The organism is Streptomyces sp. NPDC088252, from assembly GCF_044740965.1.
In the GTDB taxonomy this organism is placed as follows: Bacteria; Actinomycetota; Actinomycetes; order Streptomycetales; family Streptomycetaceae; genus Streptomyces.
The window spans coordinates 1-92,479 of the sequence record NZ_JBIURS010000029.1 but is presented as its reverse complement, the minus strand read 5'-3'; the positions used below and the strand labels follow the sequence as shown (position 1 = coordinate 92,479).

At 70.0% G+C, this 92,479-nt stretch carries 86 protein-coding genes and 2 pseudogenes; 34 read left to right on the top strand and 54 right to left on the bottom strand.

What is annotated here, in order from left to right; genetic code table 11:
• Positions 1-126: 126 nt before the first annotated feature.
• Positions 127-318: a hypothetical protein gene (locus tag ACIOHC_RS37830; RefSeq protein ID WP_376467023.1), complete on the bottom strand. Its 192-nt coding sequence runs from the start codon at positions 316-318 to the stop codon at positions 127-129.
• Positions 319-329: 11 nt separating this feature from the next.
• On the bottom strand, positions 330-1,181 hold the full coding sequence (locus tag ACIOHC_RS37825; protein WP_401846091.1) for a helix-turn-helix domain-containing protein: 852 nt from the start codon (positions 1,179-1,181) through the stop codon (positions 330-332).
• A gap of 315 nt (positions 1,182-1,496) precedes the next feature.
• Between ACIOHC_RS37825 and ACIOHC_RS37820 the strand changes: the two genes are divergently transcribed.
• On the top strand, positions 1,497-2,021 hold the full coding sequence (locus ACIOHC_RS37820) for an ATP-binding protein (RefSeq protein ID WP_401846088.1): 525 nt from the start codon (positions 1,497-1,499) through the stop codon (positions 2,019-2,021).
• A gap of 75 nt (positions 2,022-2,096) precedes the next feature.
• Here ACIOHC_RS37820 and ACIOHC_RS37815 read toward each other — a convergent pair whose 3' ends face one another.
• From ACIOHC_RS37815 to ACIOHC_RS37780, 8 genes are all read right to left on the bottom strand, one after another.
• Complete coding sequence (locus ACIOHC_RS37815; protein ID WP_401846085.1) at positions 2,097-2,567, bottom strand: hypothetical protein; 471 nt, start codon at positions 2,565-2,567, stop codon at positions 2,097-2,099.
• Positions 2,568-2,612: 45 nt separating this feature from the next.
• The gene (locus ACIOHC_RS37810) at positions 2,613-3,560 is read right to left on the bottom strand and encodes an amidase domain-containing protein (RefSeq protein ID WP_401846084.1); all 948 of its coding nucleotides are present in this window, start codon (positions 3,558-3,560) and stop codon (positions 2,613-2,615) included.
• A 792-nt stretch (positions 3,561-4,352) separates the two neighbouring features.
• Positions 4,353-7,007 carry an MFS transporter gene (locus ACIOHC_RS37805; protein ID WP_401846081.1) on the bottom strand — a complete coding sequence of 885 codons (2,655 nt, stop codon included), beginning with the start codon at positions 7,005-7,007 and terminating at the stop codon, positions 4,353-4,355.
• A gap of 212 nt (positions 7,008-7,219) precedes the next feature.
• Positions 7,220-8,011: an ABC transporter permease gene (locus ACIOHC_RS37800; RefSeq protein ID WP_351080288.1), complete on the bottom strand. Its 792-nt coding sequence runs from the start codon at positions 8,009-8,011 to the stop codon at positions 7,220-7,222.
• Entirely contained in the window at positions 8,008-9,024 is a 1,017-nt protein-coding gene (locus tag ACIOHC_RS37795) for an ATP-binding cassette domain-containing protein (protein ID WP_365689377.1), read from the bottom strand. The genes ACIOHC_RS37800 and ACIOHC_RS37795 overlap by 4 nt, the downstream gene beginning before the upstream one ends.
• 74 nt (positions 9,025-9,098) lie before the next feature.
• Positions 9,099-9,941, bottom strand: a complete 843-nt coding sequence (locus ACIOHC_RS37790) for a DUF4097 family beta strand repeat-containing protein (RefSeq protein WP_351080284.1) — start codon at positions 9,939-9,941, stop codon at positions 9,099-9,101.
• 82 nt (positions 9,942-10,023) lie between these two features.
• Positions 10,024-10,542 carry a hypothetical protein gene (locus ACIOHC_RS37785; protein WP_365689376.1) on the bottom strand — a complete coding sequence of 173 codons (519 nt, stop codon included), beginning with the start codon at positions 10,540-10,542 and terminating at the stop codon, positions 10,024-10,026.
• A gap of 354 nt (positions 10,543-10,896) precedes the next feature.
• Entirely contained in the window at positions 10,897-11,724 is an 828-nt protein-coding gene (locus ACIOHC_RS37780) for a hypothetical protein (protein WP_401846079.1), read from the bottom strand.
• A gap of 445 nt (positions 11,725-12,169) precedes the next feature.
• Between ACIOHC_RS37780 and ACIOHC_RS37775 the strand changes: the two genes are divergently transcribed.
• Positions 12,170-13,039, top strand: a complete 870-nt coding sequence (locus ACIOHC_RS37775; protein ID WP_376211695.1) for an LLM class F420-dependent oxidoreductase — start codon at positions 12,170-12,172, stop codon at positions 13,037-13,039.
• A gap of 153 nt (positions 13,040-13,192) precedes the next feature.
• Here the strand turns inward: ACIOHC_RS37775 and ACIOHC_RS37770 are convergent, their stop codons facing one another.
• From ACIOHC_RS37770 to ACIOHC_RS37760, 3 genes are all read right to left on the bottom strand, one after another.
• On the bottom strand, positions 13,193-13,603 hold the full coding sequence (locus ACIOHC_RS37770; RefSeq protein WP_365689373.1) for a VOC family protein: 411 nt from the start codon (positions 13,601-13,603) through the stop codon (positions 13,193-13,195).
• 139 nt (positions 13,604-13,742) lie between these two features.
• Positions 13,743-14,135 carry a helix-turn-helix domain-containing protein gene (locus tag ACIOHC_RS37765; RefSeq protein ID WP_401846076.1) on the bottom strand — a complete coding sequence of 131 codons (393 nt, stop codon included), beginning with the start codon at positions 14,133-14,135 and terminating at the stop codon, positions 13,743-13,745.
• 118 nt (positions 14,136-14,253) lie between these two features.
• Positions 14,254-14,757 (bottom strand): DinB family protein, encoded by a 504-nt coding sequence (locus ACIOHC_RS37760; protein WP_389637815.1) that lies wholly within the window; start codon positions 14,755-14,757, stop codon positions 14,254-14,256.
• Positions 14,758-14,999: 242 nt separating this feature from the next.
• Here ACIOHC_RS37760 and ACIOHC_RS37755 point away from each other — a divergent pair, with 242 nt between their 5' ends.
• The 3 genes from ACIOHC_RS37755 to ACIOHC_RS37745 all read left to right on the top strand — a co-directional run bounded on the left by ACIOHC_RS37755 (position 15,000) and on the right by ACIOHC_RS37745 (position 18,941).
• The gene (locus tag ACIOHC_RS37755; RefSeq protein WP_351086826.1) at positions 15,000-15,593 is read left to right on the top strand and encodes a hypothetical protein; all 594 of its coding nucleotides are present in this window, start codon (positions 15,000-15,002) and stop codon (positions 15,591-15,593) included.
• Between the two features lie 169 nt (positions 15,594-15,762).
• Positions 15,763-18,126: a Tox-REase-5 domain-containing protein gene (locus tag ACIOHC_RS37750; protein ID WP_401846073.1), complete on the top strand. Its 2,364-nt coding sequence runs from the start codon at positions 15,763-15,765 to the stop codon at positions 18,124-18,126.
• 71 nt (positions 18,127-18,197) lie between these two features.
• Positions 18,198-18,941: an Imm52 family immunity protein gene (locus tag ACIOHC_RS37745; protein WP_351086830.1), complete on the top strand. Its 744-nt coding sequence runs from the start codon at positions 18,198-18,200 to the stop codon at positions 18,939-18,941.
• Between the two features lie 85 nt (positions 18,942-19,026).
• Here the strand turns inward: ACIOHC_RS37745 and ACIOHC_RS37740 are convergent, their stop codons facing one another.
• The 5 genes from ACIOHC_RS37740 to ACIOHC_RS37720 form a co-directional block, all read right to left on the bottom strand.
• Complete coding sequence (locus ACIOHC_RS37740; RefSeq protein WP_351086832.1) at positions 19,027-19,476, bottom strand: DUF3592 domain-containing protein; 450 nt, start codon at positions 19,474-19,476, stop codon at positions 19,027-19,029.
• 20 nt (positions 19,477-19,496) lie between these two features.
• Positions 19,497-20,081: a hypothetical protein gene (locus ACIOHC_RS37735; RefSeq protein WP_401846071.1), complete on the bottom strand. Its 585-nt coding sequence runs from the start codon at positions 20,079-20,081 to the stop codon at positions 19,497-19,499.
• Between the two features lie 74 nt (positions 20,082-20,155).
• Positions 20,156-22,150 carry a hypothetical protein gene (locus ACIOHC_RS37730; protein WP_351086833.1) on the bottom strand — a complete coding sequence of 665 codons (1,995 nt, stop codon included), beginning with the start codon at positions 22,148-22,150 and terminating at the stop codon, positions 20,156-20,158.
• A gap of 309 nt (positions 22,151-22,459) precedes the next feature.
• Complete coding sequence (locus ACIOHC_RS37725) at positions 22,460-23,890, bottom strand: APC family permease (protein ID WP_365689363.1); 1,431 nt, start codon at positions 23,888-23,890, stop codon at positions 22,460-22,462.
• Positions 23,887-25,035, bottom strand: a complete 1,149-nt coding sequence (locus tag ACIOHC_RS37720; protein WP_351085459.1) for a Zn-dependent alcohol dehydrogenase — start codon at positions 25,033-25,035, stop codon at positions 23,887-23,889. The genes ACIOHC_RS37725 and ACIOHC_RS37720 overlap by 4 nt, the downstream gene beginning before the upstream one ends.
• 196 nt (positions 25,036-25,231) lie before the next feature.
• Between ACIOHC_RS37720 and ACIOHC_RS37715 the strand changes: the two genes are divergently transcribed.
• Positions 25,232-25,816, top strand: a complete 585-nt coding sequence (locus ACIOHC_RS37715; protein ID WP_351085461.1) for an XRE family transcriptional regulator — start codon at positions 25,232-25,234, stop codon at positions 25,814-25,816.
• Positions 25,817-25,847: 31 nt separating this feature from the next.
• A complete protein-coding gene (locus ACIOHC_RS37710) occupies positions 25,848-27,080 on the top strand; it encodes a glycosyltransferase family 39 protein (RefSeq protein ID WP_365689360.1) in 1,233 nt (410 codons plus the stop codon).
• 82 nt (positions 27,081-27,162) lie between these two features.
• Here ACIOHC_RS37710 and ACIOHC_RS37705 read toward each other — a convergent pair whose 3' ends face one another.
• Positions 27,163-27,546 carry a DUF192 domain-containing protein gene (locus tag ACIOHC_RS37705; protein WP_365689358.1) on the bottom strand — a complete coding sequence of 128 codons (384 nt, stop codon included), beginning with the start codon at positions 27,544-27,546 and terminating at the stop codon, positions 27,163-27,165.
• Between the two features lie 103 nt (positions 27,547-27,649).
• Here ACIOHC_RS37705 and ACIOHC_RS37700 point away from each other — a divergent pair, with 103 nt between their 5' ends.
• The 3 genes from ACIOHC_RS37700 (at position 27,650) to ACIOHC_RS37690 (ending at position 29,891) form a co-directional block, all read left to right on the top strand.
• Positions 27,650-28,462, top strand: coding sequence for an A24 family peptidase (locus ACIOHC_RS37700; RefSeq protein WP_351085467.1), 813 nt, complete (start codon positions 27,650-27,652; stop codon positions 28,460-28,462).
• A gap of 84 nt (positions 28,463-28,546) precedes the next feature.
• A complete protein-coding gene (locus ACIOHC_RS37695) occupies positions 28,547-29,410 on the top strand; it encodes a class I SAM-dependent methyltransferase (RefSeq protein ID WP_351085469.1) in 864 nt (287 codons plus the stop codon).
• Positions 29,411-29,432: 22 nt separating this feature from the next.
• Positions 29,433-29,891: a hypothetical protein gene (locus tag ACIOHC_RS37690; RefSeq protein WP_351085471.1), complete on the top strand. Its 459-nt coding sequence runs from the start codon at positions 29,433-29,435 to the stop codon at positions 29,889-29,891.
• A gap of 119 nt (positions 29,892-30,010) precedes the next feature.
• Here the strand turns inward: ACIOHC_RS37690 and ACIOHC_RS37685 are convergent, their stop codons facing one another.
• Positions 30,011-31,162, bottom strand: a complete 1,152-nt coding sequence (locus ACIOHC_RS37685; RefSeq protein WP_389637823.1) for a winged helix DNA-binding domain-containing protein — start codon at positions 31,160-31,162, stop codon at positions 30,011-30,013.
• A gap of 51 nt (positions 31,163-31,213) precedes the next feature.
• Here ACIOHC_RS37685 and ACIOHC_RS37680 point away from each other — a divergent pair, with 51 nt between their 5' ends.
• Positions 31,214-31,534 (top strand): hypothetical protein, encoded by a 321-nt coding sequence (locus tag ACIOHC_RS37680; protein ID WP_351085475.1) that lies wholly within the window; start codon positions 31,214-31,216, stop codon positions 31,532-31,534.
• A 276-nt stretch (positions 31,535-31,810) separates the two neighbouring features.
• Here the strand turns inward: ACIOHC_RS37680 and mgrA are convergent, their stop codons facing one another.
• Entirely contained in the window at positions 31,811-32,851 is a 1,041-nt protein-coding gene (mgrA, locus tag ACIOHC_RS37675) for an L-glyceraldehyde 3-phosphate reductase (RefSeq protein ID WP_389637825.1), read from the bottom strand.
• 199 nt (positions 32,852-33,050) lie between these two features.
• Here mgrA and ACIOHC_RS37670 point away from each other — a divergent pair, with 199 nt between their 5' ends.
• The 4 genes from ACIOHC_RS37670 (at position 33,051) to ACIOHC_RS37655 (ending at position 38,193) form a co-directional block, all read left to right on the top strand.
• Positions 33,051-33,812, top strand: a complete 762-nt coding sequence (locus ACIOHC_RS37670; RefSeq protein WP_351085479.1) for an isoprenyl transferase — start codon at positions 33,051-33,053, stop codon at positions 33,810-33,812.
• A 391-nt stretch (positions 33,813-34,203) separates the two neighbouring features.
• Positions 34,204-35,526 (top strand): PhoH family protein, encoded by a 1,323-nt coding sequence (locus ACIOHC_RS37665; protein WP_351085481.1) that lies wholly within the window; start codon positions 34,204-34,206, stop codon positions 35,524-35,526.
• Positions 35,527-35,916: 390 nt separating this feature from the next.
• A complete protein-coding gene (locus ACIOHC_RS37660) occupies positions 35,917-36,627 on the top strand; it encodes a transglycosylase SLT domain-containing protein (RefSeq protein WP_351085483.1) in 711 nt (236 codons plus the stop codon).
• Between the two features lie 135 nt (positions 36,628-36,762).
• Positions 36,763-38,193 carry an AI-2E family transporter gene (locus ACIOHC_RS37655; protein WP_351085485.1) on the top strand — a complete coding sequence of 477 codons (1,431 nt, stop codon included), beginning with the start codon at positions 36,763-36,765 and terminating at the stop codon, positions 38,191-38,193.
• Between the two features lie 80 nt (positions 38,194-38,273).
• Here the strand turns inward: ACIOHC_RS37655 and ACIOHC_RS37650 are convergent, their stop codons facing one another.
• Positions 38,274-38,807, bottom strand: coding sequence for an alkyl hydroperoxide reductase (locus tag ACIOHC_RS37650; protein WP_351085487.1), 534 nt, complete (start codon positions 38,805-38,807; stop codon positions 38,274-38,276).
• Positions 38,808-38,819: 12 nt separating this feature from the next.
• Positions 38,820-39,374 (bottom strand): peroxiredoxin, encoded by a 555-nt coding sequence (locus ACIOHC_RS37645; protein ID WP_189542777.1) that lies wholly within the window; start codon positions 39,372-39,374, stop codon positions 38,820-38,822.
• A 131-nt stretch (positions 39,375-39,505) separates the two neighbouring features.
• Here ACIOHC_RS37645 and ACIOHC_RS37640 point away from each other — a divergent pair, with 131 nt between their 5' ends.
• Positions 39,506-40,465 (top strand): hydrogen peroxide-inducible genes activator, encoded by a 960-nt coding sequence (locus ACIOHC_RS37640; RefSeq protein ID WP_351085489.1) that lies wholly within the window; start codon positions 39,506-39,508, stop codon positions 40,463-40,465.
• Positions 40,466-40,527: 62 nt separating this feature from the next.
• On the opposite strand, the gene ACIOHC_RS37635 is transcribed toward ACIOHC_RS37640, so the two are convergent.
• The 5 genes from ACIOHC_RS37635 to ACIOHC_RS37615 form a co-directional block, all read right to left on the bottom strand.
• Complete coding sequence (locus tag ACIOHC_RS37635) at positions 40,528-42,927, bottom strand: FtsX-like permease family protein (protein WP_401846062.1); 2,400 nt, start codon at positions 42,925-42,927, stop codon at positions 40,528-40,530.
• The gene (locus tag ACIOHC_RS37630) at positions 42,924-43,610 is read right to left on the bottom strand and encodes an ABC transporter ATP-binding protein (RefSeq protein ID WP_351085493.1); all 687 of its coding nucleotides are present in this window, start codon (positions 43,608-43,610) and stop codon (positions 42,924-42,926) included. Before ACIOHC_RS37630 ends, ACIOHC_RS37635 begins: the two co-directional genes overlap by 4 nt.
• Positions 43,607-44,131 carry a PadR family transcriptional regulator gene (locus ACIOHC_RS37625; protein ID WP_093896792.1) on the bottom strand — a complete coding sequence of 175 codons (525 nt, stop codon included), beginning with the start codon at positions 44,129-44,131 and terminating at the stop codon, positions 43,607-43,609. The genes ACIOHC_RS37630 and ACIOHC_RS37625 overlap by 4 nt, the downstream gene beginning before the upstream one ends.
• Before the next feature lie 104 nt (positions 44,132-44,235).
• Positions 44,236-44,481, bottom strand: coding sequence for a hypothetical protein (locus tag ACIOHC_RS37620; RefSeq protein ID WP_351085495.1), 246 nt, complete (start codon positions 44,479-44,481; stop codon positions 44,236-44,238).
• Positions 44,478-45,449: an SPFH domain-containing protein gene (locus ACIOHC_RS37615; protein WP_351085497.1), complete on the bottom strand. Its 972-nt coding sequence runs from the start codon at positions 45,447-45,449 to the stop codon at positions 44,478-44,480. The genes ACIOHC_RS37620 and ACIOHC_RS37615 overlap by 4 nt, the downstream gene beginning before the upstream one ends.
• 232 nt (positions 45,450-45,681) lie before the next feature.
• Between ACIOHC_RS37615 and ACIOHC_RS37610 the strand changes: the two genes are divergently transcribed.
• Positions 45,682-47,916, top strand: a complete 2,235-nt coding sequence (locus ACIOHC_RS37610; RefSeq protein ID WP_351085498.1) for a transglycosylase domain-containing protein — start codon at positions 45,682-45,684, stop codon at positions 47,914-47,916.
• Positions 47,917-47,990: 74 nt separating this feature from the next.
• Here the strand turns inward: ACIOHC_RS37610 and ACIOHC_RS37605 are convergent, their stop codons facing one another.
• From ACIOHC_RS37605 to ACIOHC_RS37590, 4 genes are all read right to left on the bottom strand, one after another.
• Complete coding sequence (locus tag ACIOHC_RS37605; protein ID WP_351079518.1) at positions 47,991-49,460, bottom strand: catalase; 1,470 nt, start codon at positions 49,458-49,460, stop codon at positions 47,991-47,993.
• A gap of 134 nt (positions 49,461-49,594) precedes the next feature.
• Complete coding sequence (locus ACIOHC_RS37600; protein ID WP_351079515.1) at positions 49,595-51,508, bottom strand: SpoIIE family protein phosphatase; 1,914 nt, start codon at positions 51,506-51,508, stop codon at positions 49,595-49,597.
• Between the two features lie 371 nt (positions 51,509-51,879).
• Positions 51,880-52,584, bottom strand: coding sequence for a DUF402 domain-containing protein (locus ACIOHC_RS37595; protein WP_351079512.1), 705 nt, complete (start codon positions 52,582-52,584; stop codon positions 51,880-51,882).
• Positions 52,585-52,628: 44 nt separating this feature from the next.
• Positions 52,629-54,041 (bottom strand): class II fumarate hydratase, encoded by a 1,413-nt coding sequence (locus tag ACIOHC_RS37590; protein WP_351079510.1) that lies wholly within the window; start codon positions 54,039-54,041, stop codon positions 52,629-52,631.
• Between the two features lie 105 nt (positions 54,042-54,146).
• Here ACIOHC_RS37590 and ACIOHC_RS37585 point away from each other — a divergent pair, with 105 nt between their 5' ends.
• Entirely contained in the window at positions 54,147-55,676 is a 1,530-nt protein-coding gene (locus ACIOHC_RS37585) for a ricin-type beta-trefoil lectin domain protein (protein ID WP_401846054.1), read from the top strand.
• 75 nt (positions 55,677-55,751) lie between these two features.
• On the opposite strand, the gene ACIOHC_RS37580 is transcribed toward ACIOHC_RS37585, so the two are convergent.
• The 4 genes and pseudogenes from ACIOHC_RS37580 to ACIOHC_RS37565 all read right to left on the bottom strand — a co-directional run bounded on the left by ACIOHC_RS37580 (position 55,752) and on the right by ACIOHC_RS37565 (position 61,136).
• The gene (locus ACIOHC_RS37580) at positions 55,752-57,053 is read right to left on the bottom strand and encodes a M18 family aminopeptidase (RefSeq protein WP_351079504.1); all 1,302 of its coding nucleotides are present in this window, start codon (positions 57,051-57,053) and stop codon (positions 55,752-55,754) included.
• Positions 57,054-57,587: 534 nt separating this feature from the next.
• Complete coding sequence (locus ACIOHC_RS37575; protein WP_389637833.1) at positions 57,588-58,955, bottom strand: MFS transporter; 1,368 nt, start codon at positions 58,953-58,955, stop codon at positions 57,588-57,590.
• Positions 58,956-59,097: 142 nt separating this feature from the next.
• A pseudogene (locus ACIOHC_RS37570) lies at positions 59,098-59,331 on the bottom strand (RNA-guided endonuclease TnpB family protein); the annotation flags it as partial.
• Between the two features lie 137 nt (positions 59,332-59,468).
• Positions 59,469-61,136 (bottom strand): fumarate hydratase, encoded by a 1,668-nt coding sequence (locus ACIOHC_RS37565; protein ID WP_389637835.1) that lies wholly within the window; start codon positions 61,134-61,136, stop codon positions 59,469-59,471.
• Positions 61,137-61,321: 185 nt separating this feature from the next.
• On the opposite strand from ACIOHC_RS37565, the gene ACIOHC_RS37560 reads away from it, so the two are divergent.
• Together ACIOHC_RS37560 and ACIOHC_RS37555 are read left to right on the top strand one after the other, a co-directional pair.
• Complete coding sequence (locus ACIOHC_RS37560) at positions 61,322-61,987, top strand: DUF1707 domain-containing protein (protein WP_351079498.1); 666 nt, start codon at positions 61,322-61,324, stop codon at positions 61,985-61,987.
• A 268-nt stretch (positions 61,988-62,255) separates the two neighbouring features.
• Entirely contained in the window at positions 62,256-62,639 is a 384-nt protein-coding gene (locus ACIOHC_RS37555; RefSeq protein ID WP_351079495.1) for a WhiB family transcriptional regulator, read from the top strand.
• A gap of 154 nt (positions 62,640-62,793) precedes the next feature.
• Here ACIOHC_RS37555 and glpX read toward each other — a convergent pair whose 3' ends face one another.
• Positions 62,794-63,825, bottom strand: a complete 1,032-nt coding sequence (glpX, locus tag ACIOHC_RS37550) for a class II fructose-bisphosphatase (protein WP_351079492.1) — start codon at positions 63,823-63,825, stop codon at positions 62,794-62,796.
• 142 nt (positions 63,826-63,967) lie between these two features.
• On the opposite strand from glpX, the gene ACIOHC_RS37545 reads away from it, so the two are divergent.
• Positions 63,968-64,486, top strand: a complete 519-nt coding sequence (locus tag ACIOHC_RS37545) for a DUF4245 domain-containing protein (RefSeq protein ID WP_401846050.1) — start codon at positions 63,968-63,970, stop codon at positions 64,484-64,486.
• A gap of 168 nt (positions 64,487-64,654) precedes the next feature.
• Here ACIOHC_RS37545 and ACIOHC_RS37540 read toward each other — a convergent pair whose 3' ends face one another.
• From ACIOHC_RS37540 to ACIOHC_RS37525, 4 genes are all read right to left on the bottom strand, one after another.
• Positions 64,655-65,245 (bottom strand): malonic semialdehyde reductase, encoded by a 591-nt coding sequence (locus ACIOHC_RS37540; RefSeq protein WP_351079486.1) that lies wholly within the window; start codon positions 65,243-65,245, stop codon positions 64,655-64,657.
• A gap of 222 nt (positions 65,246-65,467) precedes the next feature.
• Positions 65,468-65,725, bottom strand: a complete 258-nt coding sequence (locus tag ACIOHC_RS37535) for an exodeoxyribonuclease VII small subunit (protein ID WP_351079483.1) — start codon at positions 65,723-65,725, stop codon at positions 65,468-65,470.
• A gap of 135 nt (positions 65,726-65,860) precedes the next feature.
• A complete protein-coding gene (gene xseA / locus ACIOHC_RS37530; RefSeq protein ID WP_351079480.1) occupies positions 65,861-67,075 on the bottom strand; it encodes an exodeoxyribonuclease VII large subunit in 1,215 nt (404 codons plus the stop codon).
• Positions 67,076-67,154: 79 nt separating this feature from the next.
• Entirely contained in the window at positions 67,155-68,546 is a 1,392-nt protein-coding gene (locus tag ACIOHC_RS37525) for an APC family permease (protein ID WP_401846048.1), read from the bottom strand.
• A 75-nt stretch (positions 68,547-68,621) separates the two neighbouring features.
• Between ACIOHC_RS37525 and ACIOHC_RS37520 the strand changes: the two genes are divergently transcribed.
• Together ACIOHC_RS37520 and ppgK are read left to right on the top strand one after the other, a co-directional pair.
• On the top strand, positions 68,622-69,611 hold the full coding sequence (locus ACIOHC_RS37520) for a 4-hydroxy-3-methylbut-2-enyl diphosphate reductase (protein WP_401846045.1): 990 nt from the start codon (positions 68,622-68,624) through the stop codon (positions 69,609-69,611).
• 67 nt (positions 69,612-69,678) lie between these two features.
• Positions 69,679-70,437, top strand: a complete 759-nt coding sequence (gene ppgK, locus ACIOHC_RS37515) for a polyphosphate--glucose phosphotransferase (RefSeq protein WP_351079471.1) — start codon at positions 69,679-69,681, stop codon at positions 70,435-70,437.
• An 89-nt stretch (positions 70,438-70,526) separates the two neighbouring features.
• Here the strand turns inward: ppgK and ACIOHC_RS37510 are convergent, their stop codons facing one another.
• On the bottom strand, positions 70,527-71,138 hold the full coding sequence (locus ACIOHC_RS37510) for a DUF6542 domain-containing protein (RefSeq protein ID WP_401846042.1): 612 nt from the start codon (positions 71,136-71,138) through the stop codon (positions 70,527-70,529).
• A gap of 239 nt (positions 71,139-71,377) precedes the next feature.
• Here ACIOHC_RS37510 and ychF point away from each other — a divergent pair, with 239 nt between their 5' ends.
• On the top strand, positions 71,378-72,466 hold the full coding sequence (ychF, locus tag ACIOHC_RS37505) for a redox-regulated ATPase YchF (protein WP_351079468.1): 1,089 nt from the start codon (positions 71,378-71,380) through the stop codon (positions 72,464-72,466).
• Positions 72,467-72,549: 83 nt separating this feature from the next.
• Here the strand turns inward: ychF and ACIOHC_RS37500 are convergent, their stop codons facing one another.
• Both ACIOHC_RS37500 and ACIOHC_RS37495 read right to left on the bottom strand, forming a co-directional pair.
• Complete coding sequence (locus tag ACIOHC_RS37500; protein ID WP_351079465.1) at positions 72,550-72,813, bottom strand: type II toxin-antitoxin system RelE/ParE family toxin; 264 nt, start codon at positions 72,811-72,813, stop codon at positions 72,550-72,552.
• Positions 72,806-73,075 (bottom strand): type II toxin-antitoxin system Phd/YefM family antitoxin, encoded by a 270-nt coding sequence (locus ACIOHC_RS37495; RefSeq protein WP_072483971.1) that lies wholly within the window; start codon positions 73,073-73,075, stop codon positions 72,806-72,808. The genes ACIOHC_RS37500 and ACIOHC_RS37495 overlap by 8 nt, the downstream gene beginning before the upstream one ends.
• 313 nt (positions 73,076-73,388) lie before the next feature.
• Between ACIOHC_RS37495 and ACIOHC_RS37490 the strand changes: the two are divergent.
• Positions 73,389-74,742, top strand: a pseudogene (locus tag ACIOHC_RS37490) (ATP-binding protein).
• 174 nt (positions 74,743-74,916) lie between these two features.
• On the opposite strand, the gene ACIOHC_RS37485 reads toward ACIOHC_RS37490, so the two are convergent.
• From ACIOHC_RS37485 to ACIOHC_RS37465, 5 genes are all read right to left on the bottom strand, one after another.
• Positions 74,917-76,257: a hypothetical protein gene (locus tag ACIOHC_RS37485; protein ID WP_401846040.1), complete on the bottom strand. Its 1,341-nt coding sequence runs from the start codon at positions 76,255-76,257 to the stop codon at positions 74,917-74,919.
• Positions 76,254-78,242, bottom strand: coding sequence for a hypothetical protein (locus ACIOHC_RS37480; protein WP_401846038.1), 1,989 nt, complete (start codon positions 78,240-78,242; stop codon positions 76,254-76,256). The genes ACIOHC_RS37485 and ACIOHC_RS37480 overlap by 4 nt, the downstream gene beginning before the upstream one ends.
• Complete coding sequence (locus tag ACIOHC_RS37475; protein WP_351079455.1) at positions 78,239-79,030, bottom strand: toll/interleukin-1 receptor domain-containing protein; 792 nt, start codon at positions 79,028-79,030, stop codon at positions 78,239-78,241. Before ACIOHC_RS37475 ends, ACIOHC_RS37480 begins: the two co-directional genes overlap by 4 nt.
• Before the next feature lie 293 nt (positions 79,031-79,323).
• The gene (locus ACIOHC_RS37470; RefSeq protein ID WP_401846036.1) at positions 79,324-80,577 is read right to left on the bottom strand and encodes a helix-turn-helix domain-containing protein; all 1,254 of its coding nucleotides are present in this window, start codon (positions 80,575-80,577) and stop codon (positions 79,324-79,326) included.
• A 55-nt stretch (positions 80,578-80,632) separates the two neighbouring features.
• Positions 80,633-81,091 (bottom strand): hypothetical protein, encoded by a 459-nt coding sequence (locus ACIOHC_RS37465; RefSeq protein ID WP_389637849.1) that lies wholly within the window; start codon positions 81,089-81,091, stop codon positions 80,633-80,635.
• 566 nt (positions 81,092-81,657) lie between these two features.
• On the opposite strand from ACIOHC_RS37465, the gene ACIOHC_RS37460 reads away from it, so the two are divergent.
• A complete protein-coding gene (locus ACIOHC_RS37460; RefSeq protein ID WP_401846035.1) occupies positions 81,658-83,097 on the top strand; it encodes an ATP-binding protein in 1,440 nt (479 codons plus the stop codon).
• Between the two features lie 65 nt (positions 83,098-83,162).
• On the opposite strand, the gene ACIOHC_RS37455 is transcribed toward ACIOHC_RS37460, so the two are convergent.
• Both ACIOHC_RS37455 and ACIOHC_RS37450 read right to left on the bottom strand, forming a co-directional pair.
• Positions 83,163-83,624 carry a hypothetical protein gene (locus ACIOHC_RS37455; protein ID WP_401846033.1) on the bottom strand — a complete coding sequence of 154 codons (462 nt, stop codon included), beginning with the start codon at positions 83,622-83,624 and terminating at the stop codon, positions 83,163-83,165.
• A gap of 265 nt (positions 83,625-83,889) precedes the next feature.
• Positions 83,890-84,786, bottom strand: coding sequence for a hypothetical protein (locus ACIOHC_RS37450; RefSeq protein WP_401846031.1), 897 nt, complete (start codon positions 84,784-84,786; stop codon positions 83,890-83,892).
• Positions 84,787-84,824: 38 nt separating this feature from the next.
• Between ACIOHC_RS37450 and ACIOHC_RS37445 the strand changes: the two genes are divergently transcribed.
• On the top strand, positions 84,825-85,139 hold the full coding sequence (locus ACIOHC_RS37445) for a hypothetical protein (RefSeq protein WP_401846030.1): 315 nt from the start codon (positions 84,825-84,827) through the stop codon (positions 85,137-85,139).
• A gap of 129 nt (positions 85,140-85,268) precedes the next feature.
• On the opposite strand, the gene ACIOHC_RS37440 is transcribed toward ACIOHC_RS37445, so the two are convergent.
• Together ACIOHC_RS37440 and ACIOHC_RS37435 are read right to left on the bottom strand one after the other, a co-directional pair.
• The gene (locus ACIOHC_RS37440) at positions 85,269-85,646 is read right to left on the bottom strand and encodes a BTAD domain-containing putative transcriptional regulator (protein WP_401846027.1); all 378 of its coding nucleotides are present in this window, start codon (positions 85,644-85,646) and stop codon (positions 85,269-85,271) included.
• 9 nt (positions 85,647-85,655) lie between these two features.
• Positions 85,656-86,039, bottom strand: a complete 384-nt coding sequence (locus ACIOHC_RS37435; RefSeq protein ID WP_401846024.1) for a hypothetical protein — start codon at positions 86,037-86,039, stop codon at positions 85,656-85,658.
• Between the two features lie 136 nt (positions 86,040-86,175).
• Between ACIOHC_RS37435 and ACIOHC_RS37430 the strand changes: the two genes are divergently transcribed.
• The 6 genes from ACIOHC_RS37430 (at position 86,176) to ACIOHC_RS37405 (ending at position 90,454) form a co-directional block, all read left to right on the top strand.
• Positions 86,176-86,709, top strand: a complete 534-nt coding sequence (locus ACIOHC_RS37430) for a redoxin domain-containing protein (protein ID WP_365689286.1) — start codon at positions 86,176-86,178, stop codon at positions 86,707-86,709.
• 80 nt (positions 86,710-86,789) lie between these two features.
• Positions 86,790-86,969, top strand: a complete 180-nt coding sequence (locus ACIOHC_RS37425; protein ID WP_351079435.1) for a hypothetical protein — start codon at positions 86,790-86,792, stop codon at positions 86,967-86,969.
• Positions 86,970-87,042: 73 nt separating this feature from the next.
• Positions 87,043-87,576, top strand: a complete 534-nt coding sequence (locus ACIOHC_RS37420) for a MauE/DoxX family redox-associated membrane protein (RefSeq protein ID WP_365689284.1) — start codon at positions 87,043-87,045, stop codon at positions 87,574-87,576.
• A gap of 15 nt (positions 87,577-87,591) precedes the next feature.
• The gene (locus ACIOHC_RS37415; RefSeq protein ID WP_351079430.1) at positions 87,592-88,146 is read left to right on the top strand and encodes a redoxin domain-containing protein; all 555 of its coding nucleotides are present in this window, start codon (positions 87,592-87,594) and stop codon (positions 88,144-88,146) included.
• Entirely contained in the window at positions 88,143-89,975 is a 1,833-nt protein-coding gene (locus tag ACIOHC_RS37410; RefSeq protein WP_365689282.1) for an ABC transporter ATP-binding protein, read from the top strand. The genes ACIOHC_RS37415 and ACIOHC_RS37410 overlap by 4 nt, the downstream gene beginning before the upstream one ends.
• The gene (locus ACIOHC_RS37405; protein ID WP_351079424.1) at positions 89,972-90,454 is read left to right on the top strand and encodes a S26 family signal peptidase; all 483 of its coding nucleotides are present in this window, start codon (positions 89,972-89,974) and stop codon (positions 90,452-90,454) included. Before ACIOHC_RS37410 ends, ACIOHC_RS37405 begins: the two co-directional genes overlap by 4 nt.
• 186 nt (positions 90,455-90,640) lie before the next feature.
• Here ACIOHC_RS37405 and ACIOHC_RS37400 read toward each other — a convergent pair whose 3' ends face one another.
• Entirely contained in the window at positions 90,641-91,375 is a 735-nt protein-coding gene (locus ACIOHC_RS37400; protein WP_351079421.1) for a carbonic anhydrase, read from the bottom strand.
• Between the two features lie 1,033 nt (positions 91,376-92,408).
• Between ACIOHC_RS37400 and ACIOHC_RS37395 the strand changes: the two genes are divergently transcribed.
• The coding region (locus ACIOHC_RS37395; protein WP_401846094.1) for an IPT/TIG domain-containing protein at positions 92,409-92,479 on the top strand (71 nt) is incomplete at its 3' end.

Below are 92,479 nucleotides of genomic sequence, written 5' to 3'. Positions count from 1 at the left end.
GCTCCCTCAACCCCGCAAGATCAACCCGCTCAACGCCCACGGTCCTCGCAACTCCCACAGATCGCGGGTGTTGCGAGGACCGTTAGAACCCAAGGTGCACGTCGCGGTGCCGGGCCCCTGTTGTCGCTACAGCAGGTGGTCGGCCTTGCCGGCCTTGATGTCGCGGATCATCTGCTGAAGCGCCTCGCGGCTGTCGGTGAGGTAGTGCTCCTCCGCGCCGGTGACCGCGATGTAGCTGTTGCCCTGCTCATCGGTCCCTATCCGGTAGCAGGAGTTTCCTTCGCCGCAGAACGAGTCTTCCCAGTTGACATCCGACATCGGTCATCTCCTCAGAGTTGGCGTGCGATGTTGTGGATGAAGTCCCGCGACTTGTCCGGCGACAGCGCGATCCCTTCCATCCAGTCCAGGTGGGCCCGATACTTCGCCAACTGCGCCTCCGAATGGACGAAGACGGGTCCGTGAGAGCTGTCGATCTGCACGGTGTCGAGCTGAGGCACCGGTCCTTCCGCGTACAGGACGGTCTGCCCGGCGCCGGGGAAGGCTCCGGCCTCGAAGGGGATCACCAACAGCGTCACGTTCGGCTGCTCGGACCTCTTCAGCAAGTGCTCGAGTTGGGCGCGTGCGACGGTGCGTCCGCCGAACTGCATGCGAAGTGCCGCTTCGTGGACGATGCCCGTGTACGGCGGCGACGTGTCACCGATCAGTACCTCCTGGCGCTCCACGCGATGTGCCAGCCGCAACGCCACCTCACGCTCCGGCAATTGGGGAATCACCACTCGAAAGAGGGCCAAGGCGTGGTCCGAGGTCTGAAGCAGTCCTGGGACATGCATGGAATACGCAGCTCGCATACGGAGCGCGTACGCCTCCAGTTCGGCGATATCGAGAAGCCCTTGGGGCAGCGCGCCTCGATACCTCTCCCACCAGCCACGTCCGCGCGGCTGAGCCATTTCGACGAGAGCATTGACGTACTTCTCGTCGTCGCAGTCGCAGTTGCAGGCCAGCGTGCGCAGACGGTCTGGACTGATGGGGCGTGTACCGGCCTCGATGTTCGAGATCTTGCCCCGGTCCACGCCGAGCAGGCCGGCCGCGAACTCGGCAGAGACGTCGGCCGATGTGCGCATCCTTCGCAGCTCGGAACCGAGTCGCCTCTGACGCTCGGTAGGAGACGTCCTTGCTGCCATGCCGTTCCTTTCCGCATACGGTCACCGGCAGTCTGCCGCGTTCGCGTGCCGGTCGGCCACGAAAGGGTTCATTTACTAGAGGTGCAGGGCTATTTTGCCCCTTGAGAGCTACGTTAGGTTACGCACCGCTCACGCAGCGACGAGTCGGAAGTGCATCGCGCGGTCTTGCCTGCAACCTCCTGCCCTGGGAGGGGCAGCCCCGTGTCAGGGAGACAAGCCACTGCTCGTCCGCAACGCAACCGTGTGAGCCATCCGTGCGCACCCACGCGAAAGAGAGTCGCCGCCAACTCGTCACCCGTATCAGGGGAGTCAGTCATGCACTCATCTCCACTCACCGCGCTCTGCCCGGCCGCCGCCGAGGTGCGTACGCCGGTCCCGTATCCGCATCCCGACACCCAGCAGCACGTCCAGCCCTATCTGCGCTCCAAGGGGCGCTCCGCGCGTGGCCTCGCGCTGAGCTTCACCCTGCCCGGCGACGTTCGCAGCTCGTTCATCGGCCGTACGGTGATCGCTGCCGCCCTGGACGCGCACGGGCTCTCCCCGTACGTCTGGCCCGCCACGCACGCGGCGGCCGAACTCATCGCCGTCACCGCCAGGATGAGCCCGCGCAAGGAGCTCTACGTATCCCTGCGCCACCGCGGCGACGGGCTCCGTCTCCTCGTCTGGGACCAGCATCCCCGTCACCGCGACCCGGTCACCGCCACGCTCTGCGAGACGCGGCGTCGGCGGGCGCTCTGGTTGCTCGCGGCTGTTGTCGACGACTGGGGAGGGGAGTGGGGCGTCTGTGACGCGAGCCTGCCCCGAGGGGGCATCAAGGCCTGGGTCTCGCTGCCGCGCTGACCGGAAGGAGAGGGCGAGTACCCGCTCCGCGAGGGGGCACGGAAGAGAACTCCGTGGCCCCTCGCGCAGGTTCGATCAGCCGGAAGCGGGCTTCGAAGCGCCGGCCGCGTCGGAGGGGAATGTCGTCCCGGCGGGAGTCTTTGAGCTGCCGTCCGGTGTCGACACGGGCAGGATCGCGAGATGCCACTGTTTGCCGTCGCGGGTGATGGTGAGGCTCTCCCGATAGTCGGCACCCTTGCTGTCCTTGGCGGTGATCTTTGCCGAGCCGGTATCGGGGCCGAGGTCGTAGTCGATCTGGATGCCCTCCACCTCCAGGCCACGGCCGCCCTTCTCGTTGATGACCTTCCGGGCGTCCCGTTCGGCGGCGGGACCACGGGCTCCGTCCAGCTTCAGGAGCGCGTTCGCGTCCCGTTCGTTCAGGGCGTCGACGTAGGCCTCGACGGTCTTGCGGTCAGATCCTGCCTTCGGTTTCACGTCGTCGCTGCCGCACCCGGTCAGGGTGAGCAGTGTCACGAACGTGACGCCGACGATGAAGCGGCTCTTCATGTTTCCCCCACAGATGGGTCGACCGATGTGTCAAGCATGGAGTTCTCAGGTGCGGTGTGCGTACCAGGCTGTGTTCGGGTGGTCGGCGATCAGTTTCCCGAGGCTCTTATTGTGAGTGTTGGTGGTGTGATATGTGAGATATGGGGTGCCGTTGTAGACCTTGGTGACGACCATGGTGTGATCTATGATGTCGTCGCTTCTCGGCTTCCAGTTGGCCTGCAGCACATCACCCAGGCCGAGCTTCCAGACGTTGTCGAGCAGCTTGGTTCGCTTTGAGTGTTTGCTGGCGAACCAGTACCAATTCTCCGCACCCGCCCAGGTGTAGCTGGTGCGACTCTGGTAGATCGTGTAGAACCACTTCTTGTTGTTCGACCGCTGTCCGGCATCCGTCGGTCCAACAATCTTCCATCCGCCGGCCTTCATTACTTGTGAAGCGAAATTGGTGCAGTCGCTACCGTAAGTCCGGTATTTACTGTTCCCTTTCTTCCAGTATTTATCGGCGTACTGGACCATTGTCTTGTAGTTGTACGAGGCAGTCGCAGTGGGGTGCGCGGCAGCCATCCGTTTCGGAGAACCCTTACCGACAGGCAGTGGAGTCGTGTCGGACGGCGCGGACTTCGCGCCCTCGCCGTCCGAGGCCCGTACCGGGCCATCGGTAGCCGCGGCGATCTGTGTACTCGGCGCGGGGCCGCCGCCCAGTTCGGGCTTGTCCGAGGAGAGCAGCCACGCCTCGGCAGGTTCACGGGTGAATGTCAGCGTGTGCGGCAACGAGTACTCCTCGTACTCGGGTGCGCCTTGCGCCACTTGAGCGGGCGTGAACGGGAGATAGAGGCGGGTGTCCTCTGTCACGCGCAGAGTTGCGGTGTCCCCTCTGGTGGCCGCGCTGATCACCTTCACATCAACTGCGGCGCGAACGTATCCGCCGTCAACGTGCTGGTAGGCGCGCCCCTTCTGGATCAGCGCGGCGAAGTCCCGTTGCAGTTGGGCCTGCATCGCCCCAGTGGCTGAGGCCGGGGGCTCGGCGGTGCGGCGCCGGGCAGGCGCCGTGGTCACCAGATCGGCTCGTTGTTGGAGGTAGCTCTTCGCGAGCTGGGCCAGTCGGGCCGGGTCTGCCGCTGTCCGGTCAACTGCATGCGCGGATGTTGTGACGCCGCTGGCCAGTATTGCCGCAGCCAGTGTTGCAGTGAGGATGCGTAAAGGTGATATTCCTGCTCGCACGTGTTCCCCCAGGGGTGGGTGAGTGGTCGAGAGCAAAGATATCTTAGCGAAAGCAAATGTAAATGCTGTGTCTAAAAGTAGCCATAGTGGCGGCCTGAATGCGACTCTTCGGTACGGAGTCGGCTTTCCTCGGTTCAACCTGCAAACACTGGATCCGGTGTCACCCCCTCCCGAATGGAACGCCATCGTGGTCGCACTCGACCGTGGCCGGCTCTGTCGGAGACTTGCGTACTCGGCACGGGCCCGTCGCTCAGCTCGGCCTCGTCCGAGGCGAGCAGCCAGGACCCCGAAAGGGTGCAGGTGAAGGTCAGTGTGTGCGGAAGTGTGTACTCCTTGTATTCCGGAGCGCCTTCGACCACTTGAGCGGGTGTCAACGGCTGGTAGAGGCGGGTGACTCCGTGATGCGCTGCCTGGCGATGGCCCTGGCGCGTTCATCGGGCGTACGGCAATGACCGCCACCCTGAAGGCGCACGGACTCGCCCTGTCCGCTGCGGCGGGCCGACGTCCCGTACATCGTCGTGGAGTGCCCGCACCCCGCCGGGCCGGTGAATCGGTCGGTGCACGGGATCAACGGGAGCCGGGATCCTCACTCGGAGGCTTGGCAGTGACCAGCAGGCCGGCGAGCAGGCCCGCGAGGAGCGTCAGGCCGACCGCCCACCAAAGGATGACGGAGTAGCCGCCCAGGACTGCCCTGTCGGTCTCCTTGACGATGCTGGGCAGTGACGCCGGAAGGCTCTGTCGGCTGAGCAGGACGCCTCGCTCGGCTGCTTTGCTCAAGGCCTCAGGAATGTCTGACGTGTGAGCCAGCCGGGCGGTGACCGCCGAGGCGAGGATGCTGCCGAACAGGGGCGAGGCGGCCCAGGCGGCCGACTGCTGGGCCGTGTTGACCATCGCCGAGGCACCGCCGGAGTCCTGCGGGGCGATCCCGCCGGTCGCGGTGGCGAAGAGCGGCACGAGGGCCAGGCCGAGACCGAAGCCGATGAGGAGAGTGCCGGGCAGCACCTTGGTGGCGTACGCACTGTCGGCGTCGAGGCCGGTCAGGAGCGCCAGACCGATCGCCGTCAGCACCAGGCCGGGCACGATGAGGACGCGGGGCGCCAGTCGGCGGTACAGGCGGGCGGAGACCTGGGTGGCGGCGATGACGGCCGCACCGGCCATGGGCAGCAGGGCCACGCCGATCTGGGGCGGGGCGTAGCCGAGGGCACCCTGCAGATACCTGGTCAGGACCTGGTGCAGGGCGAACATGCCCATGCCGATGAAGACCAGGGCGAGGCAGGAGCCGACGCGATTGCGGTCCTGGAAGACGTATCGCGGCAGGAGTGGGCCGGCCGTCGTGGTCTCCCACCAGGCGAAGACCAGGAGCAGCACGATTCCGCCCACGAGGAGGACCACGACCAGGAGATCGGTCCAGCCGCGCGCCTCGGCCCGGCCGAAGCCGTAGACGAGGGCGGCAAGCCCGACGGAGCCGAGCAGCAGGCCCGGAACGTCGAGGCGGGCAGGGGAGCGGACCGGGCCGTCGTGCACCAGGGCGGCCACACCGATCACGGCTGTCACGGCGAGCGGGACGCCGGCGTACAAGCACCAGCGCCAACTCAGGCTTTCGGCCAGCCATCCGTCCGCGAACAGGCCGATCGCCGTTCCGCCGCCGGCGATCGCCGCATAGATCCCGAAGGCCCTGCCCCGTTCCTTCGGATCGGTGAAGCTGATCGACACCAGGGCCAGCACGGCCGATGAGAGCAGTGCGGCGGACGCGCCCCGCAGGACGTTGGCTCCGATGAGAACGTCGAAAGAAGGGGCCGAGCCGCCGATCGCGCCCGCCACCGCGTAGCCGACCAGACCGGTGATCAACGTCCGTTTGCGGCCGAGGAGATCAGTGATGTGTCCGCCAAGCAGCAGCAGTGCGCCGAATGCCAGCGCGGAGGCGAGGGACAACGAGTCCAGGTCGTCGACACCGGGGTGGAGCTCGACGTAGAGGGACGGCAGTGCCAAGTTCGTGGTCGTCGTCCCGACCAGCATCAGCAGTTGCGCCAGCGCGGCCACCGCCAGTCCCCACCATCGCCTGGGGTGCGGACCATGAACGCCGGCCGGGGCCGGTGACGGAGGCCGGGCGCCTGGCACCGGGCCCGCGGACGGTGCGAACCCCGGCGGCGCCGGGTGGAGGTCCGCCGGCGTCGTCGGGGTGTACGCGGGAGGCGGGGGAAGTGTCTGGGCCTGCGGGGGACGCTGGGTCTGGGCAGGGATGCGAGGGTCCGGCTGCGCGGCCCGTGTCTCCGGGGCGAAGTCCAGCAACTGGGCCGCGTGTCGTCCGAGTTGGGCCAGCACCGAGCCGGGCAGCCATTCGCCGTCCTGGTCGGTGGCCGTGCGGGCGGCCACCTCGGCGGGGGTGGGCCGCTGTGCCGGGTCCTTGTGCAGGCATGCGCGTACGAGATCGACGAGTGACTCCGGTACGCCGGTCAGGTCCGCTTCCTCCTCCGCGATGCGGAAGAGGTGTGCGTTCAGGCCGGTTTCCGTGGCGCCGAAGAGGAGTCGGCCGGTGGCGGCGTAGACGAGGACGGCACCCAGGCAGAACACATCGCTTGCCGGGGTGAGTTCGAGGCCGCGCACCTGCTCGGGCGACATGAAGCCGGGGGATCCGATGAGCATCCCGGTGCGGGTGTGCAGGCTGTCCCCGGCGAGGCTGTCCATGGCCCGTGCGATACCGAAGTCGATCACGCGCGGGCCGTCCACCGTCACCAGCACGTTGGACGGTTTCAGGTCGCGGTGGATCAGGCCCGCCCCGTGGACGGACTGCAGAGCCACTGCCAGGCGGTTGGCGAGGGTGCGGACCGAGTGCTCGGGCAACGGCCCGAAGTCCTTGGCGACCACGGTGGTCAGATCGGGCCCGGGGATGTACTGGGTCGCCACCCAGGGCACCTGGGCCTCGGTGTCGGCGTCGAGCACTGCTGCCGTCCAGGTCCCGCCCACCCGCCGGGCAGCCGCCACCTCGCGTGCGAACCGCCGGCGGAATTCCGGGTGCTGGGCGTGCTCGGCCTGTACGACCTTCACGGCCACTGTGCGCCCGGCTTCCGAGCGGCCGAGATACACCAGGCCCATACCGCCCGCGCCCAGACGGGCTATCAGGCGGTACGGGCCGATGCTCGTCGGATCTTCCGTGATCAATTGGTCCACGGCAGCAAGGTAGTTGAGGAGCACGGACCTCGGTGTCGAATCACGGTGAATCATCTATGCAGTCTGTGAACGCCATGCAGTCGGTGTCGCTCAAGCAGGCAGGGCAGACCTGCGTCCTGTCGACGAGCAGTACCGCGAACGCCACGGCGGTCGGCAGCCCGCCCGCGAGGAACGTTGGACGGGGCGGCGTACGCCGACGCGGTGTCGGAGTATGCCGCCCCGGGCGGGACGAGTTGCGGGAGGCGGGCTCGCGCGGGTCGGCCCGGCTATTTGGGGTCGCGGTTGAAAACCGCCTTCGACCAGAAGTAGCCGAGCGTGGCCAGTCCCAGGCACCAGGCGATGGCGAGCCATCCGTTGTTGCCGATCTCGGTGCCGAGCAGCAGGCCGCGCAGGGTTTCGATGGCGGGGGTGAACGGCTGGTACTCGGCGATGGGCTGGAACCAGCCCGGCATCGCGTCGACCGGGACGAAGGTGCTGGAGATGAGCGGGAGGAAGATCAGCGGCATCGCGTTGTTGCTGGCTGCCTCGGCGTTCGGGCTGACCATGCCCATTCCGACCGCGATCCAGGTGAGCGCCAGGGCGAAGAGCACGAGCAGCCCGAATGCCGCGATCCATTCCAGGACGGTGGCGTCGGTGGAGCGGAAGCCGATGGCCACGCCGACGGCGCCGACGAGGACCACGCTGATGACTGACTGCAGCACGCTGCCGATGACGTGCCCGGTGATCACCGAGCCGCGGTGGATCGCCATCGTGCGGAAGCGGGCGACGATGCCTTCGGTCATGTCGTTGGAGACGGACACCGCGGTGCCGATCGTGGTACTGCCGACGGTCATCAGCAGGAGGCCCGGCACGAGGTAGGCGATGTACTCGGAGCGGTCGGCGCCGCCGCCACCGATGCCCGCGCTCATCGTGTCGCCGAAGATGTAGACGAAGAGCAGCAGCAGCATGATCGGCGTGAGCAGGAGGTTCAGGGTGAGGGACGGGTAGCGCCGCGCGTGCAGGAGGTTGCGGCGCAGCATTGTGGATGAGTCGCGTACGGCGAGGGACAGGGAGCTCATCGGACATCCTCCTTGGGCTGGTTGGGCTGGTTGGGCTGGTTGGGCACGGTGGAGCCGGTCAGGGCGAAGAACACGTCGTCGAGGTCGGGGGTGTGCACGGTGAGTTCGTCGGCCTCGATGCCGGCGGAGTCCAGCCGGTCGAGGATGGAGCGCAGTTCGCGCTGGCTGCCGTCGCTGGGGATCTGAAGCGTGAGGGACTCGTCGTCGCGGGTGGTTTCGGGCAGCGCAACGGTGGCGGACCGGTAGGCGGACGGGTCGGAGAAGCGGAGCTGTACATGCCCGCCCGGGATGAGCCGCTTGAGCTCGTCGGCGGTGCCCTGGGCGGCGATCTTGCCGTTGTTGAGGACGGCGATCTGGTCGGCGAGCTCGTCGGCCTCTTCCAGGTACTGGGTGGTGAGGAAGACGGTGACGCCGCCCGTGACCAGTTCGCGGATGATGCCCCACATGTTGTGGCGGGAGCGGGGGTCGAGGCCGGTGGTGGGCTCGTCGAGGAAGATGATCTGCGGGTTGCCGACCAGGGTCATGGCGATGTCGAGGCGGCGCTTCATGCCGCCGGAGTAGGTGGAGGCGGGCTTCGATGCGGCTTCGACGAGGTCGAAGCGCTCCAGCAGCTCGGCGGTGACCCGCCGGCCCTCGCTGCGGGAGAGGTGGTGCAGGTCCGCCATGAGGAGCATGTTCTCCTCGCCGGTGATCAGCCCGTCGACGGCGGAGAACTGGCCGGTGACGCCGATCGCGGCGCGCACGGCCTGCGGGTCGGCGGCGACGTCGTGGCCCGCGACCCGGGCCTGGCCGCCGTCGGCGGTGATGAGGGTGGACAGGATCTTCACAGCGGTGGTCTTGCCCGCGCCGTTCGGCCCGAGCAGCGCGAACACGGACCCGGCCGGGATGTGCAGATCGATGCCGTCGAGGACGGTCTTGTCGCCGTACGACTTGCGCAGACCGACGGTGGCGACGGCGGTCGGCGCCGGGTGACCGTCGGCCCGCTTGGACGTGGGCATGACAGAAGAGTGCATGGAGTCCTCCCGTTCGAAGGATGAAGTGGCAGGGGGAGTGGGCGGGTTGGGGGTGGTGCGGGTCAGGGAGGTGCTCAGACCCTGGCGCGGCGGATGTCGATGTTGCCGTGCCGGGTGCGGGCGCGGACCTTGACGGTGTCCTCGCTCTCCTCCGGGGCCTCGGACGCGGTGAGCGTGTTGCGTACCTGGCCGGAGACCGAGGTGACGTCGAGCCAGGCGGCCGTGCCCTCGCGGACGCCGACCTCGATGGCGCCGTAGGAGGTCTCCAACTGGACAGTGCCGCGGGCCACTTCGCCCACGCGCAGGGTGCCGTGGGCGGTGGTGGCGGTGACCGAGTCCTCGGCGCGCCGGATCTCGATGTCGCCGTTGGCGCCGCTCACCCGCAGTTCGCCGGTCGCGGCGCCGACGGTCGTGGTGCCGTGCGAGTTCTTCAGGACGGCGGGGCCGTCGACGAGGCCGACGCGCAGGCTGCCGGAGCTGGTGGTGATCTCGGCCGTGCCCTCGACCCGGTCCACGGTGATCGAGCCGTGCGACGCGGTCAGCTTCAGCGGGCCGGTCGTGTCGAGGCGGACGTCGCCGGACGAGGTCTTCACCCGGACCTCGCCGAGCCGGCCCTCGCCGAGCACCTGGGTCCAGGCGCCGGTCATGTCGATGCCTGAGCCGGTGGGCAGTTCGACCGTCACGTCGACGACGCCGGTGCGGCCGAACAGATTGGACTTGGGTGTCCTTACGGTCAGTACACCGCCCGCGTACGTGACCTCGGTCTGCTCGGCGGTCCGCACGTCCAGGTCCTTCTCCGGGTTGCGGGGCCGCATCTCGACGACGGTGTCGAGGCGGTCGCCCGCGGTGAACTGGATCGAACCGGCCTCCACACGTGCGGTGACCGAGATCGCTTCGGGAGTGTCGAAAGAAGGCATGGCTGTCCCGTCCTCTTGAGTCCTTGGGGCGTCCCCGCTGGTGGGGCGTGGTGTGGGTGAAGTGGCGCGGGCGGGGGCGCGGTCAGCGCACCCAGCCCGTGATGCTCTGTCCGACAGTCCGGGCCTTCTCCGCCGTACGCGGCCGGGCGCCGCCGTCGACCGCGGCCGACACGGCCCGCACCAGCCACGCGTTGACCGACAGGCCCTCGCGGCTCGCGGCCTCCTCGGCGCGCGCCTTGAGGTGGGCCGGCAGACGAAGATTGACGCGGGCGGTGCCGCCCTCGTCGCCCTCGGCGGGCGCCGGGGCCCTGAGTGGTTCGACGGGTGCGGCGGTCGTTTCCATGGTGCCGCCGTCGGTGGGCGGTGGTGTCACCACGAAGTCGGGGTCGAGCCCGCGCAGCCGTACGTCGACCGAGCCGGGGGCGAGTTCGCGGGTGATCTCGTCCATCGCGGCGGAGAGCACGTTGAGCATGGTCAGCCGGGTCGCCGACTCCAGGGGAGCGGTGAGCCTCTCGGCCAGCTCGCGGGCTTCGTCGCCGCCGGCTTCGGCGGCCACCGCGAGTTCGCGGCGGAGCGTGTCGACATACGGGGTGAGGTCCATGACGCCATGATGGCACCACAATGGCGCCAAGTGCAAGCCTTGGGGTGGCGCTTCTGGCTCGGTAACTGGCGCAGCCCCCTGGCCTGCGAAAACGCCCTGGCGCCTACCTGGGTGATTGTGGCGCCATGCGTGCTCATGCGTTCTTGGGGGCGCGAAATGGTGTCGGGCAGCGCCGGGTGGCACTGAGTGGCGCCGGGTGGCTCCGGGTGGCGCCAAGCCGTGCCATCCGACGCCATGAGATGCCATGTACACCTCAGGGTCAACGGCGAAGGCGGCGACGGCCTTCGGACCCGAGTTCGTCGAGGGCCTGTCACCAAGGCGGTGTGCGGCGCCTTCCTGCGCCGGGGTCGCGCCTCAGCCGATGCAGAGGACGAGCACGCAGATCTGCGAGGGCGACGTCGACGCCGACGGAGGGCTCGCCGGTGTAGCCGAGTCGGAGCCGGTGTTGCCGGTGTTGCCGGTGTTGCCCGCGTTGTCGGCGGGCGCGGGTGCCTGCTGCGGCGGCGTGGAGGTGGGGTCGGGGACCGTTTCGCTGACGGTCGACGGGACGGAGTTCCCCGGTCGAGGCGCCGACGCCGCCACCGTGCGAGGAGCGGCGGGGGCGTCCGGCCCGGCGTTCAAAGGCGTGGCGTGGGCCGGGGCGGCGGCGGACTGCCGACGAGGGACGTCGGTCGCGGGCGACTGCACGGTGGAGGTGCGCGAGGAGCGATGGGTCCCGGACCGCGGCGCCGGCCCGCCGGGGTGCCGCGTCCGTTCCTCCGCGGAGCCCATGCCGGCGACGTCCGGCGCCGGGACCGCCGGCGCGTCGGCCGCCTGTGCCTGGCCGGCGGAGGACTGCCGGTCCATCGCGGTGACGGTCAGGCCGCCCCCGACGAGCGCGACGGCGGTCGCGACCACGGCCCGGCGCTTGTTCTTCTTCCAGCGCGCCATCTCACGCCGTCGCGCCGCCCGTCCGCGCGGCGCGGGTACCGGGTCGGTCGAGGCCGCCGCCTCGCCACCGGGACCGCCGTCGTCGTGCCAGGTGTCCGACGGCGAGAACTCGTACGCCGGCGCCGCGGTGGCCTGGGCAGGAACGGCGCGATCGGCGGCCGCACCCGGGGCGATGTCCGGGGCGTAGGCACCGCACCCGGGACACACCAGGGCGCCATTGAGATGCCGACGACATGAGGAGCAGTAGTCCATCTGCGGTCTTCCTGAGTTGACATGCCGTCGAGCCGCCGGATCGCGGCCTGGTGCACGTTCGCACGTGGAATCGAGCGGCCAGCCACGCTAACGAGGATGTCGAGCGACTGTGTGCAGCCTGTGTGACGCTCCTGCATGGATTCTTGCGAGCTTCGCATGTGGGCCACTACGGGGGGCGTCCCGGTCAGGGGGGACCGGGTACGTCGCTCGGAGCCCGGGTGCGGCGCGGACCGGCCACTCACGGCCGGCGTTGCGGTGGGAGGGCGTACCGACATGCCGATGGCCGCATGGGCGCGTAGCGTGACTATCGACTACGGACGGTGGCTGCGGGACGGGTGGTCAGGAGGTGGAACGCCGACGGGCCCGGAGCACCAATCCGGCCGACCCCCCGACCGGGCAGCGACGCCGTCCCGGCCTGCTCCCCCTTGACCCGCGGAGGACGGACGTGAAGCTCGGCTTGCACTACTGGAACTACTCGACGCCGGCCGACCCCGCGCTGATCGCGCCGACGCTCGCGGAGTCGGTACGTGTTGCCGAACAGGGGGGAATCTCGTCGTTCACCGTGATGGATCACTACTTCCAGATGGAGACCGGGCAGACCGTCGCCGACGACCCGATGCTGGAGGGGTACACGACGCTCGGCTTCGTGGCGGCGGTGAGCGAGCGCATGACGCTCGGGCTGATGGTCACGGGCGTGATGTACCGGCACCCCGGGCTGCTGGCGAAGATCGTCACCAGCCTCGACGTGTTGTCGGGCGGCAGGGCCAGGCTGGGCATCGGTGCCTCCTGGTACGAGCGCGAGCAGTACGGGCTCGGCGTGCCGGTGGTCCCGGTCGCCGAGCGTTTCGAACGGCTGGAGGAAACCATCCTGATCTGCCTCCAGATGTGGAGCGACGACAACGGCCCGTTCCGGGGCCGTCACTACCAGCTCGCCGAGACGCTGTGCGTACCCGAGCCGATCGGCGAGCGCCCGTCGATCATGATCGGTGGCGGGGGCGAGCGGAAGACCCTGCTCCTGGCAGCCCGGTACGCGGACGCCTGCAACCTGTTCGCCACCGACCAGGAAGAAGTGGCCCACAAGCTCGATGTGCTGCGCGCACACTGTGACGCGGAGGGCCGTGACTACGACGCCATCGAGAAGACCGTGATGTACAACGGCCCCGTGCTGGACAAACCCGGCGCGTTTCTCGTGCAGGCGGAGGCGTACGCGGACCTGGGCATCAGCGAGATCCAGGTGCTGCCGGACCGGCACCCGGTCAGCTTCACCCACCAGATCGCCGAGCACATCGCGCCCGGCATCGCCGCGATCGGGTAGTCGCGCGGGACGCGCACCGGGAGGCCGGTCCGTGCCCGTTCCAGTCACACGGACGCGGAGGCCGGTCCGCGCCCGTTCCGGCCGCACACGCATGCGGGGGCCGGCGCGTCCTCGCTCCGGCCCCCACCCCCACCCCCACTACCGGGACAGCGCTCAGGCCTTCGGCTGGGTGAAGCGGATGCGGTTGCCGAAGGGGTCGCGCAGGCCGCAGTCGATTCCGTACGGGCGTTCGGTCGGCTCCTCGGTGAACTCGACGCCCCGGCTCAGCAACGTCTCGTACGTCTTGCGGCAGTCGTCCGTAGTGAAGATGAGCCAGCCGCCCATCGCGCCCTTGGTCACCAACTCGCGTACCTGCTGCGCCGTCTCCTCGGACATCGCCGGGGCACCCGGCTTCTCCAGCATGATCTCGCGCCCGGGGTGACCGGGGACGCTGACGGTCAGCCAGCGCATGATGCCCATGTCGACATCGGTGTTGACCTCCAGGCCGAGCTTGCCGACGTAGAAGTCGAGGGCCTCGTCCTGGTCGAGGACGTATATCTGCGAATGCGTGATGGCGTTGAACATGTGCATCACGCTACTGGGCAGGCCCGACGAGAACTTATCCAAAACTGCTCTGTCGAACGGCGCGGCCGACGGACGGCACGAGCAGGGACGGACGGGTGGGCGGACGGGCAGGGAGGGGCGGTGCGGGCGGTGCCGGCGGTCAGTCGCTCGGCCGCATCCAGGCCATGGTGAAACACGTCGGCACGCCCGTGGGCGTCGCTTCCCTGCGGTACGTCCTCGGCGACCGGCCGACGATGTCACGGAACGTACGGCTGAAGGTTCCCGGGCTGCCGAAGCCGACTTCGAAGCAGATGTCCGTCACGCTCCGGTCGGTCTCCCGCAGCAGGAACATCGCGCGCTCGACACGGCGACGCTGCAGATAGCGGTGCGGTGTCTCGCCGAACGCGGCCCGGAACGTGCGCGTGAAGTGCGCCGGGGGCACATGGGCGATCCGCGCCAGGGCGGGGACGTCCAGCGGTTGCGCGTAGGCGCGGTCCATCGCGTCCCGTGCCCGGAGCATGCGGCGGTTGGTCTCTTCTGCGGCGCGGCCCACCGTGCCATCACACCACGGTTCTCCACAGGTCCGGGCCCAGGCCCAGGTCCCGGTCCGGACCCGGATGCGGACCCGGACCTGTACCGGTATGCGTGAGTCACCCCATGACTCGCAGGCCCTACGCGCCGGTGGTGCCGTCCACGATCTCGCGGATGATGTCGAGATGGCCGTTGTGCCGGGCGGTCTCCTCGATCAGGTGCAGGACGATCCAGCGCAGATCGGGAAAGCGGCCGTCCCGGCGTGGCCGTCGGGCCGGCGTGTCCAGGTCGTGGGAGGCGACCAGCTCGCGGTAACGCGTGGTCCGGGCCTCGTACTGCGACAGCACATCGGCGAGCGGCATGTCCACCGCGATCCGCATCTCACGATCGGGGTCCTCGTCCGTCCACGGCCCTTCGTCCTCGCCGCCGAGGAAGACCACCTCGAACCAGGAGTACTCGACCCAGCTGAGGTGGTTGATCAGCCCGGCGATCGTCATCAGGGGTGAGCCGGGCAGCGGGGCCCGGCGGGCATCGTCCGGCGAGATGCCCTCGCACTTCGCGCGTGCGGTGTCGCGGGCGTAGTCGAGGAAGGTGGCCAACTGGGTGCGCTCGTCCCACGCGGGAGGCGAATCGGTGCGTGTCATCGGCGTACACGATGTGCGATGGCCCTGTCCCTGTCCACCGCATTGTTCCATTGGGGCCCGCCCCTGGGTCCGTGGGCCCACGCCGGGACATGCCGGTCTCATTACGCTCGTACGTGACCCAACCGTGAGCCCACCCGGCCCGCGCCCGTCACGGGCGCCGGTCCGGCGCGCCCATACGCACGTTGATCTGCACCTCCATCTGAATTCGTTCCCTGGGGTGATGTATCGATGGTGATGTATCCATGAGTGACGGTTTCTTCTACTCGTACCATCTCGGCTGGAGCCGCCCGGACGCCGAGTCGCTCTTCGGTGACCTCGACGCGGCGGGACTGGGGCTCCGCCACCCCGTCACGAGGCGGGTCACACTCCTCGGCCCGGGGCCGGACCCATGGGGCACTCCTTCGTGGGTGACCAGGGAACAGCTCGTACTCCTGGCCGGCCTGCAACGGCTCGACAGGGTCGACTTCGTCCTGTGGATGCACAGCGGAACCGACGTGCCCGCGCGCATCCGACGGATGGCGGACGGAGTCGTCGCCCTCGAATTCGGCTTCGGGCGGCTGACGCGGGACGAGCAGGAGGTGGCCGCGCGGGCGATCAGGGAGGCGATAGGAAGGGCCTCCGTGCTCTGCATCGGCTTCGTGGTCGACCGGGAGGGCGCTTCCGCGGCGACCGACTGGAGCGGCGTCGTCATCAACGGAACAACCTACTTCGACAGTTGGCCGGACACCCTCGCCGTACGGCATGAAATAGCGGCGATGCAACCCCAGTTGGCGGGCGTGCACTCGTACGACCAGTCGCCCTGGATGCTGTTCGGGAGCGAGGTCCCCAGCCGGTAGCCGGAGCCGTTCCGTTTCTCCGTGGCCGCAACTCCCGTCGGTATAGCCGACTTTGAGCCTTGCATTGGGCCCTGGGGCCCATGCCCGAAGGGTGCCGATGTGGTCGGATGCGTGGAGTGGCTGAACTGTGGCTGCACACCGACAAGCTGGGGGACTCGTCGTGTCTGGCATGGGCGGATTTGCGATTTCGGGTGGCGCCGGTGGGGGTGCCGCCGTGGTCCAGCAGGGCAGGCAGCCGCTGCCGCGCCCGCTGCAGGCGGTGCTGATCCTCGTCCGGATCCTCTTCGCCGCCGCGGTCCTGGGCGGCGCGGGCGTGCTGACGGTGGCCTCGGCGGTGAACGAGGTCGACGGCCAACTGTTCGGGCTGCTGCTGTACGCGGCGCTCCCGAGTGTGAGCGCGTTCGTGCTCTCGCTGTACCTGCGAACCGGCGGCATCTGGATCTGGCGCGGGCTCCTGGCCATACATGTCTGGCTCACCCTCGGCGCGCTGGCGACCCTCGGCGGTGACGGCGGCGGGCGAGGCGTCACGCAGCTGGTGATGCCCGTCACCGTGATCGTCCTGCTGTTCCGGCCGAGCTCGCGCGAATGGTTCGACCTCCCCCTCGAACAGCGCTTGCCGCACCGACGGTTCAGCATCGCGCGGATGATCGGATGGCGCCGCGACGACGACGGCCAGACCGCGATGGAATACCTGGGCATGGTCCTGGTGGTCGTGGCCCTCATCGGCGGGCTCGTCGCCACGGGCATCGGCGCCCAGCTGACGGGCGAAATGCAGAACGCGATCTGCAAGCTCACCGGGAGCGCGTGCCCCGCGCCCGGGGGCGATGTCGTGGCCGGGAACGAGGGGCACGACGGGGGTGCGACGTCCGGGAGCACGACGGCCGGGGGCGCGGACTCCGGCGGCTCCGGCTCGGACTCCGGCGGTACGGACTCGGGCGGGTCGGTCGTCGGTGGCGGCACGAACTCCGGAGGGTCGACCTCCGGGGGGTCGGACTCCGGAGGGTCGGACTCCGGCGGCTCCGGCACCGCAGGCTCCGGTTCCGGCGGCTCGGGCGCGGCCGGCGCCTCCGGCGGGAGCGACACCGCCATCAAGGTCGACGACGGCGGCGACGACGTGGACAGCTCCGGGGAGCCGGACGGCGGCGACGTCCCGGACGGCGACGGCGGCAACGGCGGCGACGAGAAGCCCGGTGAGAGCTGCACCTCCGGCGTCGGCGCGTTCTTCTCCTGCGCCGCCCATCAGACCGGCGGCTTCTTCAAGGGCCTGGTCGGCGACGGCCTGTGGGGCGACATCACCGGCACCTTCGACACGATCGCCCACCCCGTCAAGGCGTGGAACGGCCTGATGGACTACGGCAAGAGCCTCGGCGACAAGTGGAGCCAGGACTCCAAGGGTGCCGGGGACAAGTGGTCCAAGGGCGACTACCTCGGTGCGGTCTGGGACTGGACCAAGGCGTCCGGTGGCACCGGGGTGAAGGTCCTCGACGACATGTTCATCGGCGACGACGTCCGCGACATGTGGAAGAAGGGCAACGAGGGCCAGGCCATCGGCACCGGCCTCTGGAACATCGGCTCGCTCTTCATCCCGGGCTACGGCGAGGCCAAGCTCGTCGGCAAGTTCGGAAAGCTGGGCAAGCTCGGGAAACTCGGCAAGCTCGGTGAAGTCGCCGAGAAGGCCTCGGAGGCCGCGGCCAAGGCGAAGAAGGCCGCCAAGGCGGGCGATGTCGGGGCAGCCGAGAAGGCCGCGAAGGAAGCGCAGCAGCACGCCGACGACGCCGCCGAGAAGGCCGGCCTCAAGGGCTGCACCGTCGGCATGGGCGGCCGTGTGCGGGTCCCGTACGGCAGCGGTGCGGGCATGGGGCTGCCCGGCTCGGGCACCGGTGTCCTGGCCGCGACCCGCACGTCCGTGCCCGTCGGGTTCTTTGCCGGAAAGTGCGACGAGGTCGACCCGGAGAAGAAGGCCGCCGCCGACGAGGCCCAGAAGCAGGCCGACGAGGCGAAGAAGGCGGCTGCCGCGGCCAAGCGGAAGCAGGAGCTGGAGCGCGCCAAGAACCTTCCGAAGCCGGCCTGGTACAAGGACCTGAAGGATCCGCCGGCCGGGGCCAAGGACGGCGGGCAGGGCAACTGGAAGGAGATCAAGCCGGGCGTCTGGAGCTACCCGACCGAAATGGGTGCCCGTTATCAGGAGCAGATCTCCAAGGTGGGCCGCGGAAAGGAATACCGGGTTCCGCTGGACAAACTCACGGGGAAGCCGGTCGACTTCGACGGCTGGGACGCCTCGCGCGGTACGTACCTCGAAGCGAAATACGGGTACAAGGGCAAGGACTACTACAACGCCGAGACCGGGGAACTCACGCCGGATCTCGCCAACCGCTGGGCCGATCAGGCAACTCGGCAGGTGGACGCCGCGCGGGGTAAGCCGGTCGAATGGCACCTTTCCGATCCCGACGTCGCCGAGGCGGCCCGGATCATGTTCCGGGACAGGAAGATCAACGTTAAGGTGATCAATACGCCAGGAGATGTCGTCGGCTGAATCAGGAACGCGGGGCGCCGGACGCCGAACACGGGCGACGGGCGCAGCGCCGAGGGCTGAGGGAGAGTTCCGTGCTGTATGTCGTTGCCAACGGTGGTTGGGGAGTCCGGGAAGAGGACGTCCGGCAGATCGGCAGGCGATGGGCGGCAACTCTCGCCGCGCTCAAGGACGTGGACGGCACGACCTTCGGAGACTGGCACGACGCCGGGCGCGGTGATGCCTCCGATCCCGTGGTGGTCCCGTCGGAAGGCGCAGTCTCGGAAGAGGTGGTGACCGACTACATCGAGCGGAAGAACCAGGGGCCCGATCTCGACGTGGTGGGATATACGTCCTCCCTCTGGGCGCACAATCCCGGGAAGCTGCGCGTCACCACGGCGATTCACGCCGGCGGCGCGTCGCGATACATTATGAATTCGATCTCGCTCACGTTCCGCTCGCGTGATGTGGATGAATCCACCGAGGTCATTCGGCGCTCGGCCGAACTCCTGCGGATCATTGCCGATGCCTGGGACATCGACGCCGGTCAGGTGTACAACAATTCGCAGTACGACGCGGTGGATGAAAAGTTCGACCTGAGGAATTCCGATCCCCGGTGCGGCCGGTCGGTCTATCTCTCCGCCGGACGAGCGGCGTCGGCACCCGAGGGGCTCGACGCCACGTACACCCGTACCGCGGCCGGCGGTCTGCTCATCGATCTCACCCGGGGCGGTACGACGGTGCCGACCGTCGAGGCGATCGTCGAGGCCAACAGGGAACTGCGGGCGGCCGGGGCGCTGGAGTCGCTTCCGGAACCGTTCGACCGGGCCAAGTTCTGACACCCCCACGTCGCCGGTACGCCCCTGTCGGAGCCCTTCGTCGGAGCCGGTCCCGGCAGCGCCGATCCAGGCGGGACCGAACCCGTCAGAGCCACCCGCGCATCGCCGCGAATCCGACCAGCAGCCCCACCGCGAACACCCCGAGCACGACCGCGAACACCGCCGGCATCACCACCGGCCCCCACGCCCCCCGCCCCGCCACCGTGGCGCTCCCCGAAGGGTCGGCCGGGTCGTAGCTGACGCGGACCGGCGCCCCGATCTCGAAGCCGAAGGGGCCCGGGGCATGGTCGGTGAACTCGATGTCGTGGCCGTCCCTGGTGCGGAACGCGAAGACGTACTCGGTGGCGTAACTCCGGTCCATGCCCGGACCCCGGTCGACCGTCCGGCGGTCCGCGCACCGGCCTTCGGCGTGTTCGCCGTGCCGCACCAGCCGCAGCACCCGGTTCAGACGGAGCGCCGACCGGACGGCGAACGCGCCGAGGAGGAGTCCGAACAGAAGCAGGAACGTGGCCGTGCCGCCGGGCAGGATCTGCATGAACGAGCGCCCCTGATCCGCTACTTGACCGTGATCGAATCGACGAAGACGTCGAGGTCCTGTCGGCTCAGCGAGCCCTTCACCGCGTTGATCCGGACCGCGAACGGCACATGCTTCGAATCGACGCCCGCCACCACGACACCCGTCATCGGGGTGCCCGGAGCCGGGGTCCGGTCCTTGCCGCTGGACGTGAACTCGTAGTCGATCCTGCGTGCCTCGCGGGCGCTCTCCGCGCCCGCGAGCCGCACGTCGGAGGTGTTCTTGCGGGTCGCCCCGAGACCGATACCGGCACCCGCGGCCGCCGCCGCCTCACCGGCGTCGTCCACGCCCGTGGCGAAGTCGAGCTGCACGGAGACCATGCCGCTGCGCAGCCCGCCCTCCTCCTTGAGCGCGACGGCGGCGTTGGCCTTGGCGCGGTCGGCCGCGGACTGCTCCTTGTACCCCCTGTTCTCGGGGTAGCCGACGGAGAGGCTCTTGGTGTCGAGCTTTCCCCAGCCCTCCGGGAGCGCGGCGGCGTCGCCGCCGCAGCCGGTGAGCAGGGTGAGGCCGATGGCGGCGGCAGCAGCTGCGCCGATTGCCCGGGACATCTTCATCGTCGTCGTCATCGCCTATCGCCTCTTCGTCCTGCGTGGTCGGTGCTGTGCCGTAGCTGTACCGTGCCGTAGCCGTACCGCCTTGGCTACTTGGCGCAGTAGCTGTACGGAAGGTACGAGCGCTTGTCGCCCTGCGGAGCCCCGAGGAACTGCGCGTCCGTCAGTGTCTCCTTCTTGTGCTCGTCCGAGATGGAGAATCCGAGACTCATGCCGAGCGACACCTCGAAGCCGAACTCCTGGGCGTCCGTCTCACCGTGGTACTTCATGCTGCTCGACAGCCCGTCCTGGAACATCAGCTGCTCGAACGGGTCGGTTCCGGTGGGCTTCTGCTGCATGGAGTGGTCGCCGAACATGTACTCGAACGGGGCGGTGTTGTTGCCGGAGCCGTTCAGCCACTGCTCGGCGACGGCCCGCTTGTCCTCGGTGGCCTGGTCCGTGTCCTTGCCGAAGACGATCGAGTTGGTCAGGACCTCGATGCCGGTCTCGCTGGAGGAGTCGGTGCCGCTGACCTTGCCGCCTCGCTTGTCGCCGTCCTTCTTGCCGTTGTCGCCGCTGATGTCGCCCTTGTCGGACTGGGCGCCGCCCTCGACGGTCTGGGTCATGTCGATGCGGACGATCTTGCCGGTCTTCTGGTCGCGGGTGACGGTGATCGCGCCGGTCCGGCTGTCCTTAGCCGCGGCCGTGCCGCCGAGCGGACCGGCCGAACCGCTGACCTTGCCCTCCAGTTCGAGCTTGGCGGTGTAGGTGTAGGACTCGTTGCCGTTCACGTCGTCCTTGGTGATGGTCACCTCGGGGGAGAACTTGGCCTTGCCGCCGAGCTTGGCGCCGAGCTTGGTCTCGTCGCCCGCGCTGATGGAGAGCCCGCCGTCCGCGTACGCGTTGAGGCCGATGGTCGAGTAGGAGATCTTCTTGTCGCCGATCTTCTTCTCGACGTCCTTCTTCTTGTCGGCCCACTTCATGCCGGAGTACCAGCCGCCGCCGTAACCACCGCTGTACTTGGTGGAGGTCTCCCACATCTTCATCTCCTCGATGTCGTCCCGCATCTTCTTGGCTTCTTCCTCGCTCTTGAAGACCCAGGTGTCACCGTTGGTGATCTTGATGCCGCCGCCGACGTCCACATCCGCCTTGCCCAGTTTGCCGAGCTTGATGCCGGGGGTGCTGGCGGTCGCGCCGGCCGAGGCGGCGTCCGTGAAGGTCATGTAGACCAGCTTGTCGTTCTCGTCGACCTTGCCGTCGCCGTTCACATCGGTCTTGGCCTGGCTGACCTTCTGCTGGAAGCCGTACTCGTTGCCCCACTCGAACCAGCCGATCTTGACCTTGTCGCCGACGGTGTCGGAGACGCTGGAGACCTGGCACATCTTGGGCTCGTAGTCGGCGTCCGCCTTCGGCTGCGCGGTGGTGGTCCCGCCGCCCGTGGAGCAGGCGGCACCGCCGCCGCCCATCGAACTGATCGCACAGCGGATGCGTTCGCCGATCTGGCCGCCCACGCCCGCCATGGCCATCGCGCCGATCAGCGTGACGACGAGGACGATCACCCCGAGGTACTCCATCGCGGTGGCTCCGCCGTCCCGCCACGCGTACGAGTGGGGCACGGGCGCCTGCTCCTCGCGGTCGTCCAGCAACCGGTCGACGGCGAGTCCCGCGGCCGAACCCGTCACGAGCGTGACGACCGGCATCAACGTGCCCTCAAGGCCCACGAGATGCCAGGACACCGCGAATCCGTAGAGGAGGGCGGCCAGCGGGACGCCGAGCGCGGCGAGCAGGGTGAGCGGGCGCGACTCTCGGCGCTCGTCGGGCAGCACGCGGGCCGCGGCCAGGACCGTGAGCACGGTCGTGATGACGTTCGGCACATGCAGCAGGGCGAGCCGCCAGCCGAACGACGCGAGCCGCTGGTCGGTGGCCAGCATCTCGACGAGCCCGCGCGACACCAGGTATCCGGCGGCGATGTAGACCAGGGCGCCCGCGGCCCAACTACGCGTCAGGGCGAAGAACACGCCACCGCCCGCGCCGGAGCCACCACCCCCGCTCCCCGGTGGTATGTGGCCCGCGCTTCCGCTTCCCCAGCCCCCGCCACCCGTCACGGTTCTTCCTCTCCGACGCTCATCTGCCATGCCCGTGCCCGCAGTTGTGCATACGGGTCTGGCGTGAGCGTACGGGGGTACGGGCCGGGTGACCTGGGCCCTTGGCCCCAAAGTCGGGCCCAACGAGCGATGCCCCGCCCCGCCCGCGGGGTGCGGGGGAGCAGGGCGTCGGGAGGGCGGGGGGAGAGGGAGACAGGGGACCGGACAGGAGAGGCGCGGGTCCGGACCGGCCACCGGGCGGCCGGTCCGGGGCCGGGACGGTGGCCGGTTCCGGCCATGGGGCGGCCGGTCCGGACCCGTGCCGGAGCGTCAGTCCAGGTCGTCCGCGAACGTCCCCGCGCGTTCGGCGACCTCCGGCCTCCGGATCCGCAGCACGGCGAAGCCGACGATGCCGACGACCAGCGCGCCGACGAACACGTACGGCAACACGTTCAGCGGCCAGGCCGGGACCGGCCACAGGTTGCGGTAGAAGACGTAGATCATCGCGGCGGCGCCGATCAGCCCCAGGCCCCAGGTGACGAGCAGGCCGCGGGCCCCGACCCGGCGGACGAACAGCGGCGCGGCCAGACACACCAGGGTGTAGCTGAGCATGTAGCCGAAGACGCCGATGGTGTCGATGTACGACGTCGCGTTCAGCGGCGCGGTCCCGGCGCCGACCACGAGCACCGCGGGAACGGCGACGAACGGGGCCACGGCCCAGATCGCCACGGACGGGGTCCGGTGACGGGGGTGGGCGACACCGAGCCGGGCCGGCATCACACCCTCCTTCGCCATCCCGAACAGCAGCCGGGCGGCGACGGTGATGCAGGCCATCACCACGGCCACGAACGACGCCGCGAAGCCCGCGTGCAGGAAGAACTTCAGGAAGCCGAGACCGGACAGCTCCGCCAGTTCGTCCATCGGGTCGCTGCTCCTCGCCAGGGCGTCCGCCCCGCCGAACCCGGCGACCTGTGCGTACGTCGCGAACATGTAGAGCACACCGGCCAGCACCGCACTGCCCATCACCGAGCGGGGGATCGCCTTGTACGGGTCGGTGGCCTCGGCCCCGAGCGACGCGGCGCCCTCGAAGCCGACGAAGCCGAGCACGCCCAGCACCACGGCGAAGACGACACCGTCGAGGGTGGAGCCGCTGAGGCTCAGCTGCTCCGTGTCGATGATGTTCCCGCTCTTGAAGAAGGCGGGGACCAGCACGACGACGATGAGGACGATCGACACGACCTCCAGCACGGAGGCGACGCGCGCCGCCGTCCGCACACTGGCGATCGTCAGCCGCATCGCCACGGCGGCCAGCAGCAGATCGAGCAGGATCTGCCCCGTGACACCGGTGAAGATCCCGATGCCGATCTGGTCGAGGGCGCGCGCCGTGTAGTACCCGGCACCCGCGAGCGAACCCGAACCGATGCACACCGCGCCGATGAGCAGGGCCCACCCGGTCACGAAGGAGCCGGGTGCCCCGAGCGAGAGGCGGGAGAAGGCGTACAGCGAACCGACCCCGGCGCGTCGGCGGGCGAACACGCAGATGCAGTACGCGATGGCGAGGACGGCGGCCATGGCCAGGAAGAACGAGAACCAGGCGCCGTTGCCGGCGGACGCCGCCATGCTGGCGGGGGCGAACGCGATGACGGCGCTGGGCGCGACATTCGCGACGCTCTGCGCGCCGACCTCGAACGTGGAGACGGAGCGGTGGGCCAGGCCGTCGGCCGGCTTTCCGGGCGCGGCCTGCTTTCCGGCGGTGCTCATGTCCGGTCCTCCATCATCAGCAGCTGACGCAGGGCGTGGCCGGCGGCGAGGTCGGCCAGGGCGTCGCCCGCCTCGTCCAGCGGGCGCCGCGCCGAGATCATCGATTCCACGTCGAGCTCACCCGACACCACGAGGTCCACCAGCGCCGGGATGTCGCGGGCGGCGTCGACCGAGCCGTAGTTGGAACCGAGGATGCGCTGGTCGGCCTCGGCAAGCGCGAGCGGGTCGAAGCGCGCGGTGCGGCCGGTCGGCGGCAGGCCGACGATGACGGCGGCGCCGCCCTGACCTAGCGCGGCGATGGCCTGCTCGGTGGTCTCGATCTTGCCGATGGCGTCGAACACGTAGTCCAGGCCCTCCGGGACCAGGGCCCGCAGCGCCTCGACGACATCGCCGTCACGCGCGTCGACCGCGTCCGTCGCACCGAGCCGGCGGGCCAGCTCCAGCTTCTCGGGGACGACGTCGACGGCGACGACGCGGCCGGCCCCGGCCAGCCGGGCGCCCTGCACACAGGACAGGCCCACACCGCCGCAGCCGATGACGGCGACGGTGGCCCCGGCCTCGACCCCCGCGGTGTTGCGGACCGCGCCGACACCGGTGGCGATGGCGCAGCCGACCAGGGCGATCACATCGAGGGGCGCGTCCTCGCGCACCTTGATCGCGCCTGACGCGGGGACCACGACGCGCTCGGCGAACGAGGAGACGCCCAGGTAGTGGTGGGCCGGTTCGCCGTCGACGGAGAGCCGGCTGGTGCCGTCGTGCAGCACCCCGCCCGGCGCCACGACCTCGGCGACCAGGCTGCACGCGGCCGGACGCCCGGAGAGGCAGAAGCGGCAGGTGCCGCAGGACGGGACCCAGGACAGCACGACGTGATCGCCGGGTTCGAGACCGGTGACGCCCTCGCCGACGGCGGTGACCACGCCCGAGCCCTCGTGTCCCAGCACGACCGGGGTGGGGTGGTCCCACTCGCCGCGGATGACATGGAGGTCGGAGTGGCAGACACCGGCCGCCGTGACGGCGACCTCGACCTCCCCGGGGCCGGGCGGGGCCAGGGTGACGTCGGTGACGGTCACCTCCTGCCCCGGGGAGCGGAAGACGACGCCGCGCACGGTGCGCGCGGTGCTCTCTTGGGAAGACGGGGAGCTCATCGGCTTACTCCTCGGATGGTGCGGTACGGGCGGGGGAGGGGAAGGGCGGCACGGCGGCCCACCCGGACGCCTTGTTTAGCGCCATTAAACTTTCGTCAAAGTTTTACAGCACTAAACTCAATGGGTAAAGACCCTTCTGATCTGCGTTTGTCCCCGGCCACCGACCGTGACCTCCTCGACAGGTAGCGTGTCCGCCATGTCCGAAGCCTCTGACAGCCACATGTCCACGATCGGTCCGCGGCTGCGTGAGCTCCGCCGGGCACAAGGGCTGACGCTCGCTCAGATCGCCGAATCCGCAGGCGTGACCAAGGGGTTCGTCAGCCTTGCCGAACGCGGCAAGACCTCGGTCTCCGTCCCGACCCTGATCCGTATCTGCGAGGCACTGGGCACCGGCATCGCCGCGCTCTTCGACTATCCGGACCAGGACGTCGTCAAGGGCGGCCTGGGCGCCAAGCTGGAAATGGGCGGGCACGGCATCGAGGAGTTCCTCCTCACACCGGCCGAGGAACGGCACGTCCAGGTCATGCGGACGATCCTGCGCCCCGGTGGCGGCTCGGGCGGCGCGTACAGCCTGGAGGCCGAGACCGTCTTCGCCTACCTGGTCCGCGGCACGCTGCGCCTGAGCGTGGACGGCGAGCCCAGGTTCCTGGAGGCCGGTGACTCGACGACGTTCTCGGCCCGCGCCGCGCACGCCTGGGACAACCCCGGCGAGGAGGAGGCCGAGGTCCTCTGGTCGATCGCCCCCGCCCTGCCGCTCTCCCGCACCAAGCTCCGGCCGTGACCCCGCCGGCGCCGCGGCGATAATCGACAGCATGCCCGACGACGATCCGGCCGCTCAGGCCACCGCTGCCGCACAACGGCTCGTGCGGCAGCGCGGCCTCCGAACGCCGCAGCCGCCCCGGCCTCCCGTACGCGGCCGGTTCGCCACGACCCTCGCGGCGGCGGCGCCGGCCCTCGGGGCGTACGCGGCCGTGCGCCTGACGGGTCTCGTCGTTCTCGCCGTCGCCGCGTCCCACGCCGGCAAGAGCGCCCTCCACCTCCTCGGCGGGCGCTGGGACTCGGTCTGGTACCAGCGGATCGCCGAGAACGGCTACGGGTACACCGTCGCCCTTCCGAGCGGCGGCGCCCACCCGGACCTGGCCTTCTTCCCGCTGCTGCCCGCCCTGGAACGGGCGGTCGCCGAGCTGACCCCGCTCTCCCTCGCGGGTGCCGGACTGCTGGTCGCCTGGGTGGCCTCGCTCCTCGCCGCCTGGGGGATCTTCGCCGTCGGGGCGCATCTGTACGGGCGCCGGGCCGGGGTGCTGCTGGCCGCGCTGTGGGGGGTGTACCCGACGGCGTTCGTCCAGTCGATGGCGTACACCGAGACGCTGTTCACCGCGTTCGCCGCCTGGGCGCTGTACGCCGTACTGACCCGGCGCTGGATCGTGGCGGGCGCCCTGTGCGTGTTCGCCGGGCTGACCAGGCCCTCCGCCGCGGCGCTCATCGCCGCCCTCGCGATCACCGCCGCGATCACGCTCGTACGCGAGTACCGGGCCGGCCGGACCGACGGCATCGTGCGGCGCAACGCGCGGATGCTGACCGGTGTCGCGCTCGCGCCGCTGGGCTGGCTCGCGTACGTGGTGTTCGTCGCCGTACGGCAGGGCGGCCCGTTCGCGTACTTCGACGTCCAGGCGCAGTGGGGCAACAGCATCGACGGAGGCGCGGCGCTCGCCTCGTTCATCCTCGGGCTGCCGCTGCCCGCCGCGCTCGGGCTGTGCGCGGCACTGGCGGGCCTGGGATGGGTGGTGTTCCTGTGCGTACGGCAGCGCCAGCCGCTCCCCGTGCTCGCCTACTGCGTCGCCGTCGTCGTCATCGCGCTGATCGGCTCCGGGTACTTCGGGTCCAGACCGCGGCTGATGATGCCCGCGTTCCCGCTGCTCCTGCCGCCCGCCGTCGCGTTGCTGCGGCTGCGCACCACGGCCCGCACGGTGACGGTCGTGGCCGTGCTCGCGGTGGCTTCGGCGGCCTACGGGGCATGGACGCTGCTCGGTTCCGGCCCTCCGTGAGCCCCGTCCCGGTCGGGGTCGGGGCAGGCCCGGCGGGGCGCGGCGGACCGCGCGCCCCCGGGCGTCGAGGTTCGGGACGGGCTCAGCCCCGGCTCTCCTGCGTCTGGACGATCCGCACCCGCGCCCCGGGCCGCAGCCCCCACTTCTCCATCGCCCCGGCCTCCGACTCGATCACATGACGGGCCCGCAGCCGGGGCATCCCGAGCCGGCCCGGCTTCATCGTGTGGACGGCGACGACACGGAACTTCCGGTCCAGGTACGCCACATCGATGGCGAACCGCATCCGGAAGGTGTGCACACTCCCGCACGGGGTGATCAGCAGGGCGCCGTCGATCCCGTCCTGGCCGAGCAGTCCCCGGCTCCTGGCCCGGTACGTGGCCGCGATCCGCAGCGGTATCTCCGGCTCCTGCCCTCCCTGTGGATCGGTGACCGTCAACGTGCCGTTCCCATTGCGCCATTGAGCCATGGCCAAGACGGTAGCGTCCGGTGACCTCCGCTGGGTCCGGAACGGACCGCAGTGGGCCCCTGGACCCATGCCCCGTGCCCGCCGCCCGCCTAGGGTCTGCTCCGTGTACGCCATGCTGACAGCGCTCGCCGCACTCTGGGGCGCGGCGGCCGGACTGCTGGTCCCGCGCGCCGCCTACCGCTTCTCCGTCGAACCGGAGGACGCCTGGCGGGACAGCTGCCCCGCGGGCCACGCCCTGACGGGTGCCGCCCGCGGCTGGCTCGGCTCCACCCGGTGCGCCCGGTGCGCGGCGGCGGTGCCGGTGGCAGCCGCTCCGGGCGCCGAGCCGGGGGACCGGAGCGAAGGGGAGGGCGACCCCGTGCCGTCCACGGCGCGTTACGCCCCCGGCGTCCTGGTCCCCGTCGTCACCGCGCTCGCCTGCGCCGCACTCGCGGCGGCCACCGGACCGCGGCCCGAGCTCGCCGTCTGGCTGCTGCTGGCCCCCGTGGGCGTACTCCTGGCGACCATCGACCGTCGCGTGCACCGCCTGCCCGACCGTCTGACGCTGCCCGCCGCCGCGACCGTCGTCGTGCTCCTGGGCGGGGCGGCGCTGCTCCCGGAGCACGGCGGATCCTGGCTCTCCGCCCTGCTCGGCGGAGCGGCGCTCGGCGCCTTCTACTTCCTCCTCTTCCTCATCAATCCGAACGGCATGGGCTTCGGGGACGTCAAGCTCGCCCTGTCCCTGGGCGTCGCACTCGGCTGGTACGGCTGGCCCGTGCTCTTCGCCGGGGGGTTCGCCGGCTTCCTGCTCGGCGCGGCGTACGGGTTCGGGCTGATGGTCCTGAAGCGCGCCGGACGCAAGACCGGCATCCCGTTCGGACCGTTCATGCTCACGGGTGCGCTGCTGGGCATGCTGCTCGGCGGGCTCGCCGCGTGACCGCCGCCGGGCGGACCGGCCGGCGGCCTTGACGGCGCGGTATTGAGGTCGCGCGGACCGGTTCCCGGCTGACACCATTCACGTATGTCCGGAACACCCGAAGAGACGCCAGGAGCGCCGGACGCGGCGCACGCAGCCGGCGCGGAAGCAGAACGTGCGAGGTTCGACGCCCTCGTCGCCGAGGCCGCCACCGTCTCCGTCGACGGCTGGGACTTCTCCTGGCTCGACGGCCGGGCCACCGAACAGCGCCCTTCCTGGGGATACGCCCGCGCCATGGCGGACCGGATGGGACGGGCCGGGGCCGCGCTCGACATCCAGACCGGGGGCGGCGAGGTCCTCGCCTCCGTACCGGAGCTGCCGCGGCTCACCGTCGCCACCGAGTCCTGGCCGCCGAACATCGCCCGCGCCACCGCCCTCCTGCACCCGCTCGGCGTGGCCGTGGTCGCCGACGCGGACGAGCCGCCCCTGCCGTTCGGCGACAACGCCTTCGACCTGGTGGTCAGCCGGCATCCGGTGACCACCTGGTGGGCGGAGATCGCCCGGGTCCTCGCCCCCGGCGGCACGTATTTCTCGCAACAGGTCGGCCCCGCCAGCGTCTTCGAACTCGTTGAGTACTTCCTCGGCCCGCAGCCGCCCGAGGTGCGCCGCGCCCGCGACCCGGAGCAGGCACGTGGAGCCGCGGAGGCGGCCGGGCTGGAGGTCGTCGACCTGCGCGCGGAGAGGCTACGCACCGAATTCCTCGACATCGGCGCCGTCGTCTACTTCCTGCGGAAAGTGATCTGGATGGTGCCGGGCTTCACCGTCGAGGAGTACCGGCCGCGGCTGGCCGAGCTGCACCACCGGATCGAGACCGAGGGGCCGTTCGTCGCCCACACCACCCGGTTCCTGATCGAGGCCCGTAAACCGGGCCCGCTGCTTCCGCCCGGAGGATGCGACCCTGGACGGTGAGCGGATGGGGAGGTGACCGGCCATGAGGGTGGGCGACGAGGACGAGGCACCGCGTGTCCCGCGGCAGGGCAGGGCCGACTGGCTCAGGGGCGAGCGGATCGTCGAGGTACTCGGCGTCTACTACCGGCCGGAGGGGCGGATGGGGGAGCCGGAAGCCGTGGAATTCCTGCTGGCCGAGGGCCAGTCGGTGCTCCTGACCTGTGCATCCGACGGGACCCTGCACGTCGGTCCCGGCGCCTGGCCGGGGCTGCCCGACTGGTGCGTACCGTCGGGACAGTGGGAGTTCGCCACCGTGCCGAACCTGCCGCGACCGCCCGAGGGCGGCTGGACCGTCACCCGTACCGAGGAGCGCAGGGACGAGCGGGGCGAGGTGCACGAGGCCGTCATCCGGTGCGAGGGCGGACGCTTCGTGGTCATCGGCGGCGACACGGTGGCGATCCGCTTCACCCGCGGCCACCGGGGCGCACCGGCGAGGAGCTGACGGCGGGGCCGCCGACGGGTCTCCGCGCCCCTCGGACCGTGGGACGGAACGGCGACCGGCCGGGCCGGGGAACCCGAGCCGGTGAACCTTTCCGGTTACAGCACCAGCACCGGCGGACGCTATGCGTGCGCTCCCACCGTCACCTTTCCCACCGTCAGTTCCGCCTTCCCCTCCAGCACGTCGCCGACGCGGGCCACCTGCTCCTCCAACTGCCGCAGCTGCCCGCCCGTCAGCGGTGACAGCGGCTCCACCGTCACGGCGATCCGCCGCCCCGACCGGCGCTGGTGCCAGACCCCGGCCGCGATCCCGTCGACCAGCAGCACCGGGAAGTTCCCCGCCTGACCACCCGCCAGCGCGCGGCCGTGGGCCGCGCCGGGGTAGAGCTTCTCGCGAGGCTGGGACGCGATGAGATACGCGTCGAAGTAAGGGAGCAGCCGCACCCCGCGCACCGGTTCCGACGGAAAGTCGGTGTCGCCCGCCACCAGCCAGGCCGGCCCCCCTTCGTAACGCACCTCCTCGATCTCCCCGCGTGCGGCCATTCCCGCGAACAGGTCCGCGGCCCAACGACCGGGCGCAGCCAGCCACTTCGCGAAGTGCTGGGGCGTGGCCGGACCGTACGCGTGCAGATAGCGGCGCACCAGCCCGGCGAGCGCCTCCGGGCCGTCGAGCGGGACGACATCCGGACGGGTGTAGGTGACCCTGCGCCCGCGATCCGGTGCGAAGCACAGCGCTCCGCGATGAGCCGCGAGGTGCGTCACCTGCCGCCAGCGCGGCCACATGTCCTGGAACGCGGGCATCACCCGGTCCCCGGCCCACGCCCCGGTACGCTCCACCACCGCCTCCGAGAGCTCGTCGACGGTCAGTTCCCTACCGGTCAGCGCGTCCGCGATCGCTTCGATCACGGCCTCGGTCCGCTCCGGGGTCATCCGGACATCCGGGGGGAACGGACTGCGTCCGGTCGGTACGGCGGACAGCGCGCCCGTCCACAAGGGCAGTTCGGCCATCGGCAGCAGATGGACGGTACCGCGCGGGCCGTGCGTCTTGACCAGGGTGCGCTGTGTCCACAGCGCCTCGCGCACATCGGTGCGGGTCACACCGGCCGTCCGCAGCCCCACGGAGAGCTCGGCCGCCGACAGCACCTGGGCGTGCGCGGCCGGCAGCGCGCCGACCACATCGGCCGGGGCGAGACGTGTCGGAGAGGCGAGCCCCTGGCGTTCCAGGCGACGGGCGTTCGCCCCGGCCCAGGTCACGATCGCGGTTCGTGTCGTCATGCTCCGGAAACTAGTGGTCCATCAGGCCAGGGTCTGTCCCATATTCGGCGCATGACCTCTGCGAGACATACGGCCAGGGCTCTCGCCACCGTGGCGGTGCTCGCCCTGACGCCCGCCCTCGCCGGCTGCGGCACACAGCGGGCCGGGGAAGCCGGACCCGGTGCGGGGAGCAGCGGTCCGCCCGCCGCGGCCTCCCCCTATGTCGAACCCGGTGCCGGCGACGGAGCGCCGCACCACCGGGAGAACCACGCCTTCCAGTCCACCGCGGAACTGTCCCCGGCCGACCGGGCCAGGGGCGAGGCGGAGGTGAAGAAGGTCGAGGCGGGCCTGGCCGGGATCGCGGAGGGCCGCAGGACCACACCGGCCGTGTGAAACCGGTCGGCGGCCACTGAGGCGTCAACCGGACACTGTCTCGCAGCGGAGTCCGGTGAATTCGGAGAGTGATTGTGGAGTGGCGTGGCGCGCAGCATCACTTACGAAGGGTTATGGTGGAACCCCCCCTCGGGCCGGTCCGTATCCCCCCCCCACGGACCGGCCCGTTTTTTGTGGCCGGGCGGCGCCGCCCCGGGCGGACCGCGTGTCGACGACGGATCGGCTGCACCCGACAGGCTCTGAGCCCCGCCGACCGGCCCGCGAGGACCGCCCCCGTCAGCTCCGTCCGGCCCAGATGTTGGTGCCCGCGGTGTCCACGGCGAAGGTGTCGATCTCCTTCAGCTCCTCGTCGGACAACGGCTGCCCCGAGAGCGACGCGACGTTCTCCTCCAGCTGCCGCACGCTCGACGCGCCGATCAGCGCCGATGTCATCCGGCGATCCCGCAGCACCCAGTTGAGTGCCAGCTGGGCGAGCGACTGGCCGCGCCGCCGGGCGATGTCGTTCAGCCCGTTCAGCCGGCGCACCACCTCGTCGGAGAGCAGACCGGGATCCAGGGACTTGCCCTGGGTGGCCCGCGAACCCTCCGGGATGCCCGTCAGGTACTTGTTCGTGAGCAGGCCCTGCGCGAGCGGCACGAAGGAGATGCAGCCCATACCGGCCGTCTCCAGAGTGTCGAGCAGCCCGTCGTCCTCGATCCAGCGGTTGATCATCGAGTAGGACGGCTGATGGATCAGCGCGGGGACGCCCATCTCCCTGAGCAGCCGGGCCGCCTCGGCCGTCTGCTCCGCGTTGTACGAGGACACACCCACGTACAACGCCTTGCCCTGCTGCACGGCGGAGGCCAGCGCCCCCATCGTCTCCTCCAGCGGGGTGTCCGGGTCGAAACGGTGGGAGTAGAAGATGTCGACGTGGTCGAGCCCCATCCGCTCCAGCGAGGCGTCCAGCGACGACAGCAGATATTTACGGGAGCCCCACTCGCCGTACGGGCCGGGGTGCATCTCGTAGCCGGCCTTGGTCGAGATGATCAGCTCGTCCCGGTACGGGGCGAAGTCCTGCCGGAACATCTTGCCGAAGTTGAGCTCGGCGGAGCCGGGCGGCGGCCCGTAATTGTTGGCCAGATCGAAGTGGGTCACCCCGAGATCGAAGGCGCGGCGCAGGATCGCCCGCTGGGAGTCCAGCGTGCGGTCGTCGCCGAAGTTGTGCCAGAGGCCGAGGGAGACGGCCGGGAGCTTGAGACCGCTGCGGCCGGTGCGGCGGTATTCCATGGAGTCGTAGCGCGAACCGGCTGCGCGGTAGAAGAGAGGAGAATCAGTCACGTTTCTCTCCTTATCACGGACTTGTGACAGGCCGGGTTGGGCCGGTGTGCCGCCTGCGCAGTAATGTGGCGGCTTCGGGGACCGCCGCGACACGGCGGGGCGATGGACTCCGTGGAGTCGTGCGGCGATCCCCAGGGGGACGACCCGGCCCCGGGGCATCGGGGCGGGCGGGCCCGCACAGAACCGAGAGGTGAACTCAGTGAACTTGCGCGACCTGGTGTACGGGCTCTACGCACGCCGGGTCGAGGCGCGCCTCGACCACACCCAGGTGCCCAAGCACATCGGCGTCATCCTCGACGGCAACCGGCGCTGGGCGAAGGCGTCCGGCGGCACGGCCGCGCAGGGACACCAGGCCGGCGCGGACAAGATCCAGGAGCTGCTCGGCTGGTGCAGCGAGACCGATGTGGAGGTCGTCACACTCTGGCTGCTCTCCACCGACAACTTCGACCGGCCCGAGTCCGAGCTGACCCCGCTCCTCGGCATCATCGAGAACACCGTGCGCGACCTCGCGGCGGACGGGCGCTGGCGGGTCCATCACGTCGGCACGCTCGATCTCCTGCCCGCCCACACCCAGACCGTCCTCAAGGAGGCCGAGCAGGCCACGCTGGGGGTCGACGGGATACTGGTCAACGTCGCCGTCGGCTACGGCGGGCGCCAGGAGATCGCGGACGCGGTCCGTTCGCTGCTGCTGGACCACTCCGCCAAGGGGACGTCCTTCGAGGACCTGGCGGAGATCGTCTCCACCGATCTGATCTCCGAGCACCTCTACACCCGGGGCCAGCCCGACCCGGATCTGGTCATCCGCACCAGCGGTGAGCAGCGGCTGTCCGGCTTCATGCTCTGGCAGAGCGCGCACTCCGAGTACTACTTCTGCGAGGTCTTCTGGCCGGCCTTCCGCCGCGTCGACTTCCTGCGGGCCCTGCGCGACTACGCGGCCCGGCACCGCCGCTACGGCGGCTGACACCGCCTGTTCCCGGGGCTCCCGTCTCCCGGAGGGAGCAACGTCCCCGGCAGGACCGCTGCGGCGGTGCGCCCGTGCTGACGTGCCCGGACGCACCGGCCCCGCTCACCCCGCCCGCCCCGGGCGGCATGGCTTCGCGTGTTCGAGGGAATACCCCTGACAGGTCGATGTCCGGTCACCAACCAGGCGGACGTCGTGTCCAAGTGAGCGGCATGGAGTCCGCTCGCCCGGGAGGCCCTTTGCACACGAAGGACCGTACACACAGTGCGGCCGACGCGGAGGGCCGGTGCTCGGCCCGTGCATCTGGGTCGCAGCCCGGTCCGTCCTCTCCCATTGGGATGCTCCGCGACGCCGTCGCACCCCAACCTCGTCCGAGGGGGTACGTCCTTCCGTGGTGACCAGCACGAAGCGCCGCATGTCCGACAGGCGCACCTATGTTCTCGACACCAGCGTCCTGCTGGCCGATCCGAACGCCCTGGCCCGCTTCGACGAGCACGAAGTCGTGCTCCCGATCGTCGTGGTCACGGAACTGGAGGCCAAACGGCACCACCCGGAGCTGGGGTACTTCGCCCGGCAGGCCCTGCGCCTGCTGGACACATTCCGGACCCGGTACGGCCGGCTGGACGCCCCGATCCCGCTCGGGGATCTGGGCGGGACGCTGCGCGTCGAACTCAACCACTCGGACCCCGGCGTACTGCCCGCCGGCTACCGGCTGGGGGACAACGACTCACGGATCCTCGCGGTCGCGCGCAACCTCCAGGCCGAGGGGTACGACGTCACGGTCGTCTCCAAGGACCTGCCGCTGCGCATCAAGGCGTCCTCGGTCGGCCTCCTCGCCGAGGAGTACCGCGCGGAACTCGCCATCACGGACTCCGGCTGGACGGGTATGACGGAACTGCCCCTCGGGGCGGAGCAGGTGGATCTGCTCTACGGCGAGGAGACGCTGTACGTTCCCGAAGCCGCCGAGCTGCCCGTGCACACCGGACTGGTCCTGCGGTCCGAGCGCGGCAAGGCGCTCGGCCGGGTCACCGCCGAGGGAAATGTGCGCCTGGTGCGCGGCGACCGGGAGGCCTTCGGCATCCACGGCCGCAGTGCCGAACAGCGCATCGCCCTCGATCTGCTCCTCGATCAGGACGTCGGCATCGTGTCGCTGGGCGGCCGGGCCGGCACCGGCAAGTCGGCGCTGGCGCTCTGCGCCGGTCTCGAAGCCGTCCTGGAGCGCAGGCAGCACCAGAAGGTCATGGTCTTCCGTCCGCTGTACGCGGTCGGTGGACAGGAGCTCGGCTATCTCCCCGGCACCGAGGCCGAGAAGATGAGCCCCTGGGCGCAGGCCGTCTTCGACACGCTCTCGGCGGTCGCCGGGCGCGAGGTGATCGAGGAGGTGCTGGGGCGCGGCATGCTGGAGATCCTGCCGCTCACCCACATCCGTGGCCGCTCGCTCCACGACTCCTTCGTGATCGTCGACGAGGCGCAGTCGCTCGAACGGAACGTACTGCTGACCGTCTTGTCCCGGATCGGGTCGAATTCCCGGGTGGTGCTCACGCATGACGTGGCCCAGCGGGACAACCTCAGGGTCGGCCGGTACGACGGGGTCGTCGCCGTGGTCGAGAAGCTGAAGGGCCATCCGCTCTTCGCGCACGTCACGCTCACCCGCTCCGAGCGTTCGCAGATCGCCGCGCTGGTGACCGAAATGCTGGAGGAAGGCCAGATCTGATACGGGATACGACAGTTGGTGCCGCCCGGCGAGCGCAGTAGCTTAGCCGGGCGGCATCGTGCTGCGGTGGCATTTCCGTAAATCACTTGCTCCAAACGAGGTGTGAGCTTTCACACGCAACGGAGAATTGCTTCCCGGTGTCACGTTCCGGCAGAGTCTTGCTTCCGTCAGGCCCCGCATACGGCACACCCGCACCTCCAGAGGTGCCACGCACCACACAACTCAACAGCCGACGTCCGTATGCCGCCCGCGAGCACCACGCGGCACTCCCTCCGGGGAGTTGCCCACCGGGCCCGTGCCTCCCGTGACCCAGGCAGTAGGGAGGCCAGCGCCAGGGGCACGATTGCGTCCGCGAGGTCACCTAAGCGGGCGATGCTGGAAGGACACCGTGTGAGCCGGATCTCGGTCCGGGGGTTCGCAGTGGCATCCGCCACTGCCGTAACCACCGTTGGCGCCGTCGTAGGCGTTGCTTCGGGCAGCACTCCCGCTGTCGACGACAACAACTTCGAGGCGACCGCAGCCGACACCACGCTGCTCGCAGACATCCCCGCGGGCCAGCAGGCCCAGGTGCAGACCGCCTCGCTGACGCAGCAGGCCGACGCCCAGGCGTCCGCGGCCGACGCTGCGGCGAAGAAGTCCGTGGAGGAAGCGGCCCGCATCCAGGCTGCCAAGGACGCCAAGTCGAAGAAGGCGGCGGCCGAGGACAAGCTGGAGCAGGAGCGCAAGGAGAAGAAGGAAAGGGACGCAGCCGAGCGCGCCAGCCGCTCCTCGGTCCGCAGCGCCTCCTCCTTCGCCACGCAGGGCTCGTACTCCGTGGCCGAAGTCCAGGCGATGGCACGGCAGATGGTTCCCGCCGACCAGTTCCAGTGCTTCAGCAACATCGTGAACCACGAGTCCACCTGGAACTACCGGGCGACCAATCCGTCCTCCGGTGCCTACGGCCTCGTCCAGGCGCTGCCCGGCTCGAAGATGTCCTCCGCCGGCGCCGACTGGCAGACCAACCCGGCCACGCAGATCAAGTGGGGCCTCAGCTACATGAATGCCAGCTATGGCAGCCCGTGCGGTGCCTGGTCCTTCTGGCAGGCCAACCACTGGTACTAGAACTTCCGAGGCCTCGGTCTCAACCTTGCGAAGCCCCTCGCTGTCCTACAGTGAGGGGCTTCGCGCGTGTACGGTCGGTCCGGACGGCTCGCCGGGGGAGCGGTGGGGAGCGAGAGCGGGGGAAGAGGAACGATCATGTCGAAACTTCCGGGGTGGCTCGGCCGGCTGGGCGCCGAACTGACCGAGCTGGGCGAGCGTCTGGAGCGGCGCCGGGCCGAGGCCGAGGCGGACGAGGTCGTGCCGACCGTGCCGCCGGTGCCCGCCGCTGTCCCCGCCGGGCCCGTACCGGCCGAGGCGCCCCGGCGTGAGGCCGTGGCCGAGCATGTGCCGCCGCCGCCCGCGTACGCCCCCTCCGTGGCCGCCCGGCCCGATCCGGTCGCGGCGATCCCCTGGGGCATGCGGGTCGCGGCCGAGGCGGGCTGGCGGCTGCTCGTCCTGGCGGGCACGCTCTGGGTGATGATGCGGGTCATCAGCGCCGTCCAGCTGGTGGTTCTGGCCTTCGTCGCCGCGCTGCTCGTCACCGCGATGCTGCAGCCGACCGTCGCCCGGCTGCGGCAGTACGGTCTGCCGCGCGGACTGGCCACCGCCGTCACCGCGATTCTGGGCTTCGTCATCATCGGGCTGGTCGGCTGGTTCGTCGTCTGGCAGGTGATGGACAACATCGACACCCTCTCCGACAAGGTGCGGACGGGTATCGACGACCTGAAGAACTGGCTGCTCGACAGCCCGTTCCATGTCACCGAGCAGCAGATCAACGATGTCGCGAAGAACCTCAGCGACACCATCGGCACCAACACCGAGCAGATAACCTCCGCCGGACTCCAGGGCGTCACCGTGATGGTGGAGTTCCTCACCGGGATGCTGCTGGCGATGTTCTCGACGCTCTTCCTGCTGTACGACGGGAAGCGGATCTGGCACTGGGTGCTGAAGCTGGTGCCCGCCCAGGCCCGGCCGGGTGTCGCGGGCGCCGGGCCACGCGCCTGGCGGACCCTGACCGCCTATGTGCGGGGCACGGTCCTGGTGGCGCTGATCGACGCCATCTTCATCGGGCTCGGAATCTGGTTCCTCAAAGTGCCGATGGCGGTGCCGCTCGCCGTGTTCATCTTCCTCTTCGCCTTCATCCCGCTGATCGGCGCGGTGGTCTCCGGAGCGCTCGCGGTGGTCGTCGCGCTGGTCACCGAGGGCGTGTTCACCGCGCTGATGGTGCTGGTCGTGGTGCTCGCGGTGCAGCAGATCGAGGGGCATGTGCTGCAGCCGTTCATCCTGGGACGCGCGGTACGGGTGCATCCGCTCGCCGTCGTCCTCTCCGTCGCCGCGGGCGGCATGATCGCGGGCATCGGCGGAGCGGTCGTCGCGGTGCCGCTGGTGGCGGTCACCAATACGGTGGTCGGCTATCTGCGGGCGTACGGACAGGAGGAGGCCCTGCGGCACGCGCCGGCCCCGCACGGGGCGACCGCGCTCGGCGTCGCGCCGACCCCCGCGCCCGGCTCGCCGCCCGAGGACATCGACCACGGCGACGACGAGGCCGTCGGGGACCGCGGCACCGAGGACGGGCCCGGCAAGTGACGCCGGACGGATGAGAAGAAGGGCCCCGGGGACGGTCGGTCGTCCTCGGGGCCCTTCTCGTGCAAGGGGTACCGCTGGTCCTACTCGGCGAGCACGGCCTCGGCTTCGAGGGTCACGCCGACCGCCTGGATCACCGAGGCGATCTTGACGGCTTCCTGAATGGTCTCACGGTCCACGCCGGCCTTGCGCAGCACCTGCTCGTGGGAGTCCAGGCACTGGCCGCAGCCGTTGATGGCGGAGACGGCGAGCGACCACAGTTCGAAGTCGGTCTTCTCCACGCCCGGGTTGCCGATGACATTCATCCGCAGCCCCGCGCGCAGCGTCCCGTACTCGGGGTCCGACAGCAGGTGCCGGGTCCGGTAGAAGACGTTGTTCATCGCCATGACGGCGGCGGCGGACTTCGCCGCGGTGTACGCCTGCGCGGAGAGGTTGGCCTTCGCCTCCGGCTCCAGCTCGCGCAGCACCTTCGGCGAGCGCGAGGCGATCGCGCACGCGAGGACGGTGCCCCACAGCTGCTGCTGCGGGAGGTCGCTGTTACCGATGACCGAACCGAGGTTCAGCTTCAGGTCCTTGGCGAAGTCCGGGACGGCGGCCTTCAGTTCGTCGAGTGCCATGTCGCTGTCAGCTCACTCGCCCGCGAGGAGCGCGACCGGGTCGAGGGTGTTCTCGCCCTTGGTCCAGTTGCACGGGCACAGCTCGTCGGTCTGCAGGGCGTCCAGGACCCGCAGGACCTCCTTGGGGTTACGGCCCACGGAACCGGCGGTCACCATCGTGAACTGGATCTCGTTGTTCTGGTCGACGATGAAGACGGCGCGCTGCGCGAAGCCGTCCTCGCCCTCGATGCCGAGGTCACGCATGAGCTCGTGCTTCGAGTCGGCCATCATCGGGAACGGCAGGTCGGTCAGGTCCGGGTGGTCCTTGCGCCAGGCGTGGTGCACGAACTCGGAGTCACCGGAGAAGCCGAGGATCTGGGCGTCACGGTCGGCGAACTCGTCGTTCAGCTTGCCGAAGGCGGCGATCTCGGTGGGGCACACGAAGGTGAAGTCCTTCGGCCACGCGAAGACGATCTTCCACTTGCCCTCGTAGGTCTTGTGGTTGATCTGCTCGAACTCCTTGCCGCTCTCCAGCGAAACACAAGCAGTCAGGTCGAACTCGGGGAACTTGTCACCGACAGTGAGCACGCGCTCTCCTTGCAGGGTTGGAATTCCCTTTTGCGGGAGTTCCTGAGGGTTGGACGAGATCCACCTTGGCACAGAGTGCATTGATAGCGGAAATAGCTACACTCGGTCGTGATGATCGGAGGTGCCTATCAGTGGCGCAGAGCAATCAGGGCAATCGAATCAAACAGCCCAGTCTGTCGCAGCTGCGTGCCTTCGCGGCCGTCGCTGAACATCTGCACTTCAGGGATGCGGCGGCGGCGATCGGGATGAGTCAGCCGGCGCTCTCCGGGGCCGTGTCGGCGCTGGAGGAGGCACTGGGTGTCCAGCTCATCGAGCGTACGACGCGCAAGGTACTGCTCTCGCCGGCCGGGGAGCGGCTCGCGGTCCGGGCCCGGGTGGTGCTGGAGGCCGTCGGCGAGCTGATGGAGGAGGCCGAGGCGGTCCGGGCGCCGTTCACCGGAGTGCTCAGACTCGGGGTGATCCCGACCGTCGCCCCGTATCTGCTGCCTACCGTGCTGCGGCTGGTCCACGGCCGCTATCCCGAACTCGACCTCCAGGTGCACGAGGAGCAGACCTCCTCGCTGCTGGAGGGGCTGGCCGCGGGCAGGCTGGACCTGCTGCTGCTCGCCGTGCCGCTCGGGGTGCCGGGCATGACCGAACTCCCGCTGTTCGACGAGGACTTCGTGCTCGTCATGGAGCGGGACCACTGGCTGGGCGGGCGCGCCGACATCCCGCGCGAGGCGCTGCGCGAACTGCCGCTGCTGCTGCTCGACGAGGGGCACTGCCTGCGCGACCAGGCGCTCGACATATGCCGGGAGGCGGGGCGCACGGAGGGGGCGCCGGTCACCACGACCGCGGCCGGGCTCTCCACGCTGGTGCAGCTGGTCGCCGGCGGGCTCGGGGTGACGCTGTTGCCGCGTACCGCGGTGACGGTGGAGACCGGCCGCAACGACGCGTTGGCCACCGGGTACTTCGCGGAACCCGCACCGTCGCGGCGGATCGCGCTGGGGATGCGGACGGGCGCGGCACGGCACGAGGAGTTCGAGGAGTTCGCGGTGGCGCTGCGGGAGGCGATGGAGACACTGCCGGTGCGGGTGACGACGGGCAGGTAGGGCGCGGGAAAGGGGTGCGGTCCCCGGTTGCGGGGACCGCACCCCTCGCGGCTACGGCGACGTCACTCCGTGCGCAGTCCGTCCGGACGCATCATGCGCCACAGCGGTGGCAGCGACACCAGGGTGACCAGCGCGATCAGCGCCGCGCCCGCCCCCGCCATCGGCAGGAACAGCCACCAGTCGGACACCTTCTTGCCGATCATGCGGACCATCACGGCCCCCAGGCCGAGACCCCCGGCGACAGCGACCGCCAGTCCGATGAGGACGGGAACGGCGGTCTGCCAGAGCACCGACCAGCCGAGCGTGGTCCGCCGGGTGCCGAAGGCGACCAGGACGGACAGCAGGCGCTTGCGCTCCCGCAACTGCTCCAGCTGCGAGACCAGCATCGCGGCGGCGATCAGCAGCAGCGTCGCGGTCCCGCCGACCTGGAGACCCCTCTGCACGCTGGCGTACTGCCGGTCGCGGACCACCGAGTTCACGGCGACGATGCGCATCCCCGGGTCGAGCTCGGCCGCCGTGTTCCGTACGTACTCGGAGACGTCCTCGACGCTCCGGTCCACCCGGATCTGCGCGTTGGTCTGGGCGTGCGGCAGGGTGGTCGGGTCGATCGCGCCGACCGTGGCCACGATGCCGAAGTGTTCCTGGCCCATCGGATCGGGGCGGGCCGGAACGGTCCGGGCGTCGGCGGGCAGGGTCCACAGCTTCGACTTCTCGCCGGGTTCCCCCACCAAGTAGTTGAGCTCGACCGGCTTGCCCTTGCGGGCCGTCCGGTCCGTCCACTCGGCCGTTTCCTTGTCCCGGGGGTGGACGACAAAGACATCGCCCTCCTTGCAGGAGCCGATCCGGGCGATCTCGCGCACGGTCGCGCAGTCGCCGACGGTCAGCGAGGTGGTGGGCTGGACGTCGTCGCCCTTGTACTTGCCGGGTTTGACGACGTACGTCTCGACCATGCCGATGACCCCGGTCACCCCCTCGGTGGCCCGGAACTTCTTGATGGTCCGCGTGGCAGCGTCGCCGGTGACGGTCTCGGAGTACGTGTAGAACTGGGCCCGTCTCGGGTCCTGTCCCGTCATCCGCTTGAAGTCGTCGCCCACCGCGGCGAACAGCATCTGCAGTGCCACGGCGCCCGCGACCGCGACCGTGATGCCGCTGACCGCGCGGGAGGCCGCGCCACTGCTCAGCTGGAGCCTGCGGGTGGCGAGCTGCCAGGGCACCGGACCGCCGTGCAACCGGTTCACGCACGCCTGGACCAGCCACGGCAGCAGCAGGGCGAGCCCGACGAGCACGAGCACGGAGCCGCCCGCGACCGGATACGGGTTCACATCGGTGTCCGTCTTGCCGGACAGCACGAGCACCGCCAGGCCCGCGACCGGAACCAGCAGGCGCCACCAGATCCGGCGCCTGCGGTTGCGGCCGCTGCGCACGACTCCGAGCGGTTCGATGACCACCGAACGCAGGGCGACCAGCGTGACCAGGACCGCCGCCACCGGAACCGCGACCACGATCAGCGCCGCCAGCCAGACGTCGGGGACCAGGTCCGCCGGGAACGCGCTGACGTCCCACACCTCGACGGAGCCCATGAACTGACGCCCCACCAGGAAGAAGGCCAGGCCGGCCAGCAGTCCGAGCACCGCCCCGAAGAACGCCTCGCCGGCCGCGATCCGACGGGTCATCCGGATGTCCGCACCGACCAGACGCAGCGCGGCGAGCCTGCGGTCGCGCCGCTCGCCGCCGAACCGCACGGCCGTCGCGATGAAGATCATGACCGGCATCAGCAGGACGACGCAGATCATGATGGTCAGCACGACGAGGATCGGCGACATGGGATCGGACGGGCCCGGGTCGCCGTAACCGGCGATCCGGTGGCCGCCGTTGGCGGGAGTCAGTGTGTCGCTGCCCGCGTAGAAGAACAGCTCTCCCGGAGCGATCAGGCCGGAGTCGGCGATCGTGCCAATGATCCGGTACGACAGCCGCTCCCTGAGGAGGCTGCCTTCCGAGGAATCGAGCAGCTTCTTCAGAGCGGGGGAGACCACCATCTCGTTCGCGCCGGGGAAACGCGCGACACCCGGCGGGACGACCGGACGCGTACCGTCCGCACGCATCAGGTAGCCCCCGACGACCCGGACGCGGTACTCGGTCTCCACGTTGATGCGGAGCACCGAGGTGTCGGTCTTCTCGGCCCAGGCGTCGGGCGACTCGGAGATCTTGGTCTCGGAGCGGGCCTGGTCGCGCGCGGAACGGTGGTCGAGCAGATTCGGCACGGAGGCGGCGACCAGCAGCAGCGCCACGCCGAGGCCGACGCCGACGGCGGTCAGCAGGGTGCGGATCCAGCCCTCGCGTCCGCCGGACGCGGCGAACCGGACACCGAGGCCGAGGTCGCGCAGCAGGGCGGCGAGGCCGGTGGGTCCGGTGGCCCGGGGCGGCGCGTCGACCGGGACGTTCTTGTGGTCGAGCAGAGTCATACCGCGTGCTCCAGGTCGCGTGCCCGGCCGTCGCGCACGGTGACGTCGCGGTCGGAGTAGGCGGCGACGCGGGCCTCGTGGGTCACCAGGACCACGGCGGCATTGGTGGACCGGGCCGCCTCGGTGAGCAGCTCCATGACCCGCTCGCCGTTGAGGGAGTCCAGGGCGCCGGTCGGCTCGTCGGCGAAGATCACCTTCGGGGAGGCGGCCAGTGCACGGGCCACCGCGACCCGCTGGCCCTGGCCGCCGGAGACCTCGCCGGGGCGTTTGGCGGCGACGGTGTCGACCTCCAGACGCTCCAGCCAGTGGCGGGCGGTGGCTTCGGCGGCCTTGCGCTTCGTGCCGCTCAGGCGGAGCGGCAGGGCGACGTTCTCCACGCAGGTCAGCTCCGGGACGAGCTGGCCGAACTGGAAGACGAAGCCGAACTCGTTGCGGCGCAGGGCGCTGCGTTCGGCGTCGGACATCGCGGAGAGCTCGCGGCCCGCGTAGGTGATCGTGCCGCTGTCCGGGGTGACGATCCCGGCGAGGCAGTGCAGCAGGGTCGACTTGCCGGAGCCGGACGGGCCCATCACGGCGACGACCTCGCCGGGGTGGATGGAGAACGAGGCACCGTCGAGCGCGGGGGTCGATCCGTACGACTTGTACAGGTTGTCGGCGCTGAGCAGGGAGCCGGTGGGGTTCACGCGCGTACCTCCGCGGCGAGTCGGTCCAGCCGGGCGGCGGTCAGTTCCAGCCAGCGCAGATCGGCTTCGAGGTGGAAGAGCGCGTGGTCGCAGATCAGCTGATCGGCGAGGTCGCCCTGGCGCTTGCGGTCGGTGAGGATGCGCATGAGGCGCAGGTGCTCGGCGCGCTGGGTGTCCAGCAGGGCCTCGGCGCTCCGGCCGGTGAGCAGAGCCAGGACGACCTTGGTGTAGAGCGTCGACTGGAGGTACGGCTCGGGCTTCTCCGGCTGTGCGAGCCAGGTGGCGACATCGGTGATGCCCGCCTCGGTGATCGCGTACCGCTTGCGCTCGGGGCCGCCGCCGCTCTCGACGCCGTCGACCTCGACGAGGCCGTTCTTGAGCAGCCGGGACATGGTCGAGTAGACCTGCCCGTAGTGCAGGGGGCGGTCGTGACCGAACTTCTCGTCGAACGTCCGCTTGAGGTCGTAGCCGTGGCGGGGGCCGGACTCCAGGAGCCCGAGCAGGGTGTGGCCGATAGACATGCCGAGCACTATACACGGTGTGTATACCTCGGGTGTATACCTGGGGTGCCGGACCGGGGAGGGCTCGCGCGCCCTCCCCGGTCCGTCCCTTCGCCCCCCGGGCCTCAGTCGCCGGGCGGGTTCGGCCCCCCCTTCGGCGGGCGCCCCCTGCGGGGGATCGGGCGGGCCGCGCCCGGCAGGCGGCCCGCCTCCGCCAGTGCCCTGCGCAGCAGGAACTCGATCTGTGCGTTCGCGCTGCGCAGCTCGTCGGAGGCCCAGCGGGCCAGCGCATCGTGGACCGCGGGGTCGAGCCGCAGCAGCATCTGCTTGCGCCGCGGCGAGGGCCTGCGCCCGGGGGTCTCTTCCGTCACTGGTAAAGAGTGCCCGTATTGAGGACCGGCTGCGCCGCGCGGTCACCGCACAGCACCACCATCAGGTTGCTGACCATGGCCGCCTTCCGTTCCGAGTCCAGTTCGACGATGTCCTGCTCGGCGATCCGGGTCAGCGCCATCTCGACCATGCCGACCGCGCCCTCGACGATCTGCTGCCGGGCCGCGACCACCGCGCCGGCCTGCTGGCGCTGGAGCATCGCGGAGGCGATCTCGGGGGCGTACGCGAGGTGGCTGAAGCGCGATTCGATGATCCGTACACCGGCGGCCTGCACCCGGGCGGTGAGCTCCACGGCCAGTTTCTCGGTGATCTCCTCCGCGTTGCCGCGCAGCGAGAGGCCACCCTCCTCGTGGGCGTCGTACGGGTACTCGATCGCGATGTGCCGGACGGCCGCCTCGGTCTGGGTGGCGACGAACTCCAGGAAGTCGTCGACCTCGAAGAGTGCCTGCGCGGTGTCCTCGACCTTCCAGACGACGATCGCGGCGAGTTCGATCGGGTTGCCGTAGGCGTCGTTGACCTTCAGGACGGCGGTCTCGTGGTTGCGGACCCGGGTGGATATCTTCCGGCTGCTGGTGAGCGGATTGATCCAGCGCAGCCCGTCGGTGCGGATCGTGCCGACGTACCGGCCGAAGAGCTGGATCACCCGCGCCTCGCCCGGTGCGACCATCTTCACACCCGTCATGCAGAAGAAGGAGGCGATGGCGAGCAGGATCCCGAAGATGCACACCGGGACGCCCACGCCGTTGTTCCCGTTCGAGCCGATGACGCCGCCGACGATCGCGAGCCCGATGCCGGCGATCACTCCGACCACGGTCAGCAGCAGGCCGAGACCGCCCGGGATGCTGTGCGCCGTCACCTCTCTCACCTGCGATTCAGGCATCTGAGGGGCATCGGGTGCGAGGGCGGCGGTCAAAGTGGACGCCTCGTACGGATTGCCGTGGTCGGACATGGGATCCCCCGTTTCGGAAGGCCGGCAGCGACTGATTCGGTGCTAGCAATGTGATTACACATTACCTGTCTTCGCAACCTTGAGCGCCTCTGGGGAGTCGGTTCCCTACAGAGCGGGTGCTGATTGTCACGTCCGGAAAAGGCCACATCGCTTGCTTTTCGTCCTTGCCGACGGTGTTAGCTGGCTGGGCTGAGCTGATCTGGTCGAGCAGAGAAACAGGAGCAAAACAGCGATGGGTCGAGCGGATGCGCGACGAGCCCAGCAGCGCGGAGCGCGGCGGGCCCAGAAGAGCGGCGGCATACGCAGACTCTTCACCTGGCGGAAGATGCTGGGCGCCTTCTTCGTCTTCTGCCTGCTGATCATGGGCGCCTTCGTGGCGCTCTACATGTACGTGGACATACCGAAGGCCAACGCACTGGCCGAGCGGCAGAGCAACGTCTACAAGTACAGCGACGGCTCCGTGCTGGCCCGGACCGGCGACGGGGTCAATCGCCAGAACGTGGATCTCGCCGAGGTCCCCAAGGACGTGCAGCACACCTTCGTCGCCGCCGAGAACAAGTCCTTCTACCAGGACAAGGGCGTCGACCTGAAGGGCACCGCGCGCGGCATCCTGAACACCCTCACCGGCAAGGGCAAGCAGGGTGGCTCGACCATCACCCAGCAGTACGTGAAGAACTACTACCTGACCCAGGACCCGACGGTCAGCCGCAAGCTCAAAGAGCTGGTCATCTCCCTCAAGGTCGACCAGAAGTACGAGAAGAGCGACATCCTCGCCGGATACATCAACACCTCGTACTACGGCCGCGGCGCCAGCGGGATCCAGGCCGCGGCGCAGGCCTACTACGGGGTCGACGCCAAGGACCTCGACGTCTCCCAGGGCGCCTATCTGGCCGCGCTGCTCCAGGCTCCCAGCCAGTACGACTGGGCGGTCGCGTCACCGACCGGCAAGAAGCTCGTCAAGGAGCGCTGGGGCTACACGCTCGACAACATGGTCGAGAAGCACTGGCTCGACAAGGCCAAGCGCGACACCCTGAAGTTCCCCGTCCCGGAGAAGCCCAAGCCCGCCCCCGGCATGGAGGGCCAGACCGGTTACCTCGTCGATGCCGCCAACAAGGAGCTGGACAAGCAGGGCATCACGGAAGACGTGCGGCGGGCCGGCGGCTGGACCTTCACGCTCAACATCGACGAGAAGCGGCAGAAGGAGCTGGAGAAGTCGGTCGACCGGCAGCTGGAGTCCAAGCTGGACCGCAAGGGCAACAAGGTCGACGCGACCGTCCAGGCGGGTGCCACCTCCGTCGATCCGAAGACCGGCGCCGTCGTCGCGCTCTACGGCGGAGTGGACTACGTCAAGCACTACGTGTCCAACGCCACGCGCCGGGACTACCAGCCCGCCTCCACCTTCAAGCCGCTGGTCCTCGCCTCCGCGCTGGAGAACGAGTCGAAGACCCAGGACGGCGACCTGATCGGCGTCAACACCCGCTACGACGGCACCAGCAAGCGGCCCGTCGTGGGCAGCGACACGCCCTTCAGCCCGGAGAACGAGGACAACCAGAGCTACGGCGACGTCACCGTGCAGACCGCGATGAACAAGTCGATCAACTCGGTCTTCGCGCAGATGGTCGTCGACGTCGGCCCCGCCGCGGTGAAGAAGACCGCGCTGGCGCTCGGTCTGCCCGATCAGAACTTCCCCGAGCGCCCCGCCATCACGCTCGGCACGATGAACGCCTCGACCTGGGACATGGCGGGCGCGTACGCCACGCTCGACAACCACGGCAAGAAGGTCACCCCGTTCATCGTGAAGTCCGCCATCCACCGCGACCGGACGGTCGAGCCGGTCAAGGGCATCGGCGACCAGGTGATCAGCCGCAAGTCCGCCGACACCGTGACCTCCGTCCTGCAGGGCGTCGTGAAGAGCGGTTCCGGCCAGGCGGCCAACACCTCGGCCTACGAGGCGGCCGGCAAGACGGGCACCTCCGAGAACAACAAGTCCGCCCTGTTCGCGGGCTACACCCCGGACCTCACCACGGTCGTCGCGCTCTTCGGTGAATCCCCCAAGGGCGGCACCCAGGTCAGCCTGACCGGCACCGCGAACTCCGGCCGGGCCAACGGTGGTGGCTTCCCGGCGGAGATCTGGGCGGACTACACCCTCGGCGCGCTGAACGGCGGCTCCAGCAACCAGTTCGACCTGCAGGACGTCGAGCGCGGCCAGGCCACCGTGCCGAACACCCCGTCGAACACCCCCTCGGCACCGGAGAGCCCCACGCAGCCCCCGTCCCAGGAGCCGAGCCGGCCGGCGCAGAGCCCGAGCGACGGGCCCAGCCAGCCGACCAGCCAGTCGCCGGAGCCGCCGCCGAGCCAGACCCCGGATGTGCCGCCGAGCCAGACCCCGGATGTGCCGGGCGACGGAGGGGACCCCGGCCGGCCGGGCAACAGCAACAACGTGGCGAACAACCCGCCCGGCCAGTGAGGTCGTGAGGTCATGGGTGAGGGGCGTTGCCGGCCGGCAACGCCCCTCACCCATGACCGCCGCGTACGACGGTGTCAGCCGCCGTTGACCTTCTTGGCGATCCGGTCGCCGAGGTCCTTGTCCACGTTGCGCCAGTACTGCAGCGCCCGCTCCAGGACCGGGGCGCTCACCCCGTCCAGCAGGTGGCCGGAAATGTTCGACACCAGCCGGTCGCGGGCCGCGTCGTCCAGGACCTTGCGCACCATCGTGCCCGCCTGGCCCCAGTCGTCGTCCTCGCTGTGCAGCTTGTACGCCTCGTGCACCATCTCGCCCGCCGTGGCCCAGCCCGCCGGGTCGCCGAAGCGCTCGGTGTCCGCGGCCGGACCGCCGTACGAATTCGGCGCGTAGACCGCTCCCGTACGCGTCGGCTCGTACCGCATGGGACCGTCCTTGGCGTACGAGTTCCGGCCGAACCGCGGACGGTTCGGGGGCAGCTGCGCGTAGTTCGGGCCGATCCGGTACCGGTGGGTGTCCGGGTACGAGAAGAGCCGGCCGAGCAGCATCTTGTCGGGCGACGGACCGATGCCGGGCACCAGGTTCGACGGCTCGAAGGAAGCCTGCTCGATGTGGACGAAGAAGTCCTCCGGGTTCTCGTTGAGCGTCATCCGGCCGACTTCGATCTCCGGGTAGTCGCCGTGCGGCCACACCTTCGTGAGGTCGAACGGGTTGAACCGGTAGTCCGGCGCGTCGTCGAACGGCATGATCTGGACATACAGCGTCCAGCTCGGATGGTCTCCCCGCTTGATCGACTCGAACAGGTCGCGGCGGTGGACATCGCCGTCGACGCCGGCCATCTCGTCGGCCTCGGCCTGCGGGTAGAAGTCGATGCCCTGGTCGGTCTTGAAGCGGTACTTGACCCAGAACCGCTCGCCGCCCGCGTTCACCCACATATAGGTGTGCGAGCTGTAGCCGTTCATGTGGCGGTACGTCTTCGGGATGCCCCGGTCGCCCATCAACCACGTCACCATGTGGGCGGACTCGGGGGACAGCGTCCAGAAGTCCCATTGCATGTCGTGGTCGCGCACCGCGCTGTCCGGACGGCGCTTCTGCGAACGGATGAAGTCCTGGAACTTCATCGGGTCGCGTACGAAGAAGATCGGCGTGTTGTTGCCGACCATGTCGTAGTTGCCGTGCTCCGTGTAGAACTTCAGGGCGAACCCACGGGGGTCGCGCCAGGTGTCGGGGGAGCCCTGTTCACCGGCGACCGTGGAGAAGCGGGCGAGCATGGCGGTCTGCTTGCCCGGCTGGAAGAGGTCGGCCTTGGTGAACTGGCTGACGTCGTTGGTCACCTTGAAAACGCCGTAGGCACCGGAGCCCTTGGCGTGAACCACTCGTTCGGGGACCCGTTCACGGTTGAACTGGGCCATCTTCTCGATGAGGTAGTGGTCCTGGAGCAGGATCGGTCCGTCGGATCCGACGGTGAGCGAGTGTTCATCGCTCTCCACCGGGATTCCGGCGTTGTTCGTGGTGTAGGGGGTGTTCTTGGTCTTCGTTTCCTCGGGCACGAGCGTCCTCCCGTCGGTGGGGGTTTCGGTCAGGTCGCCTCGTTCACGACTGAAGTCAACTCCGCCGACAGGAGGTCGGCAACATTTGGCTACCGTCCGTGCAGGGCTCTCGCACGCGCCCCGCGCAGACCCTCCTACTGGCCCCGGGTCGGCATCTCGAACCAGACCACCTTGCCGGTCGACAGACGCGTCGCGCCCCACCGTCTGGCCATCCGGTTGACGAGGAACAGACCCCGGCCCCCCTCGTCCATGTCCCGGGCCCGGCGCTGCCGGGGCAGCTGCGGGGCGTCGTCGCCGACCTCGCAGCGCAGCAGGTCGGTACGGAGCAGCCGCAGCGTCACCGGCCGCTCCGCATACCGCACGGCATTGGTCACCACCTCGCTGACCAGCAGCTCCACCGAGTCGGAGAGCTCGTCGAGCCCCCATCGGCTCAGGGCCCGCCGGGCCAGCCTGCGGGCCCGGCCCGGCGCGGTCTCCTCCGGTTCAAGGTGCCAGTACGCGACATCGCTCGGCGCGATCCCGTCGAACCGGGCAGCGAGCAGCGCGATGTCGTCGTCCCGGTCACCGGGGCCGAGCATGTCCAGGACGTCGTCGCACAGGGCCTCCAGCGGTGGCGAGTGGTCCGGGCCGGTCAGCCGGGCGGTGGCGGCGAGCCGTTCGCGCAGCATCTCGATCCCGGTCCAGACGTCCCGCAGCCGGGACTCCACCAGACCGTCGGTGTACAGCAGCAGCGTGGCGCCCGCCGGCGCGTCCAGCTCGACGGCCTCGAAGTCCACACCGCCCACGCCGATCGGGGCGCCCGCCGGCACCCGCAGTACCTCCGCACGGCCGCCCAGGTGGAGCAGCACGGGCGGCGGATGCCCGGCGTTGGCGATCGTGATGCGGTGCGCGACGGGGTCGTACACCGCGTACAGGCAGGTCGCCATGCGGTCGCTGCCGAGCCGCTGCGCCTGCTCGTCGAGATGGTGCAGCACCTCCTGCGGCGGCAGGTCGAGCTGGGCCAGGGTCTGGGCGGTGGTGCGCAGCTGGCCCATGATCGCCGCGGACGTCATGGAGTGGCCCATGACGTCGCCGACGACCAGGGCCACCCTGCTGCCGGGCAGCGGGATCGCGTCGTACCAGTCGCCGCCGACCCGGGCCGTCTCGGCGGCCGGGAGGTAGCGGGAGGCGAGCCGCACGCCGGTCGGCTGCGGCAGCGAGTCGGGCAGCATGGTGCGCTGCAGCTCGTCGGCGATGTACGCCTCGCGCCCGTACAGCACGGCCTTGTCGATGCCGAGCGCGGTGTGCGTCGCCAGCTGCGCCGCGACCAGCAGGTCGTTGGCCTCGAAGGACGGCCGCTCGGTGCCGCGCAGGAAGACGGCGGCGCCGATCACCCGCCGTCGGCCGCGCAGCGGGGCGAGGATCGCGCGGTGCCCGGTGGGTACGGCCCGTCCGGCGCCGAGCAGTTCGGGCAGCGCGGCGCGGGCTGCCGCGGAGTCCCCGAAGACCGGCCGCACACCGCGCAGCACCTCGGCGAGCGCGCCGCCCGAGCGGACCTCGCACAGTTCGGCCGCCGGGGGCATGTCGCCGTGCGGGTCGAGGGCGGGCAGCCGCAGGCGCTCGATCTCCGACGGGGTCTCGGTCTCGTCCTCGTTCAGGCGCAGCCGGTCCGACCGGCGCAGCCGCAGCACGAACGGGGAGACCGGCCGCTCGTCACCGACCGGGAGCGGGTCGCGGAGGTAGACCAGTATGGCGTCGGAGAACGTCGGCACACTGGCCCGGCACAGACCCAGCACGATCTCGTCCAGGTCTATGCCGCGGGCGATCCGCCGGGTGGCGGCCCCCACGAAACGCAGCCGGTCGCCCTCGCGACGGGCCGCGGCCTGTGGGTCGAGTCCCGCGGGGGCCGCCTGACTCGCTCCCGCGCCCGGCGCCGTGGCCGGGCCGGGGATCGCTGCGGTGGCAGGGGAAGCGGCCGGCGCGGCATCCTGCTGCCGCGGCCGGGCGCGTTCCTGCGACCGGGCGGCGAGAGGCTGCCGGCCTTCGTGGGAGGTGGGGTGCTCCGTCACGCGTGGGGTTCCGTCCGTCCGGGCCGGTTGTATGAGGCAATCACCTCGTGGGGCGCTACTGTGCCCCGGCGAGAGCGGCGATAACAACGGCTGTCACCGGATGCCCCCGAACGAGGGGCCGAAACCGGATGCCCGCAGGGCGGCTCGGTGACAACGTTTCCGGCGACGGGGCGAGCGACAGCGAGCACGTCTCCACCCCCTCGTAGTGGCTCAGGCGATTCATACGACTGATGTGGCTCATACAGCTCATGCAGTGCGTGGTGCTCGTGCGGTGACTTGTGATCAGGTCCGGTGCGGTGTCCGTCGGTTGGGGCGGAGGTGCGCTCCGGAGGACGATCCTACGTTTGCCCCCCTGGGGTGCGACAAGGGTCTCATGACGCCATGCGCGAGGGGGTACGGTCCCAGTCATCCGGGAGTGCCGGAACCCGCCAGCGCGGATCGGGCCGCCAGTCCTCCCAGCCGTCCCGGAACGGCGCGCCCCAGTCCTGGATGACTTCGACGGCCGCGCGGCCCGCCTCCCGCACCCGCCGCGCGGTCCGCGGGGCCATCAGACCGACCCGCTGCGCCTGGGCGAACTCGTCCTCGTCGCGCCAGACCCAGCTGCGGTCCGGGTAGACGGAGATGTCGAGAAAGTGATCCTCGGAATCGGTGCCGCCCGCCCAGCGGGTGCGCGGTTCCTCCAGGTTCACGTACCAGCTGCGGAACTGCCAGCCGGTTTCCCAGAAGAGCCAGACCGACCAGGGTTCACCGGGACGGGCGAGCTTGAGGACGCCGTTGCCGAGCCAGGGCGCGCGGGCGGTGGTGCGCGGGGCGGTGTAGCGGGTGGCGAGCGGCTCGTCGTGCACCTCGGTGCCGTTCGCCAGCACCGGCTTCACGCACTCGGTGCCGGGCGCCACCCACACGGCGAGCAGCTCGTCGGTGTCCTGGACGACAGTGACGGGACGGCAGATGTGCACCGGGTCCGGGTCGTGCTCCGGCGCGGCGTCCCGTGGTCGCGGGACGTTTCCGCGGTAGCGCCACAGGATGTGATCGCCCGGCGCCCAGTGCTCGATGTGTCCGTTGTCCGTACCTGCCATGGGCAGATCTTAGGGATGCCGCGGACCCGTTGCCGCGACGCGTGTCACGGGCGGGTCATGCGCAACACGTCCAGTGCCTCGTCGAGCTGCTCCACCGTGAGGTCGCCGCGCTCGACGTATCCCGATTCCAGCACCACCTCGCGGATCGTCCTCCGCTCGGCCAGCGACCTCTTGGCGACCTTCGCCGCCTCCTCGTAACCGATGTACTTGTTCAGCGGGGTGACGACGGACGGCGAGGACTCCGCGTACTCCCTGGCGCGCTCGACGTTCGCGGTGATGCCGTCGACCGTGCGGTCCGCGAGCAGCCGGGAGACGTTGGCCAGCAGCCGCACCGACTCCAGCAGGTTCTTCGCGATGACCGGCAGCATCACATTCAGCTCGAAATTGCCCGCCGCACCCGCGACGGCGACCGTCGCGTCGTTCCCCATCACCTGGGCCGCGACCATCAGGACGGCCTCGGGAATGACCGGATTCACCTTCCCGGGCATGATCGACGAGCCGGGCTGGAGGTCGGGAAGGCTGATCTCGGCCAGACCGGTGCGCGGTCCGGACGCCATCCAGCGCAGATCGTTGGAGATCTTGGTGAGCGAGACGGCGAGCGTGCGGAGCTGGCCGGACGTCTCCACGAGCCCGTCCCGGGCGCCCTGCGCCTCGAAGTGGTCCCTGGCCTCGGTGAGCGGCAGTCCGGTGGCACGGGCGACCTCGGCGATGACGGCGGCCGAGAAGCCGGGCGGGGTGTTGATGCCGGTGCCGACGGCCGTGCCGCCCAGCGGCAGCTCGGCGAGGCGGGGAAGGGAGGCGCGCAGTCGCTCGATCCCGTACCGGATCTGCGCCGCGTAGCCCCCGAACTCCTGGCCCAGGGTGACGGGCGTGGCGTCCATCAGATGCGTACGCCCCGACTTCACGACCGTCGCGAACTCGGCGGACTTGCGCTCCAGGGCGGCCGCCAGGTGGTCCAGCGCCGGGATCAGCTCACCGGTGACGGCCGCGGTCGCGGCGATGTGGATGGACGACGGGAAGACGTCGTTGGACGACTGCGAGGCGTTGACGTGGTCGTTGGGGTGGACCTCGCGGCCCAGGCGCTCGGTGGCGAGAGTGGCCACGACCTCATTGGTGTTCATGTTGGACGAGGTGCCGGACCCGGTCTGGAAGACATCGATCGGGAAGTGGGCGTCCCAGCGCCCCTCGGCGACCTCCTCGGCGGCGCCCTGGATGGCCAGGGCGATGTCCGGGTCGAGCACCTTCAGCTCGGCGTTCACCTTGGCGGCGGCCGCCTTGATCCGGGCCAGGGCCTCGATGTGGGCCCGCTCCAGGCGCTGTCCGGAGATCGGGAAGTTCTCCACCGCGCGCTGCGTCTGGGCGCGCCACCTGGCGTCCGCGGGCACCCTCACCTCGCCCATCGAATCGTGCTCGATGCGGAAATCCGTGCCGTCCGCGGGGGCCTGTGACTCGTCCATGGGTGCAACCTCCTGAAAAAGTTGAGCACTTGTCTTGTTCTTTCTATTCCCAAGTCGCCTACCGACCAGTAAATACCGGGGGTAACCACAACCCGGGGAGGCGCAATGAGGCGCACCAGGCACAGACTTCGCTGTACGGTCGCGGCCGCCGCGGCCATGGCGGCGGCATTGGGCGGTACGGCCTTCGCCGCGGGGCAGGCGGGCGCGGCGGACCGGTCCGGCATCACCACTACCGCATCCGCCCCTTTGTCACCCGAACTGGAGGCCATCCGCGCCGCCGAAGCCACCCGGCTGTACGGCGACCCGGCCGAGCGTCCGCTCGCCGACCGCAAGACCGGGCTGATCTCGCTCGGCGACAGCGAGATCTCCGGCGAGGGCGTCGGCACGTACGAGGCGGGCACCAACGGTCCCGACAACTGGTGCCACCGCTCGCCCGACTCCGCCATCCACCGCACCGGCATCCCGGCCGACGTCACGTACAACGTCTCCTGCTCCGGCGCGTACACCGGCAACATCGTGATCGGCGGATCGAAGCAGTACGCCGACGAGCTCGTGCAGAGCGACAACCTCGCCATCAAGGCCCGCAACACCCGCATCAAGATGATCGTGCTGGTCGCCGGTGCCAATGACGACCTCCAGTTCGGCCCGGTCATGACGGACTGCGTCCAGCGCTGGGTGCTCTCCCAGGGCACCTGTCAGCCGAAGTACGAGGGCGGCTGGCAGGCGCGCGTCGACGGGCTCGTCCCCAAGGTCGAGAAGACGGTGCGCGACCTGAAGACCGTCATGTCGGACGCCGGATACGCCAACAGCGACTACAAGCTCGTGGTCATGGGCTACCCGAGCCCGATCGGCCCGGACTTCTACGACAACCCGAACTTCCCCGGCAAGCTTCCCGGCGGCTGTGCCGGATACGACTCCGACGCCGCCTGGGGCCGTGACGTCGCGGTCCCCGCCTTCGAACGCGGAATGCGCAAGGCCGCCGCCGACACCGGAGCCGTCTACCTCGACAACTCCCGGCTCTTCCACGGCCACGAGGTCTGCAGCGACAACACCTGGGCCCGCGGCCTCTACATCGACCTGTCGCACTTCCCGCCGGACTCCAACTCCGTCCGGCAGTCCTTCCATCCGAACGCGCGCGGCCACGCGGCCTTCGCCTCCTGCCTGACCCAGATCTACAACTCGTCCCTGCGCGAGGCGAGCTGTGCCGACCCGGCGAGCACCGGACAGCCGGTTCTCCAGGACGCGGCGTGGGACGACGTCTTCAAGCCCCTGAAGAACGAGGCCACGGGCACCTGCGTGGACGTTCCCGCCTCGGTGACCCGCAACAACACCCGGATCGCCGGCTGGGACTGTCACGGCGGCCGCAACCAGGGCTGGTGGTACGACTCCGGCACGAAGAACATCCGTACCGAGTTGAGCCACGACCGGTGCCTCGACGTGCCGGGCGCCGACTACAAGGCGGGTGCCACGCTCATCCTGTGGGACTGCTCGGGCGCGGCCAACCAGCAGTTCGTCAGGCAGTCCGGGACCTTGCGCCCGGCGGCCTCGACCGGGCTGTGCCTGACGCTCGCGGCGGCCAAGGACCCGCTGAGGCTGCAGAGCTGCGACGGCAGCGCGCAGCAGCGGTTCGCGTAGTCCGTACCCCGGTGCGAGGTGGGGCGGGGAGCGGATTCGGGCCCCCGCCCCACCCTTCCCGCACCGGCCGACGCGTCAGCCGGACGTCACGAAGGCGCCCAGGACGGCGGCCAGACGGCCGGGGTCGTCCGCCCCGCACAGCTCGCGCGCCGAGTGCATGGACAGTCCGGGCACCCCCACGTCGACCGTCGCGACACCCAGCCGGGCCGCGGTCAGCGGACCGATCGACGTGCCGCACGGCATCGCGTTGTTGGAGACGAACGACTGCCACGGCACACCCGCCCGTTCGCACGCCGCCGCGAACACCGCCATGCCGGTGCCGTCGGTGGCGTACCGCTGATTGACGTTGACCTTGACCGTGGGTCCGCCGTTGGGCAGCGGACAGTGGCCCGGATCGTGCCGCTCCGCGTAGTTGGGGTGCACCGCGTGCGTCATGTCGGCGGAGACGCAGAAGGCGCCGAACAGGGCGCGGGACCAGTCCTCGGCGCTGCCGCCGCGCGCGGTGACCGAACGGCCGAGGACGCGTTCCAGCAGGGGACCCTGCGCTCCCGTCTCCGAACCGCTGCCGACCTCCTCGTGGTCGAAGGCCGCCAGGACGGGGATGTACGAGGGCTCCTCGGCCCCGGCCGCCGCACCCACCAGGGCCGTGACGCCCGCGTGCACCGACACCAGGTTGTCCAGCCGGGCGGACACCACGAACTCCCGGTCCGCGCCCAGGTATCCGGGCGGCTGGACGTCATGGAACATCAGGTCCCAGCCGAGCACGTCGTCCCGGTCCACCTCCGCCGCCGCGGCGACCCGGCGCAGCAGCGCACCCTCCTCGGGAGCCCCGAGCGCCCAGAGCGGGCTGAGATGGCGCTGCCGGTCGAGCGCGAGCCCGTCGTTGACCGTACGGTCCAGATGGATGGCCAACTGGGGCACTCGTGCCAGCGGTTCGTCGATCCGGACGAGCCGCGACCCGACCCCGCCGTCGGGGCCGCGCAGCGTCAGCCGCCCGGAGATGCCCAGATCGCGGTCGAGCCAGGTGTTCAGCGGCACGCCGCCGTAGACCTCCACGGCGATCTGCCGCCAGCCCGCCGATCCGGTGTCGGGGACGGGCTTGACCCGCAGATTGGGGGAGTCGGTGTGGGCGCCGATGATCCGGAAGGGGGTGTGGGCAGGTGCGTCCTCGGGGATGTACCAGGCCATCAGGGCGCCGCCGCGGGCGACGAAGCCGCCGCCGGTCGCGCCCGTCCAGTCCTGCGCGCCGTGGAGTTCACGGAAGCCGGCCTTCTCAAGACGCCGGGCGGCGCTCGCCACCGCGTGGTAGGGGGATGGGCTGTCCCTGATGAAGGACAGCAGGTCGTCGGCGTGGCTGCGACGGGGGAGCGGCGACATACGGCGTCCGCCTTTCCGGTGTTCGACGGTGAGGGTGAGAGGTGAGGGGGCGAACCCGCGCCGGGCCGTTCGGCGCGGCAGGTGTTCGGGGATGTGGGGTGTGGTCGGCTCCCGGGCCTTTTGGGAACGGGTCCCGGTTGCCCGGGTCGGCTCCCGGTTCCGGGTTCCGAACGGCGGTCCGCCGGTTTTCCCGGGACCGTTCCCGGGTTCACCGGCGGCCGGTTCCCGGGTCCCGGTTCCCGACTTCCGGTGCCCCGGGGCGGTTTCCTGATTCCCCGGGGCGGCGGAGCGCGTCAGGAACGTCCGACAACCCACCGCAGCGGCCCGGCACGTCGCAAGCCCGCGGCGCGGCCGGCTGCGTGAAAGCGGCGGTGCCGGTCCGGCCCGACCCGCACCCGGGCGTGCGGCGGCCGAGGGCGTGCGCAAGCGAGGACGGGACTCTGCCCGACCCCTGCCGGACATGCGTTCCGGAAGGCGTTGCCGGTCTCCCGGTGACCGTCCCAAGATTGGCTGAATACAGCCGTACGCGAAGCCTCATCGCGCCCGCCCGGCGCGATCGGCGCCGGAGCGGGGAGCGGGGACACGACCCCCGCTCCGCGGCCCCGTCACCCTGATCAGGAACAGGACGGCGACCACGATGGCCGCCCCGTGCGACCAGGCGACGACGGTCAGCGGGCTGTGACTGTCGAGCGCCGCCGCGACCAGGATCATGCCGACGCCGAACCCGAGGTTCTCGACGGTCGCGGAGAAGCCGAACGCATGACCGCGCAGATCCGCGGGGAGCGTCTGCAGATGCGAGGTGTACGAGACCTCCGTGAGTCCGTCGGCCGCCCCCGCGACCAGTGCGATCACCGCCGTCGCCGCGTACGGGAACCCCGCGAACGCCAGGATGAACGCCCCGGACATCAGACATGTGCCGTACCCGAAACCCGGCGCCCCCACCGACCGCCCGGTGCGTGCGGCGTACCGCTGGATCAGCTGCTGGGCGACGACGTTCCCCAGCGCCCACAGACACCAGAACGCGCTGACGAACACGGCGGGGCGCGAGGCGTCGAGCCCGGCGGAGTGGACCGGCAGCGCCGCGTTGTGGGAGGAAGAACCGAAGGCGTCCACACCGCGCAGCACCACCATCAGACCGAGGCCCGGTGCGGCGACGGACCCGAGGAACGCCCCCGGCAGCCGCCACCGCCTCGCCCCGGCCCCCCTCTTCCCCTCCCGCGGACGCCCGCCGGAATCCCTCTCCGATTCCGGCCGGGCGTCCTTCCCTCCGCCGCCGCCCGCGATCGGCAGCAGAGCCACCGTCACGGCGCAGACCACGAAGGTGGCCATGTCCACCACGAACGCCGCGGTGTAGCCGACCAGCGAGACCACCACTCCCGCCGAAGCGAACCCCGCCACCATGGCCAGTGAACGCCCCGTGATGGAAAGGGAGTTCGCCCAGGACCGGCGGTCGTCGCCGACCATCTCGGGAATGGAGCTGCGCAGCGACACCATGAAAAGCGTTCCGCAGGCGCCGACCACCACGGAAACGGCCATCAACGCGGCCGTGCGCATCCCCTCCGGTGCGAGGACCAGCGACAGCATCACCGCCGCCTGCGCCGCATTCGTCCACAGCATGACGCTCTTGGCCGTGAATCGGGCGAGGAGAACACCGGCCGCGAGGCCGGCGACGAATCCGGACCCCAGACGCACGGCCATGAACAGGCCCATCGCGAGAGCCCTGCCCGTCGTCTCGTAGACGAACAGATTGAGCGCCACCATATTCAGGAACGTGCCGTAGGAGGAGAGCGAGTAACCGGCGACGAGGAATCGATATCGGCGCTCGCCGCGCGCCGTGCCGGCCCGATCGATGTCCGGTGCGCGGTCCGGCCGGTCGTCCGCCTGTTCGATGTCTTGTGTCACCGGCCCATAGTCACCAGTCGTGCTCACCCATGGCCTCCGGATTGCACGAATGTAATCTGCATGGTTTTGACATGCGCCCCGCGCCGGGCGCCCGCATCCGCTGGTAGCGCGCGAGGCCGCCGGCGGCCTTCTTGCCGTCCCCACGCAGCCAGGACATCGCAGTCCGGGCCTCGGTCAGCATCTTGTCCGGCCTGGCGGGGCCGCACTTCTCATCCTCGGCATGAGCCTTCTTCGACCGGGCGCAGCTCTCGTTCCAGATCCAACGGCACCGCGCCCACTCCGCTTCCAGCGCGGCGGCTGCGGTGGAGGACACGCGAAGCCGGTAGGTGTACCGGGCATGCGCGGCGTTCTCCCCGCTCCGCGCTCCTGTCGTCATGCCCCCCAACCCAGCCGCTCCCACTGACGACGCCCGCTGGGGTGGGAACGGCCCGCGGGGGCGCCCCGGCCGATGGAATGTGGCCGGAACACCCCCGCGGGACCGTACCTCTCGTGTCTCCGGTACGTCTCAACTCATCAGGCGAGACCCGGACCCCGCACCGGAATGCTGGTGAACGTCGGCGCCGGAGCGGGCCCGGTGAAGAAGTCGTTGCCCTTGTCGTCGACGACGATGAACGCGGGGAAGTCCTCGACCTCGATCTTCCACACCGCTTCCATGCCGAGCTCCTCGTACTCGACGACCTCGACCTTCTTGATGCAGTCCTGCGCGAGGCGCGCCGCAGGGCCGCCGATCGAGCCCAGGTAGAAACCGCCGTGGGCGTCGCACGCGTCGGTGACCTGCTGGGACCGGTTGCCCTTGGCGAGCATCACCTTGGAGCCGCCCGCCGCCTGGAACTGCGCGACATAGCTGTCCATCCGCCCCGCCGTCGTCGGGCCGAAGGAGCCGGAGGCGTAGCCCTCGGGCGTCTTCGCCGGGCCGGCGTAGTAGACCGGGTGGTCCTTCAGGTACTGCGGCATCTCCTCGCCCGCGTCCAGCCGCTCCTTGATCTTGGCGTGCGCGATGTCGCGGGCCACGACCAGCGGGCCGGTCAGCGAGAGCCTGGTCTTGACCGGGTACTTGGTCAGCTCGGCGAGGATGTCGTCCATCGGCCGGTTCAGGTCGATCTCGACGACGTCACCCGCCTCGTCGAGGTGCTCGTCGGTGGTGTCGGGCAGGAAGCGGGCCGGGTCCTTCTCCAGTTGCTCCAGGAAGACACCCTCGGCGGTGATCTTCGCGGTGGCCTGGCGGTCCGCCGAACAGGACACGGCGATCGCGACGGGGAGCGAGGCGCCGTGGCGGGGGAGGCGGACGACCCGCACGTCGTGGCAGAAGTACTTGCCGCCGAACTGGGCGCCGATGCCGATCTTCTGCGTCAGCTCGAAGACCTTCTCCTCCAGCTCCTTGTCCCGGAAGCCGTGGCCGGTGGGGGAGCCCTCGGCGGGCAGCTCGTCCAGGTAGTGCGCGGAGGCGTACTTCGCGGTCTTCAGCGCGAACTCGGCCGACGTACCGCCGACGACGATCGCCAGGTGGTACGGCGGGCAGGCGGCCGTACCCAGCGAACGGATCTTCTCCTCCAGGAACTTCATCATGGAGGCCTCGTTCAGCACGGCCTTCGTCTCCTGGAAGAGGAACGACTTGTTGGCCGAGCCGCCGCCCTTCGCCATGAAGAGGAATTTGTACGCGCCGCCGTCGGTGGCGTACAGCTCGACCTGGGCCGGCAGATTCGAGCCGGTGTTCTTCTCCTCCCACATGGTGAGCGGAGCCATCTGCGAATAACGCAGGTTCAGTTTCGTGTACGCGTCGAAGATGCCGTGCGACAGGGCCTCCTCGTCACCGCCCTCGGTGAGTACGTTCTGCCCGCGCTTGCCCATCACGATCGCGGTGCCGGTGTCCTGGCACATCGGCAGGACACCCGCGGCGGCGATGTTCGCGTTCTTCAGCAGGTCGAGCGCGACGAACTTGTCGTTGGACGACGCCTCGGGGTCGTCCACGATCCGCCGCAGCTGCGCCAGGTGGGCGGGGCGCAGGTAGTGCGAGATGTCGTGCATGGCCTCGGCGGCCAGGGTGCGCAGCGCCTCCGGGGCGACCTTGAGGAACGTACGGCCGTCGGCCTCGAAGGTGGAGACACCCTCGGAGGTCACCAGACGATACGGCGTGGTGTCCTCTCCCAGAGGGAGCAGATCGGAGTACGCAAACTCTGGCATTACGGCCATTCCTCACTCGGCAGACGGCGGCTGACCTCCCTTGGGCAGCGCACCCACCAGGGTAGAGCGCCGAACAGAGGCCGAAGCTGTGAGGTAAGGCTCAGTCCGGCACCCGGGCACGGGCGACACGGCGGAGACGGGGCGGGGACTAGTCGCGATCTATCGCGTTTGGGTACGCTGGGCCGGTGGACCTCGAAAAGCACCCCCAGCAACCCTCCGTGGCCCCGGCGGAGCCGGCCGGTATCCGTGCCTCCGACGCGGACCGCGACCGGATCGCGGACATCCTGCGCGAGGCCCTGGCCGAGGGCCGGCTCACCGCCGAGGAACACGCCGAGCGGGTCGACGCGGTCTACCGCGCCAAGACGGTCGGCGAACTCGAACCGCTGGTGCGGGATCTGCCCGCCCCCGGAGGGGCTGCCCGCTCGGCCGCCATGCCCGGCGTCCACGGCGCGGAGGGCCCGGCGGGCCCCGCCGAGAACCTGGTGGCGGTCTTCAGCAGCTCCACCCGCAAGGGGCGTTGGCGGGTCGGGGGCCGTACGAACGCCTTCGCGCTCTTCGGCAGCGTGGAGATCGATCTGACCGAGGCGCTTTTCGGTCAGAGACTCACGGTGATCAATGCGACCGCCATCTTCGGGAGTGTCGAGATCAAGGTCCCGGAGAACATCTCGCTGCGCGGCAGCGGCACAGGTGTCTTCGGCAATTTCGAAGTCGCCACACTGGAATCCGCGGACCCCGAGGCGCCCGTGGTCGTCGTCAACGGTTATTCGGTGTTCGGCAGCGTCGAAGCGAAGCCCAAGCGCGGGAAGTTCATCGCGGATCTCCAGGACCGGCTGCGTAAATACCTCGGCTGAGGGGCTCGGCCCGCGCTCCTTCGCACACTTCCGAACCGCTCCGAACCGTTTTCGGACTTCTCCGGACCTCTCCGAACCCTTTCGGTCTGCGCCGAAGGCCGTCGAAGTCCGCGTAAGCCCTTCGAAGCCCTTCGAAAACAAGCCAAATTCCTGACCGACGCGATTTCGCACCCTGGAACCGGGTGCCACGCAGTGCATAGGCGTACGCACAGCGGGTAGGGACTGCTGCATCGTCTCTCGCACGCGAAGCCGTCGTCAGGAGTAGACCGTGCTGCAACTGCCGCATCAGCCCCTGCAGGTCGCCGCCGTCCCTCCCCAGCGCACCCCCGCTCGGGAGGACCAGACCGGTCCCTGGCACTCGGAGGCGGTGTGCCGCCGGGACGAGGCCGGGCTGTTCTTCGCCCCGTCGAAGGAGCCGACTGCAGCCAGACTCGCGCGCGAGGAGTCCGCGAAGCGGGTCTGCGCGCGCTGTCCGGTGATGGTCGAATGCCAGGAACACGCCCTTATACAGCCGGAGCCGTACGGGGTGTGGGGCGGCCTCACCGCCGCCGAACGCCGCGTGGTGCTCGCCCGTCGCAGACGGCGCGAGATGGAGCTCAGGGCATCCTCCGCGTCCTCCGGAGCGACGGGCCGCATCGCCGCGGCGGGCTGACCGGCCGGGTGCCGGTCCGCGCAGACGCGTATCCGCCCGTGCCCGTGCACGCGAAGAGGCGCCCCCACCGCACACGGGGGCGCCTCTTCGCGTTCTCGGGGGATCCGCGTCGCGGATCCGGCTCCCGGGCCGGACCGGTCTTCCGGGACCGGGCCTACTTCGCGCGGTCGAAGTCGATGGCGCTGTAGGCGCGCAGCTTCGACAGCCGGTGCGTCGAGTCGATCTTCCGGATGGTGCCCGACTTGGAGCGCATGACGATCGACTCGGTGGTCGCCGTCTCCGCGCGGTACCGCACACCTCGCATCAGCTCGCCGTCCGTGATGCCGGTCGCGACGAAGAACACGTTGTCGCCGCTGACCAGGTCGTCGGTGGACAGCACCCGGTCCAGGTCGTGCCCGGCGTCCAGCGCGCGCTGCCGCTCGGCCTCGTCCTTCGGCCAGAGCCTGCCCTGGATGACACCGCCGAGGCACTTTATGGCGCAGGCCGAGATGATGCCTTCGGGGGTGCCGCCGATGCCCATCAGCAGGTCGACCCCGGTGCCTTCGCGGGCGGCCATGATCGAGCCCGCGACGTCGCCGTCGGAGATGAACTTGATCCGGGCGCCGGTCTCCCGGATCTCCTTGACGATGCCGTCGTGGCGGGGGCGGTCCAGGACGACGACGGTGACGTCCTCGGGAGCGGAGTTCTTCGCCTTCGCGACACGGCGGATGTTCACCGAGACCGGCGCGTTGATGTCGACGAAGTCGGCGGCCTCGGGCCCGGTGACCAGCTTGTCCATGTAGAAGACCGCGGACGGGTCGAACATGGCGCCGCGGTCGGCCGCGGCCAGGACGGCGATCGCGTTGGGCATGCCCTTGGCGTTCAGGGTCGTACCGTCGATCGGGTCCACGGCGATGTCGACCTCGGCGCCGGTGCCGTCACCGACGCGCTCGCCGTTGAACAGCATGGGGGCTTCGTCCTTCTCGCCCTCGCCGATGACGACGACGCCGTTCATCGAGACGGTCGAGACGAGGGTCCGCATGGCCTTCACGGCGGCACCGTCGGCGCCGATCTTGTCACCGCGGCCCACCCAGCGTCCTGCTGCCATGGCGGCGGCCTCGGTGACCCGGACCAGCTCCAGGGCCAGGTTGCGGTCGGGGGCCTCGGGGGAGACCTCCAGCTGAGACGGCAGATGATGCTCGGACATCGGAGCGCACCTTTCTGTACGACGACGACCGGAAGAGGGTGCTGTGACTCTATCGTCAGGTCGACAAAATGAGCAGACCGGGTCACTTTTGAGCGGCTGCCCCCCAAATCGGATCCAGAGGGGCTGATGCGACCATGGATCCGTGGCTAGCAAGCGAGGCAAGCAGACGGTGCGGGACATGTTCCTGTCGATGGCGGTGATCTCCGCCGCCGCGGGGGTTGTTTACATCTTCGTTCCGCATGACGAGAACGCCAACCCGGTCAAGCCGCTCGACTACCGGGTGGAGCTGCTGACGGCGCGGCGCGCGGCGCCCTATCCGGTGGCCGCGCCGGACGGACTGGCCAAGGAGTGGAAGCCGACCTCGGTCAGTTACGACCGCAAGGCCGGCAACAGCTGGCACCTGGGCTTCCTCGACCCGGAGGGCAAGTACGTCGCGGTGGAGCAGTCCACCTCGGCGGCGAAGAAGTACGTGACCGAGGTCAGCCAGGACGCCAGGGACACCGGGCGTACGCGGCAGGTCGCGGGCGAGACCTGGCAGCACTGGAAGGGCGAGAAGTACGACGCCCTCGTGCGCCACGACAAGGGCGCGACCACGGTGGTCACGGGTTCCGCGTCGCCCGAGCGGCTGGCGGAGATGGCTGCCGCGCTCAAGACGTCCTGATGGCCTGATTGGCCCTGCGCGGGGCCGCGCGGCCCCGCGCAGGGCGTACGGAGCCGTGCAGGGCGTACGGAGCCGTGCAGGGCGTACGGAGCGCCGTGCGGGGCGTACGGAGAAGGCCCTGGAGCCGTATCAGGTGCTCCAGGGCCTTCTCCGTACGCGCGGCGACGATCAGACGGTCGTGACGACCTCGTCGTAGGCGAGGCGCGGCAGACGCGGGAACCAGGCGTCCTCGCCCGGCTTGCCGATGTTGACGACCATCAGCACGCTGTGGTCGCCGTCCAGGAACTCCTTCTCGATGCCCGCGGCGTCGTAGCCGGTCATCGGGCCCGCGGCCAGACCGGCGGCGCGGACGCCGATGATGAAGTACGCGGCCTGCAGCGCGCCGTTGAGGGCGGCGGCCGACTCGCGGACCGGGCGCTCGGAGAAGAAAGCGTCCTTGGCCTGCGGGAAGTGCGGGAGCAGGGCCGGGAGCTCCTCGTGGAACTCGTTGTCGGTGGCCAGGATGGCGACCAGCGGGGCGGTGGAGGTCTTCGGCTGGTTGCCCTCGGCCATGTGCTTCACGAGGCGCGCGCGGGCGTCGTCGGAGCGGACCAGGACGACGCGCAGCGGCGACTGGTTGAACGCGGTGGGGCCGTACTTGACCAGGTCGTAGATCGCCTGGACCTGCTCCTCGGTCACCGGCTCGTCGGTGAACGTGTTGGCGGTGCGGGCCTCGCGGAAGAGGAGGTCCTGGGCGGCGGGGTCAAGAGCGAGGGACATCGTGCGTATTACCTTCCGGACGTACACGTGGATCAAGCAACGACGACCACGGTACGGGAGAGGTAGGTTAACTTTCAACTAAAATCGGAGCGGAGTGACCTGTTCCACAACGCGGGCCTCTTGCGCCGCCGTCGGCCCTCCTGTGCCGTCGACGGCTCCTTCGGTGCGGCGCCCGCCGTGGCCCTCGCGCACGGCCGGGCGGTTTCGGAGCCCGTCGGGTTCTCAGCCGTTGTCGGCTGCCGTGGCGGTCTCCTCGGAGTCGGCCGGCCCCGCCAGGGCCGCGTCCAGCCGGGCGCGCGCGCCCTCCAGCCAGTGCCGGCACACCTTCGCCAGCTCCTCGCCCCGCTCCCACAGGGCGAGGGACTCCTCCAGCGTCGTACCGCCCGCCTCCAGGCGGCGCACCACCTCGATCAGCTCGTCACGGGCCTGCTCGTATCCGAGCGTGCCCGCGGCAGCCGCCGTAGTCCCGTCGTCCGTCATGCGCCCCACCCTACGTTCCGGCCCGCCAGGAGCCTTCGACCTCGTCCGTCGTCATCTGCGGGCCCGCCCTCCGAACCCGTCCGGCGCCCGCGCACCGAGCATCCACCGTCCGGAGCGTCCCTGCCGCGCCCGTGCTCACTCACCGGCGACCCGCACCGCGAACTCGCCGCCCGAGACCCGCGCACGCAGCACATCGCCCGCCGCCCCCGCGTCCGCGGGGGCCCGCACCACATGGCCGTCGGCCCGCTGCAGCACCGCGTATCCGCGCTCCAGCGTCGCGGCGGGCGACAGCGCGACCACCCGCGCCCGGGTGTGGGCGAGCTCCGAGTCCGCCCGGTCCAGCAGATGCCCCAGCACCCGCCTGCCCCGCCCGATCAGGGCATCGATCTCCGACGCCCGCTCGTCCACCATCCGCTGCGGACGCTCCATCGACGGGCGGCCCAGCGCATGCGCCAGCCCCCGCTCCTCCCGGTCCAGCAGCCCGCGCACGGTCCGCAGCGCACGGTCCCGCAGCTGCTGCACCCGGTCCAGCTCCTCGCCGACATCGGGCACGACCTTCTTCGCCGCGTCCGTCGGCGTGGAGGCGCGCAGATCCGCGACCAGGTCGAGCAGCGGGGAGTCGGGCTCGTGGCCGATCGCCGACACCACCGGCGTACGGCACGCGGCGACCGTCCGGATCAGCTGCTCGTCCGAGAACGGCAGCAGGTCCTCCACGCTGCCGCCACCCCGCGCCACGACGATCACGTCGACGTCCGGCAGGTCGTCGAGCTCCTTCACGGCCTGGACCACCTGATTGACCGCGTGCACCCCCTGCACCGCCGTGTTGCGCACCTCGAAACGCACCGCGGGCCACCGCCGTCGCGCGTTCTCCAGGACGTCGCGCTCGGCTGCCGAGGCCCGTCCGCAGACCAGTCCGATCAGCTGCGGCAGGAACGGCAGGGGCTTCTTCCGGTCGAGCGCGAAGAGCCCCTCCGAGGCCAGTGACGTCTTCAGCCGCTCAAGACGGACCAGCAGTTCGCCGATGCCGACCGGCCGTATCTCCGTGGCCCGCAGGGACAACTGGCCGCGGGGCGCGTACCACTCGGGCTTGGCGAGGACGACGACCCGCGCCCCCTCCGTCACCACGTCCGCGATCCGGTCGAAGACCTGGCGGAAGCACGTCACGCTCACCGAGATGTCCTGCGACGGGTCGCGCAGCGTCAGAAACACCACGCCGGCACCCGGTCGCCGCGACAGCTGGGTGATCTGCCCCTCGACCCAGACCGCCCCGAGCCGGTCGATCCACCCCCCGATGAGCCGCGACACATCACCGACGGGCAGCGGAGCTTCCGCGGACGTTTGGAGAGCCATGCGAGCGAGCGTAACCGCCCCCACCGACAATCAGCCGCCCACGCCGACAGCCACGTGCTGTCGGCGCAGCACCGCCCCCTCAGGCCGTACGGCGCCCCCGCTGCAACACCACTACCACCAGCCCCACCGCCAACCAGCACACCCCCACCACCTGGGCGCTCGCGGTCGCCTCCACGATCACCGCGATCAGCACCCCCGCACCCACCACCGGCACCAGCACATGCCGCCACCAGCTCGGCGGCCCCTCCATCCGGCGTACGGCGAACCAGCCGACCACCGACGCGTGCAGCAGCACGAACGCCGTCAGCGCTCCGATGTCGACGACCGACACCAGATGGTCGAGACCGTCGGCGCGCCGGGCCGCCCACACCGCCGCCACCAGCGTCACCGTCGCGGCCAGCACGATCGCGATCCGCGGCACCCCGGACCGCGCATCGACCTTGGACAGCAACGGGGGCAGCCGCCGCTCCCTGGCCATCGCGAACAGCAGCCGCCCCGCGGCCGCCTGCCCGGCCAGCGCGGCGAACGCCGCCCCGATCGCCTTGCTGACCGCCACCAGATCGTGCAGCCAGGTCCCGACCGAGGAGTCCACCGTGTCGTAGAACGCCGAGCCCTGCGCGGCCGGATCGGAGGCCAGCTCCGCCGACGTCAGCGGCTCCAGCAGCGCCGCCAGATACCCCTGCGCCACGAACAGGAGGCCCGCGAGCGCCAGGCAGAACAGCAGCGCCCGCGCGACCTTCGACGGGCCCCCCGTCACCTCCTCCGCGAACGAGGCGATCGCGTCGAAGCCCAGATACGACAGCACGGCGACCGACACCGCCCCCAGCACCGCCGACGCGGAGAAGCCGGAATCACCGGTGAACGGGGTCAGCCAGCCGCGCTGCGCCCCGTCGCGTACCAGCACCGCCACCGCCGACACCAGGAACACCAGCAGCACCGTGATCTCCATCGCGAGCACCGCGAAACCGACCCGGGCGGCTGCCCGTACACCCCAGAGGTTGAGCAGTGTGGTGACGACGACCGCGAGCGCCGTCCACACCCACCGCGACACCGAGGGCACGAGCGCGTTCAGCGCGATCCCGGAGAAGAGATAGGCGACGGCGGGGATCAGGAGGTAGTCGAGCATCGCCATCCACCCGGCGATGAAACCCGGCCCCTCCCCGAGCCCCCTGCGTGCGTACGCGAAGACCGAGCCGGCCAGCGGGGCGACGCGCACCATCTGGGCGTAACTGAAGGCCGTGAACGCCATCACGACGGTCGCCACGACATAGACCAGTGCGACCGCTCCGCCCGATTTCGCGTCGAGCGTGCCGAAGACACCGACGGGCGCCATCGGCGCGATGAAGAGGAGCCCGTAGACCACCAGATCGCGGAAGCCGAGCGTCCGGCGCAGCCTGCCCTTCTCCTGGTGCGCCCCGTCCGCCCCCTCCGCCTCCGTGACCCCGCCGCTGCCGCCGCCCGTCCCCGACATGAGCCCTCCGTTGAGTCGCGTACGCATCAGTCTCGCCACCCCGCCGATCTTCCGCGCGTCCGACGCGGCCTTACGATGGGACGCATGACTGCTACGACACACCGCCGCGTCCTGCTCGCCGCTCCCCGTGGCTACTGCGCGGGCGTGGACCGTGCCGTGATCGCCGTGGAGAAGGCCCTGGAGCAGTACGGCTCCCCGGTCTACGTCCGCCACGAGATCGTCCACAACAAGTACGTCGTACAGACCCTGGAGAAGAAGGGCGCGATCTTCGTCGAGGAGACGGCGGAGGTCCCCGAGGGCTCGATCGTGATGTTCTCCGCGCACGGCGTCGCGCCGACCGTGCACGCGGAGGCGGCCGAGCGGAAGCTCGCCACGATCGACGCGACCTGCCCCCTGGTCACCAAGGTCCACAAGGAGGCCGTCCGCTTCGCGCAGGAGGACTTCGACATCCTCCTGATCGGCCACGAGGGCCACGAGGAGGTCATCGGCACCTCCGGCGAGGCCCCCGAGCACATCACGCTGGTCGACGGCCCCGAGGACGTCGCGGGTGTCGAGGTGCGCGACCCGTCGAAGGTCGTCTGGCTGTCCCAGACCACGCTCTCCGTCGACGAGACGATGGAGACGGTCGGCGCGCTCAAGGAGAAGTTCCCGCTCCTGGTCTCGCCGCCCAGCGACGACATCTGCTACGCCACGCAGAACCGCCAGATCGCCGTGAAGCAGATGGGCGCGGACGCCGACCTCGTGATCGTCGTCGGCTCCAAGAACTCCTCCAACTCCGTCCGCCTGGTCGAGGTCGCCCTCGGCGCGGGTGCGAACGACGCCCATCTGGTCGACTTCGCCGAGGAGATCGACGAGGCCTGGCTGGAAGGTGTCTCCACGGTCGGTGTCACCTCGGGCGCGTCCGTTCCCGAGGTGCTGGTCGACGGCGTCCTGGCGTGGCTCTCGGAGCGCGGATTCGCGGACGTGGAGATCGTCAAGGCGGCCGAGGAGTCCATCACTTTCTCGCTGCCCAAGGAACTCCGCCGTGACCTGCGGGCCGAGGCCGCCGCACTCGCGGAGAAGTGACGACTCCGCACCGACGGCTTCCCGTTCCGGGAAGTGGGCCGGGCCACCTGCCCGTACCGTGGATTGCATGCAGATCTTCGGCGTGGACATCGGCGGATCCGGGATCAAGGGCGCTCCCGTGGACCTGGACCGCGGAGACCTGGCGCAGGAGCGCCACAAAGTACTGACACCGCACCCGGCCACGCCCAAGGACGTGGCCGAGTGCGTGGCGGAGGTGGTCGGCCACTTCGACTGGTCCGGCCCGGTGGGCATCACGTTCCCGGGCGTCGTCACCGGCGGCTGCACCCGTACGGCGGCCAACGTCGACAAGGCCTGGATCGACACGGACGCCCAGGGCCTGCTCGGCGACAGACTCGGTCTGCCCGTCACCCTCCTGAACGACGCGGACGCGGCCGGCGTCGCCGAGATGGCCTTCGGCGCGGGGCGTGGCCGCAACGGGACCGTGATCGTACTGACGCTCGGTACGGGGATCGGCAGCGCCCTCTTCATCGACGGCAAGCTCGTCCCCAACACCGAGCTGGGCCATCTGGAGCTGAACGGCCAGGATGCGGAGAAGCACGCCTCCACCAAGGCCAAGGAGGACGAGGAGCTGAGCTGGCACCACTGGGCGCACCGGGTGCAGAAGTACCTCGCCCACGTGGAGATGCTGTTCTCGCCCGAGCTCTTCGTCATCGGTGGCGGAGTCAGCCGCAAGGCCGACAGGTTCCTGCCGCTGATCGAGCACGTACGGGCCGAGATGGTGCCTGCGGAGCTGCAGAACAACGCGGGCATCGTGGGCGCGGCGATGTCGGCGGCGGGCACGATGCAGGCGGCGGGCACGGCGTAGGCGGGTGGCGGCGGGCACGGCGTAGGCGGTGGCGGCCGCGGAGCACACGATGGCCCCGCCCCGCCCCCTTCCTCTGTTCTTCCCGCCGGTCAGCTCTGGGGGTGGCGGGGCGGCTGTGCGGCCCGCGCCGTCTGGGCGGCGAGCAGCGTCCGGCGCTGCCGCTGCCGCTGGCGCTGACGTATCAGTCGTACCTTCCGCACGGTCGCGATGAGCCCTGCGACGAGAGTGCCGCCGTACAGCCACCCGGCGTGCACGGCGAGTGCGGTGACGAGCGCCATGGTCTGGCCCGCGAAGCCGCTCGGGCCGCCGGAGATCGGGATGACCCCGATGGCGAAGGCGATCGGCACGATGATCGGCGCGGTCACCAGGTCCGCGGGCCGCACCCACAGCGCGGTCAGCGCGCTGACCGGCAGGAACAGCGCGCCGAACACGGCAGACGAACCGTCCAGGATCAGCTGGTCGAGGCATGCCAGTACGAACATGGCGGCGGTGGCGAAGAGCCCGGCGCCGATACCGGTCAGCCGGGGGTTGGGCAGCCTGCGCAGTGCGAGAACGATGGGCGGCACCGGACGGGTCCGGCCCTCCGGCTTCGTTTCCACCACCCGGTAGACGGTCGCGGCCTCGTCGATGGTGCCCTGCGGGGACAGCGGGGCCTGCCGAGACCGGCTGCGCTGCGGGGGACGTGTCCTGTGCTGCTCCACCGGGACAACGTAGGTCGCCGAACGGGAGGAAACGGGTGCGGGACACGCGCTTTGGGTGACCTTGGGGGTGAGTTCGATGCCACACGGCCGAACGGGAACCGATTCGGCACCCGGACCGGACCCGTGGGTACCCGGTTGCGCCCGCCCGTAAACTGGAGAATCGGCCCACCCGGGCCGACGCTTCTCCACCCGCTCACCACCCCGTCGCCCCACTCCTCACTCCTCAGGAAGTCGCCAACGTGTCGCTCACGATCGGAATCGTCGGTCTGCCGAATGTCGGCAAGTCGACCCTGTTCAACGCCCTGACCAAGAACGACGTGCTGGCGGCCAACTACCCGTTCGCCACGATCGAGCCGAACGTCGGTGTCGTCGGCGTCCCCGACGCGCGTCTGAACAAGCTGGCGGAGATCTTCGGCTCCCAGCGGCTGCTCCCCGCGACGGTCGACTTCGTCGACATCGCCGGTATCGTCCGGGGCGCTTCGGAGGGTGAGGGCCTGGGCAACAAGTTCCTCGCGAACATCCGTGAGTCGGACGCGATCTGCCAGGTCATCCGCGCCTTCAAGGACGAGAACGTCGTTCACGTCGACGGCAAGGTCTCGCCCAAGGACGACATCGAGACGATCAACACCGAGCTGATCCTCGCCGACCTCCAGTCCGTCGAGAAGGCCGTCCCGCGCCTCACGAAGGAGTCCCGTCTCCAGAAGGAGAAGGTCGCGGTCCTCGCCGCGGTCGAGGAGGCCCAGAAGATCCTGGAGTCCGGACAGACCCTCTTCGCCGCCGGCATCACCGCGGGCACGGAGAAGGGCAGGCTCCTCCACGAGCTGCACCTCCTCACCACCAAGCCCTTCCTCTACGTCTTCAACGTGGACGAGGACGAGCTGGTCGACGAGGACTTCAAGAACGAGCAGCGCGCCCTGGTCGCCCCCGCCGAGGCCATCTTCCTCAACGCCAAGATCGAGTCCGAGCTGATCGAGCTCGACGACGACGAGGCCCTGGAACTCCTCCAGTCCATGGGTCAGGAGGAGCCCGGCCTCGCCACCCTCGGCCGCGTCGGCTTCGACACCCTGGGCCTGCAGACCTACCTCACGGCAGGCCCGAAGGAAGCCCGCGCCTGGACGATCAAGAAGGGCGCCACGGCCCCCGAGGCGGCCGGTGTGATCCACACCGACTTCCAGAAGGGCTTCATCAAGGCGGAGATCGTCTCCTTCGAGGACCTGGTCGAAACGGGCTCGGTCGCCGAGGCCCGCGCCAAGGGCAAGGCGCGCATGGAGGGCAAGGACTATGTGATGCAGGACGGGGACGTGGTGGAGTTCCGCTTCAACGTCTGATTGGACGTGAATAGCGGCCTGACCTGCGAGAAGGCAGGTCAGGCCGTTGTGCTGTCTGCAGTAGTCCGCAGAACCTGAAGCGGCTACGTTTCGTAGACCGTGGAGCGGTGTCCGACGTGTACGACCCACACCACTAGTTCCCCGTTGTCGATGGTGTAGAAGACGCGATAGTCGCCGACTCGTAGGCGGCGGCGCTCAGGCTGGGATACAAGTGCCGTGGTGTTGAAGCCGAAAGGGTCGCTCTCCAGCTCTGTCAGTTTGGCCAGGATACGAAGCGCCATGTCGCGAGGGATCTTGCGAAGCTCGGCCTGGGCCTCGGGTCGGAACACCGTGCGGTAGTCACTCACTGCGTGCCAGCGTCTCCCTCATCACGTCCTCGATCGGGACGCCGGCGGCCGGGCTCGCCATGCGTTCGTCGATGATGCGGTTGATCTCGCGCTCTTCCCACTCCTGGTACTTGCGCAGCACCTCGATCGAGACCACGGCGGCGACCTGCTTGCCGCGGCGGGTGATGACAGTGGGCATGTCGTCGCGGTCGGCCCGTTCGACGACTTCGGCCAAGTGAGCGCGTACGTCGCGGATGGACTCTATGGGCAGCGGCTGAGTCATGCCCCAAGGGTACCGAGTGTGCCATGTGTACACAATCTGGGTTACATGCACTCGTTGGGATGAGCTGCCGATTAGGTGGCTGATTCCGGGACAGAGATCCGGGAGCAGTTCTTTCTATTACCCACGCCGGCGCCGTTTGGGATTTCAGCGCCCAGGATCGATGCGCCGTGCCCCGTTCGGTGCCGCCGGGTTGCCACCACCGAGGCGGGGCTGACGCCGTCAGCTTTCTCAGTCGACGGAAACCGCGGCCCCGTCGCGGGCCACCTTGACGGCGAGGAGTTCGTCACCGGTCGCAGCGTCGATCGTGTAGTCCATGACGATCCGGGCCTTGGCCTCGCCGATCAGGTGCCACAGCCCGCGTGGGCGGCGCCGGGTGGGCAGGTCGCGGCTGGTCGAGCGGTTTGCGGAGCGCTCCGGAGCCCCTTTCTTGTTCTTCGCTGCGACTGATGCGTCTCCCGGGGATGATCTGGCACGGCCGGCCAGGGACGCCCAAGTGTCGACGCTGCCGCTGGCGGGGCTGGTGGCCGCCGCGCGGCCGGAGAACTGGGATGCCGCGTTCGATGTGCTGGCCGCGGCGCTGCCTGCCGACCGGGCGAGCGCTCTGATCATCGACGAAGTGCCGTACCTGATGGATACCGACGGCGCCTTTGAAGGGATGCTGCAACGGGCCTGGGACCGGGTGCTGGAGACCAAGCCGGTGCTGCTGGTCCTCATCGGCTCCGATCTGCCGATGATGGAGGCACTGAACAGCTACGGACGCCCCTTCCATCAGCGGCCGGGAGATGGTGCTGGGACCGCTCAACCCCGCCGAGGTGGGGCAGATGCTTGGGCTGGATCCGGCGGAAGCCTTCGACGCCGCACTGGTCACCGGCGGGCTCCCGCTGATGTGCGCAGAGTGGCCGCGCGGCGCAGGGCTGTGGGACTTCCTCGGCGAGGCGCTGAGCGATCCGGTCTCGGCCCTGCTGGTGTCGGCCGAGCGTTCGCTGGCCGCCGAATTCCCCCCGCAGGTACAGGCGCGCAAGGTGCTGACGGCCATCGGGAGTGGCGAGCGGACCTTCACCAATATCGCCCGTGCAGTCGGCGGGATCGGGGCTATACCGCTGCAGCGAGCTCTGGAGCTGCTCACGGACAAACGGATCGTCGCCGGCGAGCTGCCTGTATCGCTGCGCCCGTCGAAGGACCGCCGCTACCGGGTGACAGATCCGTACCTGCGGTTCTGGCTGCACGTGCTCGGCCCGTCGATGGAGGAGATCGAGCGGGGGCGGGGCGATCTGACCTTGGCGCGCATCCGGGATAACTGGACCAGCTGGCGTGGTCGGGCCGTCGAGCCTCTTGTCCGTGAGGCCCTGGCGCGGATACTGCCCGACGACCGGCTGCCCGCGGCCCCCGCAGTGGGCGGCTACTGGACCCGCACCGACGACATCGAGATCGATATCGTCGGGGCCGACCGCGCCCCCATCGCCAAGGAGCTGTTCTTCGTCGGCTCCATCAAGTGGCTGGAGCAGTCGCCCTTCGACCGGCATGACTTGGTCGCCCTGCATCGGCACCGGGCTGCCCTCACCGACGAACCTGTTCCAGTCGTGGCGGTTTCGCGTAGTGGAGTCGACTGTCCGGGGCTCGACGCCACCTACGGCCCCGGCGATTTGCTGACCGCCTGGCCGCTGTGAGTGGCGGATGTCAGGTGAGGTACGGGAGTCGGTGAGGCCTCGGTCGCTTACCGGCGCTGTTGTGCAGAGTTGGCGGTCCTGAGCCTCCTCGTGCCCAGGTCCCGGGACAGGAAAGGCTCCCCCGCCGCGGTGTGCGGTGAAGGGGGAGCCTCGGAGGACCGACCGCCTACCGGATCAGCTCCTGTCCTCGTCGCCCTCGTCCTGTGCGCGAGGTGCGGCGGGCCGGTGCGGGCTGTGCGAGGTGTCCCAGAAGTAGGGAGGCGCCATGTCGTCCTTGCTCATCTCCTGCCGGTCTTGGATCCGTTCGCCTGCGCCGCTCTCCGCGGACCCCGGCGTGAACGTGTCCGCTTCGGCATCCGGGTCCGCGGCGGCGTCGGTGAACGGCGCGCCCTCGGGGGCTCGGAAGGGCGGCGACCAGGGCCCGGTGGTGTCCCCCTCGCTCGGAGGCTCACCGTCCGGCCCCTCGTCGGGCTCCGGGAGAAGGGTCCGCCCGATCTCCTCGGCGGCCTCGTCCAGCCCGGCCGCCTCCAGGCTCCGCACCACACGGTGCACGAACACCGTGTACTCATCCATGTCCGGCTTCAGGCCCACCGCCGCCAGCAGCAGGAGCAGCCGATCCGAAACCCCCACTTCCTCCTCGCGGTCGAACGTCCCTCCTCCCTGGGCGTGTCCGTCCCACAGCGGGCCTCCGACGGTTGCTTCGGTCCGCGCGTCCACGGGCGGGACGAGCAGGTGCCGGAAGATCTCGGGCATCTCCTCGTTCTTGGCCGCCGCCGAGATCTGGGCGAGCGGACCGATCATGTCGACTGCCTTCTCGATGTCGTCCTCGTGGCGGGCCAGCCACCACACCACGGCGCTGCCCGTGCTCTTGAGCACGTCGTCACCGAGGTAGCCCCGCTTGTTGCGCTCGTGCTGACGCTCGTGCTCCCAGAGCTCCTCGTCCTTGCGAAGGTCGTTCAATTTCCGCAGGCGCTCGCGGTCGGCGGGGGCGAGGGTCAGTGTCACATCGGCCGCCAGGGCCTTCACCCGTCCGCTCCGGTCCGGGAGCGGGGCGCCCAGCTCCCCTTCCAGGAGATACCGTGCGAAGCTCGCCCGGCCGGGCTCCTCGTGGCGGACGACCTGCAGGGCCCGGCTGACGACCGAGGAAACGGCGAGGGCTGGGGAGGCGCCGTCGGACCAGTCGGCGTGGTCGGGGACCGGCCTCCACCACACGGTGGCGGAGAAGAGGAAGTCGTAGCCGTCCGTTGCGCTCGGCAGCGCCGCGTCGACCACCCGAGTCTCCTGGTACGGCTGCTCCGTCGGCGCCGCAGGCGGCTCAGCTTCTTCGGGCTCGTACGGATCGGCCGACGCGCGGCCACCGCTGAGGACCGTCATCACGAGCAGCAGGGAGCCCGAGGATGCGACCATGGACATGAAGCCCCACAGCCACACCGACCAGTGCAGGAGGTTTCCGAGCACAGCCGGTGCGAGGCCGCAGAGAGCGACGAACAGCAGGCTGGGAAAGCGGTGTTTCATCGTGCCTCTTCCGTGGTCCGTGGTCCGGCGCCCGCACGCTTCGCACTCTCCGTGCGGACGTACTGCGCGTTGTCGATGTGCTGCCAGAAGAGGGCGGCGACGGCCGCCCGGGACGGGTGGTGCCTGGGCCCCGCCCAGTCGCAGGCGATGGCGTAGAGGCGGTGCAGAGCGGCCGTGCGGCCGTGTGTCGCCCCGACCATCACGCCCAGCGCCATCTCCCGCGCACTGTCGCCCGCCGCGGCGTTCAGCCAACTGCTCACCAGCGGGTTCCAGAGATCCGTCGGCGGATGGGAGAAAACCGTCTCCCAGCCCAGGAACAGGTCCGGCCACGGCGGCGGCTCCGGTGCCCGGTCGCTCCTCAACAGTTCAGCGAGCAGCTGGAGATGGAGCTCTGTCCCGCGCGGATCCCGGTGCGTCCGGTCCCGCAGGCGGTCGATCAGTAGCCGGTAGGGCCGACGGTCGCGGCCGGCGAGGTCGAGAAGTACTTCCCGGGCCCCGCGTGCCGCTTCCCCCTTCCGTACGGCGAGGTAATGGAGCCGCACCATCGCCTGATCCGGGTGCGTCGCGCCGAGGCTCTGGAGGCAGGCAGCGGTCAGGACGCGAACGAGACCGTCCGACAAGGGGCCGGACCTCGCGCACTCGTACGTCCGTCTGCGGAACCATCCCCCGAACCTTTCGTGGCTGAGTCCGAGTTCGAGGGCCGCCACGGCTCGTGGGTCGCAGGACGCCCCGGTCGCGTGGTCCGCCCAGCGGACCACAAGGTCGAAGAGGTGGTCGGGCCGGCCGACGGCCAGGGACCGCTCGCCGAAGCGGACGACGACGTTCACCCGGTCGTCGGTGGTCAGACCGCGGAGCCCGGCGGCATGGCCGATCCAATTCCTGAGGTCGTCGCGCGTCCCGGGGAAGTTCGCCCAGAAGTACGTCCGTACTGCGTCGGCGTAGGCCAGCCGCCCGAAGTGGAGCCGTTCTTCCAGGTCCCGCTCGATCCCGAGCGTCGCCAATCGCTCCCCGAAATCCGTCCGCGCGAGCTCGGTTGTCGTCTCTTCCTCGTGCCCCACCGTCCTCATCAAGCCGTGCCACGCCTCGTAGACGGTGTCGGCGCGGGCCTCCTCGAACACTGCCGCCGCAAGCAGCAGGGCCCGCTCGGGCGCGGTGCGGACCGTGGCCACCTGCCGGCCCACCTCACCGGCACGGTCGGTCACCGCGTGCATCGCTTGGTCGAGCCATCCCGCGAAGTCGACGCCGAACCGGCCGCCGTCGCGAGCAGACCTCACCAGCCCCGCGAGCCGCGCCAGTTCCCGCATGGGGGAGCGTTCGCACAGGCGCTGGAGGTCGTAGCTCCCCAGGTCCGTGGAGTGGAAGGCCATCCGGTCCATACGGAGGTACCGGGTGACGACGGCGATCCCCCGAGGGCGCCCCAGCGCCACCGTGTGCGGTTCGAGCTCCGGCGCGTGGGCGTGCTCCATGCCCGACGGCAGGACGACCACCATGTGCGCCCCCGCCTCCTGGACCTGTGACCGGCGCACGACCAGGAGGCGCTGGGCCTTGGCATACGCCTCCTCGTCGGCGATCCCGGAGAGGTCGAGGAGGAAGCGGTCCCCCTCGCCGGGGGCGAGAGTGGCCTCGTCCTTGTCCGTGGCGGGAAGCTCCTCGAACCGGTCCTCCTCCTGCTCCTCTTCAGCGCCTGCGCCCTCACCGAGCTCGTGCAGCAGCATGATCGCTGCGGCGCGCCGGCCGCTGCCGGGCGCAGCCTCCAGCAGCACCACCGATCCGGGCTTCTCCAGGCATCCGGCGGCGATGCGATAGCCCACCGGCCGAACGAACCGGTCGGCCAGGCGCACCCGGTCCTCTCGGACGATCCGGAGGGACTCGACCCCTTTGCGGATCATCCAATCCGCGCCGCCGTAGAAGACGTACTGGGGCCCTACGCCATTGTTCACCGGGCCACGCGGATCGTTGACGGTGACGCGGTCCTGCTCGGTCATCGTCCGTCGTCCGAGCGCCGACGCTTGCGCTCGAAGCGTTGGTGGACCGTACCGCCGTTGTCGCCCGCGGTGAACTGGACCCCGGTGTTGTCGCCCTCGAAGTGGGGAGCGTTGTACTGGTGCCCCCCACCGGTGTTCACGGGCCCCTGCGGTTCGTTCACGAAAGTGCCGGACAGATCTCCGTTGAGGTTTGCGATGCCGCGCACGCGCTGTTCGACGTCGCGCGTCCGCATCCTGGTGTGCCTGGCATCCTTGGCCGACTTCTTACGGGACTTCGCCTCCGCCCGCTCCCGCGCCGCACGGGCGTCGCGGTCCACCACACCCAGCTCGGGCAGGAGCCGGGCGAGGGTGTCGCCGAGCGCCGTCAGGTCCGATTCGGCGTTGCGGTGGTCGAACCGCCTGTACTGGCAGTCCGCCAGCTCCAGCAGATCGTCCGGAAGGACGGAGCGGTCGATCCTCGTGGCCTTTCCGACGAGCACGGGGATCACCAGGACCCCGCGGTCGAGCGCGGTCTGGATCTCGCGACGGGTCCAGTCCTGCTCGGCTTCGAGGGCGGGGCGGCCGTCGGCCCCCCGCACCTCTGCCCAGCGCGGGCCGATCACGGCGAGGAGAGCCTCGCACTCCTCCACCGCCCTGACCAGTTCCACCGGGAAACGGCGTCCGGGCTCGATCGAGTTGCTGGCGAAGAAGATCCGCTCGTTGCCGAACCGACGGGCGAGTTCCCGAGCGATCATGGTCGCTGCGGACTCCTCGTCGCCTGTGCGGTAGTTGACGAAGACGTCGGGCATGAAGGTTCCCTTCGTGAAAGGAAGACGGGGTGAACGGGCACGGGGCTGTGGACCGGGGCTCCGGTCCGCCCGGGCCATGAGGTCCCGACCGTGTGGACGGCATGGCGCATACACGGGAGGGCGTGCGGATGGAGGGGCGCCGCCTGGTGCGTCACTGGTCGCGGGCAGCCCGAAGAAGCCGGGGGTGCGATGCGACGCGTCGAGCGGTGATCAGAGGGTTCCGCCGGGGATCGTGGGATCCGGAGGGCCGGAGGGGCCGGGTAGTCCGGCGAGCCGGGCGGCTCGAGTCTGTGTCAGCCGTGCGCGGGGGCGAGTACGCGTGCCAGCGCGGGCTGCAGATCACGTACGGCGCGGCTGCTCCGGAACCGGGAGAGTTCCCGTGCGAGACGCCGGACGTCGCTGTTCACCGTCGCCGAGGGCACGGCCGGCATCACTTCCAGAAGATCCCCGGCGATCGCGCACGCGTGCTCGACCTCCCCGGAGGCGGCATGGGCCAAGGACCGGCGGAAGCCGTACCGGGCGCGGGTACGCAGCGCGTGCGGCGGGAGGCGGCGGTACTCCCGGTCGAGTACCTCGGCGGCGGCCTTGGGGCGGCCGAGGTCGTGCAGGCACCAGCCGGTCGACATCGCCGCCGGATCGCTCACATGGGAGGTGCCGATCACGGGCTCGGCGCCATTGCGGGCGTCGTCGCCGGCAAGCAGTTCCCGCGCCCTGTCGAGGCTGCGGAGGCAGTCGACTTCGTTGCCGACGAGCGCGTGCCCCTGGGCCTCCCGCTGGGCCGCGAGTCCCCGGATGCGCGGCGGGAGTTCGCTGCTCTGGGCGCGGCGGGCCAAGGCGACGGTGCCAGCGGCGTCCCCGCCGTACATTGTGACCAGGGCGCGTCGCACCAGTGCGTAGGAACCGAGGTACGGGTCACCCCCGGCGCGCGCCAGTTCGGCGGCCTCGCCCGTCCAGCCGAGTGCCGCGTCGCTGTCCCCGGCCTCCTGGGCCATCCAGCCGGTGAACTCCGCGAACCGCGAGGCGAGCAGGAGCGCAGGGGCCCGAGAAACGGACCGGGCGTCGGCGGCCAGCCCGGCGATCATGCGAGTCTGCGTCTCCAGCAGGGGCAGCAGGACCTTGGGTGCGGTGGACTGACCGAGCTTCCGCAGCTGGTCGAACTGCATGCGGAAGGAGGACAGGAGGGGGTCGTCGGCGGAGGACAGCGCCTGACTGCCGAGTTTCAGGCCGAGGTCGATCAGCGCTCCCGTACCCGCCGAGAGGACCACCCGGCGCCCGACGAGCCAGCGGCTCGGACCGGCGGGGGATTCGGCGGTGCCCGAGTCCGAGTCCGTCTCGGGTCGGGTGACCAGGCGCTGCAGCTCGCCGTCCGCGCCGAGGAAGGCGTCGCACCGCCGGGCTAGTTCGGGGGAAGCGGAACGCTCCCCGCGCTCGACCTTGCTTATGTGCCCCTTGTCGTAGTTGAGCGCCACGGAGAACTCAGTCAGAGTCAGCCCCGCTTCTACTCGTAAACGGCGAAGTTCCGGGCCAAAACGTAAAGTCGTGCTCATCATCAACCTCCCCTTGAACAGTGACCGCAAGAGCCGTCCGCCCTCACGGGAGCCGTCATCCGACGATCACCGGTCGACACGAAACCCGACGACGAACACCTGCTGTGACGGCGTCGTTTCGGTCCGCATCCGAAAGTGAGTCTGGCACGACGCGCGCCTGGAGAATCGGGGTTCGGCGGTGTTGCCCGTTGCCTCTCTCGTTCTCCGTTGATTCCCGTCCGTTTCTTGGAGTGACCGGGGTCGACCGCGATCGGTACATAGCGATCGAGAATGACAGGATCACGGGCGGGGTCCAGTCGTTCACGAAGTCGCAGCGCTCGTCGATCCAGGTGGGGGCGACGAAGATGTTGTCGCCGGCGGGAGCTTCGGAGGCTTCCGGCAGGGGCCAGGTGCGGGACTCTTCGACCAGGTGCTCCCAGGGCTCAGTCCAGTCGAGTTCCCAGTCCAGGCCGGTGCCGGAGACGCCGTACGTGCGGCCGGCGTCCACCTGCCAGAACTGGGAGTGGAGGATCACTTGGGCGTGGTCGGCCAGGTCGTTGATGGATGGGGGAGACCTTGTTCGCCCCGCCATCCATGGCGGGCCACCGAAACTGGATGGCGTCGTCCTCTCAGAAGCAGACAGGGTAGGAAGCAGACAGGGTAGATGGCGTACGCGCCGGGCATCTCGTCCAGGACGACGAGACGCCCGCAGCAGGGACAGGGGCAGCGGTCGCTCACCTGCGCAGTCTCGTTGCAGGCCTTGCGGGTGCGCCATGGATTTCTCTGTCGCGGCACCCCCGGCCAGTCCGCAGTCAGTCCGCAGGACACTCGTGAACAGCCATCGGGGCCCAATGCATGTCAACTGAGAAATGGCTGGTCAGAGCCCTGGACGGGGCTCCGCCGCAGGTCAGGTTCGGACCGCAGAGATTCCGCTTCAACATGTAGGGAGCGCGATACGGTACGTCACTGATCTGGCGAAAATGCAGGTCAGAAGGGTCCCCTGGGTTTTCCCCCGTTCGACCCACCAGGTCGCGAGGTGAGTGAAGTAAGATTCAATCTACGTAAGAATCTGTCTACGTTAATTGTCTTCAGAGGTGCGTCGTGGAGTTTCAAGGTCGGGCCGGAGATCTTGAGCTGCTGGCTGAGCAGTACCGGACAGTGGCAGAGGCGGTTGGAGCCACTCGGGGGCGGGCTGTGATCATGACGGGCCGGCGCCGAGTAGGGAAGTCGCGACTGGTCCAGGAGTTCTGCGACCGCTCGGGAGCGCCGTACGTGGTGTTTCAGGCCACCCGTGGGCGCAACCCTGTGACGGAGCGCGCCGACTTTGCCGCGACGCTCGCGCAGTCGCTACTGCCTGGGGCGGAGCTGGTCGCCGGCCTCCAGGCGCAGGACTGGAACCAGGCCCTGCGCTCTCTGGCGCTCGCGGTACCCGATGACTCGCCCAGCATCGCGGTGATTGACGAGGTGCCCTGGCTGGTCGAGCAGGATCAGGAATTCGAGGGCGCACTCCAGACTGTCTGGGACCGTCACTTGTCCTCCAAGCCCGTGCTTCTGCTGCTGGTCGGCAGCGATGCATCGGTGATGGAGGCACTGCAGTCGTACGGACGCCCGTTCTTCGGTCGGGCAGCGAAAATGACCGTCCACCCCCTGAACCTGGCCGACGTACAGGCCATGACCGAACTCGACGCCGCAGGGGCCGTCGACGCCCAGTTGATCACTGGCGGATTCCCCGAGATCGTGCAGTCGTGGCGGCCGGGAATGGGGCGTACAGCCTTCTTGCAGGCGTCGGTCGCCAATCCTCTCTCGCCCCTGCTGGTGGCCGGCGAGCTGTCCCTGCTGGGCGAATTCCCCGAGGCTTCGCACTCACGGGCCGTGCTGGAAGCGGTTGGCAGCGGTGAGCGCACGTTCAGTGCAATCGCAGCCCAGGCAGGCGGCGCCAGCGCTCTGCCGTCCGGCACGCTCTCCCCGCTGCTGGCCATGCTGCAGGCCAAGCGAGTCCTGGCTGCTGATCTCCCCCTGTCGGTCAAGCCGGACAGCAAGAACAAGCGCTACCGCATCGCCGACCCGTATCTGCGGTTCTGGCTGGCGTTCCTGGCACGCGCGATCCCACTCATCGAGCGAGGCCGCGGTGACTTGGCACTGGAACGCATCGAGCGGTCATGGACCAGTTGGCGCGGGCGGGCGGTCGAGCCACTGATCCGCGAGTCCTTGCTGCGTCTGATGCCCAATGACGAGTGGCCCGAGACCGAGGCCATCGGCGGTTGGTGGAACCGTCAGAACAACCCCGAGATCGACCTCATCGGTGCAGACCGCGAGCCGGTGGCCCGGCAGGTGTCCTTCGTCGGGTCGGTCAAGTGGCTGGAGACCCAGCCCTTCGGCCGTCATGAGTACGACGCCTTGGTGCGCGACATGCTCGCCGTCCCCGGTACCGCCCCGGATACTCCACTGGTCGCGGTCTCCCGCTGTGGGGTGACCGATGATCTGCCGCTCACCACGCACTGGGGGCCGGAGGACCTCGTACGGGCGTGGCAGCCCCGATAGCCGCGAAATCCGGGATCTCTCACGTCGTGAATGATCCGGCGGAGCCCCGCACAGGGTCTTCGTCTTCATGCTCCCCGTGGAGTGGGTTTCCAGCCACGTCCGTGCCTCCGGACCGCGCAGGTACGCGGCGAAGTAGTCGGCGTCGAGTCCGGCGGGGGGCGCAGCACGAAGCACCCGGTGCCGCATACCCGGCCGTGCTGCTCCTCGCGGACGACGGCGGCTCGCCCCAGCTCCCCGCGCCGCGCCAGGACAACGTCGCCGCGTCGGAGGCGGAAGCGCTCCAGCTCCATGGCCTGTCGCTCGCTGATGCGTCGGATGCTCGCCGTGCTGAAGCCGTTTCCCGTCAGGTCTTTGGGCATCACGACGGGGGCGCCGTCGGCGTCGACGTAGTGCTCGGCGCGGATCAGGCTCCCCGACGGTCCCGCGAGCAGCAGGCCCGGGGCCGGGGCCTCGAACGCCCCCTCCACGGTGCCCTCCACGACGCGCCGGAGCGGCAGACGCGGGGCTTCGGCCTCGCTGTGGGCCACCCGCTCGCTCCGGTCGAAGCTCTTGCGCAGGCGGGCAGCCGCCCCATCTTGTCGACGGCTTGGATTTCTGTGCCTCGGCACGGTCGGCGCGAGTCCGCAGGCAGTCCGCAAGACGCTCGTGAATGCCCGTCGGAAGCCAACGCCTCCCAACGGGGTATTGCCTGGTCAGGGCCGCGATCGATGCTCCGCAGCAGGTCAGATCCAGCCCCGATATGTTCCGCTTCAACGTGTGAGCGGATGGAACAGCGCCACGTCGGCGGCCTGGTCAGACATGCAGGTCAGATGGGGTCGGCTCCTTCGGGAGTCGCCCCCTTGCCGGTTCCCGCGGTGGAGGGGTGCTGGATCCTCCGACGTGCCGCCACCTGCGGGTCGAAGTCGTCGTCGGGCTCTGGGCGAGCATCGACTCGAAGGAGGAGTCCTCCTCATCGGGGCAGTGCGGGAGGAAGCCGTCGGGAACGGTGCGGGCCGCGGTGGTGAGGAGGCGGTCCAGGACTTCCCGTTCAGTGGCCGGGGGGAGTCCCAGGGCGGTGAGGAGGCGATCACGGGCCGCGGGGTGGTCCGGGTGGTCGTCGAGGTGGTCGGAGTTGAGGGCCGGGGGGCGGAAGCCGGCCAGGGCGTCGTGCCAGGACGGGAGGACGACGACGAGGGTCAGGGCCTCGGCGAGGGACTCGGCGATCAGAGAGGCCCGGCCCTCGGAGTCCGTGTAGAGGACGGGGCGGGGGCCGCCGGGGGCGGCCGGGCCGCAGAGGTAGTGGGTGCCGCCCGCGTTGCAGCCGGCGATCGGCTCCACCGGGAGGCCGTTGGGCAGGGCGATCGGCTCGATCGGGTCGGTGCGGGCCAGGTCGAACTCGCCGTCGCAGGCCAGGTAGGAAGCGGCCTCGGGATGTTCGGCGATCCTGCGGAGCAGGGCGTTGTCCGAGAGTGCGGCCGGGTTGAGGGCTGCGGCGATCGCAGGGGTGAGGGGGCGTCCGGCGAGGACGTGGCGGACGGCGTCGAGGGGGACAGGGCGCTCGTAGTAGTCCTCGAAGTGGGCCCGGACCGCCTCGGGGAGCGGTCGGTGAGCAGGTGGAAGAGGAAACCGGAGCCGTCGGGGTCCTCGCTGCCGGACGGGAAGGCGATGGCGGAGCCGGCGCGCCAGGCCGCCTCGCCGGTCTCCCGCCACAGGCAGGCGGTGACCCGAGGGGCGCCGATTCCCTCGTCATGGAAGGCGGGTTCATCCAGGAGCGGGCGCAGCACGGCGGGGACTTCGTCGATGACGCCGGGCCAGACCTGCTCGTCGTCCGTCGCGTACGGACTCATCTCCGACTCGTGGTCGAAGCCGCGTATGAGCACGCCGGCCGGGGTGAAGAGGACGGAGAACTCGTCCCCCGAGCCGTTCTCCATCAGGGCTGCCTCTTCGCCGGGGCCCCAAGCCGTGTCGAAGGTGTAGCAGCAGAACTGCGGATCGCCGCCGATCGTGGCGTCCAGGACGGCCAACGCGCGCAGGTGGGCGTGGAGGTCGGCGGGGTCGGGTAGGAGGGCGGCGGTCTCGTGCACAGTGCTCATGGCGCCATGAAAGCAGCCGCTACTGACAATCCGGCGCGGCCGGTGCAAACAGCGGGCTCCATCCCCACCGCACCGGGTCCGTGGGGATGCGGCGGTGCGTCACACGGCGCTCAGGGCGCCACAGCGGAAGATGCGGCGGTCCACGGGAACGCCCCGCAGGATCGCCTCGCGCAGGTCCTGCAGCTCGCGGCTCAGATCCAACCCCAGCCGCGCGGTCATTCGTGCTCGCGCCGAGGACAGCACTCGCAGCGCATCCGCGCGACGTCCGCACTCGTAGAGCGTGGCCGCACGGAAGGCCAGGAACATCTCGTGCTCCGGATGGTCCTCGGTGAGCCGTGCGAGCTCCGCGGCGAGCGACCAGAAGTTACGCAGCTTGAACTCCGCCGCGACACGCAGCAGTTGTGCCGAGATCAGCAGTTCGTCGAAAGCGGTGCCGACGCCTCGGCGTGTCCGCTCGGACGCGACGTCCTCCAGCACCGCCCCCCGCTACTCGGCCAGGGCGGACGAGGCGAGTCGTGAAACCTCCTGCGGCTCGGTGCTCCGCTGAGCCCGGTAGACCAGCTGAGTGAAGCGGTGCAGATCGACCCGCTGCGGATCGCCGGTCAGGGCGTACGTCGAACCGCTGCGCACCAGCCGTACCGACTCGTCGCACCCGCCCCGGCGAAGGCTCGCCCGCAGCCGGCAGACGTCCACGTACAGATCGGTCCGGGACCGCGGTCGTTCGTCCTCGTCCGACAGCAGATCGATCAGCCGGTCCATCGGGAGGGGCCGGCCCATCTCCAGCAGGAGTAAACCGAGCAGCAGGCGCTCGCGGCGGCGACCGATGGCTCTGGGGCGTCCGTCGACGGACCACTCAACTCTGCCCAGCACTCGAAAATGCGACCCCGTGGCAAGCATGGCGGCAATCATGCTCAGCTCGTCATGTTCCTGGCAAGGTCTTGGCATCCTTCCGACAGGCCTCACCTATCACACTGCTCTCCCGTGCAACCGGCCAGGGGGTCGCAACTTGCCTTACGTCATTGCGGGTCTGGTGCTCGTCGGAGCCGTCGCCCTGCTCAACCTCGTCCTGCTCATGGTCATCCTGCGCCGCTGGCAGGAGCTCGCAGCCGTACGCCGACGCGACGACTTCGCAGCCCAGGGGCCGCAACCCGGGGACGGACTACCGGACTTCACCGCCACCGCGCTCAGCGGCCGGACCCTGACCCAGGACGACTTCCGCTCCGGGGAACTGCTGCTGGGCGTCTTCTCCCACGACTGTCCGTCCTGCACCGACAGCCTGCCCGACTTCACCGAACGGGCCGACCGGGCACGAGCAGCAGGCGGCCGGGTCCTGGCCCTGGTGATCGGCGCCGAGGCCGGGGAGAGCAGCCTGACCGCCCAGCTCGTCGGGCCGGCGGACGAAGTGGTACCGGGGCCCGAGGCGTCACCGCTGTTCCGCGCCCTGCGCGTCCCCGCCTTCCCCACGATCCTCAGCTACCAGGACGGCGTCGTCGCCGCTCCCTCCGCCGCCGGCCGCGAACCGGTATCGGCGGCCTCCTGAACCCCGGTGAGACCGCGGACCGCGGACCGCGGTCGCACCGAGGAGTACGCACATCCCATCCACACAGGAAGAGGAGAATCATGCGCACACTCAAGGCCGGCGCGGGCCGCCTGATCGAGCGGATTCTGCCCAAGGCCGAGGCCGAGGCGGGCTGCCCGCCGGACTGCTGGACCGAGTGGAGCACCAGCGCCCAGCGGTGCCGCCGCTGCTGCTACACGGGCGCGTGCAAGGTCAGCTGCGGCAGCTGGGACTACTGCTGAACAACCACGGGGCGGGCCGCGTGCGGCTCGCCCCGTGCCCGCCGGCCCAGGACCCATTCTTTCGGAGTCACCCTTGTCCGACCTGCTGCTCGTCTGCCGTCTGACCCTGATCTGCGTGCTGGCCGTGGCCGGCCTCGCGAAGCTTCGCGACCGCCGCCGATTCGCCACGGCACTGGGCGACCTCACCTACCTGCCGGCCGCCGCCCGGCCGGCTCTCGCCGTCCTGGTGCCCGCGGCCGAGCTCATCGCCGCCGCGCTCCTCGCCCTGCCCCGGACGCTCACCGCGGGCCTGGCCGTCGCCGCCGCGATGTGCGCGGCATTCAGCGCCGTCGCCGTCACCACCATGCGGAGCGGCAGCTCCGCCGGCTGCCCCTGCTTCGGCAGCCGGACCACGGTGCCCATGGGCCCCTGGCACGTCGCCCGCAACGCCACACTCACTGTTCTCGCCCTGCTCGGCGGCACCATTGCCCTCGTCCACGGCACCACCACCCCCCTCAACGCCCCCGCACTCGCGCTCGCCGTCGCCGTCGCCGTCTATCTCACCGCGTTCGCCGTCTTCACCGACGACCTCGCCTTCTTCTTCTCGGTCCGCACCGGCCGACGCTGAAAGGACGATCACAGAGTGAGCCACGCCACCAGCGGCCTCGCCCTTCTCGCTGCGGTCACCCTCGTCAACGCCCTCCTCACCTTCGCGGTCATCAAACGCTGGCGCGCCACGATGGCCGCCCCCGCCCCTGCCGTCGCGGCCCCGGGCCCGCCGGCCCTTGCCGTACGCGAAGGTGACCACACCCCCGCATTCACCTTGCACACCCCCCGGGGCGAGGTCGGCGAATCCACCCTGGCCGGCCACCCCGCCCTCATCTGTTTCCTCCGCCCCGACTGCGGGCCCACCAGGCAAAGCCTCCCCGGGATCCAACGGTGGGCCGAGGCGAACACCCCGTCGGGCGCGCGCCTCGTCGCCGTCATCAACGGACAGCCCACCGAAGCCGGCCCCCTGCTCGAAGCAGTCGGCCCGCTCACCGAACTCACCACCACCGAACCCCCGAACGGTCCCGTAGCCGACACCTTCGGCGTACGCCACCACCCCACCTTCGTCCTCCTCGACGCCGACGGGACCATCACGGAGACGGGCATCGGCCAAGGTTCCCTGCCCGCGCTCAACCTCCTCACCGCATGAGCGGGCGGTCCACCTCCCGCACGGCCGAATTCCTGCGGGGTCTCACCGCCGTACTCGCCCTCACACTGCGGTCCTGCCCCGGGGCCCTCGCCGTCCGCGCCGCCACCGTCGTCATCGCGGGTACAGCCCCCGTGGCCGCCTCCTGGCTGCTCAAGTACGTGGTCGACAGCCTCACCGCGGACGAGTTCCGCGCCTCGGACCTCAACTGGGCCGCTGCCGGCATCGGCCTGCTCACCGTCCTCCTCGCTGCCGCCTCGGCCGTCTCCTCCTACGCCGACGGCCGCATCCGTCGCGCCACCTCCACCCGGGCCCAGAGCGACCTGCTCACGGCCGTCAACCGGCTCAGCGGGCTGTCCAGGCTCGAACAGCCCGCCTTCCACGACCGCGTCCAACTCGCCATCCAAAGTGCGCAGGGGGCCGAGCGACTCGTCGGTGCAGCACTCCAGGGCGCGCAGGGAGTCCTCACCCTGGCGGGCTTCCTGGGAAGTCTCCTGCTCATCAGCCCCACCCTGGCCGCCATCCTCGTCGCCGCGGCCGTTCCGGCCCTCTTCGCCCACCTGGCCAACAGCCGGCATCGCGCGGACATGTTCTGGCGCACCAGCAACCTCGCCCGCCGCCAGATCTTCTACCGAGGGCTCCTCACCGACACTCAAGCGGCGAAGGAGATCCGCCTCTACGGCCTCGGCGGCTACTTCGCCCAGCGCATGCGTGCCGATCTGGACAGCATCAACCAGCAGGAGGAACGCCTCGACCGTCGGCTCGCCACCTACGAGACGGCCCTCGCCGTCCTCGGAGCCGGCGTCTCCACCGGCGCACTCGTCTGGGGCGTGCACCAGGCAGCCACCCACGCCCTCACCGCCGGTGACGTGTCCCTCCTCGTCGCCGCCCTCGCCGGCATGCAGACGGCACTCGTCGGCCTGGTGGGGTGCATCGCCCAAAGCCACCAGACGGCCCTGCTGTTCAGCCACTACCTGCATGTCACCCAGGTCCGGGACGACCTCCCCGCCCCGGCCGTCCCGATCGCCCCACCGCCCCTGAGCCACGGCCTCGAACTCCGGGACGTCTGGTTCCGCTACACCGACGACGGACCGTGGATCCTGCGCGGAATCAGCCTGACCATCCCGCACGGCACCAGCCTGGCCGTCGTCGGACTCAACGGGGCCGGCAAGAGCACCCTCGTCAAACTGCTGTGCCGCCTCTACGACCCGCAGCGGGGCAGCATCCACTGGGACGGCATCGACCTCAAGGACTTCCCGGCGGACCAACTGCGCCGACGGGTCAGCGTCGTCTTCCAGGACCCGATGGAGTACGACCTCACCGCAGGCGAGAACATCGGCCTCGGTGACCTCGGCTCCCTCCACGACCACGGGCGCATCCACGCCGCCGCCGACGACGCGGACATCCACACCGCCCTCGCCCGCCTCCCACAGGGGTACGACACCATGCTCAGCCGGATGTTCTTCCCCGACGACACCGAGGACACCAGTCCTGGCGTCCAGCTGTCGGGCGGCCAGTGGCAGCGCCTCGCGCTCGCCCGGGCCCTGATGCGTTCCGAACGGGATCTCATGATCCTCGACGAACCCAGCACCGGCCTCGACGCGGTCGCCGAACGCCACGTCCACGACCGGCTCACCTCACTCCGCCGGGGCGCGACGAGCATCCTCGTCTCCCACCGCCTCAACACCGTCCGCGCCGCTGACGTCATCGTCGTCATCGCCGACGGGACCGTGCAGGAGACAGGCACCCACGAACAGCTCATGACCGCCCACGGCACCTATGCCGAGCTCTTCACCACGCAGGCCGAAGGCTACGAGGAGACCGTCCGGTGACCGCCGCGGCCCCGGTGCTCCTCGCACTCGCGGGACTCCTCGTCCTCGCCGCAGCCCTGTTCCTGGCGCGTGGGCGGCTGGTGGCCGTGACCGTCCGCGGACACAGCATGTCGCCGACCCTCATGCCCGGCGACCGGATCCTCATGCTCCGTGGCAGACGCCGCGTCGCCACGGGCCGGGTGGCCGTCGTCGTCGCACCCCACCCCGAGCACGGCTGGAACCGCCCCACGAGTACCACGCCCGACTCGTGGTACGTCAAACGCATCGTCGCCGTCGCCGGTGAGCCCGTACCGCACTGGGCCGGCCGATGCCCCGGTACCCACGTGCCGCCGGGCATGCTCGTCCTCCTGGGCGAGCAGCCGGGCTCGATGGACTCCAAACAGCTGGGCTACTGCCCCGAGGACAAGCTCATCGGAACCGTCCTGCTCCGCCTGCGGGCCGCCGCGCCTTCGGGTGCGCCTTCATCGCTTCCTTCCTGAGGCCGGGACGCACCGCTCCGGGGCCGTGCCGGGACGGCCCGCCTCAGAACGACATCGGTGCAGGTGGCAGCTCTGTGCTTCCGTACTGGACGGGTGCTGGGTGTTCTGACACGCGTCGCGGGGGACCTTCCGAAGTCCCGGCCTGCGCCTCGGGCCGGAAGACGCCCGTCCGTCGCGTCCGGCCGGTCAGGAAGGCGCACCGGCCAGGACCTCCACCTTGCCGGTGTCGAGCGAGTAGTAGGCGCCGACCACGGCAAGGGCGCCCTTTTTCACGAGTGGGGCCAGATCCTGGTTGGAGCGCAGATCGGCGGCGGTCAGCTCGACCTGGGCGCGAGCCATGGTCTCGACCGGGTCCGCACCGCCTTCCCGGACCGCCTGCTCGTATGCCGGCCGCAGGGCCTTGGCGATCGCCTCCAGGTTTCCCGGCAACGGTTTGCCGTCGCGGATGGACTTGTACGCCGCCGCGACGGCGCCGCAACGCTGATGCCCGAGGACCACGACGAGCGGAGTACCGCTCGTCATGGGTCCGTACTCCACGGACCCCGTGACCACGGGGCCGACCGCCTCCCCGCCGGTGCGCATCACATAAAGGTCACCCAGCCCGGTGTCGAAGAGGAGCTCGGGTGGCACCCGGGAGTCGATGCACGAGAGGACCGACCCGAAGGGTTCCTGCTTCTGGGCCACGAACTGGCGCCGGTTCGGATCCCGGTCGGGATGCCGAAGGTCTCCGCTCACCCAGCGCTTGTTGCCGTCCATCAGCCTCGTGAATGCCGCGACGGGCGTGTTGGGCCGCACTTCCGGCGAAGCGTCGGCGGCCAACGGGGTGGCGCTCGTCGACGAGCATCCCGCAAGCGTGACCGAGGCGATCGCGAGGCCGCCGACGAGCAGGGCTCTGCGATCCGGATGTCCCGCTCTGTCCATTGGTCGTTCCCCTCGATCCGCTGGGACGTGTCCATGCTTCTTGACCAGGGCGATTGTTCAGTGCGGTGGGGAAGCCCGACGGCAGGCGCAAGCGGGCTCGGGCCTTTTTCGCCACGACGGCCCACAGAGCCGGCTCGGGTGGCGACGGTGGACGGCTGATGCGCGAGGCGGGTCCTGCGCGGCGTGAGATGGGGGCGTGCGGTGGGGTGGGTGGCGGATTCGCCTTCCTCCGGCGCACTGAACGGTATGCCTTTCGCGCGCTCGTCCATTCAGGTGATTGGCCGTCAAGATGCTTGAGTCATATTTCGTTTGTATGGGTCACTTGGGTAACCGAACCGGTGGGCCGCCCATCCCTCTCCGGGGGAGCGCGGAACCGTTCTGTTCGCCGACCCGTCCCTGCGTGACGGACCTCGGCATCGTTTGCTCCGGACGACCGCGATGGGCGCCCCTGTAGAGGACTTGGATCCGACCAGTCACCCCTGTCAGGCAGTGGCAGGGACTGATGGGACAACCTCCGGCCTCTGCAAGGGAGCGGTGCGCGAGCCATCCGCGCACAACCGAGTACCTCGTCGTCGAGGCCACGGGAGTGGCCGCGGACCCTGCGACCCGCGTGCGGCCCGTGCCGCCGTGAGCGAGCCCGCACCGGTCATGTGAACGCCTCGACCATACGGCGAGGGCAGTGCGACCGCTATCGGTTCCTGACCGCGAGGGCAGTCCCGGCCCGTACGGAGCGGTGCCTGCTGCGGGCCGGCCACGGCATCCGGTGCGTGGTGGGCCCGCGACAGGGTTCATCACGGCTCCGGGCACCCCGCGCCGCGACATCCGCTGAGGGTGTCTTCCCCGAGCAGGCAACTTCCTGACGCCTTCCCGGGTGCTCCCGGCACCCCGCGGGACAGGCCGAGGAGGAGGTGAATGAGGACGGCCGGGCCCGGCGGTGGCCCGGAGATCCAGGTCATGCCCCTGGGGCTGACCCGGACCAGGCTCTGAGTCAACTCCCCTATTCGAGATCTCAGTTCACACACGGAGGACGATCATGCCAATCAGTCCGAACCAGGGCTCGACCGGTGGCGGTACCACTGTCACCATCACGGGCACCAATCTCAC

Bases quoted from the DNA above. Each gene is read 5' to 3' on its own strand.
- ACIOHC_RS37830 (WP_376467023.1), bottom strand. From the start codon at position 318: ATGTCGGATGTCAACTGGGAAGACTCGTTCTGCGGCGAAGGAAACTCC.
- ACIOHC_RS37825 (WP_401846091.1), bottom strand. From the start codon at position 1,181: ATGGCAGCAAGGACGTCTCCTACCGAGCGTCAGAGGCGACTCGGTTCC.
- ACIOHC_RS37820 (WP_401846088.1), top strand. From the start codon at position 1,497: ATGCACTCATCTCCACTCACCGCGCTCTGCCCGGCCGCCGCCGAGGTG.
- ACIOHC_RS37815 (WP_401846085.1), bottom strand. From the start codon at position 2,567: ATGAAGAGCCGCTTCATCGTCGGCGTCACGTTCGTGACACTGCTCACC.
- ACIOHC_RS37810 (WP_401846084.1), bottom strand. From the start codon at position 3,560: ATGCAGGCCCAACTGCAACGGGACTTCGCCGCGCTGATCCAGAAGGGG.
- ACIOHC_RS37805 (WP_401846081.1), bottom strand. From the start codon at position 7,007: ATGATTCACCGTGATTCGACACCGAGGTCCGTGCTCCTCAACTACCTT.
- ACIOHC_RS37800 (WP_351080288.1), bottom strand. From the start codon at position 8,011: ATGAGCTCCCTGTCCCTCGCCGTACGCGACTCATCCACAATGCTGCGC.
- ACIOHC_RS37795 (WP_365689377.1), bottom strand. From the start codon at position 9,024: ATGCACTCTTCTGTCATGCCCACGTCCAAGCGGGCCGACGGTCACCCG.
- ACIOHC_RS37790 (WP_351080284.1), bottom strand. From the start codon at position 9,941: ATGCCTTCTTTCGACACTCCCGAAGCGATCTCGGTCACCGCACGTGTG.
- ACIOHC_RS37785 (WP_365689376.1), bottom strand. From the start codon at position 10,542: ATGGACCTCACCCCGTATGTCGACACGCTCCGCCGCGAACTCGCGGTG.
- ACIOHC_RS37780 (WP_401846079.1), bottom strand. From the start codon at position 11,724: ATGGACTACTGCTCCTCATGTCGTCGGCATCTCAATGGCGCCCTGGTG.
- ACIOHC_RS37770 (WP_365689373.1), bottom strand. From the start codon at position 13,603: ATGTTCAACGCCATCACGCATTCGCAGATATACGTCCTCGACCAGGAC.
- ACIOHC_RS37760 (WP_389637815.1), bottom strand. From the start codon at position 14,757: ATGACACGCACCGATTCGCCTCCCGCGTGGGACGAGCGCACCCAGTTG.
- ACIOHC_RS37755 (WP_351086826.1), top strand. From the start codon at position 15,000: ATGAGTGACGGTTTCTTCTACTCGTACCATCTCGGCTGGAGCCGCCCG.
- ACIOHC_RS37750 (WP_401846073.1), top strand. From the start codon at position 15,763: ATGGGCGGATTTGCGATTTCGGGTGGCGCCGGTGGGGGTGCCGCCGTG.
- ACIOHC_RS37740 (WP_351086832.1), bottom strand. From the start codon at position 19,476: ATGCAGATCCTGCCCGGCGGCACGGCCACGTTCCTGCTTCTGTTCGGA.
- ACIOHC_RS37735 (WP_401846071.1), bottom strand. From the start codon at position 20,081: ATGACGACGACGATGAAGATGTCCCGGGCAATCGGCGCAGCTGCTGCC.
- ACIOHC_RS37725 (WP_365689363.1), bottom strand. From the start codon at position 23,890: ATGAGCACCGCCGGAAAGCAGGCCGCGCCCGGAAAGCCGGCCGACGGC.
- ACIOHC_RS37720 (WP_351085459.1), bottom strand. From the start codon at position 25,035: ATGAGCTCCCCGTCTTCCCAAGAGAGCACCGCGCGCACCGTGCGCGGC.
- ACIOHC_RS37715 (WP_351085461.1), top strand. From the start codon at position 25,232: ATGTCCGAAGCCTCTGACAGCCACATGTCCACGATCGGTCCGCGGCTG.
- ACIOHC_RS37710 (WP_365689360.1), top strand. From the start codon at position 25,848: ATGCCCGACGACGATCCGGCCGCTCAGGCCACCGCTGCCGCACAACGG.
- ACIOHC_RS37705 (WP_365689358.1), bottom strand. From the start codon at position 27,546: ATGGCTCAATGGCGCAATGGGAACGGCACGTTGACGGTCACCGATCCA.
- ACIOHC_RS37695 (WP_351085469.1), top strand. From the start codon at position 28,547: ATGTCCGGAACACCCGAAGAGACGCCAGGAGCGCCGGACGCGGCGCAC.
- ACIOHC_RS37690 (WP_351085471.1), top strand. From the start codon at position 29,433: ATGAGGGTGGGCGACGAGGACGAGGCACCGCGTGTCCCGCGGCAGGGC.
- ACIOHC_RS37685 (WP_389637823.1), bottom strand. From the start codon at position 31,162: ATGACGACACGAACCGCGATCGTGACCTGGGCCGGGGCGAACGCCCGT.
- ACIOHC_RS37680 (WP_351085475.1), top strand. From the start codon at position 31,214: ATGACCTCTGCGAGACATACGGCCAGGGCTCTCGCCACCGTGGCGGTG.
- ACIOHC_RS37655 (WP_351085485.1), top strand. From the start codon at position 36,763: ATGTCGAAACTTCCGGGGTGGCTCGGCCGGCTGGGCGCCGAACTGACC.
- ACIOHC_RS37650 (WP_351085487.1), bottom strand. From the start codon at position 38,807: ATGGCACTCGACGAACTGAAGGCCGCCGTCCCGGACTTCGCCAAGGAC.
- ACIOHC_RS37635 (WP_401846062.1), bottom strand. From the start codon at position 42,927: ATGACTCTGCTCGACCACAAGAACGTCCCGGTCGACGCGCCGCCCCGG.
- ACIOHC_RS37625 (WP_093896792.1), bottom strand. From the start codon at position 44,131: ATGTCTATCGGCCACACCCTGCTCGGGCTCCTGGAGTCCGGCCCCCGC.
- ACIOHC_RS37615 (WP_351085497.1), bottom strand. From the start codon at position 45,449: ATGTCCGACCACGGCAATCCGTACGAGGCGTCCACTTTGACCGCCGCC.
- ACIOHC_RS37610 (WP_351085498.1), top strand. From the start codon at position 45,682: ATGGGTCGAGCGGATGCGCGACGAGCCCAGCAGCGCGGAGCGCGGCGG.
- ACIOHC_RS37595 (WP_351079512.1), bottom strand. From the start codon at position 52,584: ATGGCAGGTACGGACAACGGACACATCGAGCACTGGGCGCCGGGCGAT.
- ACIOHC_RS37590 (WP_351079510.1), bottom strand. From the start codon at position 54,041: ATGGACGAGTCACAGGCCCCCGCGGACGGCACGGATTTCCGCATCGAG.
- ACIOHC_RS37585 (WP_401846054.1), top strand. From the start codon at position 54,147: ATGAGGCGCACCAGGCACAGACTTCGCTGTACGGTCGCGGCCGCCGCG.
- ACIOHC_RS37580 (WP_351079504.1), bottom strand. From the start codon at position 57,053: ATGTCGCCGCTCCCCCGTCGCAGCCACGCCGACGACCTGCTGTCCTTC.
- ACIOHC_RS37565 (WP_389637835.1), bottom strand. From the start codon at position 61,136: ATGCCAGAGTTTGCGTACTCCGATCTGCTCCCTCTGGGAGAGGACACC.
- glpX (WP_351079492.1), bottom strand. From the start codon at position 63,825: ATGTCCGAGCATCATCTGCCGTCTCAGCTGGAGGTCTCCCCCGAGGCC.
- ACIOHC_RS37540 (WP_351079486.1), bottom strand. From the start codon at position 65,245: ATGTCCCTCGCTCTTGACCCCGCCGCCCAGGACCTCCTCTTCCGCGAG.
- ACIOHC_RS37535 (WP_351079483.1), bottom strand. From the start codon at position 65,725: ATGACGGACGACGGGACTACGGCGGCTGCCGCGGGCACGCTCGGATAC.
- xseA (WP_351079480.1), bottom strand. From the start codon at position 67,075: ATGGCTCTCCAAACGTCCGCGGAAGCTCCGCTGCCCGTCGGTGATGTG.
- ACIOHC_RS37525 (WP_401846048.1), bottom strand. From the start codon at position 68,546: ATGTCGGGGACGGGCGGCGGCAGCGGCGGGGTCACGGAGGCGGAGGGG.
- ACIOHC_RS37520 (WP_401846045.1), top strand. From the start codon at position 68,622: ATGGGACGCATGACTGCTACGACACACCGCCGCGTCCTGCTCGCCGCT.
- ppgK (WP_351079471.1), top strand. From the start codon at position 69,679: ATGCAGATCTTCGGCGTGGACATCGGCGGATCCGGGATCAAGGGCGCT.
- ACIOHC_RS37495 (WP_072483971.1), bottom strand. From the start codon at position 73,075: ATGACTCAGCCGCTGCCCATAGAGTCCATCCGCGACGTACGCGCTCAC.
- ACIOHC_RS37485 (WP_401846040.1), bottom strand. From the start codon at position 76,257: ATGAAACACCGCTTTCCCAGCCTGCTGTTCGTCGCTCTCTGCGGCCTC.
- ACIOHC_RS37480 (WP_401846038.1), bottom strand. From the start codon at position 78,242: ATGACCGAGCAGGACCGCGTCACCGTCAACGATCCGCGTGGCCCGGTG.
- ACIOHC_RS37475 (WP_351079455.1), bottom strand. From the start codon at position 79,030: ATGCCCGACGTCTTCGTCAACTACCGCACAGGCGACGAGGAGTCCGCA.
- ACIOHC_RS37470 (WP_401846036.1), bottom strand. From the start codon at position 80,577: ATGAGCACGACTTTACGTTTTGGCCCGGAACTTCGCCGTTTACGAGTA.
- ACIOHC_RS37445 (WP_401846030.1), top strand. From the start codon at position 84,825: ATGGAAGGCGGGTTCATCCAGGAGCGGGCGCAGCACGGCGGGGACTTC.
- ACIOHC_RS37425 (WP_351079435.1), top strand. From the start codon at position 86,790: ATGCGCACACTCAAGGCCGGCGCGGGCCGCCTGATCGAGCGGATTCTG.
- ACIOHC_RS37410 (WP_365689282.1), top strand. From the start codon at position 88,143: ATGAGCGGGCGGTCCACCTCCCGCACGGCCGAATTCCTGCGGGGTCTC.
- ACIOHC_RS37400 (WP_351079421.1), bottom strand. From the start codon at position 91,375: ATGGACAGAGCGGGACATCCGGATCGCAGAGCCCTGCTCGTCGGCGGC.